Origin of the sequence: Clostridium zeae (assembly GCF_017312485.1) — a bacterium.
Lineage (GTDB): Bacteria > Bacillota > Clostridia > Clostridiales > Clostridiaceae > Clostridium_AR > Clostridium_AR zeae.
The window spans coordinates 295,277-405,462 of sequence record NZ_BMBA01000003.1 but is presented as its reverse complement, the minus strand read 5'-3'; the positions used below and the strand labels follow the sequence as shown (position 1 = coordinate 405,462).

Genomic DNA, 110,186 nt, shown 5'->3' with positions numbered 1-110,186 from the left:
ACCAGTTAAACCAGTAGGGCCAGTGGCTCCAGTAGCACCGGTTACTCCAGTTAAACCGGTAGGTCCAGTTGCACCTGTTGGACCAGTGCAACATATTGGTCCTGTTGGTACACAGTTAGAATATTTTATTACAAGAAGAGGTCTTCTATTTGGTATTTGATATTTTGATGATCTAAAGCCTATTAGGGAGTGATGGTTGTTTTCTAATCCAAGTAATGTTATTCCGAAGTTAGGAATTATTCTATTGTACCAATTTGACACGAGTCCGGTTATATCTATAGAGATAAAATTGTTTATATCTAGGTCTGTTATTGTAGATTGATAAGGTGTACTCTCTATATTAGGAGCATTATTCCAAGTGGTCTCACATTGAGAAAAATTATTTAAATTTGAGTAAATCTGTACAATTTGCGGTGATAATTGAGCATCTAATTTTTGTTTCTTAAATACGAAAAGATTTAATCTAGCTTCTAGTATTGTTTTTCCAGATGGAACACTTTGATTGATATCGAATTCTAATAAACTTCTAAAGTACTTGCAATTGAAAGTATTGCTTTCGGTTAAACCTATATACAAGTCTTGACTGCAACAATAGTTAGTATCTGAACAATAGCTATCTACAAAAGTGTCCTGAGTAGGATTAATCTTTATTATGGGCACATAATCCTCTCCTTTATATTAAATTAATTACATAAATAATTTGTAACCTTAAATATAATATGTAACTTAATTAATATGTGTACTTAAATCAAGATTGACAGTAAAAATAGATGAGTTTAATTAGGAAATACTTAAGAAAATTTTAAGGTTTCCGTAAGCTAATATTAATCTTTTTAATATATCATAGAGTTATATCCAATTAATAACTTAGAGTGGGGGATAGCTATGAATAAGTACAGTGGTCAAAGTGGTAATATAGGTAAAACCTCTATTATGTTTGATATAATAGTGATAATTATTTGTGTAATAGGTATGATAATTGCAATCTTTCAATAATAAAGTGATTTTCTTAATGGATAAGTGATTTATTTAAGTTAGTATAAAAAAGTTTATTTACAGATACATATATTGGTGAATTACCATAATAAAGTATTATAAGAGGTTAATACTTTATTATGGTAATTTGTTTTTTATCATACAAAGAAATTATATTTAGGGCATATCTGTGAATAAGTATGTGTAATAGCCTTAAAAGATAATATAAATTAAAGAATAGAAAAGAAGAATGTATTGATTTCAAGAGTTTCTTTACTATGTTCTGAAAATGCAGGGTCATAAAAAAATACTAAAGTTTAAAATAAATAATAATTATTATTAATTAATATTGACGTTCAGTAGATGCTATGATAAATTTATACATAATAAATTAGAAAATTGAAGTTTCAAAATACTAATTATCTAAACATTGAACATTTATAAATATTGAAGTTAATTATGGAAATAATAGATTTGTTAATTGATAAAGGTAAGTTTTTTCCCATAGTGTAAAAAGGATGTGTATATTTATGAGAGAAGTATATATGAATAAGGCTATTGATATTGCTAATAGGGGAAGTGGTTTTGTAAATCCAGATCCTCTAGTTGGAGCAATATTAGTTAAGAAAGAAAAAATAATAGGACAAGGGTGGCATAAGTCTTTTGGTGGTGAAAAAGCAGAAATAATGGCAATAAAAAGTTCTTATGAAGATACTAGAGACAGTGAACTTTTTATAAATATTGAACCTGAAATTGATGAAGAAAGTAATGAATATATTTCTTTTATTTTAAATAGTGGGATAAAGAAAATATATATAGGAATACCTAATCCTAGAGCTGGTAGAAGTGGAAAAGCTGAAGAAGTATTTAAGCCATTAGGTATAGATATAGAGTATGGTATTTTAAAGGATGAATGCGAGGAATTGAATGAAATATATGCTCATTATATAAATACAGGAACACCTTTTGTATTTACAAAGTGGGCTATGACTTTAGATGGTAAACTAGCAAGTAGAACTGGTGACTCAAAATGGATAAGTAGCGAGAAAAGTTTAGAATTTGTGCATCATTTAAGGCAGAGAGTGGCTGCTATAATGGTGGGAGAAAATACTGTAAGGCTAGATAATCCTTTGCTAACTACTAGGTTAGAAGGGGTTGTTATATCAAATCCGCTAAGAGTTATAGTGTCAAAGTATGGGGATATTCCTTTGGATTCTAATATATTAAAAGTTGATGCTAATACAAGGACACTGATAATAGCATCAGAAAATATTACTATAGAAAAAGAAGAGCAATTGAAGAACTGTGGTGTCGATATAATAAAACTAAGAGAGAAACAAGGTAAGATGCAATTTGAGGATATAGTGAAGGCATTAGGTGAAAGGAATATAGATTCCTTATATATAGAAGGAGGAAGCTCCTTATTAGCATCTGCCTTTGAGAGTAGAGTGGTAAATAAAGTTTATGCCGCAATAGCACCGAAGATAATCGGTGGTAAAGACGCTGTTACTCCAGTTGGTGGAGTAGGAATAGAAAAGATGAATGATGCTATAAGACTCAGTAGAGTGACTCACCAAATTATAGGTGATGATGTGATATTTAAAGGCTATATAGATTGAACAAAAGATTCCATAAAAGCAATATAAATATTAAAAGGATATAAAAGAATTAGTTATAGAACATTTTTCACAAGTTCTATAATTAAATAATATAGAGGAGGAAAATATGTTTACAAAGATTAATGAAGCAATAGAAGAGATAAAGAATGGAAAGTCAATAATATTGGTTGATGATGAGAATGAAGAAAATAGTGGAGTTCTATTAACCATATCAGACAATATTACTAAAGAAAATATTAATTTTATGACTAAGCATGGTTCAGGAATTATTTATGTAGCTCTTAAAGAAGATCGATTTGAAGAGTTGAATCTACCTAAGTTAGTGGATGGAAGTGGTATTAAAGGTAGAGATGAATATTCTATTTCATTGGATCATGAGAGTACTTCTAGTGGAGTAACTGCAGAGGATAAGGCAACAACTATAAAAATGTTAATAAAACAAGGAGAGACTAGAAGAAACTTTAGGATACCAGGAAGTATATTTCCTCGTAAAGCAATTAATGGTGGAGTATTAAAAAGAGCTGATAATCTAGAAGCTGCTGTTGATATAGCAATGTTATCAGATAGTTATCCTTCAGCAGTTATAACACAGATATTAAATGAAGATGGTACTTTATCAAATTTAAATGATATTAAAGAATTAGCTGAAAAATATCAATTAAGCATTGTATCAATTGAAGAGTTGATTGCATATAGAAGAGAACGTGAATGTTATGTTACTAAGGAAGCAGAGGCTAATCTCCCAACAGATTATGGCGATTTCAGAATGGTTGGATTCGTTAACAGATTGAATGGAGAACATCATGTTGCTTTAGTAAAGGGTGAAATAAATGAAGAGGATAAGGTTTTAGTGAGAGTACATTCAGAATGTCTTACTGGAGATGCCTTCCATTCATTGAAATGTGATTGTGGAGAACAGTTGGCAGCAGCTTTAAACACAATAGAAAAAGAAGGAAAGGGAGTTCTTCTATATCTTAGACAAGAGGGAAGAGGAATAGGTCTAATAAATAAAATAAAGGCTTATAAACTTCAAGAAGAGGGATTGGATACTGAGGAAGCGAATATAGCTTTAGGTTTCCCAGCAGATATGAGAGATTATGGAATAGGAGCTCAAATACTGAGTGAATTGAAAGTAAAAAAGATAAGGCTTATGACTAATAATCCTAAAAAGTTAGTCGGATTAAAGGGACATGGAATAGAAGTAGTAGAGAGAGTTCCGTTAATAATGGATACAAATCTCCATAATGCAAGATATTTTAAAACAAAAAAAGAAAAAATGGGACATTTATACTAAAATACTTTCAAATTATTATGGTAAACTTTACGGATTTGTTATACAATTTGTATAATATAAAAATTAAACATAAATGTTTGAGCTTCAAGGGCGAAGCCTCACTAGTAGTGAGGTTTTGCCCTTTTATTGTATAGAAAATTATACATATAAATTTTGCTTAAAATTATGTTTTATTTTTGAAGCATATGAAGGGGGCTATAATATGATTGTACTTATAGTAGTATTAGTAGGTTTAATATTGCTTAACCTAGGATTAATGTACAAATATATTAATCAATCAAGAAGCATTGAGCAAGTGAGAGGGGCTTTAACCAATATTAAGGAAGGCTGTATACCTGAGAAAATACAATTAGGTAATAGGGGATTAGCTAAGAAGAATTTAGTTGAAGTTACTAATGGTATAATAGACAGACTTTCAAAATTTAATTATGAGGTAGAAGTAACTTCTGCTCAAATATCAGCGGTATCAGGTGAACTGTCTGATTCGGTTGTAGATAACAATGAATTTATGCAAAATCTATATCAAGAAGCAGAAAAAATAGGGTGCATAAATGATGATAGTGCTGAGAAAGTAAAAGAAACAGTTGAAGATATAAATGAAATATTAAATATGGTAAAAAAGATCATCGAAGCATCAAATGATTTGCTAGATATAAACAATAATTCTACAACTAGCATACAAGAAAACTTATCTGTGGTTGAAGAGTTAGTTAAGATTGTTGAAGAAGTAAATGAATCATCTTCAAGAACTAAAAGTATTGTTAATGAACTTAATAATACTTCGGAAGAGATAAATTACATATTAAACACTGTAAGTGGATTTGCAAAGCAAACCAATTTACTTGCTTTAAATGCAACTATAGAATCAGCAAAAGCAGGGGAATTTGGCAGGAGCTTTGGAGTAGTTGCAACTGAGATAGAAAAACTATCTAAGAATAGTAATGAAGCTGTTAGCTCAATATATAAACTGATTAATTCTATAAAGAAATCAATTGAGGATGTTACAAAGATAGTAAGTAAAGATGTAGAATTAATAAGCGCAGGGTTTTCTTATTCTCAACATATTGGATATGGTCTTTCTCAGATAAATGATTCTTTAAATTCTGTTGATAAGCAGATAGATATTATATTAAAGCTTACAAACAGGCAATATGATTTTACAAGAGATATTAAAACTAAGAGTATATATTTAGAAAATAGTTCAAAAGAAGTGAAGGATGGCTTTAAGTTATTATATAAAGGGATAAATGAACAAGTAGGAAGAACTATGTCATTGGAGGAGCTTAGTAAAGGACTTATACAATACGTAAGCTCAATCGAGCACAATACTATACGTGACTCAAAAGACGATGATACAAAAGAATTAATATATGAGATATGTAAAAAAGCTTTAAAATTAGTAAATGTAGAGCTACTTAGCAAAACAAGTTTTTCTAATTTAGATAAAGGAGAACATAAAGCAATGTTAGATAACATTCTTTTTGCAAATACATTTATTGAAGCAATATGGACAAATGATTCAAAAGGGAAATTTATTTATTCTAATCCAACAAATGGAATAGTAAACGCACGTAGCAGAAAGTGGTTTTTAGCAAGTATTGAAGGAAAAGAATACATATCAGATAAGTATATCTCTTCAATAACTAAGAATCCTTGTGTAACTGTGTCAGTTCCAATAAAAGATAATAAAGACAAAATAACAGGTGTTCTAGGATTGGACATTAAAATAGTGTAATGAATAAACTTCCTCAGGAAGTGTAATATATTAATTGATTTTTTAAATGCATATGTATCTAGAGAGGCAGATGCGTAAAAAAAGCTCGCTGAAGAAGAGCACTTCAGCGAGCTTTTTAATAATTTTATGGAATTTATTGACTGGAATGTCTATGAAATAAAAAGGAATAATAATAAAGATGCACCAATAGTATTCTAATTATTAAATAGATTGACATAAGGTTTTCTAGAAAAATCTAATTTGTACCTATCAATTAATTATTGATAGTCATGATTATTTAAAAAGTATAAGTTATGTTTTTACATAGTAATCCTTCAAAGAGGAAAACATGAGAAGAATTAGGATTAATCTAAGTGATTCACTATTTATTTGGCTTTCTATTATTTTAATATCTTTAATATGCATTTGCACATTATTTAAGGAACCTGTAATAGGAGTTGCAGACAATGGAGACTTTTATAGAATTATAAGTCAAAGTGGGCTTTATCATCTTTCAAATAACGATAATGATATTTTTTTTGGATATTTTAACAGGTATTACGGCATTTATAAATACTATAACGAAAATGGTATGATGCTTTTATCAACTCAAGCAATACTAATAAGAATTGCTTTGTTTTTAAATGAAATACTAAAGGATGGATATATTTTCGATATAAAATACTTAGCTATACTTTATGTTATTACTATGGATTTTGCAGCTTATTTTATTATTAAATCTTTAATAATAGATATAGAGTTAAAGCGATATAAACTTTTAGTTGTTTTATTATTTGTTTTAATATTTTGCGATACCAGTTATATTGCTTATTTTAATTCATTTTATGGAGAAGCGGTAAATCTAAGCTTCTTTTTATTAAGTATAGGTTTGTTGCTTTACATATATACTTTTAATAAGCTTAATACTAAATATCTAATATTATTTTCTATTATATCTTTAATTTTTATAGGATCTAAACAACAACTTGCACCAATAGGAATATTATATTGTTTGGTTCTTTTAAGATTACTTATGATAACAAATGATAAAAACATCAGGCAAACTATAAAGGTTTTAACAGGTACATTTTTAGTATCCTCTGCTATATTTTATTTTTCCATAGTAGGGCCTTTTGATTATATAAATAGATACCATTCCATGACTAGAGGCGTACTTTTAAATGAAGTTGATCCAGAAAAAATTCTAAATGAATTTGGTATTAATAGTCAGTATTCTATATTGGCGGGAAACATTTTTTATAAATCAATGCCTGTGATAGATCCGAATGATAATAAATTAATGAATGAGTTTTACTCTAAATATTCTTTTGGGTCTATATTAAAATATTATGCAAAGAATCCAAGAGCATTTGGCAAAATTATGAGTATAGCCTCCGAAAATGCATATAGTATAAAACCAGATGAATTGGGGAATTACGAAAAATCTGCAGGGAAAAGCTTTGGAGAAAGAAGTAGTTTTTTTTCATTATATAGTTATCTTAAGAGTAAGTATTTACCTCATAATATTGGATTTACAATATTTCTAATAATAATTTATTTTATTTTTGCTATTAATGATTACATGTCGTACAGGACTAAAAAAGATACGAAGGCACAACTAATAGAGGAAGTATTTGTATTTGTTTTTTTAGTAGGAGTATCTCAAATATTTGTATCTGCACTGGGTGCAGGAGATGCTGATATTTCAAAGCATCTGTTTATGTTTAATGTAAGCTTTGATTTGATGGTGTATTTTTCAGCTATACGGTTATTAAGGCATCAGAAACAATAATTAATTGATACTAGCCTATTTAAGCTAAAGTAGATGATTATTAAAATAGAAGGAGGGCAAAAGATCTATGAGTTCGGAACAAGATAGGAAAAAAATAGATATATATCTAACTCTTTCGATAGCTTACTTTTTCGTAATTAATAGCTCATTTATATATTTTAAATTTTATGAGAATGTTGAGAATTATATCCTGTTTACTATTGTGATGATAGTAGCCATGATTAGTTATTATACTAATATAACATTAGCACTAATTACTACCTTAATAATTGATTTTATCTACTCTAGTTATAAGTTATACATAACCTTCGTAAATGGAATTAATATTCAGAGTGATGTTTATTATTGGATTATTGCCATTCCTGTAACAGCAGTTATTTTTTCAAATTTATCAAGATATATAGTTGCTTTACAGGAAGAATCAAAAACTTTAGAGAAAGAAAATCAATCCTTAGTAATGATTGATGCATCTACAGGGGCAAGAAATGCTGCAGCGTTTTTCAATGAGGTTCCCATATATATGAGTATGAGCAAAAGATACAATATCCCATTAACATTAATGCTAGTTAAATTTAGATATAAAGATAAGCTTAAAGCTATAGTTTCAGAGGAAGAATTCAATAAATTATTAGTTGAGGTATCAAATATACTCAAACAGTCACTAAGATTAGAAGATAGAAAGTATATTTTAAAAGATAGGTTCATTTTTGCATTTTTACTTATATCAGAAGGGGAAGGCTCGGAAATAGTAAAGCGAAGATTTAGAGAAAATCTAGAAAACATAAATATCAGCGATAAGGATTTATTTAATAAGTTAAGGATAGAGGTGGAAATTGGGTATTATGCATACAATGCTGAGATTTCAGATGCTTTTGATTTCTTAGAAAAAGCAGAGATGGAGCTGGAATATGATGTGTAAGATTAAACGTATTGCCGTCATAAGCTTGCTTATAATAATATTTTTTAATAATAATTGTAGCGCTGCTGAAAAGAAAGTTCTAATTCTGTACGATTCTTATAAAACCTTTGCCAGTGATTATAGCAATTTAAATAATATAATAAAGCTGATAATGTCATCTAACACAGTAGAGATACAAGTTAATAAGCTGAATTCAAGTATAAATAATATTAATGAATATGATAATTTAATTGTTCTTAATAATGAAAGCAATGATCACAGTAGAAATACATGTGAAAAGTTAAGTTCGTATAAGGGTAATATTTTATGGTTTACTGATAACTATAATGAAGTAAATGAAGCTGTTAAAAATATTCATATGACAGCAGCAAAAATAGCTGTTTTCAAATCAAGCATAGATGACTATAGGATCAGAAACTTAATTGTTGGTGAAATGAGAGACGACAGTAAGCCCAAAAATCAAAAGTACTTAATTTTGAATAGAGTATATCCATTTATAGATCTTAATGAATTTATAGAGAAAGTAGATTTTTTATACGATAAAGGGATACCGTTTATTTGTGAGGCTATGCCTGTTTATGAAAATATAGATTTTGTTTCCATGAAAAGATTTGGAGAGGTGCTAAGATATGCTCAAAGTAAAGGGGGAAGAGTAATATTAAAATCTCCTATATTTTATATGGGAGAGCCTAGTGGTGAAGAAGTAATGGTAAGAACTCAATTGGCATTTATAAATTATTTAAAATATCAAGTATATCCAGTGGCATTTAGTATACCAGATAGGTGGATATATAAGGAAGAATATCATCCAATAATAAATATTTCTGACACTATAATATTAGAGAAAGAGCAAAATCTGAATACACTTGATTTTGAAAATTTACATATTGATGCTTATAAGAAAGTTATGGAGAAGTTCGATATAGGCGATCTAGAAGCTGCAAAAAAACAGATGAATCCTATAGGATTGGCTATAAGTTCAGATTATAGCTTATCAGAGTTTAAAGAAAAAATAAGTAGTATTACTAACAAAGGGATAAGGTTTGACGATATATGTGAAGTAGAAACAAGAGTTAAATTAAAAGAAAATGAGATAACTAATAAGGGAAATAATATCTATTTAAATAACACCTTGCAATATCAAGGAAAGTTTATATCTAAAACTGAACTAGAGGAAATTTACTCACAAGATAAAACCAATGAAATAAAAGATGCAACTTCACTTCTAGATATAAGCAAAGTAAATAGGGTAATTCTTATTTTTACAATAGTAGTATGTGTTGTATTTGCTATAATTGCTTACTTTGGAGGAATTATTGATAGAAGAAAATATTTTAAATAATGGAGTGATAATTGATGACTGTATTTGATTATGCTCTTATATATTCACTTTCTATAATTTGGATAGTTATATTTATAAACATTGTGCTAGTAATTGGTGGCTACAGATACTATTTAAGAACTTTGAAGCTGCAGATGAAGAGAGAACTAGATTATTATCCTTATATATCTATTATGGTTCCAGCGCATAATGAAAGTAAGGTTATAGAGAAAACTGTAAATGCTTTGATGAATTTTGAGTATCCTGTAGACAGATACGAAATAATAATAATAAATGATAATTCTAGTGATAACTCAGCAGAACTACTAAAATCAATACAAATAAAAAATTCTAGAAGTAAATTAATAGTTATAAATACTGATAAGACAAATGGTGGAAAAGGGAAATCTAATGCACTTAATATTGGATTTCAAAGAAGTATGGGAGAATACATAGTTATATATGATGCTGATAATACTCCGGAGAAAACAGCATTAAGATATTTAGTGGAGACAATAGAGCAATCAGAAGAGTTTGGAGCGGTAATAGGTAAATTTAGATGTAGAAATAAAAACAGAAATTTGCTAACTAGGTTTATAAATATTGAAACTATAACCTTTCAATGGATGGCACAGGCTGGTAGATGGCAGTTTTTTAATTTATGCACTATTCCTGGAACTAATTTTATAATAAGAAGAAAGATAATAGAAGACATGGGTGGTTGGGATACTAAAGCAGTGACAGAAGATACAGAGATAAGTTTTAGACTTTACAGAATGGGATATAAAATAAAGTTTATACCTCTCTCTGTGACTTGGGAACAGGAACCTCAAACATTAAGAGTATGGATAAAACAGAGAACAAGGTGGGCAAAAGGAAACACATATGTAGTAATTAAAAATCTAAAATATTTATTTAGTAAAAATGCAGGTGCAACTAGATTTGATATATTTTATTATGTAATGATATATTTCTTTTTTTTATCATCGGTTATATTATCCGATGGATTATTTATCTTAGGCTTTACAGGAGCAGTAACCTTGCATATTAGCGGCTATAGTATTGTTTTATGGATAATGGCTTATTCAGCCTTTGTTCTATCCATATTAGTAGCTGTATCAACAGAAAAGGGTGAATTAAATATAAAGAATTTTTTTGTAATATTACTTATGTATTTTACTTACTGTAAGTTGTGGAGTGTAGTAGCTGCTCTTGGTTTTTATAATTATCTAAAAGATACTGTGCTAAAAAGAGAAGCTAAGTGGTATAAGACAGAGAGATTTTAACAGGATGAAAGCTAGGCATACAAAGCTTAAAACAGAATAAGTGTTATAGTTTTTTGAAAGTTAAAATATGACTAGAAGATTATAAACTCTATATCAATGGAGGGACGTAAATGAACTTAGGATGGTTTTATAAAAAGTTAAGTTTTTTAATGGCTTTGATTTTTATATTAATCTCTGCTCAAAATCCAATTAATAAAATACCTGTTGTATATGCAGCTGAAAATCAGTTGGTGGACTATACCAATATTGCTAATGAGCCCAATAGTGATAATTTTAAAAGACTTGATATAGGAAATGATATTGTTCTTAAAGGAACCTTTGCAAGTCATACCATGTATTTTGATACAAATAAATGGTGGGATATTCAAAGTATAGATATAAATTTATTTTTAAGTATAAATCAGATTGTAGATCAAGGGAAAAACGCATCAATTACGTGCTTACTAAACGGTGTACCTTTTTATTCAAGTAAAATAAGTTATAAACCAGAAGTGGAAGATCAGAATTTTAAAATAAATATACCTAAAAGGTTAATAAAGGTAGGGGAAAATGAGTTTGTTATTCAAGCTTATTGTAGAGTTTCAGATAAGCCTTGTGATGATGATGTAAATAATGCAAATTGGATGACTTTATCAAGTAAGTCCAACATATTGATTAACTTTAAAGAAAAGGGTATAAGTAATAGCATTGACCAATTTCCATATCCGTTTTTTAGGATTAATGAAAATAAAGTCTCTAATTGCATGATATTAGTTCCAGACAAATATACAGATAAGGATATGACAGCAGCATTAATGTTGTCAACATATTTTGGTGGTCTAAGCACAAGTGAAGATTATAGGATCGATATAAATAGATATTCTGAAAATGTTGATAAAACAGATAAAGATATAATATATATCGGAAGTCATAATAACATACCAAATGAAATTAAGAATAGTTATGATCAAATACAGGATTTTGATTATAAAGATGCTGCATTAATAAAAAAGACTAAATCGCCTTTCTCAAAAAATGATCTTCGAAAAAGCTTAATAATTATTTCTGATGATGATAATTTGAAATTGAAGGCTGTAACAGCTCTCATGAATAATAGCTTAATTAGTCAAATTTACTCAGACACTTTTAAAATAGACACTAATACTAAAGTTGAATTCAGTAATGAAAGTGTCAAAAGCAATATTACTTTTAGTGATCTTGGTATAGGGAATATACTTATGAAAGGCCCTTTTAGAAGAAGCAGTACTATATCCTATTCACTGCCTAAGAATAGAGCATTAAGTAATGGATCAAAAATTTCTCTCTTTATGAAGTATTCAGAGAATCTTGATTTTTCTAAATCGCTGCTTACTGTTTTTGTTAATGGAACTCCTATAGGAAGTAGGAAACTTGATAAAACAAAGGCAAATGGAGATACTGTTGAATTAAATATACCAAGTAACATAAGTAAAACGAATTACATAGAAATAAATATAGTTTTTGATTTAGAATTGGAAGATTACTACTGTGAACAGAGACAGCAGGAAATGCCTTGGGCAGTAGTCAATGATATATCCACTTTATACTTGCCTACAAAAGAAGTATCGAGTTATAAATTTGAAACATATCCAAGTCCATATTTAGTTAATAACAAATTTAATAATACAGCTTTGATAGTGCCTGATAATCTATCTTCAAATGAAATAAGATCCTTGTCATATATGTTTTCATACATAGGGAACGGAACAAGTTTAAGTGATGGTGCTTTTAATGTAGTTAGGGCAAGTAAATTTGATGATCAATATAAAAATATGAACTTAATATTATATGGTACTGCTCAAGATAATCCAATAATTAAACAGATAAATGAAAATTTATGGTTTAAATATAACGCTGATTATACTAAGTTTTTATCAAATGAAAAGTTGTTTTTAGAAAATGAATATGCTAGTAATATAGCAACCTTTCAATTCGATATATCACCATATAATAAGCAATGTTCACTTTTAGTACTAACATCATCAAACAAGAATATACTAACTGAATCCCTACTATATTTATCTTCTGCTAAGCTATCACAAAAGCTAATAGGAGATAGTGCTATTATTGATAAGTTTGGAAATTTAAGAACCTTTAAGTTTAAGAGAGATATTAGCGAACCTGCATACGAAAAAATAAGAAATTTAGATATTGAATCAAAAAACTTTATAATCTTCTTTAGTTTGTTTTTGATATTTATAATTACAGCTATAAGTCTATATTTTATTAAAAATAAAAAAAGGAAATAAAGTATAATTATGCTTATATGAACTGGATAAAATGGAATTTATTGTTGAATAAAAAACTTGCTTAATATTTCTATGTATGTTATACTGTATTCGTTGTGATAAATTTTTGTCGCAAACACAAAGATTTAATTAATATGATTGAACATTACCTTTTTAGGCGTATAGTAATCTATTTTTAAATCTTAATATATGAATAAAAAGGAGAAATGTTCAAATGGCAGATAAGACTTTAGTTTGCAAAGATTGTTCAAAAGAATTTGTTTTCACAGAAGGAGAACAAGCATTCTACAAAGAAAAAGGATTCGAAAACGAACCACAAAGATGCCCAGATTGTAGAAGAGCAAGAAAGCAACAAAACAACAACAGAGGATTCAGAAGATAATAATTGACTGAATATAGGCTATCTAGAAGATTTAGTTCTTTTAGGTAGCTTTTTTACTGTCTAGGAGTTTATAACTCATTGAAATCTGTTGATAATTATGCGAACTAATATAAGTTGAAAAATAAAAAAGTAGAATATGCCGCCTGCCAGTTTTTCCTGCTAGAATCTATATGGGAGTATTGTTGATTATAATATGGAAATTTACATTAAACTTGATAATATCATATAGTTCTATAAAAAATACATTGTATATAATTTAGATAGCATTGTGAAAAAGGTTATATACTTAAATTATTAAAATTTAAAAAATAAGATATATTTACTTTAGGTATGTGCTAAAAAGTAGTAAAGTTATATGTGGAATGTACTAAGAATATAATTATAAATTTATGGTGGGGAGTTTTTAATGAATTATTTTAAGTCGCAAAAGTTAAAATTATTAGTTATGCTTTCTATTACATTATTAGTTTTTGGATTTTTAATTGTAGATAGTATAAACGTAAATAAAGGTGGTAACAAATTTCCGCAAGCGAATTCAGGAGTAATTGACTTTACACATTGGAACTTCAAGAGTAATGGAATGATAAACTTAAATGGCCAATGGGAATTCTATAAAGATAAGTTAATTAGCCCAGAAGAGTTTGAAATAGCACTTATTAATAGTAATAAGCAATATTCAACAGTGCCTGGTATATTTGCGACACAAGGCTACGGAACATATAGGCTGAAAGTATTAGTTAATAATCCAAATGACATATATTCTATTAAGATAGATTATATCCAAAGTGCGTACAAGCTTTGGGTTAATGACAGTTTAGTGATGAGTAACGGAGTAGTGGGAAGTAGTAAAGAAGCAATGACTCCGCAGCTTCTCCCTAAAATGGGAACATTTATTCCAAATAGTAAAGAATTTTACATAACATTGCAGGTAAGCAATTATTATAGTGAACTTGGTTTTATAGACAATATAGTTATGGGAGATAATCAGGTTGTAAGTAGCTACAGAGATAAAAAGCTAGCTTTTGACTTGTTTATTTTAGGAAGCACTTTTATTGCGGCATTGTACAATATAGGGGTCTATGTTAAGAGAAGAAAAGATAAGGCTCCATTATATTTTGCTATAGTATGCTTATTAATTGCAATAAGAACTATGTTTATTGGAGAAAGATTTTTTATTATGCTCTTTCCTGGATTTAGTTATCAAGTTGCTGTGAAAATAATGGTACTTACTTTTTATGTATATATACCCTTTATTGTTTTGTTTATAAATAAGTGCTATGGAGAAATACTGCTAAAAGACTTAGTCAAAATCTCTACGGTTACTGCATTTTTATATACCCTTATTGCAGTTATAAGCCCTATAAAATACTATCTGCAGTATATAATCCCCTTCGAGGGATTTGCACTAAGTATGCTTTTGTATATGATGTATAAGATATCAAAAACTCATATTTCCAGTGGGCAGCCTGACTATATTGCCTTAGTTGGACTGTTTGCATTATTCATATCAAGAGTTAATGATATACTGTATGAATATAGTATTATAATATCAACATCCTTAGCTCCTCTTGGAAGTCTAGTATTTATTGTAGCTAATTATTATGTGCTAGCAGGTAGACAGTCGAATGCCTACAACAGTTTAGAGATAGCTAGAGAAAAACTTGAATCTATAAATAAGCTAAAAGATGACTTTTTTGCTATAACATCTCATGAACTTAAGACACCAATTAGTGGAATAGTAGGGTTATCTGAAAGCTTGATTAATAAGAATATACTAAATGCTGAAGATCAGAGCAGTATTAACTTAATTAACTTGAGTGTCAAGAGGCTATCAAACTTAGTGGAAGACATGACATTGTTTTCTAGACTAAAGAATAATAATATTAAACTTCACAAAAAGCCAATAAAGATAAATAGATTGGTAGATAATGTAGTAAGGTTTTTAGATACATCAGTTGGGAAAAAAGAAATAAAGATAATTAATTTGATAGATAAAGATGTTCCGTACATAGTTGCAGATGAAAATAGGATTCAGCAAATATTATATAATTTGATTTCTAATAGCATTAAATTTACACATACAGGTAATATAGTTATTTCGTACATATGTAATGAAGGTTATTTAGAAGTTTCGGTGGAGGATCAGGGGATTGGTATTCCTGAGGATAAGCTGCAAGATATATTTAAAATTTACGAGCAAGTTGAAGGGGTTTCATCCAATTATGGAGGAACAGGGATTGGGTTATATATAACAAAACAACTTGTAGAATTACATAAAGGTAGTATAGTTGCATCTTCAGATTTTGGTAAGGGAAGTAAATTTACCTTTTCAATTCCATTAGCAACTGGGGATATAATTCCTAGTGGGATAGATCAATTAAACAACGAAGTTGCTTATGATGAATTAGAAACTAATAGAAATCACTATAATTATGAATACATAGAAGAAAAAGCTTCTAATACTTCGTATATAAATAATATAAGACATTCTTATAAGATCTTAGTAGTTGATGATGAGTATATTAATCAAAAGGTATTAGAAAATTATTTAAGTGAAATTTCCGAAGATATTTTGATTGCTTCAAATGGAAAAGAAGCATTAGATATATTGGAATTAAATGAAGATATAGATTTGGTTATTCTAGATATGATGATGCCAGATCTTTTAGGATATGAAGTTTCGGAAAACATAAGGAAGAAAAAGAATATATTTGAGTTACCAATACTTATTATGACTGCTGATAGGAGAATAGAAAGTTTAATTTCATCATTTGAGTGTGGTGCTAATGATTACTTAAATAAGCCTTTTGATAAGACTGAATTGTTAGCTAGAGTAACTACTTTGTTAACGCTGAAGAGTAAGGTTAAAGAAGCTCTTAACTTATCAAATCAAATTATAGAGGCTAATAAGGAAGTTAAATCTTTAAGTGAACAAAATGTGGAAAACAATAAAAAAGTAGAAGCCCTTATGGAATATGATAAGCTAAAGACTGAATTTTTTACAAATATATCTCATGAATTAAAGACTCCGCTAAATGTGATTTCTAGTACTATACAATTGTTAGAGTCCTTGGATAGAAATAAGCAATTAGGAGACGAAAAAATTAAGTACTATTTTAAGATTATGAATCAAAATTCCTTGAGACTCCTAAGGCTTATAAACAACCTTATAGATACTACAAAAATTGATGGCGGATACATAGGCTTAAATCTTAAGAATGATAATATAGTTTATGTTGTTGAAGAGATATGCCAATCAGTAACAGAGTATGGTAATGCAAAAAAAATTGAAATTATCTTCGATACAGACATTGAAGAAAAGATAATGGCATTTGATGAGGAAAAAATCGAAAGAATTATATTAAATATTCTTTCAAATGCGATTAAGTTCACAAAAGAAGATGGAAGTATATTTATTAATATATATGATAAAGATGATAATATAGAGATTTCTATTAAGGATACAGGAATAGGAATTCCAAAGGAGCTTACAGAGTATATATTTGAGCGTTTTGCACAAATCGATAAGTCCATAACAAGACAAAATGAAGGTAGTGGTATAGGGCTAGCTCTAGTAAAATCTTTGGTAGAGATGCATGAAGGCACCATAAGCGTAGCCAGTGAAGTAGGGGTAGGCAGTGAGTTTATTATAAATCTTCCAGTACGAATTCTTCAAGGGGAAGATATAAACTCTATAGCATATAAGCAAATTAGAGAAGAATCTAAGTTGAAGTATGATAAGAGCTTATCTATTGAGTTCTCTGATATATATCTATGATAGAAGTTAATTAAGTAAATAATGAGATTAGTTTAGAGATTATGTATATATAGTCATAGAGTGGGAAAATTTATAAGAAAGTATTTAACAAACAAAGAGGTTAATGATAGATGGATAATTTAAGTTTTGAAGAATTAAATTTAAGTGGACAAATTTTGGAGGCAGTACATAAACTAGGGTACAGAAATCCATCAAAGGTACAACAGCAAGTTATACCTAAAGCTATGGAAAATAAGGATATAATAGTGAAATCACAAACAGGAAGCGGTAAAACAGCTTCGTTTGCTATACCGTTATGTGAAAGTGTAGACATAGAAGAAAGAGATCCCCAGGCTTTAGTACTAACGCCTACTAGGGAACTCTGTGTTCAGGTAAAAGAAGAGATAGCCAATATAGGTAGACTTAAAAGAGTAAGAGCTGCAGCTGTGTTTGGAAAACAACCTTTTAGTGATCAAGCTAGGGAGTTGAAACAGAGGACACACATAGTGGTTGGTACACCAGGAAGAACATTAGATCATATAGATAGAGGAAGCATAACCTTAGATAAGATCAAGTATCTTGTTATTGATGAAGCTGATGAAATGCTTAATATGGGCTTTATAGATCAAGTTGAAGATGTAATCAAGAAACTTCCTAAAAATAGAGTTACAATGCTTTTTTCTGCAACTATTTCAGAAGAAATCGATAAGTTATGTGGAAAATATATGAATGATCCAATGAAAATTGAAGTAAATCCAGAGAGGATAACCACAGAAAGAATTAAGCATATTTGCTACAAGGTAGGATATGAATACAAATTTAACCTATTGAAAGATATATTAATAGTAGAAAATATCGATAGCTCTATAATATTTTGTAGCACAAAGGAAAATGTAGATGAGGTAAGCAGCAAGCTAAGCGCTCAAGGTTTTCCTTGTGATAAACTTCACGGTGGTATGATGCAAAAGGATAGATTAGATGTAATGAATGCATTTAAAAGAGGCAAATTTAGAATTTTAGTAGCTACAGATGTTGCTGCTAGAGGTATAGATGTTCAGGACGTTAGTCATATAATAAACTATGATATTCCTATGGAAAAAGAAAGCTATGTACATAGAACTGGTAGAACGGCAAGAGCTGGTAAGCAAGGAAAGGCAATAACTTTTGTAAACAATTATGACAATAGATTTTTATTGCAAATTGAAGAGTATCTAGGATTTAATCTTGAAAGAGAGGAAATTCCAAGCAAAGATTTAGTTAATGATTTGAAAAAAGATTTCTTAGATAAACTAAATACAAAGCCTGTACTGAAAAAAGATAAGAGTAGTGAACTTAATAAGCAGGTATATAAGATTTATATAAATGCAGGAAAAAAGAAAAAGATAAGACCAGGAGATATTGTTGGTGCAATTCTTAGCGTAGAGGGATTAACAAGCGACGACATAGGTATTATTGATATTCAAGATGGATTTTCCTATATTGATATACTTAATGGAAAAGGAAGTAAAGTTCTAGATGGACTAAATACTAACATTACTATTAAAGGGAAGTCAGTTAAAGCTCAAAGAGCTAAGAAGTAAAATAAGAGTTAATTAAATAATGAATTATTGAAGATACAATTATAAAGACCTCGCATAGATGATGATGTAAAATCCTTCACATGCGAGGTCTTTAATTGGTTATATGAAATAAGCTAAGAGCATCTTTAGTAGATTAATCTTTAGTTATAAGATTGTATTTCTGACACTTTAAGGCTATAGTCCTATGAGTAAGTCCTAAGGCTTTTCCTGCTTTGTTATAGCTCTTATATTTATCCATTGCAGCCTTTATTATCTGTTTTTCATACTCTTCAAAAGGTAATAAATCATCTCCATCGAGATTTATAGGTGATTTGTTGCTGGCGGAAGACTTCTTTAGGAAAGAAGGGAGATCTATCTCTCTAATATATTCATCATTACATAAATTCATAGCTCTCTCAATTATGTTTTCTAATTCTCTTATGTTTCCTGGCCAGGAGTAATCCTGTAATAAAAGTATGCATTCTTTACTTATGCCTTTTATATTTATATTTAATTTTTCATTTATCTTGGTTATGAAGTGTTCTACTAAAAGTCCTATATCTTCTTTTCTATCTCTTAGAGGTGGAAGATTAATAGGAAGCACATTTAGTCTATAATATAAATCTTCTCTAAAGTCATTGAGGGATATCATTTCTTCAAGGTTTCTATTTGTAGCAGCTATAACCCTCACATCTATTTTTTGAGGAGATAAACCGCCAAGACTTTCGATTTCTCTCTCTTGAAGAACTCTTAAAAGTTTAACCTGCATTGTAATTGGCATATCACCTATTTCATCAAGGAAGATAGTTCCTTGGTCTGCTATAGCAAATTTACCAGGTTTGCTTTTTACAGCACCGGTGAAAGCTCCTTTTTCATAACCAAATAGTTCGCTTTCTAATAAATTTTCAGGTATTGCAGCGCAGTTAACTCTTATAAAAGGTTTGTTTTTTCTATCACTATTACTGTGTATAGCCTTAGCTATTAACTCTTTTCCGGTTCCGCTTTCTCCTCTAATAAGAACAGTTGAAGTACTTTTAGAAGCCATTTCGCATATGTGCAATATATCTTTAAGGGTACCAGAGGAGCCTATTATATCCTTAAAGGATGATTCTAAAGAAGTATGTTTTTTTAGTTCTTCCTTATAATAGTTTAATTCCTCTTCAGAACGTTTTAATTTTCCCATAAGCTCTTTGATTTCATTTATGGGTTTTGAAGTGGAGATTATTCCTTTAAAGTCTCCATCAATGAATATAGGATCCAATGTAGTTATTATTTCTATATTTTCTTTGTTATGAATCATATTTTCTATTTTTTTTCTTTCGGTGAAAGCTTTTACTCTATAGCCATTAGGAGAAAGTGTAAAGATATCTTTTCCTATTACATTTTGAGAGGATATTGGAAGATGCTCTCGATATGCAGGGTTGATGTAACTTACCTTGCCATATTCATCAACAAAACAAATCATGTCATGAGAAGCTGATAGTATTTTACTAAACTTTTCATTAAGTTCCTTCATCCCAACAAGATCAGAAACATCTTGAAAAACTCCAACAGCACCAATTACGGTATCATTAGTGAAGATAGGACTACGATTTACCATTGTAGTCTTATTATTTATATGTTGAATTTGTCCGAACTGTTTTATCCTTCTTTCTATAATTTGAGGAAGTTCACTAGTTGGAATGATGTCATTGACGTTTTTTCCTATTACTTGTTCATATTTCATTTCTATTATACTTAAAGCATAGTCATTAATGCTTATAATGTTGTAGTTCATATCTATAACTATAATTCCAATTGGTACGTTTTCTAAAATCTGATCATTAGCAATCTTACTTTCTTCTATAAAAACATCTATTGGATTCATTAAAGTAGAACCTTGATTTATATGAGTTTCTATATAGTCTAAAAGTTCTTGGACTGCCACTATGCCCGTAGGGGTCTCTTCCTTGCAGCCTATAAGAACTGTTTCGTTCGAATGTACTCTTAGAGATAAGAGTGCTAGCATGCTTATTCCTAGCCAATCAGTATATTCACTTTTTTTTATATATAAATTGATATTAAGCCTTGATTTTATCTGTGAGGCTTTATTTACTATCATAGCTGCGAATCTTGTATGTAATCCATTTGGGTCTTTTATAAAAATTTCTTTTGAATACATAGGGCACCTCCATAGGAACTTGATAAAATTTATCAAGGTATTTAGATGTTGATAAAAAATATCAACTCATATTATATCATATATTTTAAGGGTTTGTAATAGAATATATTAGTAAGTAAGAAGGTAGGTTGATAAAAAATATCAAGAGCTAAGTAATTAACTTTAAGAGAATAATAAGATTAGTTATTTGTAACAATAAATATTGTGCAAATTTTGTCATTATAATCATAAGAATTACAAATATTTTTACAGTAAATGGTTTAAAATGCAAAAAATCATCACAAATATAGAGTGAATTAGAAGTTGGCATGGTAATTGCTAATAAAATTAAAGGCTAGAAACATAAAATTTAAGTATTTATGATTTAAGGTCTATTACTTAGACATATGGAATAATTTTTTATTCGTTTATTTATAAGGAGGAGTAACATAATGAGAAAAGGTATTGCAGCTTCAAAAGGTTATGCAATAGGTAAGGTTTTTATACAAGAGCATGAAGAGATAGTAATAAGTGACGTAAAGATAAATGATATACAAGCAGAAAAAGAATTACTTCAAAGAGCATTGGTTTCTTCAAAGGAACAATTAGAAAAGATAAAAGCAAAAGCTGTTGAATCAATGGGAGAAGAAAAAGCTGAGGTTTTTGAAGCTCACATTACATTATTAGATGACCCAGAATTTACTGGAGCTATGGAACTTGAAATAGAAACTAATAGTGTTAATGCTATGAAGGCTGTTGATGGAGTAACTAATACTTTTGTTATGATCTTCGAATCAATGGAAGATGCTTATATGAGAGAAAGAGCTGCTGACATTAAGGACGTTTCTAAGAGAATAATAGCTAATATAGCTGGTAAAGTTGATAGCTTTGAGATAACTGAAGCAAATACTATAGTTGTTGCTCACGATTTAACTCCATCAGATACAGCTCAGCTTGATAGAAGCAAGGTTGTTGCATTCTTAACTAACATAGGTGGAAGAACATCTCACTCTGCTATAATGGCAAGAACACTTGAAATACCTGCTGTTGTTGGATTAAAGGATATAACTACATCAGTAAAGAATGGTGATACTGTAATTGTTGATGGTATCGAAGGTGTTGTTATAGTAAATCCAGATGAAGCTACAGTTCAAGAATATGTAGCAAAGAGAGAGAAGTTTGTAGCTGAACAAGAAGAATTAAAGAAGCTTATAAGCGTTAAGACTGTTACTAAGTCAGGTAAGAGAATAGAAGTTTGCGGAAACATAGGTAAGCCAGAAGATGTACACCAAGTTTTAGCTAACGGTGGAGACGGAGTTGGTCTTTTCAGAACAGAATTCTTATACATGGATAGAGATAGTGCTCCAACAGAAGAAGAACAATTTGAAAGCTACAAGTATGTTCTTGAAAAGATGGAAGGAAAGCAAGTTGTTATAAGAACTCTTGATATCGGAGGAGATAAGACACTTCCATATCTTCCATTACCAGAAGAAATGAACCCATTCTTAGGATATAGAGCAATAAGACTTTGCTTAGATAAAAAAGAGCTATTTAAAGTTCAATTAAGAGCATTACTTAGAGCATCAATATACGGAAATCTTTGTGTAATGTTCCCAATGATTTCAGGTTTAGAAGAATTCGTTCAAGCTAAAGAAGTTGTTGATGAATGTAAGGCTGAATTAAAGGCAGAAGGTAAAGAATACTCAGAAACAACTCAATGGGGTATCATGGTTGAAATCCCAGCAGCTGCAGTTTATGCTGATGAGTTAGCTAAGCATGTTGATTTCTTCTCAATAGGAACAAATGACTTAATTCAATATACTTTAGCTGCAGACAGAATGAGTGAAAAGGTATCTTACCTATACAACCCAATGCACCCAGCTGTACTTAGACTTATAAAGATGACAATAGATGGTGCTCATAAGCATGGTAAGTGGGTTGGAATGTGTGGAGAAATGGCTGGAGATGAAGCAGCAATTGCAACACTTGTAGAATATGGATTAGATGAGTTCTCAATGAGTGCTAGTTCAATATTAAATGCTAAGAAAATAATAATAGAACAAGAATAATTCTTAAATTAAGTTAATATAGGGTATTATCAGCTCACAACACAGTATAACTAACCCTAATAGTTATAACTAAATAAAGTTTCATTTTTAAACCCTATAAAGATGAAAATAATATATACTTTTGAAGTATATATTAAAGGCTGATAGTACTCATAAGAAAATACAACTTATCCCTAAATACAAATACTTAGAACAAGGCTTTTGCATTTGCAAAAGCCTTGTTCTTTTTTACTGTATAGGGAGGTGTAAAATTTTTATTTCGTCTAAATCTAGAAAACTATTTATAGCATTTTATAAAGAACATGTTAATAAATTTGATAATTCTATGAATAATTTTCTTTCTATGAAAATCAATTTACATTTAAATAATTGGATAGTACGATATAAGAGATTTGTACGGACAGTAGTGATACATTTAAATTAATGTAGGGGTATGAGGGGATGGCGTTATACTATGGCAAAAAATGAAGTGGTTAAGTTTAAGGAAGTTCAAGTATTAGTAAATATATGGAGTTGCATATATAACTTATTCATATTAGTATATTTGAAATCTAAGGGATTAGATAATGTAGAGGTTGGTATAATAAATGCCATTAATATAATTGCAGGCACTGGAGGACAACTTTTTTTAGGGTATCTTTGTGATTTAAAAGGTACAATAAAAAGGTTTATGCTTCCTATGCTTGGTATTTTATTGATTCTTTCTCTTTTTATAAGTTTTTTTAATGGAGTCATTTTGATAATAGTTATAGCGGTTCTTGCGTTTGTGCAGGCTCCAGTTGTGATGTTGATGACAACTTGGGCTATTAATAGCTCTAAGGAAACAAGGAAAGAGTTTGGTGGAATAAGAGCTTATGCAGCTTTAGGTTACGCATTTGCATCTTTAATAACGGGAAAATTATTTGAGATTATTGGTCTTTCTAACATGTTTTTCTTTTATGCTTTTTTTATGCTTGTAACGTTAGTAAGTACAAGAGGGATTAATGATATAAAAATAGAGAAAACTAAGAAAAGGTCAAATCCTATTCTATTATTTAAAAATACAGAGTTTATGTTGATTATGATTATTTCAGCTGTATATGCATTAGTGTTAAATGTTATGGGATTTAGTGCTCTACTTATGATTGATTTAGGTGGAACTACCACACATGTAGGAATTTCAGCATTTATTGCAGCTTTTGTAGAAGCACCAGTTTATTTTGGAGCACAAAAATTGATGAGAAATAGAAAAAAGAGCTCTTTACTGATATTTGCGATGCTTGCATATATCATTAGATTTATTTTTATGTACTTTGCAACATCATATATTCAACTAATACTGTTATCTTTTACTCAAATAATAACATACGGAATTTTCGAGATTGTAAGTAAATACATGACTAGTGAAGCAGTTCCCATGGAACAGCAAAATACAGCTTACAGCATAATAGGTGGAGTTAGTTCAATATTAGCTGGTATATATTCATCTATTGCAGGGATAATGATAGATAAATTTACTCTTAGAGTGATACCTTTAAGCGGAGTGATTTTTTCGGTTTCAGTTCTTAGCTTGATATTTATATATGCAAGATTGTATGATAGAGATAAAAAACTAGAACACAAGTGCAGAGTATAATGTTTCAGATTTCATATTATAGTTTAATTATTTAGAGAATATGTTTATACTTTTTAATAAACATATCCTCTATTTTTTATTGTATGTAAAATTATAAAATAAATTTGGAGAAAATGAACTAATGTATTGTATTATCCGTATATAGGGTGAAATATACAAATTGGTATATTGTGGTGAAACAAGTATGGTAGGGGTGAGAGATTTGAATGAGGACATAGAACTAGTGAGTGAAGTGCTTAATGGAAACATAGATAGCTTTAATATTTTAGTAAATAAATATGAATTGATAGTCTTAAGATTTGTTTACTCAATAACAAAAGATAAAGAAGCTTCAGAGGATATAGCTCAAGAAACATTTATTGCTGCCTATAACAAGCTGTATCTATATGATAAAAAATATAAATTCTCAAATTGGTTACTTCAAATAAGCAAAAATAAAGCCATTGATTTTATAAGGAAATTTAAAAGAGTATATGAAGCAAACATAGAAGATGCCAAGGATGTAAAATCTAAGGAAGCTTCACCACAAGAACAGTTGGAATTTGTAGATTTAAAAAAAGAAGTAACAACATTTATTCAATCACTAGAAGAAGTTGATAGGCAAATTATTCTACTTAGATACAGTGGTGAAAGAACATTTTTCGATATCTCTCAGATTCTTTCAATAAGCGAATCTACTGTTAAAAGAAAGTATTACAGGCTGAGAGAGAAGTTCAAAAACTCTTTATATTATAATAAAACATTGGAGCAAGGGGGTGCCAGCAATGAATTGTGATAGCTTTAGGAAAAAACTAGATTTATATGTAGAAAATCAATTGAAAAAAGAGATGAAGAAATCAATGGATGATCATGTTATAGAATGTGAAAGTTGTAGAAAGCTTTATGAGGAAGAAAAAGAACTTGATGATATACTTACTAAATCACTAAGTTTTGAAGATATAGACTTTAAAAGCTCAAGAGTTGAAATAATAAATTCTATAGATAAAAATAGATATAAAAAGAGTTATAAAAATAATATAAAGTACCATTTTATAAGGAATAAAAGCAAATATGCAATTGCAGCATCTTTTATATTTGTGATTACAAGTATAGCTTTCTTAAAAGATCGTACTAATTTTTTTACAACAGGAAGTAAGAGCGATAAATCTATGTCACTAGCATATGTGGATAATTCGAAAGCAAGTGGTATTGAGAATAGCAAGGAAAACAGCTTATCTCAGAATAATTATAACACTGGTAGTAAAGCTAAGTTTGATACTGATTATAGCATATTGAGCGAAGAAGATATTTTAACTAATAATGTATTCAATTATCCAGTGGTTGATTTAAGTGAAATAGATGTAGAGAAAGCTAATGAAGGCTTATTAAAGGGAAAGTCAAAGGCAAAAGCATCACCTAATGAAAAATACGAAGCATATATAATTGGAAAAGGCGATAACATAGATAAAGAAGGTCCTAGCTTTCTTGCTATAAAGAATAATTCATTAAACTCTACTAAATACTATAGAGTTGTTACTAATAATGCTAAATATAATGCTCCGTTATATGTTGAGTGGAATGATGATAATACTTTATTCATAATTGTAGGATCCGCAGATGGAAAAACTACTCATGGAGGTAGCCTTTATGCCCTAAATATAGATAAAGGCAATACGGTGCTAATTTATGGAGTTTACACTCCAATGGAACAAGTAACGTCAGTAAAAGTAGAAAAGAATAAAATACAAATGTCATTGATAAAGTATAATGATAGCAGTATGAATTCTTATAGCACAATCAAGAATACAGCTACTTTCGACATTAATCAGGCAAATGAGATTTTTAACGCTTTGGCAGACTCAAAAGAAAAACATGAAGAATATAATGTTTTGGAGAATTACAATAAATTATTAAGTGGAGACCGTTCAGTAAACAGAACTGGTATTTTAGCAGATGAGATGAACTTTATTAAGCCAGCAGGTTTAAAGGAGAAAACATATATTAATCAAATAGTGCAAATAAGTGATAAGGAATTCGAAGATTATTTTAAGCCAGCTGAATTTAAAAATATTAAAATATATGGTGTAGAATTTTTGACTGAAGATAAGAAAGATAGCATATATCAATTAGTGATATTAGGTCAAGAAACTGGTACTAATCTTTGGAAAGTTACTCGTGCTAATACTTTACCGCAGGGGAACGTAGGAAAATAGAATTAATATACTTATATAATGAAAAATAAATATTTGGTTTAATAAATAAAAATCAATCATATATTGGAAAGCTTCTTTCCTATATGATTGATTTTTTGTTTTATAAAAATTTAAAGAGACTTGGTTTTAGATAAAGATTTATCGATACAATGGAATATATTTCTTTATAAAAAGCTTTAATGGTATAATTATACGTGGATTATTTTATTAAATTTAAGGTTGGCTTTTAATTTTATAGATAAACTACTTTATAATTGAAGTTAGACTAAGCTACTAGTATATATAATTCATAAAAACGTAAATATAACATAAAGGCAGTATATAGGTATCTTATATACATAAGGAAGGTAACTTATGAAGGATTGGAAGAAACAATATGATAAATCTATACACTTATTTCAAAATGGAGAAATAAATAAAGCTTTAATAATATGTGAAAAGCTTATCTCTGAAAATCTTAAAAATACTTCTGCTCTAAATCTTAAAGGATTACTTTTATATATAAAGGGGGATTTGAAATCAGCAGAGGCTGCTTGGAAGATAAATAAAGACTTCAACGACGATGGGATATCAAAAGGTTATTTAAAAGATATACAAAAAGATTGGGAGAGATTAGCTCTATATGACCAAGCGTTAAAAGATATAAAAGGAATGTACATAAATGATGCTGAGAAAAAATTGAGTATTTGCAGTGAGAGTGATTTTAATAAAATAAATGTTAACAATGCAATAGCTTTTTGTTTTATAAAGAGGGGAGAATATGAAAAAGCTAAGGAATGTATTGATATTGTAAGAGGGATAGATAAGAATAACAAAGTTGCTTTAGATAACTATAAAGTAATAAAAGAGTTTTCAGAGGGGCATAAGCCAAATATAAACTTTAAACTAGTAATAATTCCAGTGATGATATGTTTTGTAGGCATCATGTCATATTTACTTTATAAACCTGTTAGTCAGTACATAAGCAAGGTTAGAATAAATTATATAGCTTCAAAAGCTACTAAAAAGGATGAGACTAATTCTGTGGATAAAGTTAATACAAATCAGACTGCTAATAATACAAAACAACAAGTTCCTAATAATAGTGCGGCTGATAAAACCACTGAAAATAGTAGTCAGGGAGTAGCAAAGTTTCCAATAGATCAAGTAAAAGCAGCTGTTAATGATAAGGATTATAATAAGTTATATACCATAATAACTACTTTTGACAAAGAAAAACTAGGTGTTAACGATAAGATTGCTTATAACAGTGGTGAGCAGTTGTTAATAAGTACTGGAGTGGCTAGTTTTTATGATGCTGGAAGAAGTTATTTCGGTGCAAAGGACTTTGCAAAAGCTAAAATAGAATTTGAAAAAGCAAGTAAGTTCTCTAAGGATAATTATTTAAATCCACATATTATATATATGCTCGGTGCTACCAATGAAAGGTTAGAGGATTATGAGAGGGCATTAGCATATTATGATCAGTATGTAAATAATTATTATAGTGGTGATTATACTGCTGAATGTCTTTATAAGCTTGCAACTATAAATAATAATAGTGATAAGAATAAGGCAAAGCAATATGCAGAAAAAATATCAAAGGATTTTAGCAAATCTATGTACTATAATTCAACAATTAAAGACATACTAAATACTCAGTAGTTTATGTATATTTTTAAATAGGAGGCATCTTATGATAACTGTTATAAAGAATATTGATGTTTATGCACCTGAACATTTAGGAATAAAGGATGTAGTAATAGTTGGAGACAAGATAGAGGGTATTTACGACAGCATAAATGTACCTAATAATTTTGTTGATATATCAGTGATAGATGGAAATAAAAAAATCTTAGTACCAGGGTTAATTGATTGTCATGTACATATAATGGGTGGAGGGGGCGAAGGTGGATTTAGGACTAGAACTCCAGAATTGCCTTTTAGTGAGCTTGTTAATGCAGGCATTACCACTGTTGTAGGATGTATTGGAACAGATGATATATGTAGAAACATGGTAGCTCTTTTGGCTAAAGCGCATGCTTTAGAGGAAGAAGGTATAACTACATACTGCTATACAGGCTCATATCAAATACCTGCTAAAACTGTAACTGAAAACATAAAAGGAGATCTAATGTTGTTGGATAAGGTTATAGGAGTTGGTGAGGTAGCTATATCAGACCATAGAAGTTCACAACCAACTTATGACGAATTTGCAAATGTCGTTGCGCAGGCGAGGGTCGGTGGATTATTATCAGGAAAAGCTGGAATTGTTAACATTCATCTTGGTGATGGCGCTAAGAGATTAGATTATTTGTTTGAAGTAATAGAGAATACTGAAATTCCACCAGATCAGATGTTACCTACCCATGTGAATAGAAACGGTGAATTATTTGATATAAGTCTAAAATATGTACAAAAAGGTGGATTTATTGATCTCACTACTAGCTTTGATCCTAACTGTTTAGAAGAAGGTGAATTACGTGCAAGTAGAGGCTTAAAACTTGCATTAGAAGCTGGAATACCAGAGGAGCATATAACCTTTTCTTCAGATGGTAATGGAAGTATGCCTGCATTTAATGAAAGGAAAGAGATGGTAGGTATGGGGATATGCAAAGTTAATTCTTTGTATGAAGAAGTAAAATATGCTGTTTTAGAAGAAAACATACCTCTTGAAAAGGCAATAAAAGTCATAACATCAAATGTGGCAGATATATTAAAGTTACATACTAAAGGAAGAATAGGATCCGGCAAGGACGCTGATTTAGTTTTATTAGATAGAGAAGGACTTGAGATAGATACTGTAGTTGCTAAAGGAAAAGTATTAATGGATAACAAGAATATTATTGTTAAAGGAACTTTTGAAAAATAAGTGCATATGTTTGACTTTTTATCATGAGTATATATAATAGAGTTATAAATACCTATTAGGGGTATGTTATTAGGAGGAACTTTTATGGTTAAGCATGTGGAAGAAAAAGATTTTAATGAAATTGTATTAGAAAACAATCAATTAGTATTAGTAGATTTTTGGGCTACTTGGTGTGGTCCGTGCAAAATGATTGCTCCGATTTTAGAACAACTTTCTGAAGATATGACAGATGTGACATTTGTTAAAGTAGATGTAGACAACAATCCTGGGCTTGCAGATAAGTACGATATATCAAGTATACCAACAATAATACTTTTTAAGGGTGGAAATCAAGTAGATAAAATTACTGGATTTAGACCTAAAAATGATTTAGTAAATATAATCAACAGAAATTTATAATAAAGCGCTTCATTACGAAGGCTTAAATACCATCTGGTGGTTTTTTGAAGCTTTCAAAGGAGAATGGAAGATGGATAGATATGATATTGCTATTATAGGAACAGGTGCAGCAGGACTCTCTGCTGGAATAAATGCTAAGATAAGAAATAAAAACTTAATAATCTTTGGAAATAAAGAGCTTAGTTCTAAATTATCTAAAGCTCCCAAGATTAATAATTATTTAGGGTTTTATGATTTAACAGGAAATGAATTGAAAACAAACTTTCAAAATCATATAGAAGCAATGGGAATTAGCATTACAGAAGAAAAAGTAAATAACATTTATGCAATGGGAGATTACTTTGCTTTAATGGTAAATGAAAAGATGTATGAAGCGAAATCAATAATACTGGCTACCGGTGTTGAATATACAAAACCTATACCTGGAGAAGAGAGATTACTAGGTAAAGGTGTAGGTTATTGTGCTACATGTGATGCGCCACTTTATAAAGGTAAGATAGTTAGTATAGTTGGATATAATAAAGAGGCTGAAGAAGAGGCTAATTATGTTAGTGAACTTGCGGCCAAGGTATATTATATACCTATGTACAAAGGAGAATATGATATTAAAGAAGGTATAGAGATATTAAATAAGAAGCCTTTAGAAATAGTTGGTGACAAAAAAGTAGAAAAGATAATATTTGATCAAGGTGAATTGATTACTGATGGGGTATTTGTTCTGAAAGACAGTATTTCACCTTCACAACTTGTACCAGGATTAGATGTATCTGAAAGTCACATAGTGGTAAACAGGTTAATGCAAACCAATATAGATGGATGTTTTGCAGCTGGTGATTGTGTTGGGAAACCTTACCAATACATCAAAGCGGCAGGAGAAGGTCAAGTTGCAGCTCTGAGTGCAGTAGCATATCTTGATTCAAAAAAATAAGAGATGAGGTCATCTCTTATTTTTTTGTTTGAAAAAATACATGTTTTCCGATAGTTTTCATATTCTTTTTATCAATTTGTTTCATCCAACTACAAGTTGATGTTTGAGGGTTGTAAAAAAATAATGCATTACTAGTAGGATCTTTGCCTTTAATTGCATCAATAACAGCATCACGACATTCGTTGTCAGGAGTTACAGAGATCTTTCCATCTCTTACGCATGAAAAAGCATTTTTCTGTTTTATAACACCTTCAATTGAATTTGGAAAACTGGGGTTTGTAACTCTATTGAGTATAACCGATGCAACTGCCACTTTTCCTTCGTATGGTTCCCCGTGACTTTCAGCAAATACTACCTGAGACATCAGATAAATATCATCATCCGTCAAATATAGATGACGATTTTGATAGTTAAAAACCTCTACTACTGATTCCTTTTCATGGTACAATTCGCCAGATTCATTTGATATTCCTCTTCCATAAAACTTTATATTATTTTCTTTTATATCCTTACTCATAATAATCTTAGGGCCATCGTTTATAGGAGAATAATTTACTAATTCATTTGCAAATACACTAACGCTGTCAAAGGTTAAAAAGATAAAAAGGAAGAAAATACAGCATTTAAGTTTACTCATAAAAAACCTCCTTTGGTTTTTACCCTCTCAGCATATTGTATCCAAAGGTATATTTTTCATACATATTTAATTTTTAGATTTGTAAGCATCATAACTTTTATTAAAATTTGCATATGAGGAATTCATATCATCATACTTTGAAAAAGCATCCTTAAGCTTTTCTGTTTGACTGTCTTGTGATTTTAGTGCATCAGATAGAGTAGAAATATAAGTGTCATATGATTTTAAAGTTTCCTCAAAATCTGAAAAACATTCAACTCCATCAGATGGAACTGAGAGTTCATATAAGGAGGTTTTTAATTTTTCTAACTGAATAATTTTATTTTCAACATCACTTTGTATGCCTGAAAGAGAGCGCTTTTCATCCTGGGCTCTAGTTACTGCAGCGCTTAGGTCTTCCTTTAAAGGAGAAAAATTTTTAATACAGTTATCAAATGCGATTAAAAAGTCGTTTTTTTGGCTAGTCTTTATATCAGAGTCTCTATTTAATTTCACTAATTGATTCACATAACTAGATACGCTAGAAAAAAAGTTTGAGAAGCTCGAACTAAGATTTACACTCACTCCATTACTTTTACATAGCTTGTAATATTTAATACAGTCCTCTTCATATTTAGTTAAGTTTTGAAGAGAGGCTTGTATATCTTTTGAAGAAGGATTTTTCATTATATTTAATGTTTGCTCATAGAGCTTCATATTATTATTCAATCCCAAAGATAAGTTATCATATGTATTTTTATACTTTGCTGATGGTTTTATTTGCTCAAGTTTATTTTTTTCTTTTAATAGCTTGGACAAATTATCTGTAAGCGTACTTATGGCTAGTTCAGTATCCATGGATGAAGAAACAATTGGTTTTTTTAAGTTTTCGTTTATATTCGCGATAGTAGAACTTATATCTGCTAATTGCTTGCGTTCTGGATAAAGAAAATTATTAATGAAAAAATAAACTGATATAGCAATTATTAAAATTGCTCCTGCAGAAATAATTATATGTTTATTGTATTTTTTTAGTATTTCAATCATTTAAGGTACCTCCTCATTTTTTTCATATGAATATGTTTTTGAAATACAAATTTATTGGTTAGTTTTAAAATTTAATCTTTAGTTTAGTTATATTCTAAAATTTTTTAAATATTACTATTGTGAAAATAGTAAAAAATACAAATTTTATTACGATTGTATATATATGAGGGGTATAATTGGTGTATAATTTTAATAGATTAGGATATTAGGGGTGACAGAAGTGCAAGAAGTTTTTAGTATGATAATTAATACAATAAAAAATATATCAATATGGTCCGTTTTGGATATCCTAGTAGTTTCTTATATTTTCTTTAAAGGATATATGTTGATAAAGGAAACGAGAGCAGAACAATTATTGAAGGGAATTGCATTAATAGTTGCATTACTACCAATAAGTTACCTTTTAAGGTTGGATATGCTTTATTTCATTTTAAGTAAAACAATAACAATTGGTGTTTTAACAATTATAATCATATTCCAACCGGAAATAAGAAGGGCTCTAGAACATATCGGAAGAAGTGCCTTTGATGACTTGCATGTAATGCAAGATGATGAGGCATTAGAAGAAGTTATAACAGAGCTTGTTAATGCTGTTGAAAACTTAGCTGATACAGCAACTGGAGCGCTTATAGCTATAGAGCAAAGTACAGGGCTTGGGGAAGTAATAAGTAATGGTACTGAATTAGATGCTAAAGTTTCTTCCGCTCTCCTTGAAAATATCTTTGTAGTTAATACTCCGTTGCATGATGGAGCTACAATTATTAGGAATGACAGAATAGTAGCTGCTGGTTGTGTATTACCTTTAAGTAATAATACAACTATAAATAAGAAACTTGGTACTAGACATAGGGCTGGTATAGGTCTTTCAGAAACTTCAGATGCACTTATAATAATAGTTTCAGAAGAAACTGGAACTATATCCTTAGCGGTAAATGGAAGACTTACTAGAAACTATGATAAGGATAAATTAAAAAGTATATTAATACGTATTATGATAAACAGGAGAGAAAAGAGGGTAAAGACTTTAGGAGAGAAGGTGAAGGTATGGATAACAAGGATAAAAAGGCAGAAATAGTTATAAGGATAGTATGCCTAATTCTTTCCTTTGGGCTATGGCTTTATATTTCCAACGTGCAAAACCCTACTAGAGAGTATAAGTTAGAGAAGGTACCTGTGGAACTTCTTAATGCAGATGCATTAAAGGAGTCTAAATTAGCGCTATCACCTCATCAAGATTTTTATGTGACTTTAAATTTAGAAGGTCCTAGTAGTGAAGTGTACAAAGTTACAACGTCTCAATTTAAAGTTAGTGTTGATCTTTCATCTTACGCTCTAAAAAAAGGTGAAAATAGGATAAGAGTTGATATTGTTAATTACCCAACTAATATTAATATAAAAAACAATAGTTTTTTGTTAGTTACCATCAAAGTAGATGATTATGTGGAAAAGAGCATACCAATAAAATCTGATATAAAGGTTACTACTAAAAACGGAACTTATGCAGACTCACCGACTCTTAAACCTACTAATGCCGTTATATCTGGACCTGGAGAATACGTAAATAGTGTGAAAAGCTTAGTTGTAAGTAGTGAACTTAAAAATATCGAACAGGATACTACACTAAACTTACCTATAAAAGCAATAAATGATTCAGGTAAAGATGTAGATGAGGTAAAGGTAACACCTACGAATGCTGAGGTTTCCATAAGTGTAAAAAAGGGAAAAGTTGTACCGATTAACGTTATTACAAAGGGAAACTTACCTGCTGGATTTGTTATGAAAGATTTTAGTTCTACACCTGAAAAAGTTGAACTTGTTGGTGATGATACAATGTTGAGTGGAATTAACCGCATAGATACAGAAGCGATTGATATATCTTCAATGAATGATTCAAAGGAAGTAAGTGCTAATTTAAAGATACCTCAGAATGTAAGGGTAGCTGATAACATAAGTAAGGTTAAGGTGAAGTTTAATTTAAACAAATATACAGTGAAGGATATAGAAGTACCTATATCTTCAAAGAGCATACCTGACAGCCTCCAGGCAACTATAGATCCACAAAAAATAACTGTTAGAATTAGTGGTTTAGAAGATGACATAAGTTCATTCAAAGCAGATAGTATAAAAGCAGAAGTAGATCTAACAGGTGCTAAAGAAGGGGAGAACACTATTCCGATTGTTATTAGCAATAGCAATGATAAGATAAAGATAGTATCTCAAAGTAGTGATAAGGTTAAAGCTGTACTAGCTAAGAAACAGTAATGAAGGTTTTTACTCTGATATGAATATGTTTTTAAAAATTATAAGGAAGCTCATAAGCCTGTATATTTATATAATTTACAGACTTATGAGCTTCTTTTTTATATCAATAAAACACCAGTTGATATTGTTCTAATCCTTTGTTAAAATTAATAGTCAAAGACCTTATGTTAATGGAGGTAAAATACATGCCTATAAGGATAAATAATATAATACTTGATATAAATGAAGATATCTCATTACTTAAAAATAAAATAGCAAAAAAATTAAAGATTTCTAAAGATGAGATAGAAAACTTTAGGATAATAAAAGAATCTATTGATGCAAGAAAAAAAGATATAATTAAGTTTAATTATTGTGTTGATTTTCAACATAAAAACGAGAAGTCAGTATTAAATAGGATAAACGACAAGGATGTTAAGTTTGAAGAGTATACTTCTGCTGAGGAGATAGTACATGGAAACAAGCTTATGAAAAGCAGACCAGTTGTTATTGGAATGGGACCAGCTGGATTGTTTGCAGCGCTTCTTTTAGCTAAGAATGGTTATAAGCCACTGGTTTTTGAAAGAGGAGAGGCTGTGGATAAAAGAACAGAAACTGTGGAGAGATTTTGGGCTACTGGAGAACTTAATACAGAATCAAATGTTCAGTTTGGAGAAGGTGGAGCAGGAGCATTTTCTGATGGTAAACTTACTACAAGAATTAAGGATAGAAGATGTGACTTTGTAATTGATGAATTAATAAAAGCAGGTGCACCTCAAGAAATAGCTTATATGGGGAAACCGCATGTAGGAACAGATATATTAAAGACGGTTGTAAGAAATATAAGAGAACAAATAAAAGCTCTTGGTGGTGAAATTCATTTTTCATCAAAACTTGAAAATATAATTCAAAAAGATGGTAAGGTAAGAGCTATTATAGTTAATGGTAATGAAGTACCTTGTGAAAACATAATAATGGCAATAGGACATAGTTCAAGAGATACATATGAGATGCTTAATGCTTTAGGGATAGCAATGGCTCAAAAGCCTTTTGCAATAGGTGTAAGAATAGAGCATCCTCAATCATTGATAGATTTAAATCAATATGGAAAGTATACTGGACATCCAAGACTAAGAGCCGCAGATTATAGACTTACACATTCAAGTGATAAGATAGATAGATCTGTCTATTCTTTTTGTATGTGTCCTGGTGGTGAGGTTGTAGCAGCGTCATCAGAGGAGAAAAGGCTAGTAGTAAATGGGATGAGTTATCATGCAAGAGATAAAGAAAATGCTAACTCAGCAATAGTAGTAACAGTAGGTCCAAAGGATTTCAAAGATAATTCACCACTAGCTGGTATGGAGTTTCAAAGGCATTATGAAGAATTAGCCTATAAAATTGGTGGGGGAAATTATGTCGCTCCAGTGCAGCTTGTAGGAGACTTTTTAAATGACAGGATAAGTACTAAGATTGGAAACGTTACTCCTTCATATAAGACAGGTTACGAATTTGTTCAGCTTAAGGAATGTTTACCGATATATGTTACAGAAGCTCTTAAGGATGGGCTTGTAAATTTCGATAAAAAAATTAAAGGCTTTGCTGACAGCAGTGCTGTAATGACTGGAATAGAAACAAGAACCTCAGCTCCGGTTAGAATAGAGAGAACTGAAAGCTTACAGAGTATATCGCTTGAAGGTTTATATCCTGCAGGAGAAGGTGCTGGTTTTGCTGGAGGTATAGTATCAGCTGCAGTAGATGGATTAAAGGTAGCTGAGAGTATAATAAAAGAATTTTGTCCATTTAATAATAAATAAGATGGGGGAATAATTATGATTCAACAACCTAAATATGCAACTCTTCAAAAGGTAAGGAATGAAAACAGAACCTATGGAATTACTCCTAGAATTCCTGGTGGGTTTATAAAACCAGAGGATCTTGTTAAATTTGCTGAAGTAGCTAAAAAATATAATGGTGTAATAAAGATAACTTCCGGTCAAAGAATTGCAATACTTGGAATAAAAGCAGAAGATGTTGAAAATGCTTGGCAAGAACTCGGTATGGAGCCAGGGGTAGTATCTGCCTACTCAGTAAAAAATGTTGAGCTGTGTCCAGCGTCTTTTTGTAAGAGAGCTAAGCAGAATTCGCTAAAGCTTGGAATGAAAATAGAGAAAAGATTTTATGCAGCAGCGGCGCCAAACAGAACTAAGATAGCTGTTGTAGGCTGCAGAAATTCTTGTACTAGTGCATATTCGAAAGACATTGCTGTTGTTGGAGACAAAGAAGGCTATATTGTTACTGCAGGTGGAAGTGCTGGATTTTACCCTAAATTACCGCATATAATAGCAGAAAAACTTTCAGATGATGAAGCTTATAATATGGTAGAAGCTATATACGAGTTCTATAATAAAGAAGCTGAATTTGGTGAAAAGTTAGGTGACTTTATTGAGAGAATATCCATTGAAAGTTTTAAAAGCGGTGTTGAACAGATATATAATAAATAAAAAAACAAAAAAAATTTCTATAAATTTTCAGAAAACTTCTATTTTAGAAGTTTTTTTTGTTAAAATGTTGATAAAGGATATTTTTGATAAATATATATCCTACTTGGAAGTTTTTAAATATCAATTAACTAGTCATATAAGAATAGCTAGTCCATTTTGTTGCATATACACTCAATTTCAGAGATTATGACAAAATATTAATTTTATATAATATTTATTTATATACAGTTTAAAAGTGATATAATTACATTATGTTCAAAATATTGAAACATAAATTCAGTTTATTTTTAACTAGTATATAATTTTTATAAACTAATTTGTTATAAAATTAACAAAAAATATAGCTTTTTTAACTTATGCGATGGCGTTAAATTGCATAAGCTTATGAAGTAGAATGGCTATTATGTCAAACTAAAAAATAAGAAGAGGTGCAGGAATAAATGAGTAAAAATTTTGATGAATTACTATCAAAGCTAAAAGAAGTAACAAAGAAAAAGGTATCTGTAGCAGTAGCACAAGATGAACCTGTTCTTGAAGCAATTAAAGCAGCAAAAGAAAGAGGAATAGCTGATGCCATACTAGTTGGAGATCAAGCTAAAATAAGAGAACTTGCAGATAAAATAGGTATGGATTTAAAGGAATATGATCTTATTAATGAACCAGATCCTAAGAAAGCAGCTCTTTATGCGGTTGAATTAGTAGCAAAGGGAAAAGCTGATATGGTTATGAAAGGCTTAGTTGATACTGCTACTTTCTTAAGAAGTGTACTTAATAAAGAAGTTGGATTAAGAACTGGTAAGCTTATGTCTCACGTAGCTGTATTTGAGATTGAAGGAATAGACAGATTGATATATTTAACTGATGCTGCTTTTAATACATATCCAGACCTAAAGGCTAAGATAGATATATTAAATAATTCAGTTAAAGTTGCTCATGCTTGTGGATTAAAATTACCAAAGGTTGCACCAATTTGCGCTGTAGAAGTAGTTAATCCTGATATGCCTGCTACAATAGATGCGGCACTACTTGCAAAAATGAATGATAGAGGACAAATAAAGGGTTGTATAGTAGATGGACCTCTTGCTTTTGATAATGCATTATCAGAAGAAGCTGCACATCACAAAAATGTTACTGGTCCTGTTGCAGGAAAAGCAGACATATTCTTGCTACCAAACATTGAAACTGCAAATGTTATGTATAAATGTTTAACTATGACATCAAAATCTAGAAATGGTGGAATACTAGTTGGTACTGCAGCTCCGGTTATACTAACTTCAAGAGCAGATAGTTTCGAAACAAAGGTAAACTCAATTGCTTTAGCAGCATTAGTAGCTAACACTAAATAATATTTTTGAAATATTATCTATAGTTTAATTATACTTATTTTCATAGGATATTCTTCAAGGAGGAGAAAAATAATGGCTTACAAAATTTTAATTATTAATCCAGGTTCAACTTCCACAAAAATAGGTGTTTATGAAGATGAAAAAGAATTAATCGTAGAAACACTTAGACATTCATCTGAAGAAATAAATGCTTATGCTACAATTTATGATCAATTTCAATTTAGAAAAGATGTAATTCTAAATGTATTAAAAGAAAAGAATTTTGATGTAAGCACGCTAGATGCTGTAGTAGGCAGAGGTGGAATGCTAAAGCCTATAGCTGGTGGAACTTATGCAGTTAATGAAGTTATGCTTGAAGATTTAAAGAACGGTGCTCAAGGGCAACATGCTTCAAATCTTGGAGGAATAATAGCTAATGAAATAGCAAGTGAAATAGGAAAGCCAGCATTCATAGTGGATCCAGTTGTTGTTGATGAATTACAAGATGTTGCAAGACCTTCAGGAGTTCCAGAACTTCCTAGAAAAAGTATATTCCATGCCTTAAATCAAAAGGCGGTTGCTAAGAGATACGCAAAAGAAAATGGAAAAGCATACGAGGACGTAAATTTAGTAGTTGTTCATATGGGCGGAGGAGTTTCAGTAGGCGCTCATAAGAATGGTAAGATTATTGATGTGAACAATGCATTAGATGGAGAAGGTGCATTTTCACCTGAAAGATCAGGATCAGTACCATCTGGTGATCTAGTAAAAATGTGCTTTAGCGGCAAATACTCACAAGATGAAATATACAAGAAGATTGTTGGTAAAGGTGGATTCGTTGCTTATTTAAATACAAATGATGCAAGAGATGTAGAAAAGTTAGCAGCTGAAGGAAACGCGGAAGCAAAATTAGTTTATGATGCATTCATGTATCAAGTTTCAAAAGCTATCGGTGAATATGCTGTTGTACTTAAAGGTAAGGTAGATGCTATAATACTTACTGGTGGTATAGCATATGGCAAAGTAGTTACAAATACAATAACAAGCAATGTAGATTGGATAGCTCCAGTTGTAGTTTACCCAGGAGAAGATGAACTTCTAGCCCTTGCTCAAGGAACTATAAGAGTACTAAGTGGTGAAGAAGTTGCAAAGGAATATAAATAATATATAAACAGAGATTTTTATAAGTACTATAAAGTTCTAGATAATTTAGAAGTTTATAGTGCTTTTTTCATATACATATTTCTTGAAATTTATGGTATTATATTTTTAATTGGATAAATTAGTTGTTTTGTGAGCAGCTATTCACTGTTTTATATATGTAACTTAAAAATTAGATGTGGTGTAAGGAGGGAAAATAATGAGAACTTCACTAAACATAACAAATAAGCTTACAAAATTAGCTGAAATGACAGGAGATTCAGTTTTTCAAGTATTAGAGTTCGATGAGTTAACTGGAGGCAATGATGTAGATTCAGCTATAAAATTTAAGTTTATGAAGGATGCTGGAATAAAACTTAAGCAAATTAGAATAATACTTGAAGATAGTGCTGTCAAACTTGAATCTGGGGCGTTAAGTTACCTAAAGGGAGATATCGAACTTCAAAATAAAGTAGGTGGAGTTTTAGGCTTTGGTAAAAAGCTTATTAATAGTAAGCTTACAGGAGAAACTATATTCAAGCCTAGATATGAGGGGAATGGAGAAATATTTTTAGAACCTTCATTTGGACACTATGCTTTATTAGAATTGGAAAATGAAGAGGTAATTGTTGATGATGGCATATTTTATGCTTGTGAAGATACTGTAGAAATAGGTTCAGCTATGCAGAAGTCGATATCTTCAATGTTATTAGGCAATGAAGGGTTATTTCAAACAAAGATAAGTGGTAGTGGAATTGTAGTTGTTGAAATACCGGTTCCTGAAAATGAAATATTTAAATGTAGGCTCTCAAATGATACATTGAAGGTTGACGGAAACTTTGCTATATTAAGAACAGGCGGGATAGAGTTTACAGTAGAAAAGTCTTCAAAGTCAATCATTGGTTCAGCAACAAGTGGAGAAGGTTTTCTTAATGTCTATAAAGGAACCGGTGAGGTATGGTTAGTGCCAACTAAAGTTGTGTATGATAAGCTACAATCCATTGGCTTAAATGCTATGACCAATCCTTCAGGGGATCATGATAACGAGCAATAGAAGAGATAATTTAAAAATATATAAAATATAATTTAATCTTTAACTTTAATAACAAGATGTAATGATTTCGAATTTTGTGATAAAATATAACTATTGATATTGTGCTGATAAGTAATGAGAATGGGTGAAGATTTAAAGTTTAGTTTATTTGGTAGAATTAAGGAGGTGAGCAGAATGGATCTTATGACTACAGTGGTTATTTTTTTCCTTGCTGCATTTGCGATTGTTGGAGTTTATGTTACTGTAAAAAGCGAGCAGTTTAAGCATGAGGAAATGAAGAACAATAATAAATAAAAAAATATACATAAATGCAGGAGTTATCCTGCATTTTTATATGGGAAAGTTTATTTCTCGATCATGATTTTTTATGGGAGGATTTATAATGCCATTTATTGATTCAAAAGTAACTGTAAAGTTAACTGAAGAGAAAAAGAATAAATTAAAGGATGAACTAGGGAAACTGATAGAATTAATCCCTGGAAAGAGTGAACAGTGGTTAATGGTAGGCTTCCAAGATGAATATCCGTTATATTTTAAAGGGGATAAATTAGAATATGGAGCTTTTATAGAAGTGAAAATATTTGGAAGTACATCTAAAGAAGCTTTAAGTAAGCTTACAAAGGCAATATGTGAGCTTTATAACGAAGAGCTTTCAATTGGTAAAGAATCAATATATGTAAAATATGAAGAAGTGAATAATTGGGGCTGGAACGGAGAAAATTTCTAGATTAAGGTTTTTATTGAAGAATGTGTCGCATGCCAGATTTTCCTCATATACATTCGGAAAGGCGGATGCGCAAAAAAACTGAAGAAAAACACTTCAGTTTTTTTATATTATAAATCTGCTAGGGCAAATTTTTTCTCAACAAACTTGAAACCTGTAGTAAAGAATGTTGTCATTATAAGATACATTATAGATGCCATGAAAAATATTTCTAAAGGTCTAAAAGATACATTTGCCATATGCTGAGCGTTGTTCATCAAATCTGTCATGGCTATAGTTGATACTAAAGCTGTATCTTTAAGCAATGCTATAAATTCATTTGCAACAGCTGGAAGCATACGACCTAAACTTTGTGGAAGTATTATATAAAATACTGTTTGTATAAAATTAAGTCCTTCTGTTTGTGCAGCTTCCCATTGATTTTTGTTTACTGATAACATAGCGCCTCTTATAGCTTCGGCTACATATGCAGATATATTTATACTTAGTCCTAATATAGCTGCTTCAAATGAAGTAAGGGTTATATTTACTTCTGGAAGTCCGAAATAGATTATGAAAAGTAGAATCATTAAGGGAATTCCTCTAAAGAACCAAGTATAGAATGTTCCTATTGATTTTAGTACTTTATTCTTTGAAAGCTTCATTAAAACAACTATGAAAGCTAATAATAGTCCACATAAAATTGATATAACGGTAAGTTCTATTGTTCTTAAACAACCCTCCAATAATATGGGAAGGTATGTTGAAATGATTTCGACCTTCATAAAAAAACAACCTTTCTGTAAATGATATAAATTATTTTGAAGATGTAATATCTTCACCAAACCAAGTTTTTGATATCTTTGCAAGAGTTCCATCTTCTTGCATTTCTTTTATTACTTTATCAAAAGTAGCTTTAAGATCTTTATCTTCTTGTCTAAGTCCTATAGCTATAGGCTCTGTAGCAACTGATTTATCTAAAACCTTGTAAGTGTCAGCTTTTTCTTTTATATAATATCTTGCAACTAATTCATCTACTACAACTGCATCTATACGACCTATTTGTAAGTCTTGAAGAGCGGCAATGTTTTCATCATATAACTTTGTATCTTTAAAAGTAGCCTTTGTATCTTTTATAGCATCTTCACTTGTACTACCTTTTTGTACTCCAACTGTTTTACCTTTAAGGTCATCTGGTGAAGTTATAGAAGTATTGTCCTTCTTCACTACAACTACTTGTCTTTCATTTAAGTATGGAGTTGAAAAAGCAATTTCTTTTTCTCTTTCTGGTGTTACGCTCATTGCGGAAATTATTACATCAAATTTCTTTTGCTTTATACCTGGTATGATACCATCCCAATTATAAGGCATAAATTTTATTTCTTTATTTGTACGTTTTGCTATCTCTTTTGCCATATCTATATCAAAACCTTGAAGTTCACCTTTGCTGTTTTTAAAGCCCATTGGTGGAAAAGAATCATCCAGTCCAACTACTATAGTATTCGAATTAGCATTAGAATCTTTCTTAGTTTGTCCGCAACTTATTAATGATAATGAAATAGTTGTAATAGCTACAACTGATAATAATCTCTTAACAATTTTATTCATAATTAACATCCTCCTGAGTACCTGATAATCATATTATACTTTAATATAATAAAGTTGTAAAGTGATAAATGAATAAAAATATAACCAATTGCTAAAACATATGGTAAAGTTAAGTATAAGGTGTTAAAATACTGATGTGAGGTGATTACATGAGCAATTATGAATCAAAGCTAAAAAGTGATGATATGGATTATTTTTTTAAAGCTATATTAAGTTTAGAAAATACGGAAGAGTGCTATAGATTTTTTGAAGATGTAGCTACAATAAATGAAATAAAAGCTTTAGTGCAGAGATTACAAGTAGCAACTATGCTTAAAGAAAAGAAAACATATACTGAAATAGCAAATGATACTGGAGCTAGTACTGCTACTATAAGTAGGGTTAATAGATGTTTGAATTATGGTAGTGACGGATATAACACGGTCTTAGAAAGATTAAATAAGAAAGATAAGTAATAAAACAATGTTTTACGAATAATTACATATACCTGCAGTTATTTTAACGCTTGCTAATTTATATTTCGCTTATCAAATGTAGATACAAGCAAGATAATATAAGTAGGTTTGTTAAAAGCCACCATCTTTTTTGATGGTGGCTTTTACATTTTTTAAAAATAAGTATTGCTAACGTAACAATGTTTTGTTATACTGAATTCAAGGAGGAATGAAAATGGAAGAAAATTTGATATCAAAAAAAGAGTTATTAGAACTTACTGGCATATCTTATGGTCAGCTATATAGATGGAAAAGGAAAAACTTAATACCTGAGGAGTGGTTTATAAAGAAGTCTTCTTTTACAGGACAAGAAACCTATTTTCCTAAGGATAAAATATTAGATAGAATAAATAGAATAGTTGAGATGAAAGATGATGTTTCCTTAGATGATCTAGCAGAAAGATTTCAAGGGAGTTCTATATCCTCTAAATTTTATATAGAAGATATATTAAAAGGAAACATTGTTACACAGCATGTTCTAGATATGTACAAAAATAACTTTAGTCTAAAAGATGAATTGAGCGTAGATGACATAGTCTTCTTGGCATTATACAAATACTTGTTGGAACAAGGTAACTTGAATTTAGATGAAATTAATTTTACAATAAAAGGATTAATAGAAAATTATAGTAATATAAAAGAAAAAGACTTTGAGCTTGTATTTGTTCGAAAGATGGGAGTAGGAATAGGAATACTAGCAGATTCAGCAAATATTATATTAGGTGATGGTAAAGTCTTAGAAAGAATTAATTTAAGTGGTTTTACAGAAAAAGTTATAACTAATTTAGTATAGGAGGTTAAGGGTATTATGAATGATAGATATTATGAAGATAGAGGAGATTTAGAAATTTCGGGAGCTGGTAGCTCTGGTGGTGGTAAATTTAATAGAGTACAGGTTAGTGGAGCAGCAAAGATTAACGGAGATATAGATTGTGTTGAATTTGAGGCAGCTGGTGCAGCAAAATTTGAAGGCAATGTGAAGACTGTAACTTATAACGTTAGTGGAGCTACTAAATGTACAGGAAATGTAGAGGCTGAGGCTTGCAACATAAGTGGAGCAGGCAAGATAGGTGGAAATTTAAATAGTAAGAGAAGTAATATACAAGGAAGCTTAAAAGTATGTGGGAATCTTAGTAGTGAAACTATTGATATACAAGGAGCTACAAGTATAGTTGGAGATTGTGAAGCTGAAGATTTTAAATGTTCTGGAGCGTTCAAGATTGGTGGTCTTCTTAATAGTGAAAATATATCAGTTGAAATTAGTGGTAAGTGTGAAGTTTCAGAAATGGGTGGAAGAAGTATAAATGTAAGGCTTGGAAATTGGAGTGTAGGAATTCTATCTAAAATAACAAAAGCTATATTTAATTACTCTCTTGATGAACTTGATTGTAATGTTATTGAAGGAGACGATATATATTTAGAGTCAACTACAGCTAGAATTGTAAGAGGCACTGATGTAGTTATAGGAAAAAAATGTACCATTCAAAGAGTTGAATATCATAATACAATATCTATTGATCCAAGCAGCAAAGTTATAGAGCAAGTTCAATTATAGAAAAGGAGGAATTTAATAATGGAGAGAAGTTATTATAGTGATAGATCAGATTTGAAGATATCAGGGTCAGGTAAGTTTGGTGGAGGAAAGTTTAATTCCGTAAAGATTAGTGGTGCAGGTGAGATTAATGGTAATTTAGATTGTGTTGATTTTAAATGCTCAGGTTCATCTAATGTTGTTGGAGATGTGCTATGCCAGGAGTTTAAGATAAGTGGAGATGCATCAATAAAAGGAGATGTAAAAAGTTCATTATTTTCAGTATCAGGATCTTCGTCTATTAATGGTAATATAACTAGTGATGAGATGAAGGTCAGTGGAGATTCAAAGATAGGTGGAGACTTATCTGTAGGTCAGTTAAAAATATCAGGAGATTCTAAAGTTGGCGGAAACTTAAAAGGTGATAGCATAAAGATATTTGGTGGAGTAAGAATAGGTGGTAATTGTGAAGCAGAACATTTCACCTGCTATGGTGCATTTAATATTGGTGAGATGCTTAATGCAGAAAAGATAGAAATAAATCCAGGTGGAGAATGTAAAACTAATGAAATTGGAGGAAAGGAAATTGAAGTTAGACTCAGATCCAAGGATTCCTTTGTTATGAGTTTTATAAGATTTGCTTCTTTTAGTAAAAGTAGATTAATTTGTGATTCTATTGAAGGAGATAATATCTATCTTGAAGTAACCAAAGCCTCCATTGTAAGAGGAAAAAACATAACTATTGGAGAAAAATGTGAAATAGATACTGTAGAATATAGTGATAGCATTACCATATTAGATGGAGCAATTGTTAAGAATCAGATTAAGCTATAAGGTAGTAGTGTGATAGATGGTTTATTAATGATATTTCAAAAATACTTTTTCATTTATAGACTAACAATGACTATTAAGATGTAAGTATAAATAAAATAGGAGAAATAAATATGAGTGAAGAAATAAAAGAGATTCAATATTCCGATACTACTGATGAAGGTGTTTTTAAAAACACAGAAAAACTTTGGAATAAAAACTTCTTTTTATTATGGCAAGGGCAGCTTGTATCATGTTTTGGGGATGCTATTTATGAAATTGCATTAGGATTTTGGGTTTTAGCTGTTACAGGATCTTCGGCTCTTATGGGGACCATTATGGCAATTACAATGATTCCAAGGATTGCAATATCACCGTTTGCAGGTGTTTGGGTAGATAGAGCAAATAGAAAGTTGATTATTATACTAGCTGATTTAATACGTGGGGTAGCGATTGTATCAGTTGGTTTTGCGATATACAAAGGTGTAGGGTCTGTATGGATGGTGATGACTGCTGGGATAGTACTTGGGATATGTTCAGCATTTTTTGGACCTAGTATAAGTTCGGTATTGCCTGATTTAGTACCTAAAGAAAGACTTTTACAGGCAAATTCTAGTTATCAAATGTCAAACACAGGAGCAAATTTAGTAGGAACAATGGCTGGTGGTGCAATTTTTTCAATTCTAGGAGCGCCTATAATGTTCTTATTGAATGGGTTTTCATATCTTTTCTCTGGTTCTCTTGAGTTATTCTTAAAGGTTCCTAAAGTTATTCATAAAAAAGAGAAATCTAATTTTAAAGAAGATTTTGTTGATGGACTTAAGTTTTCAATAAAATTTGAGGGTTTAAGAAATATTATTATATTAGCATGTGTTATCAATTTTTTTGCACAAGTAGGTTTGGTATTGTTCATGCCTTATTTTAATTCCACTCCAGGATTAGATGCAAAGAAATATGGTCTTGCAATGGGGATATTTACTCTAGGAATGATCTCCGGGATGCTGACTTTATCGATAATAAAGATAGCACCTAAAAATAAATTTGTTGTTTTTGTAAGCAGCGGCATTATAAGCATGGCTATGGTTATGATAGCACCTATCACTGAAAATATATATGCTATTTGTATATTGTTATTTATAGCAGGAGCCTTGAATGCTGTACTTAACACTTTATTAAATACAGCAGCGCAACTTATTGTCCCACAAGATATGAGAGGAAAGGTATTTGCTTTAATTGGTACCTTTACTCAAGCACTTTCCCCAATTGGCATGGTTATAGGTGGAGTTCTTGGAGGAATATTAGGCGCAAAACAAGTTATATGCGGAAGTTTTGGAGCAACTCTTCTTTTTATTATATGTTTTGCATTTATGAAATCAGTGAAGAAGGTTATTAACTATGATCCAGAAAAGCAGACTATAGAAGATATAATGTAAGGTTCAGTAATTTAATTTATTGGTAAAGTTTAAAATCAAAAAGAAAACAATATAAGAATTTCTATTAGCTATAAATAGTGGTGCCTAAGGTACTATTTTTTTAGGAAGGATGATGTAAATAAATGCAAAAAGTGGTTCAAGTTGAGAATGTAAGAAAGGTTTTTATATCGATAAAAAAGAAATTTTTGAAGGTTATTGAGAAGAAAGAATTTATAGCTGTTGAAGGTGTATCTTTTGATATATATAAAGGTGAGATATTTGGGCTGTTAGGTCCTAATGGAGCAGGAAAAACTACAACTATAAAAATGATTACAGGACTTCTAAGACCTACGTCTGGAAGAGTGCTAGTAAATGGACTGGATGTGGAAAAAGACTCTTCTAAAGCATTAAGTCAGATAGGTACAGTACTAGCAGGAGATAGGAGTATTTATTGGAAGCTTACAGCAAGAGAAAACTTAGAATACTTTGCATCCTTATATGGATTTTCTAAAAAAGAAGCTAAAATAAGAGCGGAAAGAATATTAAAAAAGTTAGATATAATCGAAAAAGCAGATGAAACAGTAGAAAAATTTTCAACTGGTATGAAACAAAAGGTAGCACTTGGTAAAGCACTAATTCCTGATGCCCCTGTGGTTTTACTTGATGAACCAACTTTAGGATTAGATCCTCAATCAGCATTAAATTTGAGAGAGATAATAACATCTCTTAAAAGTGAAGGTAAGACTATACTTTTGACAACACACTATATGGAAGAAGCTGATTTTCTATGTGATAGGATTGCTATAGTTGATGGAGGAAAAATAATAACTTTAGATACACCTGATAATCTAAAGAAGACTATAAGTGATGTGAGAAGTATAAAGATAGAAGTAAATAGTATTTCTGATGAAATAACTACCAAACTTAAGAAATTAGAAAATATAAAAAATGTAACTGTAAGTTACATGGAAGAAAGAAATAGTTATGAACTATTAATACATCATGATGAAAAAGAAAATATAGTTCAAGAGATAATAGATTTTCTTGGAAGAAATAAGATATCAATAAAAAGCATGAATGTTGTTATACCATCCTTAGAAGATGTATTTATACACCTTACGGGAAAGAAACTTAGGGATTAGGGGTGAGATTATGAATAGAATACGAACTATTCTTGCTGTAGGCAGAAAAGAGTTTACAGAGGTCACAAGGTATAAAGACTGGATACCTGGGCTTATAATATGGCCCCTTATGTTCCCGATAATATATATATTAAGTGCAGTTGGTCTTGCAGGACCAGACCAAGGAGGACTTAACACCTTTAAAGAGATAGCAGGAACTACTAATTACACTGCTTTTATAGCGGTTGGGGTTATGGTATACATGTGGGTAAACACTATGATGTGGACTTTCGGAACCTTTTTAAGACAAGAGCAGAGAAGAGGAACTCTAGAGTCTTTATGGCTTTGTCCAATAAAAAAGATTGATATATTATTTGGGGGAGCCTTAGTAAATATATTTATAGGATTTACTTATATATTTGTGAGTATGGTTGAGTATACCTTTATTTATAGAATGAGTTTTTCAGGAAATTTATTAGAATGGATGGCAATATTTATTGTTATGATTCCAGGTGTAATTGGATTTGGAATGATATTTGCAAGTCTTGTGCTTTGGCTTAAGGATGCCAATATAGCAGTACAACTAGTAAGAGGATTAGTTATGATATTATGCGGAATCTCTTTTCCTATTAGTGTCATGCCTGGATGGATGCAAGCTTTATCTAAAGCTTTTCCGTTTACTTATGGCATTGAAGCTGCTAGAAAAGTAATGGTTGAAGGTGAAGGGATAGAATCAGCATTTAGTCAGATAATAACATGTCTAATAGTAAGTTTGATATATCTTATAATAGGAAGATTAGTTTTTGTTTTAGTAGAAAGAAAAGTAAAAATGGAAGGATCTTTAGAAAGATTTTAGGGAGGTGCTGATTTGGAGCTGAAAAAAGTTATGAGAGTTATAAGAGCACGCTTTATAATGAAAGCTAAAATATATTTTAGGTATCCACTGAATATATTTTTCTTTATAGTAGATCCAATAATATGGTTAAGTCCGTTTTATTTTATGTCTAAAGTGTTTTCTCAGGGAAATAGCTTAAGTGGATTTCAGGCCTATACTGGAAGTTCTGATTACATGGGATTTTTAGTAATTGGTTTTATGATTTCGGCTTATAGTGGAGCCGCGATGTGGAGTGTTGGTTTTTCCATGAAAGATGAGATGATGGATGGGGTATTGGAATCTAATTGGACTGCTCCTGTTAATAGAGCAATACTAGTAGTGTCCAGTTCTATATTTGAATTTTTAAGATGTACTGTTGAAATAGTTGTTACTGGTATAGTTTGTCACTTTTTATTTGGGTTTAATATAAATGGTAATATTATAAAAGCACTTTTATATATGTGTCCAGGAATTATAGCATTAATTGGACTAGGTTTAATTATGGCAAGCTTAGTTTTGATAATAAAAAATGCTAATACTGTAGTAGATATATCAAATTCACTTTTATCTGGGTTTTCGGGAGGATATTTTCCTATTCAGATATTTCCAAAGTATTTATTACCAATAGCATTTGCTATTCCATTAACATATCTCAATGATAGCGTTAGATCAATACTTGTAGGACAAAAGTCTATAATTGACCTTAGACTGCAATTTGTAATACTATGTGGATTCATGATCGCATTGCTTTGGATTGGATATTTTATCTTCATGAAGGTTGAGGGAAAATGTAGAGATAGAGGACTATCTGGATATTAAAGGGAGAAATAAAAAGTTTATATCGAATTTTATTTAAAAATTAAAGGTATTGTAATTTCTTCGTTGTTGATTAATTGCATCAACATTCATATAATATACACTAGAGGCTATTTATAGTCTGTTTGTCAAATTAAACATTTATATGTTTTAAGTAAAGATTTAATTTGATAAAATAAGTCATATATAAAGATGAATTGCTTTAATGTAAAAAATTATTTTCAAGATTCTCACGGTTTCTTGTGAAAAGGTTTGAAAATATAAATTTAAGGATGAAAGTAATCATCTGTACAAAAAAGTAAAAATGCAAAGGTGAGGTATATATTATATGGGAAGAATGTTTGGAACTGATGGAGTTAGAGGTATTGCTAATACTGAGCTTACTGCACTTACAGCTTATAACTTAGGAAGAGCTGGGGCGTATGTATTAACAGAAGGAACCCATAAACCTAAGATATTAGTTGGAAAAGATACAAGAATATCTTGTGATATGCTTGAATCAGCTTTAGTTGCAGGTATATTATCAGTTGGTGCAGAAGCAGTAGCATTAGGAGTTGTACCTACTCCAGCAATAGCTTATTTAACAAGAGAGTACGGAGCTGATGCTGGAATAATGATATCAGCATCCCATAATCCAGTAGAATATAATGGAATTAAGTTTTTTGACAATAAAGGGTATAAACTTCAAGATGAGCTAGAGGATGAAATACAGAGAGTTATAGAAAGTAATTTTGAAGGTGTGCCAAGTCCTACAGGAGAAAATGTAGGAAGAAAGAGAAGAGAAGTTGGAGCATTAGAAGATTATATAGAATTTGCAAAGCAAACAATAGCTTTTGACTTAGAAGGACTTAGAGTTGCTTTAGATTGTGCTAATGGTGCATGTTATTCTGCTGCTGTTCAAGCTTTTAGAGATCTTGGAGCAGACGTATTTGTTATAAATGATAATCCAGATGGAACTAACATAAATGAAAACTGCGGTTCAACTCATCCAGAAGAGCTAATGGATTATGTAATAAAAAAAGGTTGTGATGTTGGTTTTGCATTTGATGGTGATGCTGATAGATGTCTTGCTGTTGATGAAAAAGGAAAGCTTATCAACGGAGACTTCGCAATGACACTTTGTGCAAAGCATTTGAAAGAACTAGGAAGATTGAAAGATGATACTTTAGTAGTCACTGTAATGAGTAACTTAGGGCTTAAGTTAGCTTGTGAAAGAGAAGGAATAAAGACAATAGATACTAAAGTTGGAGATAGATATGTTCTTGAGGAAATGGTTAAGGATGGATATGTATTAGGTGGTGAACAATCTGGTCATATTATATTCTTAGATTTCAATACTACAGGTGATGGTCTAGTTACAGCTCTTCAAATGGCTTCAATAATAAAGAAAAGCGGTAAAACTTTAAGTGAACTAGCATCTATAATGCATGAATTACCACAGGTTCTTGCCAATGCAAAGATTCCAAACGAAAAAAAGAATATACATGAAGAAGATGAAGAAATAAAGAATGAAATAAAGAAAATAGAAGAAGCACTTCATGGAGTTGGAAGAGTTCTTATAAGACCTTCTGGTACAGAACCGTTAGTAAGGGTTATGCTCGAGGGAGAAAATCAAGAAGAAATAGATAAAATGGCTCATGATTTAGCTAAATTAATTGAGCAAAAAGCTAATAATTAATATGAAAAGGTAGATACGTTAAAAAAGTCGCTGAAGATTCAGCGACTTTTTTATTATGTTCTTTTTTATACAGCAATCCCTTCTAAAGTATCTTAATAATATTGTATTAAAGTTAGAGAATTTTGTTACTTAAAGTTTATAAAAACAAGTTATGATTCTTATTCAGTAATAACCAAGCCTTAGCAAAAATATAATAATAAGAAAGCTTTTTTGGAGGGAGTTTAATGAAGATGGATGAATCAAGTAATGATGCAGAAGCGGAAAAGATAGAAAACAAAAAGAGTTTAAAAAGGCCGATAATTACGTTGATTTCTATCTTAGTAGTATTGGTATTAGTAATTTCAATAGTTATAAACTTAAATAAGATAAAGACTTTTTACTACATTAAGAGAGCGGAAATAACTATGAACTCAAAAAAATATCAGGATACTATAACTTATTGCGATAAGGTCCTTAAGATATCAGATAAAGATAATAAAGCTATACTAATGAAATCACAAGCATTAGAAGGTAAAGCAGATATTATAGGAGCAATAACTTTATTAAAAGATAGTATAGAAAAGACAAATGATAAAGAAGCTTATAAGTCACGTTTAGATGAGATAATAAATTCATTAAAATTTAATAAAGAGAGTATAAAAATTTACGAAGGCCAAAGTCTAGTAATGCCAGATGCAGTAAAGGCGCTTACCATAGATAAAAAAGAAGTAGAATTTAAAGTAAAATGGTTCGCTAAACCTCTTACTACTGACACAGCAGGAACATATATATTAGGCGGAAATCTAGAGCTGATCAATAAACCTGTAGAGTGTAAGTTAGACATAGTAAAGTTTACAGGTAATACAGAAGGGAACATAAATAATAAATCTAATATGGTTCAAAAAGATAAAACTATTTATTTTGTAGATGGAGAAGATAATAACAATCTATATAAGATGAATCTAGATGGAACAGATAAGAAAAAATTGACTGATGTAAAAGAAGAAAAAAATCTTATAACTACATTTTATAATCTTAGGGTGATTGATGATACTATAATAGGAACAAAATTAACGGGATATGTAAACTCAGAGTATTACACTGAAGTTTTTAGAGTAAATACTAATGGAGAGAATTACAAAGTTTTATCTCAAGGAAAATATGCAGATATACTTGATGTAAATAATAAAGAGATTTTTTATAAAGAGTATTATCCAGATAGTTCAACAGAAAAATATTTTCAATATGAAATTGTAAGTGATAAAAGCTCAAATATAGATTATGATTATTTAAAATCAAGAAATCTAAATACTGGAGAAATATTAATAAAAAATCCGCAAGATAAAATGATACCTAAGTACTCTCAAGTCACTCAAAAATACGAGTATAGTTTTATGTTAAATGATAAAGATATAAATTATAACTATTTTAGTCATCCGACAGGAGAACTACACATGAAAGATATAGATACTAAGGAGGATAAAGTATTAGAGAAAGACATTATATGTGTTAATATAGCAGATAATAAAATATATTACTCTAATAATGAAGGCATATATGTAATTGATGAGGTTGATTCATCAAAGAAAAAAATAGTAGATGCAAAAGGTGTTACAGATGTGAATATATGCGATAGATACTTAACCTACAGAGATATAACTACTAATGATATAAAATTAGTAGAACTAAAGAGTAAATAAAAAATTAGCATAGTTACAGGAGGGAAAGACTTTGGGAAATAATAAATACACAAAAGAAAGTGATGAAGAGTTAAGAGAAAGATTAACTCCAATCCAATATGAAATAACTCAAAATAATGGAACTGAAAGACCGTTCACAAATGAATATGATACAAATGTAGAGGATGGCATATACGTTGATATCGTGTCTGGTGAACCATTATTTTCATCCAATGATAAATATGATTCAGGCTGTGGATGGCCAGCATTCACCAAACCTTTAAATAATGATTTCATAAATGAAAAAGCTGATTTGACACATAATATGCGCAGAGTAGAAGTTAGGAGTGCAGATGCTGATTCACACTTAGGTCATGTATTTACAGATGGTCCAGAAGCAGAAGGTGGTCTCAGATATTGTATTAATTCAGCTGCTTTGAGATTTATACCTAAAGAAAGATTAGTAGAAGAAGGATATGCTGAATACCTAACCTTATTTAATATATTTATTTAGTAAAGAGAAGTTTATCTATAGAGAATATAATTAAAAATAAAACTTATTAGTCTGCCAAGTTTTCATAATATGAATTTTGAAAAACAGATGTGTAAAAAAGTCGCTGAAGATGGTAATCTCAGCGGCTTTCTTATATTAGAAACTAAAAGTTTTTTTAATGAATTAATAAATTTCAATGAACGAAGGTGAAAAATAAATATAGTGTGCTAAAATTTAATTAAAGATGTACAACAATATTATTGATGTTACAGAAGAAAAAGGTTCAATAAATCAGTGATTTACATATTATTAATAGAGAGGAGGCTTCGTAAGTTAAAGAGTTTTATTAGAATAAAATTTAAATTCAAAACTTTTTATAAAAATAAAGCGCCAGGACTTAATTGGATCGAAAGATCTTTAAGTTGACGAGGATGGGGAGTATCGAGGTTTCGGCGGATGTCCCACGGTATTGCACTACCGATAAAGATTGGTAAAGCTAAAAGAGATTAGTACAAATTCAATCAGGTGTGAGTTTATTAAAATTTAGAGGTGTTAATTATGAGTGAATTAGAAAGATTATTAAGTGAATATAAAGAAACAGAAAGATGCATTGAACTAGGTATGGAATACTTAAATGACAAGGATTATGCACGAGGAAAACTTGATTTAGTAAGAGTGATAATTGCTGATCTAGAAAGATTATCTGCTATAGGGGAATAGTTAATATAAATATAGTAAAAGAACCCTTTGCATGGGGTTCTTTTATTTATACTTTACGGATAGTAAAGGAGAATATAAGAATATATAAAATGAATATAGTACACCATAGAAACATAAAAGATATAGTATGGATCTTTTATGTTTTTTTATTTTGTAATGTTTGATTCTGTGCTGAAATTAATATGTTCTAACTCTGATATTTCAATAATAATATAAACGGTTGTTTCTATTAATAAAGTATTTGGTAAAAACATTCAAAAAATTTTATAAAAATACTTGACTATTGAGAATTATAATCATATAATCTAAATATAGCAAGTTACAATAAGTTAGTTGATAACAATAATATAGTGAAGTATTTATGACAATAAAAGATCTTGTACAAAATATAATATAAATTTTAAATTTGGAGGGAATATAAATGGAAAAGAATTTTTATGATGCAATAGAACTTAGAAGATCATATTATGGTATTAGTAAGGAGACTGTAGTCTCAGATGATAGAATCAAAGAGATAGTTGAAGAGGCAGTAAAATATGTACCATCAGCATTTAACTCACAAAGTGCAAGAGTAGTCTTATTATTAGGAGCTCAGCATGATAGATTGTGGGATATTACAAAAGAAGCTTTAAGAAAAGTAGTACCAGCTGATCAATTCGGTTCTACTGAAGAGAAAATAAACTCATTTAGAAATGGATATGGAACAGTTTTATTCTTTGAGGATAATAGTGTAGTTGAATCATTACAAAAACAATTTGCTCTTTATAAAGACAACTTCCCAGTTTGGTCTCAACAAGCAAGCGGTATGCATCAATTTGTTGTTTGGACAGGATTAGAGCTAGAAGGTTTCGGAGCTTCATTACAACACTATAATGAGCTTATTGAACAAGATGTAAAATCAGAATGGAGCATACCTAACAATTGGAAGCTTATCGGTCAAATGCCATTTGGAAAGCCAACTGCAGAGCCAGGTGAAAAGCAGTTCCAACCACTAGAAGAAAGAGTAAAGGTATTTAAATAATATATAGTTAAACCAGGCATTCTTAACATAAAGTTTGCGAGGTATATGTGTAAACAAATCTAAGGGTATTAGCCTAAGGATTTTTTATATAAAATATTGGGATATAAAATTACCTGTAAAGGTGTTTTATATCCCAAATTTATTTAGTATACATTTTATATACGTAAAATTTTAATAATAGTTCAAAGAAAATAAGTAGTTTATAAACTAATCACCGTGACTGAATGTTTTCAAAATTAGAAAAAATTCATCAGAATGAAAAGGTTATAATGTAGCTGTAGGGTAATTTAGCGTAATAGATAATAAATGTTAATATAATTTATAATTTAAATTTAAACATTTAGGAGGTATTTTTATGAAGATGAAAGATGGATTTTTATGGGGGGGAGCAACTGCTGCTAACCAATTTGAAGGTGGATGGAATAAAGGTGGTAAGGGTCCAAGCACTGCTGATATGATGACTGGTGGAACGCATACAACTCCAAGAAGAGTTACTCCGGTTTTAGAAGAAGGAACATATTATCCAAGTCATGAAGCAATTGACTTCTATGGACACTATAAAGAAGATATAAAAATGTTTGGAGATATGGGCTTTAAAACTTTTCGTATGTCGATAAACTGGACAAGAATATTTCCAAATGGTGATGAATTAGAGCCAAATGAAGACGGATTAAAATTTTATGATGATGTATTTGATGAGTTAAAGAAAAATGGAATTGAGCCATTAGTAACAATATCTCATTATGAAACTCCATTTGGACTTACTCAAAAGTATAATGGATGGGCAGGAAGAGAAGTTATAGACTGCTATGTAAGATATTGTGAAACAATTTTTAGAAGATACAAAGATAAAGTAAAGTATTGGTTGACTTTTAATGAGATAAATTGTCTAACTATTGATTTTGGTGCTTTCATGGGAGGCGGAGTATTAGTTAAAGAAGGAGAAGACTCAGCTAAACTAAGATTTCAAGCATTACATCATCAATTTGTAGCAAGTGCAAAAGCTGTAAAATTAGGACATGAAATTAATCCTGATTTTAAGATAGGATGCATGATAGCATATATGACTCTTTATCCACTTACTTGTAACCCAGATGATATATTATTAGCACAAAAATCGGATCAAATACAAAACATGCTTTGTGGAGATGTTCAGGTGAGAGGTTACTATCCAGGATTTGCGCTTCGACATTTTGAAGAAAAGGGTATAGATATCAAAATGGAGGATGGAGATTTAGATATACTAAAAGAAGGTACTGTGGATTTCTATTCATTTAGTTATTATATGTCTAATGCAGTAAGTGCTGATCCAGCTAAGCAAGAAGAAGCAAAAGGAAACTTACTAGGAGGATTAAAGAATCCATACTTAAAAGCTTCAGATTGGGGATGGCAGATTGATCCTAAGGGATTAAGATGGACTCTAAACCATATTTATGATAGATATCAAATACCTGTAATGGTTGTTGAAAATGGATTAGGTGCAGTAGATGTAATAGAAGAAGACGGTTCAATTAATGATGATTACAGAATTGATTACTTAAGAGATCATATAGTTGAAATGGAAGAAGCAGTTAAGGATGGTGTTGAGCTCATGGGATACACTATGTGGGGCTGTATAGATTTAGTAAGTGCATCTACTGGAGAGATGAAAAAGCGTTATGGGTTCATATACGTAGATAAAGATAATGATGGAAATGGTGATTTGAGCAGAAGACCTAAGAAGAGTTTCTATTGGTATAAGCAAGTTATTGAAACCAATGGGGAAAATTTAGCTTAATTTCAAGATTACTTTAAAAGTTATTTAAACGGTAAAAGAGGGTTAATGTAAAAGTTAACTCTTTTTTACTATATATGAAATTATAAAATTCTCAAGTTAACTAAATTTGTATGTTTCGATAGCTTAAGAAATTTTTTAGGGCTATACAATAAAATTGAAGCTGATTTGAGCGTAGTTAAATTAATAGCGTATATATTGCAAAGGAGAAATCAAGTGAGTAAGAAAGTAATATTTTTAGATGTAGATGGTACCTTAGTAAATGATAATGGAATAATTCCAGAGAGTGCAAAAGTAGCAGTAAAAGAAGCAAGGAAAAATGGTCATTATGTATTTTTGTGTACAGGCCGTTCAAAGGCAGAGCTTTTTGATCACATAATGGAAATTGGATTTGATGGAGTTATAGCAGCTGCTGGAGGATATATTGAAATAGGAGAAAACGTGTTATTTCATAAAAGAGTGGCAGACGAAGATGTAAAACATCTAGTAACCTATTTTAATGATAACAATATAGATTTTTATTTGGAATCTAATGGTGGATTATATGCAAGTAGGAACTGTAAAAAACATCTTAGAGAAATATTTTTTGGTAATCCTAATCTAGATGCAAAAGAGAGAGCGGAATTAGAAGCAGGTATGTCACCTTTTATAGACTGTCTAATAGAGGAGGAAGACTTGTTTAGAAGTGATATCAATAAAGTATCTTTCTTAGGTTCGGAGATTTCTATAGAGATAATAAAGAAAGAATTTGAAGAGAAATTCAATGTTATTTCAACCACAATTCCAATATTTGGAGAAAACAGTGGTGAATTATCACTTCCTGGAATACATAAGGCTATAGCTATAGAGATGCTTCTTGAACATCTAAATTTATCTAAAGAAGACTGCTATGCTTATGGAGATGGTGTTAATGATTCTGAAATGCTTCAATATGTAGAGTATGGTATAGCTATGGGAAATGCAAATGACAAGTTAAAAGAAATTGCATATGATATCACTGATACTCATGATGAGGGGGGAATTTATAATAGTTTTATAAAACATAAATTGATTTAATCCATATATTCTTATAAGTATACTTTGAATAGAAATATACTTTAGATAATGATAGAGCAAGATTTCATGGTGTTTTAGATGTTTAAGTAGGTTTATGATTAAAATCATAGTTTTACTTGCAATAAATATAGTAGTATACTTTTGTATAAGAATGTACAGTCAACAGAAATATAACTTTATTTATTGGGGTGAAAGTAATGGAAAATTTAAAAGAACAGTTAACAAGTGATATTGAAAATTTTAGAGAAGTAGGGCATAAATTTTTAAGTGGTGAAATAAGCAGGAATGATTTTAAGAAAACTTCAGGGGGCATGGGCGTATATGCTCATAGAAGTGGAACAGAATTTATGGTTAGATTGAGAACTTTTTCAGGAGTAATATCAATTGATAAGCTTCAATTAATATATGATTTCGCAAGCAAATATAATCTTGATGGAATACATCTTACAACTAGACAGGCGATACAACTTCATGGACTAGGAATAGATGATATCTGTGAGATTATGTTAGCAGGTCTAGAGGAAGAAATATATACTAGAGGAGCTGGTGGAAACTTTCCAAGAAATGTAGCACTTTCACCACTTTCGGGGGCTGATCCTGAGGAAGCTTTTGATGTAACGCCATATGCAATAAAAGTTAATGAACATTTTGTAAGTAAGATAAGAAGCTATAAGTTGCCTAGAAAACTAAAAGTTGCTTTTGCAAGCAGTAATGCAGATGAGGCTCATGCAACAGTTGCGGATTTAGGTTTCTTAGCGGTAAAAGAAAATAATAAAGAATACTTTAAATTATATATAGGTGGTGGAATCGGAAGAAATCCGAGATTGGCAGTGCCATTTGATGAAATAGTAGAACCTAAAGATGTTCTATATCATGTAGAAGCTATAACTAATCTATTTATTGCAGAAGGTGATTACGAAAATCATGGTAAAGCTCGTATTAGATACATAGTTGAAAGAATGGGAGCTGAGCAATTTATAGAATGTTATAAAAAGCACTTAGCACAAGTTAAGGAAACACAGAACCTAGAATTAGATTTAGTAACTAAAGAAGTAGTAAAACAAGGTATTGATACAGAGTTAAATAGTCTTAGACTTTTTAAACAAAAGCAAGAAGGACTTTATAGTGTCTACTTCCATCCAGTAGGAGGACAATTAAAGTTATCAGTTTTAAAAATGCTATTGGATGAACTAAAGAACATTGAGGAAACAGAAGTAAGACTTACTATGAATGAAGGTTTATATATTAGAAATCTTAATGGACAAGAAGCTGAAAGATTAATATATCTTACAAAAGCATTAGGTGGAGAAACTAGATTAGAGCAATCAGTAGCTTGCATCGGTGTGCCTACATGCCAAATTGGTATATTAAATGGACAAAAAACCTTACAAGAAATAATAGCTAAATTCAAAGAAGAAAATTTAACTGATGATATTTTACCAAGAATTCATATATCAGGATGTCCAAATTCCTGTGGAGTACATGAAATTGGAATCATAGGCTTCCAAGGTAAAATGAAGAGAATAAATAACGAGTCTAAAAATGTATTTGAACTTAATGTTAAGGGTGCGTTAGGTGAAGGTGTTACTAGGCTTGGGGATTCGTATGGAGATATACTTCAAGATGAAGTTCCGGAGTTTTTATTTGAATTAGCGAGCACTATAAAAGAAGAAAATATAGAATTTATTAATTGGTTAGAGCAAAATGAAGAAAGTTTTAAACAATTAGTAGCTAAGTTTGCAGTTTAGAAATAAATTTTATAACCTCAAAGTTAAATAACATAATAATTGGTTTAGAGTATATTTAAGAATATTATTGAAATTAAGTGGTTATGCGTAAGCTCATTAAAGCATCGGATGGCTAACCGCTTAATTTCAACATGGTGCTTTAACAGCGCCTTAATTTAAAGGGTGGGGTGAATTATGTATAGGCTTATGGCAATAGATATGGATGGTACTCTTCTTCAAAATGATAAATCTTTATTAGACTCTACAAGAGATAGTGTAAAGAAAGCAATGGATTTAGGAATAAAGGTAGTACTAACTTCTGGGAGGCCAGTTCAAGGAATAAAGAATTATTTAGATAAGTTAGGTCTTAATGGATACGATGATTATGTGATTGGGCTTAATGGTGCTGTAATATGTAGATGTTCAGACTATTCAGTAGTAAGCAGTAGTGCAGTACTAACAGGTAAAGATCTTAAATATATTTATACTAGGACAAAAGAGTTAGGTGCTTATGTTCATGCCTTTACTGAGAAAGAAGATTTAGTAAGTGAATTGAGCAAACTTTCAGAGGCTGAAGAGAAGAGATTAAACCTTAAGGTAAGAAAAGTTGATTTTCTTAATGAGATTAATGATAGTGATGATATACATAAGGTTGTTCTTGAAGAAGAGAGTGCTATACTGGATCAGGTTATGACCGAGATTCCAGAGGATTTGAAGCAAGAATACAGTGTGATCAGAACTGTAGGGTACATGATAGAGTTTATGAACAAAGATTGCAATAAAGCTTTAGGTGTAGAAAGCCTGGCTAAGTATCTTGGAATAGCTAGAGACGAGATAATAGCAATTGGCGATGCAGATAATGATATAGAGATGCTTCAATATGCAGGCCTTGGAGTAGCTATGGGTAATGCAGCAGATAGAATAAAGGCTTTAGCTAAATTTGTGACTAAAAGCAATGAAGAAGATGGAGTATCTTATGTCATCGAGAAATTTATATTAAACCAAAATACCTAAGTACACAAACGCCTCAGGTTAGTTCCTGAGGCGTTTTATGCTGCATAAATCATTTTATGTGAGCACGGCTAATTAGTTTAGGCAAAAGAAAGATTTAAAAAGAAGCTTGTTATATAGCATACTTCATTATCAGATATGTCTATAAAATATTTGTCCTTTAGTGGATGTAAGCTATCTTTTACTATATCAAAGAAATATCGGTTTTCTTTTATAAAATCATCTCTTTGTAAATACTCTATAGAGTAGTCGCTTTTAGACAATCTGCTTACCATAAATGATAAATGAAGAAGGATACCAATAAGTTTTTCATCTGCTAATTTGATAGAAAGATTTTGTTGTATTTTTTCTACTGTTGATAGTACGGCGTTATAAAGTTCATATCCGTCAAAGTTATCTATATTTTCTTTTAGTAGCGAAGGCATTTTTAAAAAAGTGGTTTTTACATCAATCATTTCTTGGATTTCAGGTATTGCTTTCATATTAATTACATCATACATTTCATATTGTTTAATATCTGTTGAAACAGAAAAAGAGGAGATAATAAATAATATATCAGTTCTTTTTCTTAAATCTTCTAACTTTTTAGCAAACTGATTCTTATGGAGACAACTTATATGAAGTATCTCAAAGTAATTTTTATCATATTTAAGCGTATTATTTAGGAAACTTTTTATCGCTACGGCAGCTCCTTCACCAGTTAAGCAGGCTGTTATGATAGAAACTTTTTTAGATTCCTTTGAAATATTTAAATCAAATCTATCGCCTTGAAAGTATGAATTTACAGCTGTTACTTCCTTATGAATTTCTTCTAATGAAAAGCCAAGGAGTGCTTTTCTAGCTGCTTCAAGTACATGAAGAGTTGATGCTAGAGGTACAACCTTAGCTGGTATATTAAATTCATTTACTATTGCATCAGCAAAGGTTGTAAGAGATCCCATATCCACTAACAGAAGGTATCCTCTGGAATTTGGTTTGTTTCTAATTAATGTTCTTAGCTTGTCCAAAACTTTTAAAGGACTTACTTCAAGAGGTGCGTTTATGCCTACAACATAAGTTTCACCTAACAACTGGTTTGCTACATCTGCCATAGAGGTAGCAGTGTAGTGACCGTGAGCAATTAATATTATTTTAACTTTCTCTTTTCTACTATTTTCAAACTCATCTTCAGGCAGAAGAAAAATTGTAAGATAACCTACCTCATCTTCTGGAATTGATTTATTTATATATTTTTCAATTATTTTTTTAGCCTTAGAAGCAATCTCATATTGAATAGGATAAAGATTTTTGAATTTATCTAAATCCGCGTTAACAATGCTGTTATCTGTATTTATTCTATTAATTAAAGTGTTTATATGAAGAGCTAATGCAGTGTAAATTTTGCTGTTTAATCTTCTTTTAAGTTCAGTAGTTAAAAAATATACCACATTATCTACGCAATCAAGACAATCTTTATCTATAATGGTTAGCAAGTTTTTTCTATTAATTACGTCTGAAACCCCAATAACATGGCTATGAAAGTATTTTGTTATATTTTTTTCTAATATATTTTCTATGGCTATATTAGATATACCTTGTGATTGTAAAGCTTCTAGCTTCTCTTCAATCAATTGATATATACAGTTATCCTCGTCAGATATATCATCTTGCAGGTTACGGCAGCAGTTTGAGAATTTAAAAAATTCTATCTCTGTTCCTACGATTTTGTTCCAAAGTAGACGATGTTCCTTTCCTTTATAAAGGCCTTCTTTAACATAAGAAGGTAAACTAGAGCTTCTTATTCTTACATCAGTTTTTATATTAGTAAGATATTCAGAATAAGCTCTAGCGCAAATTAATTGGATATCACTCTTTAGCTGCCCAACATTACTAGGGCAATCATAAGATAGTAGTGCTCTCATAGTGTTTAGGGAAACATAAATCTCTCTGCCTATCTTAATACTTTCTTGCTTAAAAAAATTCTTTATTAAAAACAACTTCTCATCTAAGGACCTTTCTTTTAAAGAAGGAATTCTTATAACCATAGGAATTCTTCTAGTAAAGGTTTGCAATAAGGAGGATGAAGGATCTTCAGTAGTAGCAGTTATTATGAGTACATCAGATTTTTGAGGGTTATCAGATCCTAAAGGTATAAAAAGTCCACTATCAAGAAATGTGAATAGGGCCTCTTGACCTTCAGGAGGAAGTCTATGAACCTCATCAAGAAATAGAACTCCTCCGTTTGCTTTCTCTATTAATCCAACTTTATCTGAATCTGCTCCAGTATAGGTGCCTTTCTTAACTCCAAAAAGCCTTGAGGTTAATAGCTGTGAGTTATTACTGTAATCAGCACAATTGAATACAATAAAAGGAGAGTCCTTTTCTCTTATTCCCATATCTATTGCATACTGGTGCATTAATGATGCTATCATTGATTTACCTACTCCAGTTTCACCAAAAATTAACGAAGGAATCCCTTTTGGTGGATAAAGAATAGCTGCTTTAACTTGTTCTATGGCCTTTTTTAAACTTATTTGAGTCTTTAGCATAAAATCTAGTTTGTTCATGCTAGATTTTTCTTTAACTAAATCCGGTGGTACGCTAAATAATACTGGGCGGGTAGAAGTTTTTAATATTTTTCCTTCTCTAAATAATTTATTAAGTTCGTGGCTTATGTTTGATCTGGACATATTTAAAACTGATGCTAAAGTAGTTGCATCAATACCTTGATCAGGATCTACTTCTAACAATTTTTCATATATTGCATCTTTTTTCAAGAAAAGCCCTCCTTGCTATGGGAAAAATATACATCTGGTTTAATTATACAGTAAAGTAAATGTTCAGACTAGAGTAATAGTAATGCATGAAGTTTTAAAATTGAAAATTTATAAATAGATAGTATCTAAGGCCATTAAATCAGATAAAGATAGGACTTTCATTACTATTAAACACTCAATACTAAATCGTCTGATATTATAAACACTGGAAGTTGTATGATGATATACGTTAAACTCTAGAGCTTACTTTTTAAACACTAATAACAAATACCTTAACACTAAAAAAAATATAATATAAAGCCTATGAAAACCTTATCAAAATAGACAGTGATAGTGTTTGGCATATGAATTGCTAAGTAATAAGCGTAAAGATTATCATTAGAAAGAGGGGATTTATAAATGAATGAATTAGAAATGATTGTACTAGATATCATAGTAAATGCTGGTGATGCAAAGGCTTACGCCTATGAAGCATTAGATAAAGTAAATAAAGGGCAATATCAGGAGGCTGAGGAAATGATGGAGAAGGCAAATCACGCATTAAGTTTAGCTCATAATGTTCAAACGGATTTGCTCCAAAGAGAAGCAGCTGGGGAAAGAACTGAAATTTCAGTGTTATTTGTACATGCCCAAGATCATTTGATGACTTGCATATCTGAAAAAAATCTTATTGAACAGTTAATTGAATTAAGGAAAGTGGTTAATAAGTTAATGAATAATCAGGTTCAACTAAGTAATGTTTAGAGATCAATCTTTTTATTACTTTTAGCGTATAGTTACGAAATCACTTAGATGATTCCGTTTATATAGAGTTTTCTTTAAGGAGGAGTATATTATGATAAAAATTGCACTGTTTTGTGCTGCAGGTATGTCTACAAGTGTTTTAGTAAAAAAGATGAAGGAGGCGGCTGAAAAGAAAGGTATTGAGGCAGAAATAGAAGCTTATCCAGAATCAACACTGTCTGCCAAACTAGATGAGGGGATAGATATAGCATTATTAGGACCTCAAGTAAGGTTCAAGATAAATAGCGCTAAGGAACTATGCTCGAAGAAAAATGTCCCTGTTGATGTTATTAATTCTGTTGACTATGGAATGATGCGAGGAGAAAAAGTTTTAGATTTTGCCTTAAAGTTGTTAGGTTAGTAATTTTTAAGGAGACATAAATAAGTTACCATTATAAGTTTATATTATTATGGCTTAAAAAGTATGTAATTATTAATTAAATATAAAGGGGGATTAATTATGGAACAAGCTAAGTTCAGTGACAAGATGATATCAGCTGTAATGAAATTTGTTAATCTAAAGGCTATAGTAGCATTGAAAGATGGTGTAATGTACACCCTTCCATTATCACTTTGCGGATCAGTATTTTTGCTATTAGCACAAATACCTTATCAACCTTTTAATGACTGGATGGCAAGTATATTTGGTTCAGGTTGGACAGTACCATTGCTTCAAATTTATAATGCTTCCTTTGGAATAATGGCTATGGCAGCTGCTGTTGGTATAGGATACGCCTATGCAAAGAATGAGAAACATGAACCGCTATCTGCAGGTATTTTATCTTTAGTTGTGTTTTTGGGATTAAATAACTTTTCTGTAACTACTGATAAAGGAGTAACGATTACCAATGTAATTGACAAGAGTTGGACAGGTGGACAAGGAATGGTAACTGCTATTATAGTTGGACTTGTAGTTGGAGCAGTATATTCATGGTTTTTAACTAAGAAAATCACAATAAAATTACCAGAATCAGTACCTCAAGGTGTTGCTAATCAGTTTTCCGCACTTATACCAGGAATTGTTATACTATTAGGAACTATGATTGTTTATATGTTTTTCAGATATGCCTTAAATACAACATTTATAGGATGGATTTATAAGGTATTACAAACACCACTTCAAGGTTTAACAGATTCTTTACCAGGAGTTATAATACTAACTGCTGCAGTACCTTTCTTATGGTGGTTTGGTGTTCATGGGGCTATGATAGTTGGTGGTGTAACAGGTTCACTATATACAGCAAATGAGCTTGCTAACCAAGCACTTATAACAAGTGGAAAAGATTTAACAATAGCTAACGGCGCTCATATAATGACACCACAATTTGGTGCATTGTTTGTAACTGTAACAGGTTCAGGACTTACAGTAGGCCTTGTAATAGCGGCACTATTAGCAGCTAAATCTGAACAATCTAAGGCTCTAGGTAAGATTGCTATCTGGCCAGCTATATTCAATATAAATGAGCCTATTATATTTGGTTTTCCTATAGTAATGAATCCATTTATGTTCTTACCATTCGTCCTAGTTCCAGTAGTATCTGCTGTTGTAACATATTTTGCGATAAAAGTAGGATTTCTACATCCGTTCTCAGCTGTTGAAGTACCTTGGACAACACCTCCTATAATATCAGGCTTCATTCTTCAGGGGGTTAAAGGTGCATTATGGCAGATTGTAGTAATAGCTTGGTCTACAATAGCATATTATCCATTCTTTAAGAAACAGGATGCATTAAACTATAAGTTGGAGCACGAAGAAGAGTTGGTTTAAGATTATTGATTAGTGCTGTGAAAATAATATTTAACGCTATAAGCCGCTTTAATAAATTTTCAGCAATTAGATGTAAATGTTTACCGGAACTATAAATTAATTAAAAAGAATATACAAAGTTTGCCCTAACGATCCGTAAGGAGGTTAGGGCAAATTAACTTAAAATTATTATATTAAATGGAGTGATAAGAATGAAACTATACAAATTAAAAGTAGACGGAAGTAAAGAGAGCTTTCATATTGATTATGCTGAAGCAAGTGATTTCATCAACTATAAGAGTTGTGGATTTAGCGGAAGTGAAGAAGAAAAGTATAATCAATTCCTAGAGGATTTATTAAAAAATTTATCCTCTCATCCTGTTAATATAAAAATGAGATTAAATACACAGGGAATAGATAGAGCTATACCTAAGAAAGAAATATTGGGAATTAAAGAAGTGAATAATTTTATTGAGAGATTGTATAAATAAATCAATTTAATTGAAATATTTATTATTTTCAAAAATAGAAAAAGGTATTTACTCAAAGCTAATGAATAAAATAATTATATTATTTACAAGAAAATTTATTATTCTTACAAATAGGGAGGGGGCATATTTATGAAGTATCTAGTTTTAGATATTGGTGGAAGTGCAATAAAATACGCAGTTATGTCTGGAGAGGCTGAGTTTCTTGAAAAAGGTAAAGTTCCTACTCCACTAGATAACATACAGAATTTTATTGATACTGTTGGAGAAATATACGATAGATACAGCAAAGATATAGAAGGAATGGCTATAAGCATGCCAGGAGTGCTTGATAGTAAACGAGGGTATGCTTACTCAGGTGGAAGCTTACAATATAACTCAGGAAAAGAAATAGTGAAAATTCTTCAAAAACGTTGTCCTACAAAGATAACTATAGAAAATGATGGAAAGTGTGCAGCTTTAGCTGAGGTTTGGAAAGGTAGCCTTAAAGAGTGCAATGACGGAATTGTTGTAATACTTGGAACTGGAATAGGTGGAGGTATAATAAAAGATAAAAAACTTCACAAAGGTAAACACTTTTTTGCAGGAGAATTCAGTTTTATATTTACTGATGGAGTAGGTGAGCAGTACTGGGGGTCAAAAAATGGGACTCTAGGCTTAACGGTCCCTGTTGCAAAAGCAAAAGGATTGCCTGTAGAAGAAGTAGATGGATATAAGGTTTTTGAATATGCTAATTCTGGAGATGAAGAAGTTCTAAAAATATTAGATGAATTTGCTTATAGTTTAGCCGTACAGATATTTAATCTTCAATGTATTCTGGATCCAGAAAGAGTTTCTATAGGTGGAGGGATAAGCGGTCAACAAATACTAATTGAAAGCATAAGAAAGAACATAGATAAGATTTGCAAGAAACTAGAGATACTAAATCCGCCTAAGCCAGAAGTTGTAAGATGTGAGTTTTCAAATGATTCAAATCTTATAGGTGCTTTATATAATTTTTTAAACTTTGAGAAAAATTAAGATAAATTATGAGATATAGGACTATGTTTAATTTAAAGATTATTATTAAACATAGTCCTTTTTAAGGATAAAGCTCCAATTTTTTGTGTTTATGTATTTGGTTATAAAATTAGTAAGAGAGCAGCTTAAACGATGTTTTTTGTTTTTAGTTCAAATATAGCAGCGACCGCTTCTTTATAACCACCACACTGTTTAAAAGAATTGCTAATCTTCTTAAGATTATTTAGGTAATTTGTGTTAGATATAGCTTCTTCAACCGAATTTCTTAAATTCTCTACAGATAACTTGTCCTTATCAAGAACGATTGCAGCACCTAATTCTTCCACCCTTGAGGCTATATAAGGCTGATCAGCACCAAAAGGAATTGCAACAAATGGTATATGGTTATATATTAAATCATTTGTGCTATTCATACCTGCATGGGTTATAGCAACAGTTGTATATTTTAATATTTCGGACTGAGGTACATAATTTTTTACAATAAAGTTTGAAGGTATAGTAAAACTAGAAATATCGATATTATAAGCAGTCATTACAATTATATAGTCAGTACTCGCAAAGGTTTCAAAAAACATGTCATAGATTTTTAAGTCAGCTTTGTTAAACACTGTACCAAGGGATATATAAATTACTTTTTTATCTTTTAGTTTATGGAATGGAAAATCTAAGTTTTCTTTTATCTCGTAGGTAGGTGGCCCTATAAACTTAAATGAGGAATCATAATACTCAGGATGTGGGATAAAGTATTTAGAAGTATATGCAATATTTAGATCTCCTTTATTAAAAAATAATTCCACGATACCAGGCATTTTTACTCCATAGTCATTCATTAAATTATTAGATACTTTTCTATAAGTATCAGCCACTGGGTGGCCTTCTATTGAGTTGATATTTATTTTATTAGCGCCTCCATATTCAAGTTCTTTTGGAGTAGCAAAGATAGCGAAAGAAGAAACCGAAGGTATTTTTAGTATTTGTGAGAGGATTCTTCCATAAGGAAAAGATGCTCCATATATTATGTAATCAAAGTTTGTACCATTTATATCGTCTAATAAGTCTTTTATAAATGCCTCACTAGATTGGAGCACTAAATTTATAAAGTTAAGCATTTGATCCATACTTACATTTTTGTTTTTATGTTCACTAGAACTCCTAGTAAATACTTCTGTCTTAAAACTTTTGAAAGTAGCCCCAGCTCTTTCTATCCTTGCTTTAAATTCATCATAACAATAGTAAGTTACTTCCTCACCCTGTTTAACCAGTTCTTCAACTAGTCCTAAGGTTGGATTAACATGTCCATGTCCATGGATGTTTAAAAATAATACTTTTGACACTTTATCACTCCTTATAATATAAAATATAGATATGTTTTAAAATTATTACAATGTTTTACATACAATGGTTTACAAATAGTTTACTACTTTTATAATGTATGTCAATTATATAAATCTAAATGAAACCGTTTTACAATTATGATGTTAATGAAATTTTGGTGTAATTATATATAAAAAATTATTAAATTAAGTATATATTAATAAGATAAAAGGATAGTTTATTAAAGTTTTGTATTTGTATAGAGGAATATAAATCATTAATAAATAAATGATTTATATATTTTTTATGTTGTTTACTGATTAGCAGTTGTGTATAATAATATTTAATTTAATACAAGTATACTTGCGCTTAGGAAATGTCTCTAAGCGCATTTATCATATATGAAAGGAAGAAGTGCTATGTGTCCAATTACTAAGGAACAGATAAATATTCTTGTGGTAGATGATGAAATCAGCATTATTAATTTTATAAAGATGGGTTTAGAGGCTGAAGGATATAAGGTATATGAGGCTTTTAATGGTAATGAAGCCTTGGATCTGGTGCAAAAGATAAATCCACATATTGTAATATTGGATGTTATGATGCCAGGAATGGACGGATACGAGGCATGCTCTAGAATTAAGAAAATAATAAAGACTTCTGTAATAATGCTTACGGCAAAGGACGAGGTTGATGACTTGGTAAAAGGACTAGATTTAGGTGCAGATGATTATATGTCTAAACCATTTAGTTTTAAGGAGTTACTAGCTCGTATTAATGCAAGAATTAGAAATAGTTTTCCAGAACTCAGTGATGTTATTAATATAGGGGACTTTACAATAGATGATGGTGCTCATGAGATTAGGTATAGTGATAAAGTACTAGAGTTACCTCCAACACAATATAATTTGTTAAGATTCTTACTTATGAATAATGGATTGGTATTAAGTAAGTCGCAAATACTTGAAAAAGTTTGGGGATATGATTTTAATGGAGATGAAAATATAGTAGAAGTATATATAAGATATCTTAGGGACAAGATTGAGGACAAAGATCATAGCATTATTAAGACTGTACGTGGAGTAGGGTATAAGGTGGTAGTTTAAATGAAATTATTTAAGAAAGCTAAAAAATCCAGAGGACTTCAATGGCAGGTATTTTCAAGATTCTTTATGATTCTTATAGTTTTGTTATTTATAATGGGATTAACTCAATATTTTAGTATGAGAGATTATTTATGTAAAAGTAAAGAACAAGTACTACAAGCAAAGTTTCATAATATTGATTTCAAGGTACTAGGAAATATTGATAAAGTTGATGAAAATAACAGTGAGCTCAATAGGATAGTTGATAATTTAGTAGATAGAATCACTAGTGCGGTAATTATAGATAAAGGCGGTAATGTAGACGATAAGGTTGTTAAACAAGAAAATGAACCTCAAGTCAATAAGGGAAATGAATATATAGATAATAAGATTGAGGAAAAGCTTAAGGAAAAGCTTGCACCAGTAGAGCCTCCTACATATGACAAAAGTGAGTATATAAAATTATTAAAGGAACCAGGAAACCTGGAAAAAGATTATAAGATTTTTAAAGGTGATGATAATACATTACAGCTAGTAGTATGGAGGAAAATAGGGGATATGAATTCTCCAACAGGTCTAATCCAATTAAGCACACCTATAAATGATGTGGGAGAAATACTTGATAAACAAATGTATATATATTTGGGTGGAGCAATATGCATGCTTATGCTTGGAGGAGCAATTGGAGGCACTGTTTTCAAACAAACACTGAATCCTCTTAAGCATATGACTAATACTGTAGAACAAATTGATATAAAAGAACTTCATACAAGAATTCCGGAGGATAATGGACTTTTAGAGATTGATAGTTTATCTCATTCCTTTAATAATATGTTGGAGAGAATTGAGACATCCTTTGAGAAGGAGCAGTATATAAAAGAGAAAATGAGGCGGTTTGTTTCCGATGCTTCTCATGAATTAAGGACTCCACTAACTTCAATTCATGGATTTGTAGAAATACTATTAAGAGGTGCAGCAAAAAATGAACAACAACTGAATTTAGCGTTAAATAGTATATTATTAGAAAGTGATAGGCTTACAAAGCTAGTAAATGATCTTTTGGTTCTAAGTAAACTAGATCAAAATATAAAAACAGAAATTAATGAGGAAGATTTAAAGGAAGTAGTAGAAGAAATCGCACCTCAGCTTACAGTACTTTGTGAGAGTAGAGAACTCGTTTTAGACTTGAATGACGAGATAAAAGTAAATATTAATAAGAACCAAATTAAGCAGGTTATATATAATTTAACTCAGAATGCTGTGCTTCACACTGACAAGGAGAACGGTAAGATAAAAATATCAACCAAAATACAAAATATAGACAATGAAGTTTTTGCTGTTCTAAGTGTTAGTGATAATGGAACTGGTATAACTGAAGAGCATATAAGTAAAATATACGATAGATTCTTTAGAAGTGACACTCACAGATCGAGAGAGCATGGGGGATATGGATTAGGTCTTTCAATCGTAAAAGGTATAATTGATTCTCACAATGGTAAGATTGAGGTTGAAAGTGAACTAGGTAAAGGATCTAAGTTTACTGTTTATTTAAAATTAAATAAGGTTTAATTAAAGCTGAAACACTTCAATCTAAAGGCTATATTTAAAACTCCTCTAGGTTCTGAGAGGAGAAATTGAAAATAAAAATTTAATTATGAAGTGGTTCATCTAAAAAAGCTTTAGGCTTAGTTGAGGGTAAGATCTCACTAAATCTAAAGCTTTTTTACTGTGCTTTTAAAAGCTTTTTATTTAGTTTTTTGTATGTTCTAAATTAGTTTACCAGATTCTCAGCTAATTCTCAGTTTGTATTAATGTTTTACTCAGTTTGGTTTTTTATAATAACAATATCAGTTGGAAGAGGCTTAAAAGATTATATTGATGAGGTGGTCCTATTTGAATGAGTTTATGGCTATGTTAGGTATATTATCTATATTAATAATTGCAGTAATTATAATAGTTATATTTATAACTGGAGATAATGGCAACGGTACAATAATAAGAAATAGTTATGGCTTAGGTACTATCGTACATTTAAGAGCAACAGGAAAAGGTGCTGAAAAAGCAATAACAGAGGCTATAACAAGAATAAATGATATAGATGATAAAATGTCAGCGTTCAAAGAATCAAGTGATATAAAAAGAATAAATGCCAAGGCAGGAAATTCTTATGAGCTTGTAAGTAAGGACACATATGAAGTAATTGAAAAAGCTGTTAAGTATAGTAAAGTTTTAGAAGGAACTTTTGATCCCACTATAAGACCGCTAGTAGAACTTTGGAACTCTAGTGGCAAGCAAAATAAAGTGCCTGAGAAAGAGAAGATTACAGAAAAGACACAGCTTGTAAATTATAAAGACATACTACTAGATAAAACAAACTACTCAGTAATGCTTAGAAAATATGATCAGCAATTAGATCTAGGTGGTATTGCAAAGGGGTATGCTGCTGATGAAGTTAGAAATATATTTAAGAAATATAAGGTGAAAAGTGGACTTATAGATCTTGGAGGCAATATATATGCTCTCGGTAATAAAGAGAATGGAAGTCCATGGATAGTAGGTATACAAGATCCTTTTAAACCAAGAGGGAACTATGTTATGACAATAAGTGTAACTGACAAGTCTGTTGTAACTTCTGGAGATTATGAGAAGTATTTTGCTATTGGAGGAAATAAATATCATCATATTTTAGACGTAAGAACAGGATTTCCTGCAGAGAGTGAAATTGTTAGTTCAACAATAATATCTGACAATTCAATAGATGGAGATGGTTTATCAACAGGAATATTTATTTTAGGTGTGGAAAAATCATTGGAAATTTTAGAAACTGTGGATGGAATTGATGGGATTTTCATAACTAAGGATAAAAAGATATATGCAACTGAAGGGATTAAGAAATTATTAACAATAACAAATGAAGAATTTCAACTTGGGACAGTATAATATTGCCCAGAAATTAAAATTGTCTCATGAATTAATTAAAGAATAATAATATTAAGCTAAGTCGTCGCTTAAGAGGAGTAAAAACATGGCTAAAAAAATAAAAAAAATCCAGATATTAAGACATATAGTTCAACTGATCTTCTTTATATTATTACCTGGTCTGTATACATTGACCTTTACTGAACTTAAAACTGTATACAAGATGATAATTAGTGGTAACTTTCATTTTATTAAAGCTCTGCCAGCTTTAAGTGAATTTATTATAGTTATTCTTTTCACCGTGCTTATGGGAAGAGTTTTTTGTGGATGGTTTTGTGCCTTTGGAACATATAATGATTGGGTACATTTAATAGCAAAGAATGTATTTAAAGTTAAGTTTAGAGTAGATGAAAAAGTAGATGCAGCATTAAAGTATGTGAAATATGGTGTTTTGCTTATGCTTTTAATAGTTACTTGCACACTAGGAAGTAATATTTTAGAAGGTACAAGTCCATGGGATGCTTTTGCTCAAATAACTGATTTTTCGAATGTTGTTTCAGGTTTACTTATAGGTCTTATACTGTTAGTACTTATAACAATAGGTGCATTTTTTGTTGAAAGATTCTTTTGTAGATATTTGTGTCCTTTAGGAGCAGTATTTTCAATAATATCTAAGATAGGAATTTTAAAAATAGATAAACCAACTGAGAAATGTGGAAAATGTAGAGCTTGCACTAATGTATGCTCAATGGGAATCCCTCTTTATAAAAATGAGAGTGTAAAAGGTGGAGAATGTATTGAGTGCTTAAAATGTATAGAGATATGCCCTAGAAAAAACACTGTTGTGAATATAGCTGGAGAAGATTTAAATCCTGCATTAGCTAGCTCTGTAGCCATTGCTACCTTTGCTGGTGTTTATGGATTGACTAATCTTACAGGTGCAGTTTTAACTAAGGCTGGAATATCTTCAGCAAGCAGTATTACCATGAGCTCAAGTATTACAAATAAAACATCTAATTATAAAGATGGAACATATACTGGCAGTGGTACAGGATTTAGAGGTGGTACAACTACAGTTTCGGTTACAATACAAAATGGTCAAATTTCAGATATCCAAACAGTATCTTCACAAGATACTCCAAGATATTATGACAGAGCATCAGGTACAGTAATAAATGAAATAATTTCAGCGCAATCAACTCAAGTTGACACAGTTTCAGGTGCTACGTTCACAAGTAATGGAATCATAAGTGCAGTTGAGGCCGCTTTAAATCAAGCAACTAATGGTTCTACTTCAACAAGCACTAGCGATGAAAATAATTCTAGTGAATCATCAAGTAGTAATAGTTCTTCTGATAATAATGGCAATGTAGCTAGTTCAGCAGATAATAATGTAAATTCAAATGAGCAAAGTAGCAACACAAATGGAAGTACTGGATTTGGTCATAAAGGTGATAGTGTTGGTGGAGCAAATCAAAGTGGTCAGGATAGCAATTCTACAAGTAACGGAGCTTCAAGCAGCACGTCAACTAATAATTCAGCTTCAAATAGTTCTTCAAGCAGTAACTCAGGAACTAATGGAGGTGCTTCATCAAGTACAGCATCTGCTAAGTATAAGGATGGAACCTATACAGGTACAGGCACAGGATTTAGAGGCGGTACAACAGAAATGTCTGTTACTGTTGCTGGTGGAAAAATCACTAAAGTAGAAACAGTATCTTCTCAAGATACTCCAAGATTCTATAGCTATGCTGAAAATACTATGACAAATGAAATTGTTTCAGCACAATCAACTAGTGTAGACACAGTTTCAGGTGCAACCTTTAGCTCTAGAGGAATCATTGAAGCAGTTCAAAATGCTTTAAGCAAGGCAAAGTAAGATAGTTAATTAGCAAGAAAATATACAAAAGTTAAATAGTCTAGATGATTGTAATAGAACAACACAATAATCTAGACTTATTTTTTTGTTTATAATTCGCTCATTAAAGCATCGGATGACTGCTTAATTTTCAACATGGTACTTTAAGAGCACCTTTGTAGAATAAGCATTACGATTATTGTCGTTTAAAACAACTATCTATATGGTCATCTATTAGTCCTACTGCTTGGAGGTAAGAGTATATTATAGTTGTTCCTAAAAATTTAAAACCTCTCTTCTTTAAAGCTTTGCTAATTTTATCAGATAAAGCTGTGTTTGCAGGAAGCTTTGATAAGTCATTCCAGTGATTTAATATCTGCTTATTATCTATAAAGCTCCAAATGTAATTATCAAAGCTGCCAAATTCTTTTTGGATTTTTAGAAACTCCTTTGCATTACTAATGGAGGCTTCAATTTTTCTTCTGTTTCTTATTATGCCTACATTATTTAGTAGCTCTTCTACTTTTTCTTCATTATATTGTGAGACTTTAATAACATCAAAATCATCATAAGCTGTCCTATAATTTTCTCTCTTTCTTAGTATGGTAATCCAGCTTAAGCCTGCCTGAGCTGATTCTAAAACAAGAAATTCAAAATGTTTTTTATCATCATGGACAGGAACACCCCACTCTTCATCATGATATTTAATGTATAACTCATCGTTTCCGCACCAAGAACATCTATTCATAATATAACTCCTTAAAATTTTATTAATATCAATAACCTATATTTATGAGAACTAATGTTTTATTTCAACATTAATCTTATCATATTTCACAAATTTAATCCTAAGAGATGCTAGTGGAACACTATAATAAGATATAATTAGTTGAGGAAATTATTTTAAATAATGAACTTTTTTTACACTTGATTGTCTTATTTAATGAATGGAGTAAGGAGGAGATAAAACTTTGAAAGAGCAAGAACTTTTAACTAGAGCTAAAGCTGGAGATAAACAGGCACTTAGCGGATTAATTGAACAAAACTATAAAACTCTTAATGGTTTTATAATAAAGCTTACTGGAGATATTTATCTCTCTGAAGATCTACTTCAGGAAACCCTTATGAAGGCAATTGTAAATATAAAGTCTTATAAAGGAGACAGTAAGTTTTCAACATGGCTTATAAAAATAGCTTTAAACTTATACAGAAATAATTATAATAGGCAAAAAAAGATTAGATTTGAAGAAATGAGTGATGATTCATTTATAAGTAAAGGATCAGAAGTTGAAGATAAAATAGAAGCAAAACTGCAGGTTGAAGAAGTTTTAAAGGAATTACAAACTTTAAGCTATGAAAAAAGAGTAACCTTTATATTAAAACATTATTACGGCTACAGCTTAGAAGAGATAAGTAATATAATGGGGTGCGCAGAAGGGACTGTAAAGTCACGACTACACAATACAATTAAGGGATTAAAGAGTGTGTTTAAGTCTAAGGAGGTGTCTATTTATGAAGAGGAATGAAAGTATTTTTGATGAAAATAAGTTGCTTGATGACAGCTCATTAGAAGAGCTAGGGCTTATTAAAAAGTTAAACGTCATTGATTTAATTGACAAGGTTCAGGATAAAGAAAAAAAGAAGAAGCTTATTATATCTGATTTTGTATATGGTGGAGTAGTGACCTTAGTGCTTATAATGCAGTTTAATATATTAATCAGAATGGGTGTTGTTATATGGATAAGTATAAATGGTTTTATGTCTCTTTTAATACCATTAATTATGCTTCCTAAGTTACAAAAGAGAATTAAAGGAGGAGTTGTTTCATGAGTTTAGGTGAGTTGGCAGTCTTTAGCGGAAGCTTTATCATTCTTTTATTTTGGCTTGGACAGTCGTTGTGGGTATATTTAGATGCAAGAAATAGAAATGAGAGATTTGCATTAGGATGGGCTATTTTAGCACTATTCAGCGTTCCGGTTTCTTTAATAGTTTATATATTGATTACAAGAGGAAGAGAAGAAAAGTGCAAAGCATGTGGATCACTTTTAGAGCGAGGATTAACCATATGCACAAACTGTGGAGCAGATGTAGGAAAAATTTGCGGAAGCTGTGGAGGTATTATGAAAGAAAGTTGGAATTATTGTCCTAAGTGTAAGAATAAGTACCAAGATAATTAATTTTAATGTTTAGGAGGAAATTGATATGGAGATATTTAAAAAGTATAAGCATATATGGATAATATTTATTGTAGTGATAATGGTAGTGGCATTAGCAATTACTGTACTTATAAAAGGTACATTTAATGGTAAGTTTTATACGGATAGTTTTAGTGAAAGAGGGGCTTTTGAAACCTCAACCCTCAGTTCATGGAATAAGAGCTATAACTATTTTAATGGTTCTGTAAATAAGAGAATAAAAGTTAAAGCTGATGAGGAGTTGACTATTAATTATTCATCTGCTGTAAAAGAAGGAAGCTTGAAAATTATCTTTTTCAACGAAGAAGATAAAGAAATAAAGAACCTACTTGAAGATAACAGTGGTGTATTTAAATATACAGCAAAAGAAAAAGGTACCTGCCATATACAAGTTGTAGGAGAGAAAACCAAGGGTGAATTCAATTTATCATGGAAATAAAACTGTAATAATGCTTAGAGTTCTTTTGAAATCACTAAGAATTATTGTATTAAGTATAATAAATTCTTAGTAAATAAGCAGAATAGATGGTATAATCTGATATGAAAATTATTGGTTTAAAGAATTTGGAGGATTTCAAATTGGAAGAAAAATTAGATACACCAGAAGTAATGAATTTTAATAACTTGGATAGTGAAAACAAGGTTGTTATAGATAGTAATGAAGAGATATGGAATAAAGAAACCTACAATGCATGGGTGAATAGGTTTGGAACACCAGAAGAAGCTGCAGAGAGAATAAGTAAAAATCCTGAAGGGTTACTTTCTATACTTAATGATAAGTTTGGGGATGTAAAAGGAAAGAAGATAATGAACCTGATGGGGTCTAATGGTAATAAGGCTGTTGCATTAGCTTTACTTGGGGCACAAGTTACTGTAGTTGATTTCTCGGAAGGTAATAAGAGATATGCTTTGGATCTTGCAGAGGCAGCAGGAGTACAAATAGAATATATAGTATCTGATGTATTAAAGCTGCCAATGGAACAATTGTTAGCTAATTATGATATTGTATTTGCTGAGATGGGGATACTACATTATTTCACAGATTTAGCTCCATTTATGAAGGTAATATATGAGCTTCTTAATAAAAAAGGTATTGCTTTAATAAGAGACTTTCATCCTATATCTACTAAGCTCATAAGTTCTAGAGGCTCTACTGCAAAGGTACGAAAGCACAAGGTAACTGGTGATTATTTTGATACTTCTTTAGAAGAAAAGGATGTATCTTATCATAAATATTCAGAGAATGATGAACCTAAAAAGGTATTCCTTCGTAGATGGACCCTTGGTGAGATAGTTACAAGTGTTGCTACTTCAGGTCTAATTATTAAAAGTTTAGAAGAAGAACCTAATTTATCTTCAGAAACTTTTGATAAGGGAATTCCTAAAACTTTCACTATTGTTGCTGAGAAAAGCTTATAGAAAATAAAAAAGATGAAATGATGACAGAATGTTTAAATATGGAGGGGTCAACTCTATAAGTTAAAATATTTCAACAATCATTTCATCTTATTTTTATATTAAATTTCCTTATTTCTTAGAAAGTCTTCTTTAATAGCCTTTAAGTTTTCTTCATTAGTAAATAAGGAAAGTGCGGTAATGGCTAAAATTTTAGCACCTACTATAAGACCGTAATCGCCTTCTTCGGATACAGCAGCTTCTCTAAAATCTACAGTATGGCCAACTAAAGTTTCAGGTCCTATTTTTACATGAGGATGTATGGTTGGGACAACATGGCTTATGTTTCCGACATCTGTGGAGCCAAAACCTTTGGTTTGTTCAGTTGATATTTGTAATCCAAGTAGAGCAGCTTTCTTTATAAATAACTCATCAAAGGTTTTATTGATGAGGATATTATCAATTTTATTTTGAAAAGCAATTATATTGACTTTAGCTCCTGTAGCTAAAGCGGCACCGTGTGCTATATTCTTAATTTTTTCAGTCACTTCATCGCAAGTTTTTCTTGTTGTGGCACGTATAAAGAATCTAGCTTTAGCATATTCAGGAATTATATTAGGAGCATCTCCTCCGTGAGTTATTATTCCGTGAATTCGTACATCAGGTGTAACATGCTGTCTTAATGCATTTATTCCATTAAAAAGTGCTATTACAGCATCTAGAGCATTTATACCTTCATGTGGAGAAGCTGCCGCATGAGCAGGCTTGCCTATAAACTCGAAATCCAGTGGATCAACAGCAAGAGAAGGACCAGTTGGGTAGTTTTTATTGCCTGGATGGATTATTAAACTAGCATCTACATCTGCTAGTAGCCCGTGATTTACAAAACTACCTTTAGCGCTTCCATTTTCTCCACCTTCCTCGGCAGGGGTTCCAAAAACTCTTATTTCTCCTCCAATTTCATCTAAAACTTTTGATAATGCTATTGCAGATGCTGTACTTAGAGTACCAATTATATTATGGCCACAAGCATGACCTAGACCAGGAAGTGCATCGTATTCAGCTAAAAAAGCAATAGTTGGACCATTCTTGTTGGATCTTTTTTTAGCTATAAAAGCTGTTTCATGGCCTGCAACACCTGTCTCGATATTAAAACCTTCTTTAGCCAAAGTATCAGAAAGTAAAGCAGAAGCAAAAAATTCTTTGTTTCCAAGCTCAGGCTTATCGTGGATACTATGACTTATGTCTATATATTTATTTTTACTTTTTTCTATTTCATCTATAACTTTTAATTCTAATAAATTTAACTTATTACTCAATTTAATTTCCCCCTTTTATAAAATAAAAAAGTCGCTGAAGCGATCTTCTTCAGTGAGTTTTTTTACGCATCTGCCTTTCCGAATATATATGAGGAAAATCTGGCAGGCGAATAAATTTTGCTTTTTTACTGTATGATTTATGAAGATATTAAAGCAGTTGAAATAATTAGGTTTAGCTAGCGTTTAAATTTTATACTTTACTATACAGTAAAAAAATCTTCATCCTTAAGTGGAAGAAGATTTAAAATGCATGCCTATAAAGGCCTATATTTTAAAGTAATTTCTTCCCCATCTTTCAGAAATAAAACTCCTGTTGGATTTAGCACCGTGCATGCAAATGAAACATGTTGGTTGCTGAGACATCTTAGGGCCATTCCCTCCGTCTCTCTTGATAAGGTATTTACTGTTTAATCAATATTGATTTGTATATTTTGTTTAAATTCAACTTTATCATGCATGACAAGTTTGATTTAAGTAGAATTATAGACGCAAAAATTTTCCATGTCAAGATATATTATTAAACTTATTGAATTACTAAGAAAAAATTAATTTCACGAATTAAGCAGTTCTTTTTAACATATGAATATAGAGATAGGATATCTAAATTGGTATAGTTTAAAGTAAATTCTATTTTTATTACTAATGACTAAATTAGAGTGCTGTATGCAGAAATTTATTAGTATAAATTGAGGTTTAAACATGATTGAAATAAAATTTTTTTGAAAGATTTTTGAAGTATAAATAAATATATATTATATATTTATTTAAAGTTTTTAGGATAAAACTAAAGGTAGTTTTTTTATAATAATATCTAAAATTTGGTATTGACAGTTAAAAAAAACATAACTATAATTGGTTTCAAGCCGAAGTTATAAAAAAATAATATGATCCTTATCTAGAGAAACTGAGGGACTGGCCCGATGAAGTTTCAGCAACCGGCGTGTGTTCATTTGCTCGCAAGGTGCTAATTCCTGCAGACTTATATGTCTGAAAGATAAGGAAAGATGATACTTGTGAGTTACCCATATGTGGGTTATTTATCAAGTCCTCTTTCCTTGTTAGAAAGAGGACTTTTTTATCGACTTTTTTAGTAAAGGGGGAAAATAAAATGATCTGGTTAAAGAATGTATCAAAGACTTATCACTCCAAAGATGGCAAAGTAGAAGCTGTAAAGAATGTAAACCTGCATGTTGAACCTGGCAAGATTGTTGGGATAATAGGTTATAGCGGAGCAGGAAAGAGTACTTTGATTAGATGTATAAATTTACTTGAAAACCCTACCAGTGGTGAAGTTATTGTTAATGACAAGGAGTTAACTAAACTATCACCAAAAGAGCTTAGGAAAAGCAGAGAAAAGATAGGTATGATATTTCAACACTTCAACCTTATGAGAAGTAGAAATGTTTTTGAAAATGTCGCATATCCATTGAAAGGAAAGGGATTAAGTAAGGAGCTGATAAAAGAAAAGGCTGAAAGTTTACTTAATCTAGTTGGTTTGAGCGATAAGGTAAAAGCGTATCCCTCACAGCTAAGTGGAGGTCAAAAACAAAGAGTGGCAATAGCGAGAGCTCTTGCAAATGATCCACAGGTACTTTTATGTGATGAGGCTACTTCAGCTCTTGATCCTGAAACAACCCACTCAATACTTGGTCTGTTAAAAGAAATAAATGAAAAATTAGGACTTACTATAGTCTTAATAACTCATCAGATGGAAGTAGTTAAGGAAATATGTGATGAGGTAGCAGTAATGGATAAAGGAGAAGTGGTTGAAGAGGGAAGTTTAGTGCAGATCTTCTCTGAACCAAAGGCAAATATGACGAAAAATTTTGTCTCAACAATTTTTAAATATGATAAGATCTATGAACTTTTAAATAGCAACTCTTTTATTGGGGAGCTTACAGAGGAAGAAATCATAGCTAAGATATCTTTTGTAGGACAGAATACAGGTCAGGCCTTCATATCAAAACTTTCTAGAAAGTTTAAGGTAGATGCAAGTATACTTTTTGGAAATATAGAGATCATTCAGCAAGTTCCAATAGGAAATTTGATTGTAAAACTAAATGGTGCAAGAGAAGGTATTAGATCAGCCTTTGAATATTTAGGTGAGAAAAATGTACATGTGGAGGTGATACGAGATGCTTCAAGTCTTACAGAATCTTATGCCTAATGTAATAGAATTATTTCCAGATATGATAAAGGCTCTAGGGGAAACTTTGTTTATGGTTCTTATCGCAGGAAGCATATCCACAGCAATAGGACTTCCTATAGGAGTTACTCTTGTAGTGACAAGGCCAGGAAATATACTTGAAAATAAAGTTGTATGCAGTCTTTTAGGAAAAATAATAAATATATTTAGGTCTATACCTTTTGTAATACTTTTGGCAGCTATTATACCATTAACACGGTTTATTGTCGGAACAACAATTGGTCTTAAAGGAGCGATAGTTCCGCTAGTTTTAGGGTCTGTACCTTTTGTAGCAAGACAGATAGAATCAGCGCTTTTAGATATTGATAGTGGAGTAATAGAAGCTGCACAAGCTATGGGCTCAAGTGCTTTTGAGATAATATATAGAATTTTTCTAAAAGAAGGACTGCCAGGAATAGTTTATGCACTCACAATAACTACTGTAAGCTTAATAGGTTTTTCAGCAGTGGCTGGAACTGTTGGAGGGGGAGGTCTTGGAGATTTTGCTATAAGGTATGGGTATCAATATTTCAAAACTGATATCATGGTAGCAACGATAATAATTCTTTTAGTTTTAGTTAATGGAATACAGAGTCTTGGGGAGTTTTTATTAAGCAGATTAAAGCATTAATATATAAAGATAAAGAGATTCAATGAATAGAAATATAGAAATATAGAAATAGGGGGCATTTTATTATGAATATAAAAAGATTAGGGGCAATAGCATTAGCATTAACAATTGGAGCAACAGCATTAGCAGGCTGTGGAGCGAAATCAGCTTCAGCAGAAAAAAAGAAAGAAGTTATAAAACTTGGGGTTACAGGAGATGATCACAGAGTATGGGACAATGTGAAGGAGAGGTTAGCAAAAGAAAATATACAGTTAGAGATCGTAACCTTTAGTGACTACGTAAGACCTAATCAAGCTCTTAACGATGGAGATATTGATGCAAATGCATTTCAAACTATAGCTTATTTTGATCAATTCAAAAAGGATCATAACTTAGATTTAACTTCTATAGGTTATACTGTCTTAGCTCCAATGGGGATATATTCAAAGAAAATTAAGGATATAAAAACTTTGAAGGATGGAGCAAAGGTAGCAATTCCTAACGACGCCACTAATGAAGGAAGAGCACTTTTATTATTACAGGATGCAGGTCTAATTAAGCTTAAAGATGGTACAGGGATTAAGCCAACATTGAAGGATATTGTTGAGAATACTAAAAAGCTTAATATAACAGAACTAGTTGCAACGCAAATTCCAAGATCTATTGAAGATGTTGATATAGCTGTTATAAATAATGGAGTAGCTGTTGATGCAGGTTATGCTCCATTAAAGGATGCTATTTATATAGAGGATACTAAGAAAGAGAGTTCAAAAAATTACTTTAATCTTATAGCTGTAAGAACAAAGGATAAGGATAGTGCACTACTAAAGAAGCTTGTAGAAGTATACCAAACTGACGAAACTAAGAAAGTTATAGAAGAAACAACAAAGGGTTCATCTATACCAGTGTTTTAATTATAAAAAACTTTCAATTATGTTCATTTAGAGGGTAAATAATTATAGATAGAAATTTATAGAGGGTGAAGAAAGAGGGATGTGATCCCTCTTTTTTATATTTATGAAAAGTTTTACTTTAGATCATAATGTAGCTCAGCAACTTGATTAAACCTTTTTATGCTTTTAGGGTACGTTACCTATAAAATCCAAGTATAAAGTAGTATAATAGATGTTAAAAGTAATTTGATACAGTAAGAAAAGGGGGCATTTTAGTGTTTTCAAAAAAAGTAATAACTAATTTAAGTAATTCATCTTGGATAAGATTGATGTTTGAAGAAGGAGAAAGACTAGCTAAAATTCATGGGGCAGATAAAGTTTATGATTATAGTATAGGTAATCCTTATGCAGAACCACCTAAGGAAGTTACAGAGTCACTAAAAAAACATATTCTAGGGGATGAAAAAGGAATCCATAGATATATGAGTAATGCAGGTTATGTAGATGTAAGAGAGAAGGTAGCTAAACTTTTACAAGAAGAAAGTGGAGTTGAGCTTTCCTATAATAATATTGTAATGACTGTAGGGGCAGCTGGAGGATTGAATGTTGTATTGAAGTCTATATTAAATCCAGAAGAAGAAGTTATTGTCTTCGCTCCATATTTTGTTGAGTACAATTTTTATGCTGATAATAATGGCGGAAAAACTGTAGTAGTGCCACCTGATACTAAGACCTTTGAACCTAATATTGAAGCCTTTGAGAAAAGCATAAACAACAGAACAAAGGCTATTATTATAAATAATCCAAATAATCCAACTGGGGTAGTTTACAGTGAAGCAACTCTTAATAAAATTGCATCGATAATAGATGCAAAAGAAAAGGAATATGGAATAAATATATTTGTGATTTCAGATGAACCTTACAAAGAAATAGTTTATGAAAATATAAAAATCCCAAGTCTATTATCCATATTTAAGAATGCTATAATAGTAAATTCTTTTAGTAAATCCTTAGGGCTTGCAGGAGAGAGAATAGGATATATAGCAGCTAGCAGCAGGATAGAACAGATAGATTTACTAATGGGAGCACTAAGTTTTTGTAATAGAACCCTAGGTTTTGTGAATGCTCCTGCTTTATTCCAAAAGGTTATAGCTGATTCATTAAAAGCAAAGGTTGATATAGGCGAATATGAAAAAAGAAGAGATTTTCTTTATGAAAAGATCACTTCACTAGGGTTTGAATGTGTAAAACCACAAGGAGCTTTTTATCTGTTCCCTAAAGCATTAATTGAAGATGATGTAGAGTTTGTGAAAAGAGCTATGAAATATAATTTACTTCTTGTACCAGGAAGCGGCTTCGGATGCCCAGGATATTTCAGAATGTCCTATTGTGTTAAGTTTGATATGATAGAAAACTCAATTCAAGCTTTTGAAAAGCTAGTAGAAGAGTTTAAATAATTGAGTTATAAAATCCTCTAAAGAATAAAAAGGGCTGTTACATAATGTATAAAAGTCCTAAATAATACGAAAGCCATGCATAAATATGTAGGTAATTCCTTCATTATGCATGGCTTTATTCATATTAAACTAACCAATACTCGTTTTTCGATAGCCACTCAAATCTTATTATTAATAAATATCTAGGACTATCAATATATTTTGTATTGTAAATAGTTATTATTTAATTTTATAACAACATAGAAGCAAGTCTTACTCTCAATTTCAAAATGCTTTTTGAGCTCTCGCGTATTTGCATCATATATGCTACGGTTTGATTTAGTATCTGAGATAATACATTGTTATCAAATTGCATCTTCAAATCGATATTTCTTTTTCCAACTATGCTACAGGTTTGATGTTTATTGCATAAGCAAGCTAGCACCCATGCATCATTTGAATTTATGTTACTTAAGAAATATAACATATAAGGATATTTATCAAAAACTTTTTTGAAAAAAGCTTTAATTTCGGGAATTTCAAATATTTCTCTTGGATCATCATTGTAGCCGTCAATTTGAAAAACTATATTGTTTTTATACTTTTTAATCCCAGTTCGTTTAAAAACATTTAACATCTTATCTATTTCTTGCAAGTCTAAAGCTTCAATATAATTTTTATTTAGTATCATTAGATGTAATTTTCTATCGTCTGAATAATTGACCATTCGTTCCTCCTTATTTAATGAAATGGTTAAAATGCAAGCTTACCTTATAATAATATCCATATTTTAAATTTTATTATATCTATTATAGTATTTATCATACCATATGCAATACTCTAATCTTATAAAAAGTACAATTTAATTGGAAATTGATTCTTTTATTGATTTATATTATTGTGTAGCGAATACTTTTGTTTCAATATCCGGATTAGGATCTCCTAGGAATAAATAACTATCCCCGAGAACCTGATTATGGATAATTTATAAAAAATTAAGATAAAAAACTTGAAATGTGTGATATTATAGTACATAATTACGTCTTTGAAACATGCGTTAATACGTATTTGGCAACATTATATTTAAATTATGTATGAGCGTTAAGTATAGATAGATACAAAGAGATATTTAAGGCTATATTAAGTTAAAGTATATATAATTAGGATTGATTAAGAATAGAAGTTATAAAGTAGGTGATAGGATGATTTCAGCAATATATAGTATAGATAATTCAATCTTAGATTTCATAAATAATAACCTTCACTCAGCTTGGTTAAATAAGATAATGATCGCTTTGACTGATCTAGGGGATGGGGGCATCATATGGATAGCAATAGCCTTGGGTCTAATTAGTAGCAAAAAATATAGAAAATCAGGCTTTATGCTGCTGATGGCTATACTGCTTGGTGCACTATTTGGAGAAATCATAATAAAAAATATAGTTCAGCGCGCAAGACCGTTTACTCATGTTCCTGGAGTGGAGTTATTGATTAATAAACCTAAATCTTATTCATTCCCATCGGGTCATACAACAGCTTCATTTGCATCTGCTGGAATACTGTCTTATTGCTTTAGAAAATATAGGGTGGTATTTTATCTTCTTGCTGCATTGATAGCATTTTCTAGATTGTATTTATATGTGCATTATCCTTCAGATATATTGGGTGGGATAGTGTTAGGAAGTTTAAGCTGTTTATTAACTATTTATATATTTAATAAATATATAAATAAACAAAAAAATATACAAAAATGATATTGACCTTGCCCTTTAGGCAGGGTTTATATTTTTTATGTAAAGGTCACTTCAGCAACTTTTTTATTAAAAAAATATTTATCAAAAGTTAGGTTCTGTTAAGGGGAGATTTTATGAATACTGGTAATGTGTCTAAATTATTGGATATATCCATTAAAACCTTAAGATTATATGAGGATTATGGAATAGTGGTAGCAAAGCGTGATAGTAATGATTATCGAAATTATAATGAAGAGGATATAAATAAGCTAAAACAAGCAAAATTACTTAGAGATTTGGGAGTTCCGCTAAAGAATGTAAAATATATATTGGAAGAAAAGTTTCTGGATAATAAAGTGGTGAGAGAACTTAATGTTCAATATAAGGTAGTTGAAAAACGGCTGGGGGAATTAGAGAGTATAAAGAATACATTGCTCACTAGCATAAATGATGCATTGGTATCAGAAGAGGATAATTCAAATATCTATTTTAACAATATAAACAGATGTTTGGACAACAATCTTAAAAATAGGAAGACTTGGATAGATAAATGGGGATTTGATAGATGGGCTGAAAGCTACGATAAGTCAGTAAAAGATATTTTAGATGATAAGCTTAATCTATTTGAAAAATATGAGTATGTATTAGAGATAATAGCAAAGAAGATTGAAGAACAGAGAGTAAGTAAAATTTTAGATATAGGATGTGGTACTTGTAATTTATATAACAAACTTAATAAGAATATAGATTATACAGGTATGGATCAAAGTATTGAGATGCTTTTAAAAGCAAAAGAGAAGTTTCCTAATTTAAAATTAAGATTAGGAAACTTCTTAGATAGGCCCTTTGAGGAGAATGAATTTGAAGTTATTACATCAACCTATGCTTTTCATCATCTTAATGATTTAGAAAAAGAAATTGCAATAAACTATATGTTGAAATATTTAAAGGCAAATGGGAAAATAATCATAGGAGATTTAATGTTTGAAAACTATAGTGAGAGGATAAAAAAGAGAGATAGCCTGATACAAGCTGGAAGACCTGATCTGTGGGAAGAAATAGAGGATGAATATTATAGTGATATTCAAAAGTTAAAAAAGTATAGTGAAATTTTAGGTTGTAAGGTTAAGTATCAACATATAGTTAATTTAACATGGATTGTTGAAATAATTAAGTTGGAAGATGATTTTTTATAAAGATATTCTATCTACTAGACAGGTAGTAGAAGGTAAAGGTCTAGAAAAGTTAGTTTGGTATTTTAATAAATGGTGCTGTTAAAGCAACGTGTTGAAATTAATTTCAACAATATTCTTAAACATTGCCTAATAATTATGTATAGAAGGGAGTGAAGCTTAGCTTAAATGAAAATATAGCTAAGTATAATATATGAATTTATCACAGATAAATCAGTATCTAAGAAGTATGGAATTAAAGAAGGATAGAATTGATTCTTTTGAAGAATACCCATACTGTGTAAAAGCTGTGAGAAGCATAGATAGATTAGATTTTCATCCCAAAGTAACTTTTTTTGTAGGTGAGAATGGATCAGGGAAGTCTACAATTTTAGAAGCAATTGCTGCAGCGTACGGCTTTAATCCAGAAGGGGGAACTATAAATTTTAACTTCTCCACTAGTGATACTCATTCAGAATTATATGAGAACATTAAACTAATAAAAGGGGTAAAAAAACCACAAGATGGTTTCTTTTTAAGGGCAGAGAGTTTTTATAATCTAGCTACAAATGTAGAGGAATTAGAAAAAGATGCACCAGGTATTTTTATGTCTTATGGAGGTAAATCCCTTCATAAACAATCACATGGAGAGTCCTTTTTTTCAGTTTTTATGAATAGATTTAATGGGCGTGGTTTGTATATATTGGACGAACCAGAAGCCGCTTTATCTCCAGCTAGACAGCTTTCTATGATTGCAAGGATGCATACTCTTTTAGAAAAGAATTCGCAGTTTATTATAGCTACTCATTCACCTATTCTTATGAGCTACCCTGATTCCATAATTTATGAAATAAGTGATAGTATTAAAGAAGTTAGATATGATGAAACGGAACACTATAATATAACTAAAGCTTTTTTAAATAATCCATCAAAGATGCTGAAAATATTGATTGAAGAAAATTATGATTAGAATATAAAAACTCTTAGGTATGAATTAATACTTAAGAGTTTTTTTGTATTCTACATTTCGTTAGGAAAATATCTTAGTTTATAAATAAAGTGCTGAAAAAATTAGGTGAAGAAGTAAAAAAATGAAGAAATATTGTAATATGAGTAATTCAGGGCGAAGATTATTAAAATTATATTATATTGATAAACTGGTTAATAAAGTAAAATGTGTTAAAATATAAACTGTTTTTGTCTTAAAATCAATACATAAATTTATACATAAAATTGGAGGAATCAACATGAAGAAGCTTAAAAGCTCAAAAGCTGAAAAACAATTATTAATACCATTTATATTTGGGGTGTTGTTTATATTAATAGTTGATATCGTAGGTATTAGAGGAATGTATATGCTAAAGAATAATTCGAAAGTTTTATTTGAGGACAAATTTGAAACTTTAAACACTATAAGTAATATAAAGGATAACTTTTCTAACATAAAAATCGATCTATTTAAGCTTGTGTATCAAAAGAATAAGATTGAGAATGATGGATACTTAGAAGAGGATATAAAGAATCTGCTAGATTCGAACAGTAAGCAGTTTGAAAAGTATAAAAAGTTAACAATGGGTGGAGAAGAAAACAAATTAGTTGAAGTGCTAAATATGGATATAGAACTTTATTCTAATGATGTTGAAAAGGTTGTAAATTCAATAAAAAATAACGATTATGCAAAAGCTGATTCTTATTTTGTACAAGATGTTACGCCAATGAGTATTGGGACAGAAGGCACCATAAAACAAATAATTGATTATGTAAATGATAGTTCATTAAAAGCATATACCACTAGTAATATTTTATTTAATAATTATTTGTATGCAATATTTTGTGTAACTATCGTTGGATTAGTTTCAGCTGTACTTATGAGGAGAAAACAAATAAATTTTATTAATAGTTAATACAATTAACAATTAAATTTTGTAGAGTAGAACTAGGCAAGCTATATATAGTAAATAGATGACAATTTAATTCGGAAATGATATACTAATTTTTAACATTTGAATTAAAAACTATAGGGGCTAAGTGATACGTATTTAGTCAGTAATGGCTTTTCTCGTCATCATATCTTTAAATAAAAGGGGGACAAGGGCTATGTATTATGGAGAAAAGGTATGCCTAAGAGCTTATAAAGAAGAAGATATACCTAGAGCGGTAGAAATGATAAATGATAGTGAACTTAAGAAATTATTAGTAACAGGAATACCATTTCCTATGACTTCATGGGAGGAAGAGGAATGGGTAAAATCACAAAAGAGTACAGAGACAGGGGAATATAACTTTGCAATTGAAGATATACAAACAAAGAAATACATAGGTGGCTGTGGTATTCAGAAGGTAAACTGGCTAGCTCGTACGGCTACAGTTGGTATCATGATTGGAGACAAGGACTACTTGGGTAAGGGATATGGTACTGATGCTATGAAAGTGCTTCTGGATTTTATATTTAACAATATGAATATAAACAAAGTTAAGCTTGCTGTTTTTTCTTTTAACAAAAGAGCGCAAAAGAGTTATGAGAAGTGTGGATTCATAGTTGAAGGAGTTCTTAAGGATGAGTTATTTAAAGAAGGAAAATACTATGATGAAATAGTTATGGCTGCTTTTAGAAAATAATACTCTACAGTAAAAAAATAAGACTTATTAGTCTGCCAAGTTTTCCTCATATGCATTTGGAAAGGTAGATGCGCAAAAAAAGATCGCTGAAGAAGGATACTTCAGCGATCTTTTTTATTTTTGTGATTTTATACAAAGTTGGCATGAATACTAGGGGAAGCTAATAAAATTATGAAACAATAATACAAAAACTAAGTAAAATATTGTAAAAGTAAACATTTTCAAAAAAATAAGCCTTTAACTAATATAGAATGGCTGATTTTGACTATTATGGCCTAAATTAAAGAATATTAGAATATTTTGAAAATTGCCAAAATATCCTAAAGGGTATATAATGTGGAAGTGATTTCGCTTTATATTTTAATTAATATAAGGTTCGTGTCATTAATATTACAATAATTTATATGTAATATGAATATTGTTAATATAGGACAAGTAATGATTATAGGTTATAAAAAAATTAATATAAACTAATGTAAAGTAGGTGATATTGCAACGAAATAAGCTAAATGTTTTTATTGATAGTATATCTAATAACCGCATTATATATGTATTAAAAGTCACTTGAATTCAATAAAAATCTCTTTAATCAAAAGTATTTGTTGTACAAACATATGAATTTATGCTTACTATTATAAACATATGAAGAGTTACAATCATCTTAGGATAATTGTAATGTTAGTACGCTATCATAAGTTAATAATACTATTATGAGGGAGATGTTATTTGTGACAGTTTATTTTGGCATAATTTATGGGGTTGTCTTGATTTCAGCTTTGGTAATACTTTATCTTGCAAAATACATATTCAAGCAGGATAAGGGTAATAAAAAGATGCAGGAAATTTCAGAAGCAATAAAAGAAGGAGCTATGGCTTTCTTAAAAAGACAGTATAGAACCATAACTATAATTGCATTAATTGTTTTAATAATAATCACAGGTTCAGATTATTTTGCTAACAAATCTAAAGAAGGCGTAGATGCATTTAGTATCGCATGGCATACTGGAATCGCATTTGTTACAGGAGCGTTCTGCTCAGCTATATCAGGATATATTGGAATGTACATGACAGTAAACTGTAATGTAAGAACTGCTGAAGGAGCTAGAAAAGGCTTAAACAAAGCATTGCAAATAGCTTTTAGAGGTGGTACTATAACCGGTCTTGCAGTTACATCTTTATCACTTTTAGGAGTATCAACATTATTCTTAATATTTGGCGGTGCATCTGGAGATGATGTTCTAATAAAAGAAGCCCCATCATTAATTGTTGGGTTTGGTTTTGGTGCGTCTCTTGTAGCATTATTTGCTCAATTAGGCGGTGGAATATATACTAAAGCTGCTGACGTTGGAGCAGATTTAGTTGGAAAAGTTGAAGCTGGTATACCAGAAGACGATCCAAGAAATCCAGCTGTTATAGCTGACTTGGTTGGTGATAATGTTGGAGATTGTGCAGGAAGGGGAGCAGATTTATTTGAATCTACTGCTGCAGAAAATATAGGTGCTATGATACTTGGTGTTGCATTATATCCTGTATTTGGAGTTAAGGGAATCTTGTTCCCGCTTGTAGCAAGAGCATTAGGAATTTTAGCATCCATAGTTGGTATATTCTTTGTAAATATTAAGGATGAAAGTAAGGATCCTATGATTGAATTAAATAAAGGTTATGGGATAACTACAATTATAGTATTAATCCTTTTAATATTCAATGTTAAGTACATGCTAGGAGGAACTCTTCCTAACGGTAATGAAATAAATTATTGGTTGCTTTATGGTTGTGCTGTTACTGGTATAGCACTAGGATATGCATTTGTAGTTTTGACTAACTACTATACTTCTTGTGATCATAGACCAGTTCAAGAGATTGCAAAATCTTGTGAAACTGGACCAGCTACTAATATAATTACTGGAATTTCTATAGGTATGGAATCAACCACTTTACCAGTATTACTTATTTCTGTTGCAATTTTTGTATCATATAAATTAGGGGAGTCAGCTCTTGGGGGAATAGCTAATTCAGGACTATACGGTACTGCTATAGCTACAATGGGAATGCTTTCAACTTGTGCATTCGTATTAGCAATGGATACTTTTGGTCCTATCACTGATAATGCAGGTGGAATAGCAGAAATGTCTGGTGCACCTGAAAAAGTAAGAACTATAACTGATAGATTAGATGCTTGTGGCAACACTACTAAGGCATTAACAAAAGGATATGCAGTTGGATCTGCTGCACTTGCAACTTTCCTTTTATTCTCGGCTTATCTTGATGAAGTTAAGAAGATATTAGGAAAGCCATTGGATTCTTGGTTTAGTGTAGATATAGGAAAACCAGAAGTGTTTATTGCAGCTTTTATAGGTGTTATGCTTGTATTCTTATTTAGTTCAACAGCTATAAGAGCAGTTGGAAGAGCTGCTCAGTATATAATTGTGGAAGTAAGAAGACAGTTTAAAGAAATCCCTGGAATTATGGAAGGAACAGCAAAACCTGACTATGCTAGTTGTGTAGATATAGTTACAAAGGGTGCTTTAAAAGAAATGATAGTTCCTGGTATTATTGTAATAGCAGTTCCTATATTAGTAGGTGTGCTCTTAGGAAAAGAAGCAGCTGCAGGATTTTTAATGATAAGTACAATAGCAGGGGTTGTAATGGCATTATTCTTGAACAACAGTGGTGGAGCTTGGGATAATGCGAAGAAATATATTGAACTTGGAAACATGGGTGGAAAGGGCTCTGAAGCACATAAAGCTGGAGTTGTAGGTGATACTGTTGGAGATCCATTTAAGGATACTGCAGGTCCATCACTTCATGTTTTGATTAAGCTTATAAGTACAATAACTTTGGTATTTGTAGCTTTATTTAGATAGTGGCATCTCAATACTTTATATTAGGAAATAGTTTCTTTAAAGGAGCTGTTTCCTTTTTTTTGTGTTAAAAATTATTTAATCTAAGTTTTTTAAAACAGGGTAAAATATATAAACCTAGTGAGTTATAAAAATAGATTTCAAATTGAGTAACTTTATCTGAAAGCATACTTATAAACTTATGCTTAAATGAAATAAACATTAATCAAAATAAGCTTTTTGCAAAAGTAAAAAATAAAATGAAATATTTTATTTCGAATGAAATCATATTGATTTCATTTGAAAGTAATGATATATTACATTTAAGGGAATAATTAATTTCAACATAGCACTTTAATAGTATAAAAATATTTTAAGAATAGAAGGTGTTTTGATTTTGAACGAAAGGCAAACAAAGATATTTGAGCTGATTTCTAAAAGTCCCACGGTTACGGTAAAAGAGTTATCATCAGAATTAAAAGTTTCTGAAGTCACAATCAGAAAAGACTTATCAGTTTTAGAAAATGAGGGGCTTCTTAAAAGAACTCATGGTGGAGCGGTTCAAATGACTTCAGATTCCATAGAGCAGAGAATAATATTTAAATATGAAGATAAACTTAAAATATCAAAAGAAGCAGCTAAATTAGTAGAAGATGGTGAGACGGTGCTCATAGAAGCAGGATCTACAAATGCAGTTTTAGCAAAAGAACTTTCGAATAAAAATAGGATTCATATTATAACAAATTCATTGTATATAGCTGAAATGTTGAAAAATAATAGGAATGTAAAAGTAACTTTACTGGGTGGAGAATTGCAAGAAGAATCGGAAACTATGGTCGGACCATTAGCTAAGTTATGCTTAAGCATGATTGCGGTAGATAAAGCCTTTATAGGAATAGACGGATTTTCAGAAAAGTTAGGTTTTACTTGCGGGGATTTCCTTAGAGCTGAGGTTGGCAAAGAGATGTGTTATAGAGCTGAAAATATAATAGTACTAGCAGATTCTACTAAATTTGAAAATGTAGGAGTAACATCTGTGGTTGATACATCTAAAGTAAAGATTGTTATAACAGATAATGCAATATCAGAGAATAAGCTAGCTATCTTACAAAAAAATAATATAGAAACCATTATCGTATAAAAGGAGGAGCTTAATATGAAGGAAATAAATGTAGGGCTAATAGGGTTTGGAGTTGCTGGAAGGGTTTTTCATGAACCAGTACTAACAAGTATTCCAGGATTAAAGTTAAAGAAGGTCTTTGAAAAAAATCCTTCTAATATAAGCATATTGGAGCAGAGAATAAGCGCTGATAGAATAACAGGAAACATTGATGATATATTTGAAGATGAAAGTATTGAACTTATTGTTTTGGCAGTACCTAACATTGCTCATTTTGAGCTAGCTAAAAAGGCTTTAGAAAAAGGAAAACATGTACTTGTAGAAAAACCTTTTACTGTTACCTCTGAAGAAGCTGATAAATTAATTGAGATCTCTAAAAAAGCAGGAAAGATATTAACGGTTCACCATAATAGAAGATGGGATAGTGACTTTAGAACAGTTAAATCAATTATTGATAAAAAGCTTTTAGGAGACTTAGTAGAATATGAGGCTCATTATGATAGATTCAGAAATTACATTAAGGAAAATGCTTGGAGAGAAGCTGATGCACCGGGGTCAGGTATTCTTTATGATTTAGGTTCACACTTGATTGATCAAGCGCAGGTATTATTCGGAACTCCAAAGGAAATATTCGCTGATCTTGAAATTCAAAGAAAAGGCGGAAAGACAATAGATAATTTTGAAGTAATACTTAAATATGATTCTCTAAAAGTTACACTAAAAGCTGGCATGCTTGTAAGGGAAGTTGGTCCTCATTTTAATCTATTAGGAACACAAGGGTCTTTTGTAAAGTATGGCATGGACGTTCAAGAAGAAAATTTAAAAGCTGGAATAAAACCTAATAATATAGAAAATTGGGGAGCTGAGCCAGAGGCATTGTGGGGAACTGTAAACACAGATGTAGATGGAATTCATATTGTAGGTAAGATTGAAAGCGAGCATGGAGATTATAGAGAACTTTATAAAAATGTTTATAAAGCTATATTAGGTGAAGAAGAACTTATCGTAACTCCACAGCAAGCAAGAAACACTATAAAAATAATAGAATTAGCCGAAGAGAGCAATAAGAAAAAGAGCTGGATTAAATTTCAATAAATTCATATTAGTTAGTTTTTGATTGGTTAATTTAAAATGATATATCGTTATTATAATACCGTATAATTTTAACTATAATATTGAAATTTAATAATAGAAAGAGGTATATTTATGAACACAGAAGAGCTAAAAAAACTGTCTGCTCAAGAAGCATTGAAATTCATAAAAGATGGAGATACTGTAGGTTTAGGTGGTGGAAGAAGTATAGCTTACCTAATAGGAATGCTTAGTGAAAAGCCTGAACTTAAGATAAAGGTTGTAACACCCTCTTTAAATACTAAATTACTATGTGTTAAGAATGGGTTAGAAGTTTTACCTACATACTGTGTAGATTCAGTAGATGTTGCGTTTGACGGGTGCGATCAAGTTGATGCAGATTTAAATGCACTTAAAAGTGGCGGAGCGATTCATACTAGAGAAAAGCTTATAGCATCAATGGCTAAAGATTATATACTTCTTGTTGATAGAGAAAAAGTTGTAAGTAAGCTTGAGTTTAAACATCCAGTAGCATTAGAAGTTATAACAGAATCACTAAGTTATGTGAAAAAATGCTTATCAGAAATAGGCGCTAAGGTAGAAATAAGAACATCTAATAATAAGGATGGATTTTTAATAAGTGATGACGGAAATGTAATAGTAGATGCTTTTTTTGAAAATGTAGATGATATATCTGTATTAAATCAAACACTTAATTCGATATTTGGCGTTGTAGGAACTTCTTTATTTGTTGATAAAGTTACAAAGGTTATAATAGCTGAATCAGATGGTATTGAAATTTTAGAAAACAATAAGAGATAATATATAACTAAATTTATAACTAAGAAATATTTTAGCAATACTCTTTAAACATGAGTATTGTTATTTTTTATTCTTTAGGGTTTTATAAGATTTTGATGAATTTTAGCTTCGTAGAAGTGTATTAAAATCAACAATGTGAAGAGTATCAGTAATTATGATACTTAACGAATAATATTATATAAATATAAAGTATTGATACTTATTTTTCCAAAGGGTATCATGTTATTAGTATCATGAGTATTAATACAGTAGGTTTCCAGTGCAGTTTACTGTATTTATAATGTAATGATAATTACAGATGAAACACTTCAATCCGAAATCTATTTTCAAAGCTCCTCTGGATTCTGAGAGGAGAATTTGAAAATATAAGTTGGTTCATCTATAAAAAGTTTTTTCAATTAGCTATTTTATTGTACAAGTATAAGTAAAGGGTTACATTACAAAAACTTAAGTTATAAATGTTTGATAATAGTAGACGCTGTGAATTATCGGGCATGTATAACTTAATAGTTGAAGTTGGAACCCTATATAAAAGGAGGTATAAAGGTGAAAAGAATTGAGAAGATATATAATTACATGGTTGTTGAAACAAAAAAACTAACAATGGAAGATTTAAAAAGAAACATTGGATTCAGTGCCATAGAGATATCTGAAAAATTAGATATTCTAAGGAACAACGTTAGTATGGAACTCAATACTCTTCTAAGACAAGATAAAATAATAAAAGTAAAAGGGCGACCTGTTTTATATCTTGATAAAGCTTCTATGGAAGGAATTATAGGATGTAAGCTTGAGTTAGGACCTATAGAGGTTAATAGCGTTGAAGAGTTAATAAAAGAAGATAGTCGAGAACTCGAAGAAGATAAAGTTAAAAGTCCGTTTGATTTTTTAATTGGTGCAGAATCTGGGCTTAAAAATCAAATTGAACAAGCTAAAGCTGCTATGCTGTATCCTCCAAATGGGCTACATACTTTAATTGTTGGCCAAACTGGGGTAGGCAAAACTTTATTCGCAAATATGATGTACAACTATGCTAGATACTCGCAAAGACTTGGTGAAGAAGCTCCATTTATTGTTTTTAACTGTGCAGATTACTATAATAATCCACAATTATTAATATCACACATCTTTGGACATGCAAAAGGTGCGTTTACTGGAGCAGATGTAGAAAAAGATGGTTTGGTTGAAAAGGCAAATGGAGGAATACTTTTTTTAGATGAAATCCATAGACTCCCACCTGAAGGCCAAGAAATGATTTTCTACTTTATGGATACTGGAACTTATAATAAATTGGGTGATACAGATAGAAAGAGAAAATCTAGTGTATTAATAATAGGGGCAACAACAGAAGAACCGGGATCATCGTTGCTTAAGACTTTTGTTAGAAGAATACCTATAGTAATAAATATACCAAGCTTAGAAGAGAGACCTGTTAAAGATAAACTAGACATATTAAAGTTTTTACTATCAAATGAAGCACATAGAGTAAATAAAAAAATAAAAATCGAATCCGATGCTGTAAAGGCATTAATAGGTAGTGCTTCTTATGGTAACATAGGACAAATGAAGTCTAATATACAACTCGTTTGTGCTAAAGGATTTTTAAATAGTATAGATAATAAAGATTCTATTGATATCGATTTCAAATCACTGCCTTCAGATATAAAAAGTGGCTTATTTAGTTTGAGTGGAAAAAGAAAAGAAATAGAAGAATTGGCAAAATATATAGAGTCTCAAATAGTAGTAACGCCTGGTGGCTACGTAAACCTAATAGAAGAAGATGCATATGAGCCTCCTTTCAATCTATACAAAATCATTGAAGATAAGGCAGCGGTACTAAAATATGAAGGTCTAGATGAAGACTTTATAAAGAAGTTCATAACCACAGATATTAATATTCATATTAAAAGCTTTTATGATAAGTTTAAAAACAATGCATCTGATAGAGAAAAAATATTGAAGATAGTAAATGAAGATATACTAAAATTTGCTGAAGAAATTAAAATTCTTATAGAAAAGAAAACAAGTAAAAAATTGAATGAGAGATTTTTATATGCTTTAAGTCTCCACTTAAGTGCGTTCTTAAAAAGAGTTGAAGGAAATACTCCGTTAAGATATACAAATATAGAAGATATAATTAAAGATAATCCTGAAGAATTTAATATATCTATGGAGATTAAAAATCTAATTGAACAGCGTTATAACATAATAGTTCCTGACATGGAAGTAATATATCTTACATTACTTATCAGTACCATAAATGATGCACAAAAAGCTGAGCATGTAGCGGTTATTGTAGCGGCTCATGGTAACAATACTGCAAGTAGCATGGTAAATGTAGCTAAGAAACTTTTAGGTGAAGGTGTGGTTGATGCCATTGATATGCCATTGGAAGTGAGTCCTAAAAAGATATTAGACGATATGATAAGTAAAGTAAAAGAAATAGATATGGGCAAAGGTGTATTACTTTTAGTAGATATGGGATCTTTAGCTAACTTTGGCCCTATTATAACAGAGAAAACTGGAGTAAAGATTAAGACAATAGATATGGTATCTACTCCTTTAGTATTAGAGGCTGTAAGAAAAGCTAATATCTTTGATATGGATTTGGAAACTATATATGAATCCTTAAGAGATTTTAGAGGATACGGTGGATTGATAATCGAAAGTGAGGCTAAAAACGATAAAAATAAGGCTATTATAACCATATGTTCGACTGGTGTAGGAACAGCAGAGAAACTTAAAGAGTTAGTGAGTGATATTATAACTAACTTAACTGATAAAGAAATAGAAATAATACCAGTTGGAGTTAAAGAATTAGATAAACGGATAGATTCTATAAAAAATAAGTTTAATATTATGGCATCAGTTGGAATAATGAATCCTAATATTAGTGCACCTTTCATATCACTAGAAGATTTGATTGGTGGCAGTGGAGAGCAGATGTTGACTGGTATAGTACAACAGCATCATATACAAGTTAAGCCAAAGGATACTAATATCGTTGTAAAAGATTTATGTCTTGATAGTTTAAAACAATTTCTAACTTTTTTAAATCCTTTTAAGGTTATTAGTGTATTAATGAATTTTTTAAGAGTATTAGAAGCAAATTTAAATCAAAAATTTGATAATTCTATGTGTATCAAAATAGTTGTTCATGTGGGCTGTGCATTGGAAAGAATGGTAGTTAACGATGGATTAATATTCAGAGATAATATAGATGAATTGGATGAAAATGTAATTAATGCGTTGAAAAATTGCAATAATGTGGTAAAAAACTCATTGAATATAGAATTATCTGATGATGAGATTTACTATATCGTTGAAATGCTTCAATAATGCATTAAGAAAAGTATCAAAAAGTTGATATTGATAATTTTAGAGTATTAAAAGGGATTAAAAGTGTATCGATGAAAAAGATTTCATAAAGTTTTTTATAATATTTTTGGCTTAAATACTATATTTTTGTATAAAAAATATTTTGATACACATTTTTGGCACGGTAATTGCTATGTATAATAGTGTGAAAGATGAGTAACAAAAATTTCGGAGGGGATAAAACAATGGTAGCTCTAGTTATAGGAACTCATGGAAAATCTTCAGAAGAGCTGTTAAAGTCAGCAGAGATGATATATGGAAAACAAGAAAATGTAGCAGCAGTAACATTCGAACCAGGCGAAAATACAGATGACCTTCTGATGAGATATAAGGAAAAAATATCAGAATTAAACTGCGAAGAAGGAGTACTTTTCTTAGTAGATTTATTTGGTGGAAGTCCATTTAATGCGGCAAGCAGAATAGCTATAGAGAATGAAGATATGGATGTAATAACTGGTGTTAGTATACCAATGCTTCTTGAAACATTCGGAGCTAGAGAAGGTTCAACTGTTAAAGAGGTTTTAAATGTAGCAAAAGAAGCTGGTATAAGCAGTATAAAATCATTAAAAGAAACATTAACTCAAAATGATGAGGAGGATTTATAAAATGAATATAGTTTTAGCAAGAATTGATGACAGATTAATCCATGGACAGGTAGCTACAATTTGGTCAAAGGAAACTAGATGTGAAAGAATCATAGTTTGCAATGATGAAGTTGCAGCAGATCCAATAAGAAAAACTCTTTTAACACAAGTTGCGCCTCCAGGGGTTAAAGCAAGTGTTGTAGATGTAGACAAGGCTATAAGAGTTTATCAAAACCCTAAATATGAAGGAGTAAGAGTATTATTCTTATTCACAAACCCTACAGATGTATTAAGAATGGTAGAGGGTGGAGTAGATATAAAGAGTGTTAACATAGGTGGAATGGCATTTAGAGAAGGAAAGAAACAAGTAACTAGTGCTGTTTCAGTAGATCAAAAGGATATAGATGCATTTAAAGCTCTTAATGCAAAGGGAATTGAACTAGAAATAAGAAAAGTAGTTACTGATTCTAAAGTTGATTTGATGACAAAAATTTAATTTTTGTCATCAATCCAAAATATTATTTTTGCCTAGTTTTTATGAAATCGTTTATTAAATAATTTTTTAATAAAAAATTTATTTTTAAGGAGGAAGCAAAAAATGACTATCAATGCATTGCAAATCGTATTAATATTTATTGTTGCATGTATTTCTGGTATGGGTAGTGTATTGGATGAATTCCAAACTCACAGACCATTAGTTGCATGTACACTAATCGGACTTATTCTTGGAGACTTAAAAACAGGTATTATAATAGGTGGTACTCTTGAAATGATGGCTCTTGGCTGGATGAACATAGGAGCAGCTATGGCACCAGATGCAGCCCTTGCAAGTATTGTATCAACAATATTAGTTATAGGTGGAAAACAAAGCATAGGTACAGGTATAGCAGTTGCTATTCCAATAGCTGCAGCAGGACAAGTTCTTACAATTTTCGCAAGAACATTATCAGTTGCATTACAACATAAAGCTGACCAATATGCTAGAGAAGGTAACTTAAGAGGTATAGATTTTATGCACTTAGGTGGTTTAGCAATTCAAGGTCTACGTGTTGCAATACCAGCATTATTAGTATCAATGTTCGTTGGAACTGATGCAGTTCAAAATATGTTAGGAGCAATACCAGAAGTTATAACTCGTGGATTACAAGTAGCTGGTGGATTTATCGTTGTAGTTGGATATGCAATGGTTATCAACATGATGGAAGCAAAATACTTAATGCCTTTCTTCTTCTTAGGTTTCGTTGTAGCAGCGTTCTCAACATTAAACCTAGTAGGATTTGGTGTAGTAGGAACAGTTTTAGCAGTAGTTTATATACAATTAAGCCCTAAGTATAATAAGTCAGCTGTAGCTGTAGGCCCATCAGGCAACAGTGATGCAGATGACGAATTAGATGATTAGTAGAAGGAGGTATTATCATGGCTAACAATAACCAAAAGAAATTAACTAAGAGTGATTTAACTAGCGTGTTTATTCGTTCAAACTTCCACCAAGCATCATGGAACTTTGAAAGAATGCAAGCTTTAGGATATTGCTTCTCAATGGTACCAGTTATAAAGAGACTGTACGAAGGAGAAGAAAGAAAACTAGCAATGAAGAGACATCTTGAGTTCTTTAATACTCAACCATTCGTTACAGCTCCAATTCTTGGTGTTACTGCAGCGATGGAAGAAGAAAGAGCTAACGGAGCTCCTATTGATGACGGTGCTATAAATGGTATAAAGATAGGTCTTATGGGACCTTTAGCAGGTGTTGGCGACCCAATATTCTGGGGAACATTAAGACCAGTAGTTGCTGCTCTTGGTGCTTCAATAGCTTTAACTGGAAGTATAGCTGGTCCAATACTATTCTTCGTATTATTCAATGCAGTACGTCTTGCTATAAGATGGTTTGGTGTTGAATATGGATACAAAAAAGGTCTTGACGTTGTAAAAGATATGGCTGGAAACAGACTTCAAAAGCTAACAGAAGGTGCTTCAATACTTGGATTATTCGTAATGGGTGCTCTAGTTTCAAGATGGACAACTGTTAATATACCTCTAGTGGTTTCAACGATTACAAACCAACAAGGTAAAGAAGTTGTTACTACAGTTCAAGATATATTAAACTCATTAATGCCTGGTCTAGTTCCACTTCTATTAACATTCCTATGTATGAGATTGTTAAAAAAGAAGGTTAGTGCTATCTGGATAATCTTCGGATTATTTGCAGTAGGTATCATAGGATACTGGTTAGGGGTATTATCTTAATAAGCTTTTATATTAAAAAAAGGAATCGGAAACGATTCCTTTTTTTGCTTTAAGAATCTATTTGTATTAAAATAGTAGATGAAATTGATTAATGGTATCATCGATATATAAAATAAAAAGTAATTGATTTATAAAATAAGATTAATATATAACAATAAATAATAAGTACAGGCTTTTAAACACTTGAATAATAATTTAAAGGATAGTTTAGGAAAATAATTGGACAAAGGGGAAATAGAGTAAATGCTATTTTATATGAATGAATTTCTAACAGCAGTATCTTTTGCACTAGATTTTATAGAAATGGACTTATCGGGAGTTACCTCCAATCACGGAAAGAGAACTGCGTACATATCATTAAAAATAGCCAAAGAGCTTGGATTAAGTTTTAAAGAACTTCATGATATAGTAGCTTTAGGCATGCTTCATGATATTGGTGCAGTAGAAAGAGGATTAGTTAAAAAGCTTAATACAGAAAACGAGTATAGCCTTAAAAATGCTGAAGATACAGTGGCTCATTGTAGTATTGGTGAGAAAAGTATAAGCATGTATCCTTTCCTTACTGATGTTACAAATGTCATTAAATATCATCATGAAAGATATGATGGAACAGGTTACTTTAATATTAAAGGCGAAGCTATACCTAAGATGTCTCAAATAATTTCAATGGCAGACGAGATAGAATTAAATTTTGATTTGAGAACTAGTGATTTTCAAATCAGAAAAAAAATACATGAATTTATAAAAAGTAAAGAAAATACACATTATTCATCGAAATTGGTGGAGGCTTTTATGAAGGTAGCTAGTCATACTAGCTTCTGGATTGACTTAAAAGATAATTTTATAGCAGTAGCTTTACAAAAGGTACAACCTAAATATTCGGTTGATATTTCTTTTGAACAGATACGATCTATAACTCAGGTGCTTTCAAGAATAATTGACTCTAAATCACAATATACTCAACGACACTCTAAAGAGTTGTCTGAAAAAGTTGATGTTATGGCTCGATTTTATGATTACAGTGATGAAGAAAGATTTAAATTGATAATAGCAGCCGATTTACATGACTTAGGTAAGCTAGCTGTTCCGAATGATATATTGGATAGTACTGGTGCATTAAGTGAGGAAGAATTTTCAGTTATAAAAGAACATACTTACTATACTAGAGTTGCTCTGGAACAAATAACGGGTTTTGAAGACATTGCAGAATGGGCAGCTAATCATCATGAAAAGCTTAATGGATTAGGGTATCCTTTTGGAAAAGGTCATAAACAATTAGATTTCAACTCAAGACTAATGGGATGCCTTGATATATATCAGGCGCTTACTGAGGAAAGACCTTATAGAAAATCATTAAGCCATACAGAAGCAATGAATATATTAAAGGATATGTGTAAGAATGGGTTTATAGATAGTAATATATGTAAGGATATAGATATTGTCTTTGCAACAAATATGTGTAAGTAAATATTTAGGATTAAGCAATACATATTTCGGTCTTGTAAAACATAAGAGCTTGTTTTTCGGTAATATAAGAAAACAAGCTCTTATAAAATTAAACCATTTCGCTTCTTTCGTCTAATTTATTGTACATTCTCTCTTGTTGCCTTGTAGTAAATTGAAAATATATTTCAGTGTTAGAAACTACTTTATGACCTAGCCACCATTGTAGTTCCTTTATATCCATATCTGATTCTGCTAAATGAACAGCAGTAGTATGTTTTATTGAATGAAAGTGATGCTTACTTTTATCTTCTACATCAGCCAATAAACAATACTTTTTTATTAAGTAGTCTAAGGTTTGTCTAGAAATTGGATTATTCTCTTGGCTTTTAAAGATTGCTTCAGAGTCCAAGATTATATTTGCACACTCTATATGTCTATCTAAAATATCTTTTGTTTTTGTATCAAGTCTAATAGTATTATTCTTACTTCCTTTTAGTCTTTGGCAATAGATTTCGCCTTTGTTTGAATTGTAATCTTCTCTTTTTATTAATGCAATTTCTGATGCTCTTAAACCACATCTATAAGCTACTCTAAAAATGGCCAAATCTCTCAATGAATGTGTTGTTGATAAGCTTTCAATTGTAAAAAATATGCGTTTCATCTCATTTTGTGTAAAGTATTTAATTTTAGAACTTTGATTTCTCATCATAATCCCTCCAACGCAAAATATTATACAAAATAAATATTTTGACCAAAATATTATAACATAATATTACTTAATAACCAATTTTTTATGAGAAAATTTAATATAATTTTATAAAAAATGTGAAAATTAATAAAAGATTAAAAATATCACAATAAAAAAAGGATAATAACATGAAATATGGATTATTAAGGAAGGATAATAATGATTTTTTAGACAAAATATTTATTTTGTAATAGTAATATAAAGTATTGTTACATATAAGTCAAATGAGGAGGGAGATTAATTGAATTCTAATTTTGAGAAAAAAGTTTTCAAACCTAATTTTTATAATTTAAGTTATTCTTTTAAGGAAATGAACTTGATTATAGATGAGAATATAAAAAGAAATGGTTCTATAATACTTGTGATATTTGATATAGAAGACTTTAAAGCTATAAATATGATATATGGATATGATTTTGGTAACTTAGTATTGGATAAAATGATGAGTATTATAAAAGAAATATATTCAACTAACGGCTCTATTTTTAGATTTTGTGGAGACAAGTATATACATATAAATAGTGAAAAAAAAGATATAAATAATATTATTTCAATGTCAGAAAAATTACTAAATAGGGTTAAAGAACCACTAATTGTATATGGACAAGAGGTCTGTATTACATTAAGTATTGGAATAAGTTTATATTCTGATTATACAAGCCCACCTCAGGAGGTTATGCAACAAGCAGAGATAGCTTTAGAGCAAGCGAAAGTAGAAGGCGGAAGTTGTTACAAAGTATTTGATAAGCAGAATAATTTAATTATAGAAAAGCTTTTAGCAATGGATTTGAAGAAAGCTCTATATATGAAGCAATTTTTATTATATTTTCAACCTCAGTTTAATATAGATGATAATAGTATACAGTCAGCAGAAGTGCTGATAAGATGGAAGCATGAGATAGAAGGGATAATAAAGCCAGATAAATTTATTAAAATTGTTGAAGAAAATAATTTTGGAATTGAACTTGGCAACTGGGTAATAAGGGAGTCATGTAGGCAAAATATGATATGGAAACAGAAAGGTCTTCAACCTATCCCTCTATCAATTAACATCAGTCAAGGACAATTTTATGATAAGGATTTTATAAGTAACTTAGAAGATATCTTACTTGAGTTTGATTTAGAACCTAAATATTTACAATTGGAGATAACTGAGAGAATATTTATAAATTCTTATGACACGGCTTTAAATATAATTAAAGATATAAAAAATTTAGGAATAAAAGTATTATTGGACGATTTTGGTACAGGTAATTCATCTTTACTTAGTGCCATGAGTTTACCTTTTGATATTATTAAATTGGATAAATTTTTTCTGAATAATATTGAATATGATTTAAATAAGAGGAATCAAACCGCAAGAATACTTAAGTTCCTTAAATCTATAAATGACAATATAATTATTGAAGGTATAGAGAATAATGTTCAGCTAGAATTTATAAAGAAACATGGATTTAATAAAGTACAAGGGTTTTTATTGAGCTATCCTTTGGAATGTTCTAGTTTTGAAGAATTATTAAAACAAGCTGAAGTGATTGATAAAAGATGATACAAGATATGCATTTAACAGAAAAGATTATTAAATTGAAATGTTATATAATTAATCATCAATTTTCAAATAAAAATAAGATTTTAAAGTTAAAGTTAAATGAATTATTAGATTATTTTGAATGGATAAATAAAAATTCAAAATTAATTTTAAAAAAATGCGAGCAGATTAGCGTGGCATTTAATAATTTCAATAACATACTTACACAATGTGATAAGGAAAGTTCTAAACTAATTAAAACTTTATTAGAGTACGACGTATCGGATTATATTTTTAAAGAATTGTTTGAAATAAGCAAACTTTATGATGAAAGTATGAAAAAAATTTTACATAGTCTGAATGGATCAAAGAGAAGAAGTAGAATATTTATTCAAGATAATTATGATAAAGAGTATAAAGAATCAGATCTACAAGAAATATTTAGGTATATAATCATTATAAATGATAGATTTGTTTCTCTTTATAATGAAGTAGATAGGTTTGATAAATATATAAATCGTTATATTAGAGAAGTTATGTTAGAGAGAATGAGTAATTATTATAAAGAGAATCAAAATGAAACACTTATAGCTATAATTAAAAATATAGATATTATGAATGAGTATACAAAATTAATGTTATTTCAAATAAAGAATTTAAGAATAGAAAATAGAAATTTTATAAATATGAAAAAAACTGTTTATGCAAGGGTTTAGATATAAGTTTAAGTGCTGTTAAAGAACCGTGTTGAAATTAAGTGGTTATACATTGGATGCTCTTAAACATAACCTAAATTTAAAGTGAAAAATAAGTTGATACTAATAGAGTTAGATTATTAATAAAAGAACAATATTTAGTGCTGTAATATAAAATAATGAAAAAATATATTGACAAATTTTATGAAAGTATTATAATTTAAATATAGAGCAAAGGCGCTTTTACTATTAGAGTAAAAGCGCCTTTGTTTTATAAAAAATTAATTATGTTATTTCTTAATAATCATAATAATATATAAAACCTTACTTTTCCCTTTCATGATGTGATAGTTAATTCTATCACTTTTTTTTTATTCTTTAGAGGAATTTATCACTCAATTATATCTGTGGATAATTATGAGAATAGACTTAAGAAATAATATAAGTCAAAGAATAAAAAAAGAAGCATATGTCGCCTGCCAAATTTTCTTCATATGCATTCGGAAAGGCAGATGCGTTAAAAAAGCTCGCTGAACAAGGTCACTTCAGCTAAATTTTTTTACTTTAAGAGTAATTTACATTAAATAGGTATAAAAAGTAGAAAATTAATACAAAATAAATCCATAATATTCCTAAAAGATAGGAGGGATACGCTATGTGGTTTTTTAAATATCTTTTTAGTAAGAAGTATAGAGAAAGATATTACAATAATTTAATTGCCAATATTACTAATACAGAATGTAGCTTGGAAGAGGATGATAAATTATACATAGAAATGAATATTCCTCATAAAGATATTGTTGTGAATAAAGAGCATACCAGCTAAATGATAAAGCCTTCTTGCAATAAGAAGGCTTTGTGTTTTAATATATATTATATCCAAAGATATGTGCATAAACCTTTTGTAAATACTGATTTAAAGTATTTATGATTTAGATGTTAGAAACGAAGTAATTAATTGTTTTTAAGGAGATAAAATGGATAAGAAAAGTTATAGAGAGCTGATAAAGCAGAAAAGAAGTGTTTTAGATAGGACAATAAAAAAAGAATTTGATAGCAATATAAGAAGTTTACTTTTACAGACAGAAGAGTACAAGGCTTGTGAAAATTTATTTATATATATATCTATTGGTGGGGAAGTAGATACTCATGAAATAATAAATAAATCACTGGCTTTAGGCAAAAAAGTATTTGTTCCTAAAGTGAATAGAAATACTAAAGATATGAATGCTATTCAAATAAATTCAATAAATGATCTAGTAGAAGTGCCTCCTTTTAATATATTAGAGCCAAAAGAGAATGCAAATGTGATCAAAGGGGACAGCATAGACTTAATAATAATGCCTGGATTAGCTTTTTCTAAGGGCGGAGATAGACTTGGATATGGTGGAGGATATTATGATAAATTTCTAAAACATAATACAAAATCCGCAAGGATAGCACTGGCATACGAATTTCAAATTTTTGATTCTATACCTGTTGAAGTCTATGATGAGAAAGTGTCACATATAATATCAGAAAGAGGCATACTTACAATTAAATAAAAGTATTTTTATTGTTAAAATTTCTTTATAAATATTTATGTGGTATAATATTAGAAATAATGTTAAAAATATACTTTTGTTTTAAGTATAAAAGTAATTTATTAATACAGGGGGCATTAATAATGAAATTCAGGGATTTTAAGTATGAAAGACCTAATTATGAAGAAGTTAAAGAGCTGTTTAACGCTCACATAGCTAGATTAAGAGCTTCAAGTAGTTCAGAGCAACAATATGAGTGGATAAAAAACGTAAATGAACTTAGAAATCATATTCAAACTATGAACACATTAACAAGTATAAGGCATACAATTGATACGCAAGATCAATATTATGATGATGAACAAAATTACTGGGATGAATACTCTCCATTATATGAGGAATTAAATTCAATATTTTATAAGGAAATAGTTAACTCTCAGTTTAGGAATAGCCTTGAAGAAAAGCTAGGTAAGCAATTTTTTACTTTAGCTGAGTTTTCTTTGAAAGCATTTTCTCCAGAAGTTATTGAGGATCTGCAACTAGAAAATAAGCTAGCATCAGAATATACTAAGCTGATTGCTTCTGCAAAAATTCAGTTTAAAGGAGAAGAGAAAAATCTTTCGGGATTAGTACCTTTTATACAGAGTAAAGATAGAGAAGTTAGAAAAGAAGCTTCTCAGGCTAAATATGATTATTTCGTACGACATGAGGCTGAAATAGATAGAATATATGATGATCTGGTAAAAGTAAGAACGAAAATAGCAAGAAAGTTAGGATTTAAGAACTTTGTAGAATTAGGATATGTAAGAATGATGAGGAGTGACTATAATCCACAAATGGTTTCTAATTTTAGAAAACAAGTTCAGGATTATATTGTTCCAGCAGCCTTGAAGCTTTATGATAGGCAAACTAAAAGGCTAGGGGTAGATGAGTTAAGTTATTATGATGAAAAATTCGAGTTTTTAAGTGGAAACGCAATACCAAAAGGTGATCCGGAGTGGATAGTAGCTAATGGTGTAAAAATGTATTCAGAATTATCCCCAGAAACTAAAGAGTTCTTCAATTTTATGGTGGATGGAGAGTTATTAGATTTAGTTACTAAGAAGGGGAAAGCAGGCGGTGGATATTGTACTTATATACCAGATTA

The 110,186-nt window shown here is 30.5% G+C and carries 94 protein-coding genes and 2 riboswitches (1 of these 96 cut by a window edge); of the genes, 82 read left to right on the top strand and 12 right to left on the bottom strand.

Annotated features, from left to right (window positions below):
• Positions 1-660 (bottom strand): DNRLRE domain-containing protein (locus J3477_RS26140; protein ID WP_228731299.1); only part of this gene is annotated, 660 nt, incomplete at its 3' end.
• An 845-nt stretch (positions 661-1,505) separates the two neighbouring features.
• Between J3477_RS26140 and ribD the strand changes: the two genes are divergently transcribed.
• The 11 genes from ribD to J3477_RS16500 all read left to right on the top strand — a co-directional run bounded on the left by ribD (position 1,506) and on the right by J3477_RS16500 (position 18,906).
• Positions 1,506-2,594 carry a bifunctional diaminohydroxyphosphoribosylaminopyrimidine deaminase/5-amino-6-(5-phosphoribosylamino)uracil reductase RibD gene (ribD, locus tag J3477_RS16550; protein WP_206871064.1) on the top strand — a complete coding sequence of 363 codons (1,089 nt, stop codon included), beginning with the start codon at positions 1,506-1,508 and terminating at the stop codon, positions 2,592-2,594.
• Between the two features lie 106 nt (positions 2,595-2,700).
• A complete protein-coding gene (ribA, locus tag J3477_RS16545; RefSeq protein ID WP_206871063.1) occupies positions 2,701-3,888 on the top strand; it encodes a GTP cyclohydrolase II in 1,188 nt (395 codons plus the stop codon).
• 202 nt (positions 3,889-4,090) lie between these two features.
• Positions 4,091-5,623: a methyl-accepting chemotaxis protein gene (locus J3477_RS16540; protein WP_206871062.1), complete on the top strand. Its 1,533-nt coding sequence runs from the start codon at positions 4,091-4,093 to the stop codon at positions 5,621-5,623.
• Between the two features lie 328 nt (positions 5,624-5,951).
• Positions 5,952-7,394, top strand: a complete 1,443-nt coding sequence (locus J3477_RS16535) for a YfdI family membrane protein (protein WP_206871061.1) — start codon at positions 5,952-5,954, stop codon at positions 7,392-7,394.
• Between the two features lie 67 nt (positions 7,395-7,461).
• Positions 7,462-8,313 (top strand): GGDEF domain-containing protein, encoded by an 852-nt coding sequence (locus tag J3477_RS16530; protein ID WP_206871060.1) that lies wholly within the window; start codon positions 7,462-7,464, stop codon positions 8,311-8,313.
• On the top strand, positions 8,303-9,655 hold the full coding sequence (locus tag J3477_RS16525) for a hypothetical protein (protein ID WP_206871059.1): 1,353 nt from the start codon (positions 8,303-8,305) through the stop codon (positions 9,653-9,655). The genes J3477_RS16530 and J3477_RS16525 overlap by 11 nt, the downstream gene beginning before the upstream one ends.
• Before the next feature lie 14 nt (positions 9,656-9,669).
• The gene (locus tag J3477_RS16520) at positions 9,670-10,920 is read left to right on the top strand and encodes a glycosyltransferase family 2 protein (protein ID WP_206871058.1); all 1,251 of its coding nucleotides are present in this window, start codon (positions 9,670-9,672) and stop codon (positions 10,918-10,920) included.
• Between the two features lie 110 nt (positions 10,921-11,030).
• Complete coding sequence (locus J3477_RS16515) at positions 11,031-13,187, top strand: cellulose biosynthesis cyclic di-GMP-binding regulatory protein BcsB (RefSeq protein WP_206871057.1); 2,157 nt, start codon at positions 11,031-11,033, stop codon at positions 13,185-13,187.
• Between the two features lie 214 nt (positions 13,188-13,401).
• Positions 13,402-13,569, top strand: coding sequence for a zinc-ribbon domain-containing protein (locus J3477_RS16510; RefSeq protein ID WP_183279162.1), 168 nt, complete (start codon positions 13,402-13,404; stop codon positions 13,567-13,569).
• Positions 13,570-13,975: 406 nt separating this feature from the next.
• Positions 13,976-17,347 (top strand): ATP-binding protein, encoded by a 3,372-nt coding sequence (locus J3477_RS16505; protein ID WP_206871056.1) that lies wholly within the window; start codon positions 13,976-13,978, stop codon positions 17,345-17,347.
• Between the two features lie 110 nt (positions 17,348-17,457).
• Positions 17,458-18,906: a DEAD/DEAH box helicase gene (locus tag J3477_RS16500; protein ID WP_206871055.1), complete on the top strand. Its 1,449-nt coding sequence runs from the start codon at positions 17,458-17,460 to the stop codon at positions 18,904-18,906.
• A 133-nt stretch (positions 18,907-19,039) separates the two neighbouring features.
• Here the strand turns inward: J3477_RS16500 and J3477_RS16495 are convergent, their stop codons facing one another.
• Positions 19,040-21,046 carry a sigma 54-interacting transcriptional regulator gene (locus tag J3477_RS16495; protein WP_206871054.1) on the bottom strand — a complete coding sequence of 669 codons (2,007 nt, stop codon included), beginning with the start codon at positions 21,044-21,046 and terminating at the stop codon, positions 19,040-19,042.
• 431 nt (positions 21,047-21,477) lie between these two features.
• Here J3477_RS16495 and ptsP point away from each other — a divergent pair, with 431 nt between their 5' ends.
• From ptsP to J3477_RS16455, 8 genes are all read left to right on the top strand, one after another.
• The gene (gene ptsP / locus J3477_RS16490) at positions 21,478-23,094 is read left to right on the top strand and encodes a phosphoenolpyruvate--protein phosphotransferase (RefSeq protein WP_206871053.1); all 1,617 of its coding nucleotides are present in this window, start codon (positions 21,478-21,480) and stop codon (positions 23,092-23,094) included.
• Between the two features lie 454 nt (positions 23,095-23,548).
• Positions 23,549-24,709: an MFS transporter gene (locus tag J3477_RS16485; protein WP_206871052.1), complete on the top strand. Its 1,161-nt coding sequence runs from the start codon at positions 23,549-23,551 to the stop codon at positions 24,707-24,709.
• A gap of 184 nt (positions 24,710-24,893) precedes the next feature.
• On the top strand, positions 24,894-25,484 hold the full coding sequence (locus J3477_RS16480) for an RNA polymerase sigma factor (protein ID WP_206871051.1): 591 nt from the start codon (positions 24,894-24,896) through the stop codon (positions 25,482-25,484).
• Positions 25,474-26,901, top strand: coding sequence for a DUF4652 domain-containing protein (locus tag J3477_RS16475; protein WP_206871050.1), 1,428 nt, complete (start codon positions 25,474-25,476; stop codon positions 26,899-26,901). The genes J3477_RS16480 and J3477_RS16475 overlap by 11 nt, the downstream gene beginning before the upstream one ends.
• Before the next feature lie 354 nt (positions 26,902-27,255).
• Positions 27,256-28,545: a tetratricopeptide repeat protein gene (locus tag J3477_RS16470; protein ID WP_206871049.1), complete on the top strand. Its 1,290-nt coding sequence runs from the start codon at positions 27,256-27,258 to the stop codon at positions 28,543-28,545.
• A 31-nt stretch (positions 28,546-28,576) separates the two neighbouring features.
• Entirely contained in the window at positions 28,577-29,752 is a 1,176-nt protein-coding gene (gene iadA / locus J3477_RS16465; RefSeq protein WP_206871048.1) for a beta-aspartyl-peptidase, read from the top strand.
• Positions 29,753-29,836: 84 nt separating this feature from the next.
• Positions 29,837-30,151 (top strand): thioredoxin, encoded by a 315-nt coding sequence (gene trxA / locus J3477_RS16460; protein WP_206871047.1) that lies wholly within the window; start codon positions 29,837-29,839, stop codon positions 30,149-30,151.
• Positions 30,152-30,221: 70 nt separating this feature from the next.
• Positions 30,222-31,079, top strand: a complete 858-nt coding sequence (locus J3477_RS16455) for an NAD(P)/FAD-dependent oxidoreductase (RefSeq protein ID WP_206871046.1) — start codon at positions 30,222-30,224, stop codon at positions 31,077-31,079.
• A gap of 16 nt (positions 31,080-31,095) precedes the next feature.
• Here J3477_RS16455 and J3477_RS16450 read toward each other — a convergent pair whose 3' ends face one another.
• A complete protein-coding gene (locus J3477_RS16450) occupies positions 31,096-31,716 on the bottom strand; it encodes a cell wall hydrolase (RefSeq protein WP_228731298.1) in 621 nt (206 codons plus the stop codon).
• A gap of 66 nt (positions 31,717-31,782) precedes the next feature.
• Complete coding sequence (locus tag J3477_RS16445) at positions 31,783-32,742, bottom strand: hypothetical protein (protein WP_206871045.1); 960 nt, start codon at positions 32,740-32,742, stop codon at positions 31,783-31,785.
• A gap of 238 nt (positions 32,743-32,980) precedes the next feature.
• On the opposite strand from J3477_RS16445, the gene cdaA reads away from it, so the two are divergent.
• The 8 genes from cdaA (at position 32,981) to J3477_RS16405 (ending at position 41,730) form a co-directional block, all read left to right on the top strand.
• Positions 32,981-33,817: a diadenylate cyclase CdaA gene (gene cdaA, locus J3477_RS16440; RefSeq protein ID WP_371874763.1), complete on the top strand. Its 837-nt coding sequence runs from the start codon at positions 32,981-32,983 to the stop codon at positions 33,815-33,817.
• Positions 33,787-35,004, top strand: a complete 1,218-nt coding sequence (locus tag J3477_RS16435) for a CdaR family protein (protein ID WP_206871044.1) — start codon at positions 33,787-33,789, stop codon at positions 35,002-35,004. The genes cdaA and J3477_RS16435 overlap by 31 nt, the downstream gene beginning before the upstream one ends.
• A gap of 185 nt (positions 35,005-35,189) precedes the next feature.
• Positions 35,190-36,797, top strand: a complete 1,608-nt coding sequence (locus J3477_RS16430) for an NAD(P)/FAD-dependent oxidoreductase (RefSeq protein ID WP_206871043.1) — start codon at positions 35,190-35,192, stop codon at positions 36,795-36,797.
• A gap of 15 nt (positions 36,798-36,812) precedes the next feature.
• Positions 36,813-37,484: a ferredoxin-like domain-containing protein gene (locus J3477_RS16425; protein ID WP_206871042.1), complete on the top strand. Its 672-nt coding sequence runs from the start codon at positions 36,813-36,815 to the stop codon at positions 37,482-37,484.
• Positions 37,485-37,924: 440 nt separating this feature from the next.
• Positions 37,925-38,830: a phosphate butyryltransferase gene (gene ptb, locus J3477_RS16420; protein ID WP_206871041.1), complete on the top strand. Its 906-nt coding sequence runs from the start codon at positions 37,925-37,927 to the stop codon at positions 38,828-38,830.
• 72 nt (positions 38,831-38,902) lie between these two features.
• Positions 38,903-39,973, top strand: coding sequence for a butyrate kinase (gene buk, locus J3477_RS16415; protein WP_206871040.1), 1,071 nt, complete (start codon positions 38,903-38,905; stop codon positions 39,971-39,973).
• Between the two features lie 196 nt (positions 39,974-40,169).
• The gene (locus tag J3477_RS16410; RefSeq protein ID WP_206871039.1) at positions 40,170-41,003 is read left to right on the top strand and encodes an AIM24 family protein; all 834 of its coding nucleotides are present in this window, start codon (positions 40,170-40,172) and stop codon (positions 41,001-41,003) included.
• A gap of 382 nt (positions 41,004-41,385) precedes the next feature.
• Entirely contained in the window at positions 41,386-41,730 is a 345-nt protein-coding gene (locus J3477_RS16405; RefSeq protein ID WP_206871038.1) for a phenylpyruvate tautomerase MIF-related protein, read from the top strand.
• Between the two features lie 107 nt (positions 41,731-41,837).
• Here J3477_RS16405 and J3477_RS16400 read toward each other — a convergent pair whose 3' ends face one another.
• Positions 41,838-42,491, bottom strand: a complete 654-nt coding sequence (locus tag J3477_RS16400; RefSeq protein ID WP_183279141.1) for an amino acid ABC transporter permease — start codon at positions 42,489-42,491, stop codon at positions 41,838-41,840.
• 31 nt (positions 42,492-42,522) lie between these two features.
• Entirely contained in the window at positions 42,523-43,314 is a 792-nt protein-coding gene (locus J3477_RS16395) for an amino acid ABC transporter substrate-binding protein (protein ID WP_206871037.1), read from the bottom strand.
• A 149-nt stretch (positions 43,315-43,463) separates the two neighbouring features.
• Between J3477_RS16395 and J3477_RS16390 the strand changes: the two genes are divergently transcribed.
• From J3477_RS16390 to J3477_RS16310, 17 genes are all read left to right on the top strand, one after another.
• Positions 43,464-43,769, top strand: a complete 306-nt coding sequence (locus J3477_RS16390) for a YerC/YecD family TrpR-related protein (RefSeq protein ID WP_206871036.1) — start codon at positions 43,464-43,466, stop codon at positions 43,767-43,769.
• Between the two features lie 214 nt (positions 43,770-43,983).
• Positions 43,984-44,601, top strand: a complete 618-nt coding sequence (locus J3477_RS16385) for a DUF4004 family protein (RefSeq protein ID WP_206871035.1) — start codon at positions 43,984-43,986, stop codon at positions 44,599-44,601.
• Positions 44,602-44,616: 15 nt separating this feature from the next.
• A complete protein-coding gene (locus tag J3477_RS16380) occupies positions 44,617-45,363 on the top strand; it encodes a cell shape determination protein CcmA (RefSeq protein ID WP_206871034.1) in 747 nt (248 codons plus the stop codon).
• 18 nt (positions 45,364-45,381) lie between these two features.
• Positions 45,382-46,173 (top strand): polymer-forming cytoskeletal protein, encoded by a 792-nt coding sequence (locus J3477_RS16375; protein ID WP_206871033.1) that lies wholly within the window; start codon positions 45,382-45,384, stop codon positions 46,171-46,173.
• A 110-nt stretch (positions 46,174-46,283) separates the two neighbouring features.
• On the top strand, positions 46,284-47,582 hold the full coding sequence (locus J3477_RS16370; RefSeq protein WP_206871032.1) for an MFS transporter: 1,299 nt from the start codon (positions 46,284-46,286) through the stop codon (positions 47,580-47,582).
• A 122-nt stretch (positions 47,583-47,704) separates the two neighbouring features.
• Positions 47,705-48,703: an ABC transporter ATP-binding protein gene (locus J3477_RS16365; RefSeq protein WP_206871031.1), complete on the top strand. Its 999-nt coding sequence runs from the start codon at positions 47,705-47,707 to the stop codon at positions 48,701-48,703.
• 10 nt (positions 48,704-48,713) lie between these two features.
• Complete coding sequence (locus tag J3477_RS16360; protein WP_206871030.1) at positions 48,714-49,538, top strand: ABC transporter permease; 825 nt, start codon at positions 48,714-48,716, stop codon at positions 49,536-49,538.
• Positions 49,539-49,550: 12 nt separating this feature from the next.
• On the top strand, positions 49,551-50,375 hold the full coding sequence (locus J3477_RS16355; protein ID WP_206871029.1) for an ABC transporter permease: 825 nt from the start codon (positions 49,551-49,553) through the stop codon (positions 50,373-50,375).
• Between the two features lie 325 nt (positions 50,376-50,700).
• Positions 50,701-52,050, top strand: coding sequence for a phosphoglucosamine mutase (gene glmM, locus J3477_RS16350; RefSeq protein WP_206871028.1), 1,350 nt, complete (start codon positions 50,701-50,703; stop codon positions 52,048-52,050).
• A gap of 224 nt (positions 52,051-52,274) precedes the next feature.
• The gene (locus tag J3477_RS16345) at positions 52,275-53,729 is read left to right on the top strand and encodes an Ig-like domain-containing protein (RefSeq protein WP_206871027.1); all 1,455 of its coding nucleotides are present in this window, start codon (positions 52,275-52,277) and stop codon (positions 53,727-53,729) included.
• Between the two features lie 31 nt (positions 53,730-53,760).
• Positions 53,761-54,222 carry a peptide-methionine (R)-S-oxide reductase MsrB gene (gene msrB / locus J3477_RS16340; protein ID WP_206871026.1) on the top strand — a complete coding sequence of 154 codons (462 nt, stop codon included), beginning with the start codon at positions 53,761-53,763 and terminating at the stop codon, positions 54,220-54,222.
• Positions 54,223-54,759: 537 nt separating this feature from the next.
• Positions 54,760-54,921, top strand: coding sequence for a hypothetical protein (locus J3477_RS16335; RefSeq protein ID WP_206871025.1), 162 nt, complete (start codon positions 54,760-54,762; stop codon positions 54,919-54,921).
• Between the two features lie 421 nt (positions 54,922-55,342).
• Positions 55,343-55,942, top strand: a complete 600-nt coding sequence (locus tag J3477_RS16330; RefSeq protein WP_206871024.1) for a nitroreductase family protein — start codon at positions 55,343-55,345, stop codon at positions 55,940-55,942.
• A gap of 355 nt (positions 55,943-56,297) precedes the next feature.
• Complete coding sequence (locus J3477_RS16325) at positions 56,298-57,719, top strand: glycoside hydrolase family 1 protein (protein ID WP_206871023.1); 1,422 nt, start codon at positions 56,298-56,300, stop codon at positions 57,717-57,719.
• A gap of 213 nt (positions 57,720-57,932) precedes the next feature.
• On the top strand, positions 57,933-58,772 hold the full coding sequence (locus tag J3477_RS16320) for an HAD family hydrolase (protein ID WP_206871022.1): 840 nt from the start codon (positions 57,933-57,935) through the stop codon (positions 58,770-58,772).
• A 197-nt stretch (positions 58,773-58,969) separates the two neighbouring features.
• Positions 58,970-60,520, top strand: coding sequence for a nitrite/sulfite reductase (locus tag J3477_RS16315; protein ID WP_206871021.1), 1,551 nt, complete (start codon positions 58,970-58,972; stop codon positions 60,518-60,520).
• A 174-nt stretch (positions 60,521-60,694) separates the two neighbouring features.
• On the top strand, positions 60,695-61,513 hold the full coding sequence (locus tag J3477_RS16310; RefSeq protein WP_206871020.1) for a Cof-type HAD-IIB family hydrolase: 819 nt from the start codon (positions 60,695-60,697) through the stop codon (positions 61,511-61,513).
• A gap of 77 nt (positions 61,514-61,590) precedes the next feature.
• Here the strand turns inward: J3477_RS16310 and J3477_RS16305 are convergent, their stop codons facing one another.
• Positions 61,591-64,266: a sigma-54-dependent transcriptional regulator gene (locus J3477_RS16305; protein WP_228731297.1), complete on the bottom strand. Its 2,676-nt coding sequence runs from the start codon at positions 64,264-64,266 to the stop codon at positions 61,591-61,593.
• 399 nt (positions 64,267-64,665) lie between these two features.
• Here J3477_RS16305 and J3477_RS16300 point away from each other — a divergent pair, with 399 nt between their 5' ends.
• The 5 genes from J3477_RS16300 (at position 64,666) to J3477_RS16280 (ending at position 68,304) form a co-directional block, all read left to right on the top strand.
• Positions 64,666-65,010 carry a PTS lactose/cellobiose transporter subunit IIA gene (locus J3477_RS16300; RefSeq protein WP_206871019.1) on the top strand — a complete coding sequence of 115 codons (345 nt, stop codon included), beginning with the start codon at positions 64,666-64,668 and terminating at the stop codon, positions 65,008-65,010.
• Positions 65,011-65,101: 91 nt separating this feature from the next.
• Positions 65,102-65,410, top strand: coding sequence for a PTS sugar transporter subunit IIB (locus J3477_RS16295; protein ID WP_206871018.1), 309 nt, complete (start codon positions 65,102-65,104; stop codon positions 65,408-65,410).
• 99 nt (positions 65,411-65,509) lie between these two features.
• Positions 65,510-66,817 carry a PTS sugar transporter subunit IIC gene (locus J3477_RS16290; RefSeq protein WP_206871017.1) on the top strand — a complete coding sequence of 436 codons (1,308 nt, stop codon included), beginning with the start codon at positions 65,510-65,512 and terminating at the stop codon, positions 66,815-66,817.
• A gap of 191 nt (positions 66,818-67,008) precedes the next feature.
• Positions 67,009-67,287, top strand: a complete 279-nt coding sequence (locus J3477_RS16285; protein ID WP_206871016.1) for a hypothetical protein — start codon at positions 67,009-67,011, stop codon at positions 67,285-67,287.
• A gap of 129 nt (positions 67,288-67,416) precedes the next feature.
• Positions 67,417-68,304: an ROK family protein gene (locus J3477_RS16280; protein WP_206871015.1), complete on the top strand. Its 888-nt coding sequence runs from the start codon at positions 67,417-67,419 to the stop codon at positions 68,302-68,304.
• A gap of 125 nt (positions 68,305-68,429) precedes the next feature.
• Here the strand turns inward: J3477_RS16280 and J3477_RS16275 are convergent, their stop codons facing one another.
• Positions 68,430-69,638, bottom strand: a complete 1,209-nt coding sequence (locus tag J3477_RS16275) for a macrolide family glycosyltransferase (protein WP_206871014.1) — start codon at positions 69,636-69,638, stop codon at positions 68,430-68,432.
• A 399-nt stretch (positions 69,639-70,037) separates the two neighbouring features.
• Between J3477_RS16275 and J3477_RS16270 the strand changes: the two genes are divergently transcribed.
• The 4 genes from J3477_RS16270 to J3477_RS16255 all read left to right on the top strand — a co-directional run bounded on the left by J3477_RS16270 (position 70,038) and on the right by J3477_RS16255 (position 75,501).
• The gene (locus J3477_RS16270; RefSeq protein WP_206871013.1) at positions 70,038-70,724 is read left to right on the top strand and encodes a response regulator transcription factor; all 687 of its coding nucleotides are present in this window, start codon (positions 70,038-70,040) and stop codon (positions 70,722-70,724) included.
• Complete coding sequence (locus J3477_RS16265) at positions 70,725-72,272, top strand: sensor histidine kinase (protein WP_206871012.1); 1,548 nt, start codon at positions 70,725-70,727, stop codon at positions 72,270-72,272. It abuts the gene before it with no gap.
• A 324-nt stretch (positions 72,273-72,596) separates the two neighbouring features.
• Positions 72,597-73,643 carry an FAD:protein FMN transferase gene (locus tag J3477_RS16260; protein WP_308483211.1) on the top strand — a complete coding sequence of 349 codons (1,047 nt, stop codon included), beginning with the start codon at positions 72,597-72,599 and terminating at the stop codon, positions 73,641-73,643.
• An 85-nt stretch (positions 73,644-73,728) separates the two neighbouring features.
• A complete protein-coding gene (locus tag J3477_RS16255) occupies positions 73,729-75,501 on the top strand; it encodes an FMN-binding protein (protein ID WP_206871011.1) in 1,773 nt (590 codons plus the stop codon).
• Positions 75,502-75,676: 175 nt separating this feature from the next.
• Here J3477_RS16255 and J3477_RS16250 read toward each other — a convergent pair whose 3' ends face one another.
• Positions 75,677-76,228, bottom strand: coding sequence for a DNA-3-methyladenine glycosylase I (locus J3477_RS16250; protein WP_206871010.1), 552 nt, complete (start codon positions 76,226-76,228; stop codon positions 75,677-75,679).
• Positions 76,229-76,451: 223 nt separating this feature from the next.
• On the opposite strand from J3477_RS16250, the gene J3477_RS16245 reads away from it, so the two are divergent.
• The 5 genes from J3477_RS16245 to J3477_RS16225 all read left to right on the top strand — a co-directional run bounded on the left by J3477_RS16245 (position 76,452) and on the right by J3477_RS16225 (position 79,094).
• Positions 76,452-77,006, top strand: coding sequence for a sigma-70 family RNA polymerase sigma factor (locus J3477_RS16245; RefSeq protein WP_206871009.1), 555 nt, complete (start codon positions 76,452-76,454; stop codon positions 77,004-77,006).
• Positions 76,993-77,310, top strand: a complete 318-nt coding sequence (locus J3477_RS16240) for a hypothetical protein (protein WP_206871008.1) — start codon at positions 76,993-76,995, stop codon at positions 77,308-77,310. Before J3477_RS16245 ends, J3477_RS16240 begins: the two co-directional genes overlap by 14 nt.
• Positions 77,307-77,657, top strand: a complete 351-nt coding sequence (locus J3477_RS16235) for a zinc ribbon domain-containing protein (RefSeq protein ID WP_206871007.1) — start codon at positions 77,307-77,309, stop codon at positions 77,655-77,657. The genes J3477_RS16240 and J3477_RS16235 overlap by 4 nt, the downstream gene beginning before the upstream one ends.
• A 25-nt stretch (positions 77,658-77,682) precedes the next feature.
• Complete coding sequence (locus J3477_RS16230) at positions 77,683-78,114, top strand: hypothetical protein (protein ID WP_206871006.1); 432 nt, start codon at positions 77,683-77,685, stop codon at positions 78,112-78,114.
• A 170-nt stretch (positions 78,115-78,284) separates the two neighbouring features.
• A complete protein-coding gene (locus J3477_RS16225; protein ID WP_206871161.1) occupies positions 78,285-79,094 on the top strand; it encodes a class I SAM-dependent methyltransferase in 810 nt (269 codons plus the stop codon).
• A 98-nt stretch (positions 79,095-79,192) separates the two neighbouring features.
• Here J3477_RS16225 and J3477_RS16220 read toward each other — a convergent pair whose 3' ends face one another.
• Positions 79,193-80,389 (bottom strand): M20 family metallopeptidase, encoded by a 1,197-nt coding sequence (locus tag J3477_RS16220; protein WP_228731295.1) that lies wholly within the window; start codon positions 80,387-80,389, stop codon positions 79,193-79,195.
• Positions 80,390-80,674: 285 nt separating this feature from the next.
• Positions 80,675-80,787: riboswitch (SAM riboswitch) on the bottom strand.
• A 490-nt stretch (positions 80,788-81,277) separates the two neighbouring features.
• Positions 81,278-81,390: riboswitch (SAM riboswitch) on the top strand.
• Positions 81,391-81,497: 107 nt separating this feature from the next.
• On the opposite strand from J3477_RS16220, the gene J3477_RS16215 reads away from it, so the two are divergent.
• The 4 genes from J3477_RS16215 to J3477_RS16200 all read left to right on the top strand — a co-directional run bounded on the left by J3477_RS16215 (position 81,498) and on the right by J3477_RS16200 (position 85,534).
• Positions 81,498-82,556 carry a methionine ABC transporter ATP-binding protein gene (locus J3477_RS16215; RefSeq protein ID WP_206871005.1) on the top strand — a complete coding sequence of 353 codons (1,059 nt, stop codon included), beginning with the start codon at positions 81,498-81,500 and terminating at the stop codon, positions 82,554-82,556.
• A complete protein-coding gene (locus J3477_RS16210) occupies positions 82,525-83,205 on the top strand; it encodes a methionine ABC transporter permease (protein ID WP_206871004.1) in 681 nt (226 codons plus the stop codon). Before J3477_RS16215 ends, J3477_RS16210 begins: the two co-directional genes overlap by 32 nt.
• A gap of 65 nt (positions 83,206-83,270) precedes the next feature.
• Positions 83,271-84,098: a MetQ/NlpA family ABC transporter substrate-binding protein gene (locus J3477_RS16205; protein ID WP_206871003.1), complete on the top strand. Its 828-nt coding sequence runs from the start codon at positions 83,271-83,273 to the stop codon at positions 84,096-84,098.
• Between the two features lie 254 nt (positions 84,099-84,352).
• On the top strand, positions 84,353-85,534 hold the full coding sequence (locus J3477_RS16200; protein WP_206871002.1) for a pyridoxal phosphate-dependent aminotransferase: 1,182 nt from the start codon (positions 84,353-84,355) through the stop codon (positions 85,532-85,534).
• A 229-nt stretch (positions 85,535-85,763) separates the two neighbouring features.
• Here J3477_RS16200 and J3477_RS16195 read toward each other — a convergent pair whose 3' ends face one another.
• Positions 85,764-86,240, bottom strand: a complete 477-nt coding sequence (locus tag J3477_RS16195) for a chlororespiratory reduction 6 domain-containing protein (protein WP_206871001.1) — start codon at positions 86,238-86,240, stop codon at positions 85,764-85,766.
• A gap of 475 nt (positions 86,241-86,715) precedes the next feature.
• On the opposite strand from J3477_RS16195, the gene J3477_RS16190 reads away from it, so the two are divergent.
• From J3477_RS16190 to J3477_RS16120, 15 genes are all read left to right on the top strand, one after another.
• The gene (locus tag J3477_RS16190; protein WP_206871000.1) at positions 86,716-87,267 is read left to right on the top strand and encodes a phosphatase PAP2 family protein; all 552 of its coding nucleotides are present in this window, start codon (positions 86,716-86,718) and stop codon (positions 87,265-87,267) included.
• Between the two features lie 113 nt (positions 87,268-87,380).
• Positions 87,381-88,442, top strand: a complete 1,062-nt coding sequence (locus J3477_RS16185; RefSeq protein WP_206870999.1) for a MerR family transcriptional regulator — start codon at positions 87,381-87,383, stop codon at positions 88,440-88,442.
• A 190-nt stretch (positions 88,443-88,632) separates the two neighbouring features.
• Positions 88,633-89,388: an AAA family ATPase gene (locus J3477_RS16180; RefSeq protein ID WP_206870998.1), complete on the top strand. Its 756-nt coding sequence runs from the start codon at positions 88,633-88,635 to the stop codon at positions 89,386-89,388.
• A gap of 277 nt (positions 89,389-89,665) precedes the next feature.
• Positions 89,666-90,322, top strand: a complete 657-nt coding sequence (locus J3477_RS16175) for an MCP four helix bundle domain-containing protein (RefSeq protein ID WP_206870997.1) — start codon at positions 89,666-89,668, stop codon at positions 90,320-90,322.
• 193 nt (positions 90,323-90,515) lie between these two features.
• Positions 90,516-91,037: a GNAT family N-acetyltransferase gene (locus J3477_RS16170; protein ID WP_206870996.1), complete on the top strand. Its 522-nt coding sequence runs from the start codon at positions 90,516-90,518 to the stop codon at positions 91,035-91,037.
• Positions 91,038-91,756: 719 nt separating this feature from the next.
• Positions 91,757-93,901: a sodium-translocating pyrophosphatase gene (locus J3477_RS16165; RefSeq protein ID WP_371876604.1), complete on the top strand. Its 2,145-nt coding sequence runs from the start codon at positions 91,757-91,759 to the stop codon at positions 93,899-93,901.
• A 373-nt stretch (positions 93,902-94,274) separates the two neighbouring features.
• Entirely contained in the window at positions 94,275-95,018 is a 744-nt protein-coding gene (locus tag J3477_RS16160) for a DeoR/GlpR family DNA-binding transcription regulator (protein WP_206870994.1), read from the top strand.
• Positions 95,019-95,033: 15 nt separating this feature from the next.
• Entirely contained in the window at positions 95,034-96,092 is a 1,059-nt protein-coding gene (locus tag J3477_RS16155) for a Gfo/Idh/MocA family oxidoreductase (protein WP_206870993.1), read from the top strand.
• Between the two features lie 111 nt (positions 96,093-96,203).
• Positions 96,204-96,890 carry a ribose 5-phosphate isomerase A gene (gene rpiA / locus J3477_RS16150; protein ID WP_206870992.1) on the top strand — a complete coding sequence of 229 codons (687 nt, stop codon included), beginning with the start codon at positions 96,204-96,206 and terminating at the stop codon, positions 96,888-96,890.
• A 546-nt stretch (positions 96,891-97,436) separates the two neighbouring features.
• A complete protein-coding gene (locus tag J3477_RS16145) occupies positions 97,437-100,229 on the top strand; it encodes a sigma-54-dependent transcriptional regulator (protein ID WP_206870991.1) in 2,793 nt (930 codons plus the stop codon).
• Between the two features lie 224 nt (positions 100,230-100,453).
• Positions 100,454-100,873 (top strand): mannose/fructose/sorbose PTS transporter subunit IIA, encoded by a 420-nt coding sequence (locus J3477_RS16140; protein ID WP_206870990.1) that lies wholly within the window; start codon positions 100,454-100,456, stop codon positions 100,871-100,873.
• Position 100,874: 1 nt separating this feature from the next.
• Positions 100,875-101,348: a mannose/fructose/sorbose PTS transporter subunit IIB gene (locus J3477_RS16135; RefSeq protein WP_206870989.1), complete on the top strand. Its 474-nt coding sequence runs from the start codon at positions 100,875-100,877 to the stop codon at positions 101,346-101,348.
• A gap of 102 nt (positions 101,349-101,450) precedes the next feature.
• The gene (locus tag J3477_RS16130; RefSeq protein ID WP_206870988.1) at positions 101,451-102,251 is read left to right on the top strand and encodes a PTS mannose/fructose/sorbose transporter subunit IIC; all 801 of its coding nucleotides are present in this window, start codon (positions 101,451-101,453) and stop codon (positions 102,249-102,251) included.
• Between the two features lie 17 nt (positions 102,252-102,268).
• Positions 102,269-103,099 carry a PTS mannose transporter subunit IID gene (locus J3477_RS16125; protein ID WP_206870987.1) on the top strand — a complete coding sequence of 277 codons (831 nt, stop codon included), beginning with the start codon at positions 102,269-102,271 and terminating at the stop codon, positions 103,097-103,099.
• Between the two features lie 243 nt (positions 103,100-103,342).
• A complete protein-coding gene (locus J3477_RS16120) occupies positions 103,343-104,566 on the top strand; it encodes an HD-GYP domain-containing protein (RefSeq protein ID WP_206870986.1) in 1,224 nt (407 codons plus the stop codon).
• An 88-nt stretch (positions 104,567-104,654) separates the two neighbouring features.
• Here J3477_RS16120 and J3477_RS16115 read toward each other — a convergent pair whose 3' ends face one another.
• Positions 104,655-105,254, bottom strand: a complete 600-nt coding sequence (locus tag J3477_RS16115) for a tyrosine-type recombinase/integrase (protein WP_206870985.1) — start codon at positions 105,252-105,254, stop codon at positions 104,655-104,657.
• A gap of 280 nt (positions 105,255-105,534) precedes the next feature.
• Between J3477_RS16115 and J3477_RS16110 the strand changes: the two genes are divergently transcribed.
• From J3477_RS16110 to J3477_RS16090, 5 genes are all read left to right on the top strand, one after another.
• Positions 105,535-106,842 (top strand): putative bifunctional diguanylate cyclase/phosphodiesterase, encoded by a 1,308-nt coding sequence (locus J3477_RS16110; protein ID WP_206870984.1) that lies wholly within the window; start codon positions 105,535-105,537, stop codon positions 106,840-106,842.
• Entirely contained in the window at positions 106,839-107,537 is a 699-nt protein-coding gene (locus J3477_RS16105) for a hypothetical protein (RefSeq protein WP_206870983.1), read from the top strand. The genes J3477_RS16110 and J3477_RS16105 overlap by 4 nt, the downstream gene beginning before the upstream one ends.
• 634 nt (positions 107,538-108,171) lie before the next feature.
• The gene (locus J3477_RS16100) at positions 108,172-108,342 is read left to right on the top strand and encodes a hypothetical protein (protein ID WP_206870982.1); all 171 of its coding nucleotides are present in this window, start codon (positions 108,172-108,174) and stop codon (positions 108,340-108,342) included.
• Positions 108,343-108,493: 151 nt separating this feature from the next.
• On the top strand, positions 108,494-109,060 hold the full coding sequence (locus J3477_RS16095; protein WP_206870981.1) for a 5-formyltetrahydrofolate cyclo-ligase: 567 nt from the start codon (positions 108,494-108,496) through the stop codon (positions 109,058-109,060).
• A gap of 122 nt (positions 109,061-109,182) precedes the next feature.
• On the top strand, positions 109,183-110,186 hold the 5' portion of the coding sequence (locus tag J3477_RS16090; RefSeq protein ID WP_206870980.1) for a M3 family oligoendopeptidase. It continues 691 nt past the right edge of the window; 1,004 of the gene's 1,695 nt are visible here — the first part of the coding sequence; it begins with the start codon at positions 109,183-109,185; its stop codon lies off the right edge, out of view.

Bases quoted from the DNA above. Each gene is read 5' to 3' on its own strand.
- J3477_RS16380 (WP_206871034.1), top strand. From the start codon at position 44,617: ATGAATGATAGATATTATGAAGATAGAGGAGATTTAGAAATTTCGGGA.
- ribA (WP_206871063.1), top strand. From the start codon at position 2,701: ATGTTTACAAAGATTAATGAAGCAATAGAAGAGATAAAGAATGGAAAG.
- J3477_RS16395 (WP_206871037.1), bottom strand. From the start codon at position 43,314: ATGAATAAAATTGTTAAGAGATTATTATCAGTTGTAGCTATTACAACT.
- J3477_RS16180 (WP_206870998.1), top strand. From the start codon at position 88,633: ATGAATTTATCACAGATAAATCAGTATCTAAGAAGTATGGAATTAAAG.
- ribD (WP_206871064.1), top strand. From the start codon at position 1,506: ATGAGAGAAGTATATATGAATAAGGCTATTGATATTGCTAATAGGGGA.
- J3477_RS16100 (WP_206870982.1), top strand. From the start codon at position 108,172: ATGTGGTTTTTTAAATATCTTTTTAGTAAGAAGTATAGAGAAAGATAT.
- ptsP (WP_206871053.1), top strand. From the start codon at position 21,478: ATGAGAAAAGGTATTGCAGCTTCAAAAGGTTATGCAATAGGTAAGGTT.
- J3477_RS16155 (WP_206870993.1), top strand. From the start codon at position 95,034: ATGAAGGAAATAAATGTAGGGCTAATAGGGTTTGGAGTTGCTGGAAGG.
- J3477_RS16315 (WP_206871021.1), top strand. From the start codon at position 58,970: ATGGAAAATTTAAAAGAACAGTTAACAAGTGATATTGAAAATTTTAGA.
- J3477_RS16195 (WP_206871001.1), bottom strand. From the start codon at position 86,240: ATGGTCAATTATTCAGACGATAGAAAATTACATCTAATGATACTAAAT.
- ptb (WP_206871041.1), top strand. From the start codon at position 37,925: ATGAGTAAAAATTTTGATGAATTACTATCAAAGCTAAAAGAAGTAACA.
- J3477_RS16325 (WP_206871023.1), top strand. From the start codon at position 56,298: ATGAAGATGAAAGATGGATTTTTATGGGGGGGAGCAACTGCTGCTAAC.
- J3477_RS16210 (WP_206871004.1), top strand. From the start codon at position 82,525: ATGCTTCAAGTCTTACAGAATCTTATGCCTAATGTAATAGAATTATTT.
- J3477_RS16335 (WP_206871025.1), top strand. From the start codon at position 54,760: ATGAGTGAATTAGAAAGATTATTAAGTGAATATAAAGAAACAGAAAGA.
- J3477_RS16345 (WP_206871027.1), top strand. From the start codon at position 52,275: ATGAAGATGGATGAATCAAGTAATGATGCAGAAGCGGAAAAGATAGAA.
- J3477_RS16435 (WP_206871044.1), top strand. From the start codon at position 33,787: ATGGATAACAAGGATAAAAAGGCAGAAATAGTTATAAGGATAGTATGC.
- J3477_RS16475 (WP_206871050.1), top strand. From the start codon at position 25,474: ATGAATTGTGATAGCTTTAGGAAAAAACTAGATTTATATGTAGAAAAT.
- J3477_RS16520 (WP_206871058.1), top strand. From the start codon at position 9,670: ATGACTGTATTTGATTATGCTCTTATATATTCACTTTCTATAATTTGG.
- rpiA (WP_206870992.1), top strand. From the start codon at position 96,204: ATGAACACAGAAGAGCTAAAAAAACTGTCTGCTCAAGAAGCATTGAAA.
- J3477_RS16485 (WP_206871052.1), top strand. From the start codon at position 23,549: ATGGCAAAAAATGAAGTGGTTAAGTTTAAGGAAGTTCAAGTATTAGTA.
- J3477_RS16280 (WP_206871015.1), top strand. From the start codon at position 67,417: ATGAAGTATCTAGTTTTAGATATTGGTGGAAGTGCAATAAAATACGCA.
- J3477_RS16115 (WP_206870985.1), bottom strand. From the start codon at position 105,254: ATGATGAGAAATCAAAGTTCTAAAATTAAATACTTTACACAAAATGAG.
- J3477_RS16470 (WP_206871049.1), top strand. From the start codon at position 27,256: ATGAAGGATTGGAAGAAACAATATGATAAATCTATACACTTATTTCAA.
- J3477_RS16270 (WP_206871013.1), top strand. From the start codon at position 70,038: ATGTGTCCAATTACTAAGGAACAGATAAATATTCTTGTGGTAGATGAT.
- J3477_RS16445 (WP_206871045.1), bottom strand. From the start codon at position 32,742: ATGATTGAAATACTAAAAAAATACAATAAACATATAATTATTTCTGCA.
- J3477_RS16235 (WP_206871007.1), top strand. From the start codon at position 77,307: ATGAGTTTAGGTGAGTTGGCAGTCTTTAGCGGAAGCTTTATCATTCTT.
- J3477_RS16495 (WP_206871054.1), bottom strand. From the start codon at position 21,046: ATGTATTCAAAAGAAATTTTTATAAAAGACCCAAATGGATTACATACA.
- J3477_RS16385 (WP_206871035.1), top strand. From the start codon at position 43,984: ATGGAAGAAAATTTGATATCAAAAAAAGAGTTATTAGAACTTACTGGC.
- J3477_RS16510 (WP_183279162.1), top strand. From the start codon at position 13,402: ATGGCAGATAAGACTTTAGTTTGCAAAGATTGTTCAAAAGAATTTGTT.
- J3477_RS16410 (WP_206871039.1), top strand. From the start codon at position 40,170: ATGAGAACTTCACTAAACATAACAAATAAGCTTACAAAATTAGCTGAA.
- J3477_RS16135 (WP_206870989.1), top strand. From the start codon at position 100,875: ATGAATATAGTTTTAGCAAGAATTGATGACAGATTAATCCATGGACAG.
- J3477_RS16230 (WP_206871006.1), top strand. From the start codon at position 77,683: ATGGAGATATTTAAAAAGTATAAGCATATATGGATAATATTTATTGTA.
- glmM (WP_206871028.1), top strand. From the start codon at position 50,701: ATGGGAAGAATGTTTGGAACTGATGGAGTTAGAGGTATTGCTAATACT.
- J3477_RS16265 (WP_206871012.1), top strand. From the start codon at position 70,725: ATGAAATTATTTAAGAAAGCTAAAAAATCCAGAGGACTTCAATGGCAG.
- J3477_RS16105 (WP_206870983.1), top strand. From the start codon at position 106,839: ATGATACAAGATATGCATTTAACAGAAAAGATTATTAAATTGAAATGT.
- J3477_RS16295 (WP_206871018.1), top strand. From the start codon at position 65,102: ATGATAAAAATTGCACTGTTTTGTGCTGCAGGTATGTCTACAAGTGTT.
- J3477_RS16540 (WP_206871062.1), top strand. From the start codon at position 4,091: ATGATTGTACTTATAGTAGTATTAGTAGGTTTAATATTGCTTAACCTA.
- J3477_RS16175 (WP_206870997.1), top strand. From the start codon at position 89,666: ATGAAGAAGCTTAAAAGCTCAAAAGCTGAAAAACAATTATTAATACCA.
- J3477_RS16250 (WP_206871010.1), bottom strand. From the start codon at position 76,228: ATGAATAGATGTTCTTGGTGCGGAAACGATGAGTTATACATTAAATAT.
- J3477_RS16505 (WP_206871056.1), top strand. From the start codon at position 13,976: ATGAATTATTTTAAGTCGCAAAAGTTAAAATTATTAGTTATGCTTTCT.
- J3477_RS16125 (WP_206870987.1), top strand. From the start codon at position 102,269: ATGGCTAACAATAACCAAAAGAAATTAACTAAGAGTGATTTAACTAGC.
- J3477_RS16185 (WP_206870999.1), top strand. From the start codon at position 87,381: ATGAATACTGGTAATGTGTCTAAATTATTGGATATATCCATTAAAACC.
- J3477_RS16530 (WP_206871060.1), top strand. From the start codon at position 7,462: ATGAGTTCGGAACAAGATAGGAAAAAAATAGATATATATCTAACTCTT.
- J3477_RS16255 (WP_206871011.1), top strand. From the start codon at position 73,729: ATGGCTAAAAAAATAAAAAAAATCCAGATATTAAGACATATAGTTCAA.
- J3477_RS16525 (WP_206871059.1), top strand. From the start codon at position 8,303: ATGATGTGTAAGATTAAACGTATTGCCGTCATAAGCTTGCTTATAATA.
- J3477_RS16290 (WP_206871017.1), top strand. From the start codon at position 65,510: ATGGAACAAGCTAAGTTCAGTGACAAGATGATATCAGCTGTAATGAAA.
- J3477_RS16430 (WP_206871043.1), top strand. From the start codon at position 35,190: ATGCCTATAAGGATAAATAATATAATACTTGATATAAATGAAGATATC.
- J3477_RS16365 (WP_206871031.1), top strand. From the start codon at position 47,705: ATGCAAAAAGTGGTTCAAGTTGAGAATGTAAGAAAGGTTTTTATATCG.
- J3477_RS16405 (WP_206871038.1), top strand. From the start codon at position 41,386: ATGCCATTTATTGATTCAAAAGTAACTGTAAAGTTAACTGAAGAGAAA.
- J3477_RS16130 (WP_206870988.1), top strand. From the start codon at position 101,451: ATGACTATCAATGCATTGCAAATCGTATTAATATTTATTGTTGCATGT.
- J3477_RS16375 (WP_206871033.1), top strand. From the start codon at position 45,382: ATGGAGAGAAGTTATTATAGTGATAGATCAGATTTGAAGATATCAGGG.
- J3477_RS16330 (WP_206871024.1), top strand. From the start codon at position 55,343: ATGGAAAAGAATTTTTATGATGCAATAGAACTTAGAAGATCATATTAT.
- J3477_RS16310 (WP_206871020.1), top strand. From the start codon at position 60,695: ATGTATAGGCTTATGGCAATAGATATGGATGGTACTCTTCTTCAAAAT.
- J3477_RS16480 (WP_206871051.1), top strand. From the start codon at position 24,894: ATGGTAGGGGTGAGAGATTTGAATGAGGACATAGAACTAGTGAGTGAA.
- J3477_RS16165 (WP_371876604.1), top strand. From the start codon at position 91,757: ATGTTATTTGTGACAGTTTATTTTGGCATAATTTATGGGGTTGTCTTG.
- trxA (WP_206871047.1), top strand. From the start codon at position 29,837: ATGGTTAAGCATGTGGAAGAAAAAGATTTTAATGAAATTGTATTAGAA.
- J3477_RS16515 (WP_206871057.1), top strand. From the start codon at position 11,031: ATGAACTTAGGATGGTTTTATAAAAAGTTAAGTTTTTTAATGGCTTTG.
- J3477_RS16120 (WP_206870986.1), top strand. From the start codon at position 103,343: ATGCTATTTTATATGAATGAATTTCTAACAGCAGTATCTTTTGCACTA.
- J3477_RS16140 (WP_206870990.1), top strand. From the start codon at position 100,454: ATGGTAGCTCTAGTTATAGGAACTCATGGAAAATCTTCAGAAGAGCTG.
- J3477_RS16205 (WP_206871003.1), top strand. From the start codon at position 83,271: ATGAATATAAAAAGATTAGGGGCAATAGCATTAGCATTAACAATTGGA.
- J3477_RS16390 (WP_206871036.1), top strand. From the start codon at position 43,464: ATGAGCAATTATGAATCAAAGCTAAAAAGTGATGATATGGATTATTTT.
- cdaA (WP_371874763.1), top strand. From the start codon at position 32,981: ATGATAATTAATACAATAAAAAATATATCAATATGGTCCGTTTTGGAT.
- J3477_RS16425 (WP_206871042.1), top strand. From the start codon at position 36,813: ATGATTCAACAACCTAAATATGCAACTCTTCAAAAGGTAAGGAATGAA.
- J3477_RS16285 (WP_206871016.1), top strand. From the start codon at position 67,009: ATGAAACTATACAAATTAAAAGTAGACGGAAGTAAAGAGAGCTTTCAT.
- J3477_RS16190 (WP_206871000.1), top strand. From the start codon at position 86,716: ATGATTTCAGCAATATATAGTATAGATAATTCAATCTTAGATTTCATA.
- J3477_RS16400 (WP_183279141.1), bottom strand. From the start codon at position 42,491: ATGAAGGTCGAAATCATTTCAACATACCTTCCCATATTATTGGAGGGT.
- J3477_RS16300 (WP_206871019.1), top strand. From the start codon at position 64,666: ATGAATGAATTAGAAATGATTGTACTAGATATCATAGTAAATGCTGGT.
- buk (WP_206871040.1), top strand. From the start codon at position 38,903: ATGGCTTACAAAATTTTAATTATTAATCCAGGTTCAACTTCCACAAAA.
- J3477_RS16095 (WP_206870981.1), top strand. From the start codon at position 108,494: ATGGATAAGAAAAGTTATAGAGAGCTGATAAAGCAGAAAAGAAGTGTT.
- J3477_RS16450 (WP_228731298.1), bottom strand. From the start codon at position 31,716: ATGAGTAAACTTAAATGCTGTATTTTCTTCCTTTTTATCTTTTTAACC.
- iadA (WP_206871048.1), top strand. From the start codon at position 28,577: ATGATAACTGTTATAAAGAATATTGATGTTTATGCACCTGAACATTTA.
- J3477_RS16225 (WP_206871161.1), top strand. From the start codon at position 78,285: ATGAATTTTAATAACTTGGATAGTGAAAACAAGGTTGTTATAGATAGT.
- J3477_RS16240 (WP_206871008.1), top strand. From the start codon at position 76,993: ATGAAGAGGAATGAAAGTATTTTTGATGAAAATAAGTTGCTTGATGAC.
- J3477_RS16500 (WP_206871055.1), top strand. From the start codon at position 17,458: ATGGATAATTTAAGTTTTGAAGAATTAAATTTAAGTGGACAAATTTTG.
- J3477_RS16360 (WP_206871030.1), top strand. From the start codon at position 48,714: ATGAATAGAATACGAACTATTCTTGCTGTAGGCAGAAAAGAGTTTACA.
- J3477_RS16535 (WP_206871061.1), top strand. From the start codon at position 5,952: ATGAGAAGAATTAGGATTAATCTAAGTGATTCACTATTTATTTGGCTT.
- J3477_RS16170 (WP_206870996.1), top strand. From the start codon at position 90,516: ATGTATTATGGAGAAAAGGTATGCCTAAGAGCTTATAAAGAAGAAGAT.
- J3477_RS16455 (WP_206871046.1), top strand. From the start codon at position 30,222: ATGGATAGATATGATATTGCTATTATAGGAACAGGTGCAGCAGGACTC.
- J3477_RS16215 (WP_206871005.1), top strand. From the start codon at position 81,498: ATGATCTGGTTAAAGAATGTATCAAAGACTTATCACTCCAAAGATGGC.
- J3477_RS16370 (WP_206871032.1), top strand. From the start codon at position 46,284: ATGAGTGAAGAAATAAAAGAGATTCAATATTCCGATACTACTGATGAA.